We start from the raw sequence: 115,343 nt of genomic DNA, 5'->3' as shown, positions 1-115,343 counted from the left end.
ATGCGTTTGGCCGCCTATATGACGGGCATCAGAAAGTCGGCTGAAGCGGCCCGTTTCCGCGGCTGGGTATAAGTGTTATCCGCAAAGAGATTTTGCATCAGTTATATAGCGGATCGCAAAATTTCTTTGCGTTTTCAGATTGCAGCTGACAGATTCGGACAAGCTTCGTCCGCTTTCGGCAAAGATTTTCTTATTTTTATCACAAATTGCTATGCTGGTATGCTTCTTGCATCTTATAAAGCGTGAGCACACATTACAAAATACGGGGAGGAATTCTAATGACAGTTTCATACGCACACGAACCATTTACAAATTTTCAGGAAGAGACAAATAAACAATCGTTTCAGGAAGCGCTGGCTTATGTGAATTCACAGCTCGGCAAGCATTATCCGCTTATCATCAACGGTGAAGCGATTGAAACGGATAAAAAGATCATTTCCGTCAATCCGGCAGATAAAAAAGAAGTGATCGGTTCTGTATCGGCCGCCGGAAAAGAACTTGCGGAAAAGGCCATGCAGGCTGCGCTGCAGGCATTTCAAACATGGAAAAAAGTACGGCCGGAACACCGCGCGAATGTGCTGTTTAAAGCGGCGGCGATCATCCGCAGAAGAAAGCACGAATTCTCCGCGTATCTAGTGAAAGAAGCCGGAAAACCGTGGAAGGAAGCGGATGCGGATACGGCGGAAGCGATCGACTTTTTAGAGTATTACGCCCGTCAGATGCTGAAACTGAAAGACGGTTCCCCTGTAAAGAGCCGTGACGGAGAATATAATCAGTATCACTATGAGCCGCTTGGGGTGGGGATCGTCATCTCTCCATTCAACTTCCCGCTTGCGATTATGGCGGGAACGGCGGCGGCAGCCATCGTAACAGGCAACACGATACTGCTGAAACCGGCGGATGCGGCGCCTGTCGTGGCGGCGAAATTCGTTGAAGTGATGAAAGAAGCGGGCCTGCCGGACGGCGTGCTCCAATTCATACCGGGCGACGGAGGAGAAATCGGCGACTATCTGGTTGAGCATCCGAAGACGAGATTTGTGTCGTTTACAGGTTCCCGCGCGGTTGGATGCCGTATTTATGAACGCGCCGCAAAAGTACAGCCGGGCCAAAAGTGGCTGAAACGGGTCATTGCCGAAATGGGAGGGAAAGATACGGTGCTTGTAGACAGAGATGCTGATCTTGACCTTGCCGCTTCCTCAATCGTGTATTCCGCCTTCGGATTCTCAGGCCAAAAATGTTCAGCCGGTTCCCGTGCGGTCATCCATCAGGACGTCTATGATGAAGTTGTTGAAAAAGCCGTCGCTTTAACAAAATCACTCACCGTCGGAAGTCCGGAAGATTTTGATACATACATGGGGCCAGTTATCCACGAAGCATCTTATAATAAAGTCATGAATTATATCGAAATCGGCAAAACAGAAGGAAAACTCCTGACGGGAGGCGAAGGTGATGATTCAAAAGGATACTTTATTCAGCCGACCATTTTTGCGGATGTTGATGAAAACGCCCGCCTGATGCAGGAGGAAATTTTCGGGCCGGTCGTCGCGATCTCAAAAGCCCGTGATTTCGACCATATGCTTGAGATTGCCAATAATACCGATTACGGACTGACGGGCGCTCTGTTATCGAAAACCCGTGCGCACATTGAACGCGCCCGCGAAGATTTTCACGTCGGGAATCTATACTTCAACCGCGGATGTACGGGAGCGATTGTCGGATACCAGCCGTTCGGCGGCTTCAATATGTCAGGAACCGATTCAAAAGCCGGAGGACCTGACTATCTGATTCTTCATATGCAGGCAAAAACAACGTCTGAAGCCTATTAATCTTTCGGAAATAGCGCGATGAAAAAGAGAGTCGCGCTATTTTCTCTATATGAAGGTAAGGAGGATGGAACATGTATCAGCAGCTCAGCAAAATGCTTCCGGAGGAGAAAATAGAAGCCATTACGAAATCACTGGTGGCGTTAAACAGCATCAACGGCACATTGGGAGAAGGAAAAAAAGCCGACTATATCAAAGATATGATCAAGAGCTTTCCCTACTTTCAGGAGAATCCGTCACATGTGTGGGAGCAGGCGATTCCTGAGGACCCTTACGGCCGCAAAAATATTTTCGCATTTATTGAGGGAAACGGCGAAAGCCTGAATACGGTCATTTATCACGCTCATCTTGATACGGTCGGCATCGAGGATTTCGGCCCTTTAAAAGATATCGCTTTTGATTCCGACCGTCTCGCGGAGTATTTCTCAAACTATGAATTTGATCGGGATGTGCAGCGGGACGCCCGCTCAGGCGAGTGGATGTTCGGAAGGGGTTCGGTTGATATGCAGAGCGGTATTGCCGTTCATCTCGCCAATCTGCTTCACTTTTCTGAACGGCGCGATCAGCTGCCGGGCCATATTCTGTTCATGGCAAACCCCGATGAAGAAAGCCAGCATTCCGGCATTTTAACCAGCATTTCTGAATTAAAACGGCTGAAACAAGAAAAGCAGCTTCGTTATTTAGCAGCGATTAATAACGATTTTATCACCCCGCTGTATGAGGGTGACACGACAAGGTACATCTACACGGGCGCGGCAGGGAAGCTTTTGCCTTGCTTTGCGATTTACGGGCGGGAGGTGCATGTCGGTGATACGCTGTCCGGCATCGATCCGAATTTGATCGCATCAGAAATCACCAGAAGAATTCACAACAATATTCATATGGCGGAAAACATTGAAGGGGAGCTTGTGCTTCCGCCGACCTGCCTGTACCAGCGTGACAACAAGGAAGCGTATAACGTGCAGACCGCCGTCAGCAGCTATGTCTATTTTAATTATTTTATTTACGAGAAAACCGCCAAAGAAGTCATGGATCAGCTGACCGCCGTGACTGACGAAGCTTGCAAAGAGACAGAACGAAAATTATCTGATTATTACGACGAATACTGTGAGAGAACGAGCCTGCCGAAAAAAGAGATGTCATGGAACGTTCAAGTGTACAGTCTGGAAGATTACCTGAAAAGGCTTAGAAGCCGCGGGATAGACCCTGCACAGTGTATCGAGCAGGCATTTAAAACATATGAACATCTTGAACTGCGGATGAGATGCTTTAAAGCCGTCGAGGAACTGCAAAAACTCGATCCTGAGCAGGGAGCCAAGGTCATTATTTTCTATGCGCCGCCTTACCTTCCGCACAATTATCTGAAAGAAGAGAGCACACGGGACCGGCTCTTGCAGCATGTCATTCAAGAAGCGGTCGATAAAACAGCGGCATCAACCGGAGAAACATTCGTCTTTAAAAAGTTTTTCCCTTATTTAGCGGACGGAAGCTTTTTATCGCTGCATGAAACAGACGAGGAGGTCTCCGCCTTTACCGATAATTTTCCGGGCTGGGATGTCATCGGGACGATTCCTTTTAAAGAAATCAGGGAATTGAATATTCCGTCGGTCAATATAGGGGTATACGGAAAGGACGGCCATAAATGGACGGAACGCGTGTACAAGCCGTACACATTCCATGTGCTGCCGGAGCTCATTCAGCAGACGACAATGCACCTTTTGCACAGCTACCGATTAGACATACGCACAAATGGCTGACATAACGGAATAAGGAGGATGTATATGCAGGGAGATACCAATCAAACTGAATTGCAGCGCACGATGAAGGGCCGGCATTTGTTTATGATCGCCCTCGGCGGCGTGATCGGGACGGGGCTTTTTCTGGGCTCCGGTTTTACGATCAGTGAAGCGGGACCGATCGGCGCGATATTGGCTTATGTGATCGGCGGATTTTTAATGTATCTGGTGATGCTTTGTTTGGGGGAGCTCGCGGTCGCCATGCCGGTCGCAGGATCATTTCAAGCGTATGCCGCAAAGTTTCTCGGGCCGTCGACGGGTTTTACGATCGGATGGATGTACGCATTCAGCTGGGCCAATACAGTGGGGCTTGAACTGACGTCGGCGGGGATTTTAATGCAGCGGTGGTTTCCGGCCGTTCCGATTTGGGTGTGGTGCCTTGTATTCGGCGTCGTCATTTTTTCCATTAACGCGCTGTCTGCGCGGAGTTTTGCGGAAATGGAATTTTGGTTTTCCAGCATTAAGGTCATGGCCATTGTATTGTTTATTATTCTCGGCTGCGCTGCGGTATTCGGCTTTGTCGGTTTTAACGGCGGGCAGACGGCTCCGTATCTGTCAAACTTTACGACGGACAAAGGGCTTTTCCCGAACGGTGCCCAAGCCGTGCTGTTTACCCTTGTCATGGTGAATTTTTCATTCCAGGGCACCGAGCTGGTCGGAATCGCCTCGGGAGAAAGCGAAAATCCGGAAAAGACGCTTCCCCGCTCAATCCGAAACGTCATATGGCGGACGCTGTTTTTCTTCGTGCTGGCGATGTTTGTTCTCGTGTCCATTTTGCCGTACCAAACGGCAGGCGTCATCGAAAGCCCGTTTGTGGCTGTGCTGGATAAAATCGGCGTTCCCTATGCGGCTGATATCATGAACTTTGTCATTCTGACCGCCATGCTGTCGGTGGCGAATTCCGGGCTGTACGCTTCGTCCAGAATGATGTGGTCCCTATCAAAAACTAAGATGGGCCCCGCTTCCTTAACGAAACTGACGAAAAAAGGCGTGCCTCTGAAAGCTCTTTCCATCACCATCGCTATCTCCGGTTTATCCCTGCTGACAAGTGTATTCGCGGCTGAAACGGTGTATGTGTGGCTCATTTCCATCTCCGGTATGATTACCGTCGTCGCGTGGATGTCAATCTGCGCTTCACAATTCGTTTTCCGGAGACGCTTTCTCGCTGAAGGAGGAAATCTGAAAGACCTGGCATTTAAAACGCCTCTTTATCCGATCGTGCCGATTCTCGGATTTTCGGTTTACGGTCTTATCTTAATCAGTCTCATTTTTATCCCCGACCAGCGTATCGGTCTGTACTGCGGCGTCCCGCTGATGATCATTTGTTACGCGTATTATCACTTCGGTATTAAAAAACGCCTGAAGCGTGAGCCGGCTTCTTCGGAAAAAGGCGCTGCCGGATAAGAAAAAAAGCCCTCCGCAAAAAGCGGCGGGCTTTACTTTGTTTTTCGTTTGGCCGACAGGACATAGGATAGAACGGCACAGAACTGAAAACCGAAAATGCTGACGGCCATCGGCCAGGCATTTTCTTCTCCGGCAATACCGACCAGGGGAGCGGCAGCCGCACCGCCGATAAAGGGCAGGAGTCCGAGAAGAGCTGCAGCGCTTCCCGCGCCTTTCTCCTGTTTCTGCATAGCCAGAGAAAACCCCGTCGTCGTGACGATCCCGACAGAAGAAACAATGATGAATAAAGAAATGCAGACCGCCGTCAGGCCTGAACCAAACGCAAGTGATAAAAGCAAAGCGATGCTTCCGATGACGGCGATCAACAGCCCGGAGACAAACAGCTTCCGTTCATCATGTGTTTTGGCCATCCGTCCGGTGATTTGAGTGGCGCATATGATTCCCGCACCGTTTACGGCGAACAGCAGGCTGAACATTTGCGCCGATACGCCGTAGATGTTTTGCAGTACAAACGGCGATCCGGCAATATATGCGAACATGCCGGTCATCACAAATGCCTGGCTGAGCGCAAATCCCATAAACATCCGGTCGCCAAGCAGGCCGCGAAACGTCATCAGCGTCTCCCGGAGTCCGCCGCTTGTCCGCTTTTCCGGCGGGAGTGATTCAGGCAACGCCGTAAGCACGGCGGCAGAAATGATACAGCCGATCACCGCCAGCACGACAAATACGATTTTCCAGCCGGCGAACTGAAGGATAAATCCCCCTGTAATCGGCGCTAAAATCGGTGCCGCCCCATTGACGAGCATCAGTAATGAGAAAAAAGCCGTCAATTCTTTTCCGGAATACATATCGCGTGCGGACGCCCGTGCGATGACGATTCCGGCCGCCCCGGTGAATCCTTGAATAAACCTCATGACAATTAAAAACGAAACAGAAGGGCTGAAGGCGCATAATAAAGAAGACAGCGTATAAAGCAGCAATGACAGAATGAGCGGCTTCCGGCGCCCGATCATATCACTGAGCGGCCCGACAACGATCTGCCCGACCGCCAGCCCCAAAAGACAAAACGTCAGGCTCAGCTGCGCAAGTGACGCTGTCGTATGAAGATCGGCCGCCACCTCAGGCAAAGCGGGCAGATACATATCGAGCGAAAGCGGCCCGAATGAAGCGAGCGTCCCGAGAATCAGTACCATGCCGAGGCCTGCGCGGGCGGCCTTTGAATCAGCGTTATTCATTCCATGACCCCCACCTTAACAAATGATTCTATCACTATAGCATAACCAGACGGCGTATTTTATATCATTTATTGAATACAAACTAAATATTTTATTTAAAATCTGAATGTAAATAAAAAATTGGAATTAGTTTTCATGTGAAATGTAAAATGAAACATAAGGATGCTAAACTATAAAACAACAAAAGGTAGAAAAGTTTTACGGAAGAGGTGTTCAAAGAGCATGAACAGCAAACAAACCGATCACATCGAAACGAAACGCCGATTTCCGATCTGTCTCGCGCTTGCTTTGACATTAGGCGTATTTGCCGCCGGTTCTGAAGAGCTGGTGATTTCTCCGCTGCTTCCGGATTTAGCGCAGGCTTTCAGCTCGGATGTCAGTGTGCTGGCGCTTTCCATCAGTATTTACGGAGTGATGATTTTTATCGGGGCGCCGCTTCTCGTTCCGCTGGGAGATAAATATTCCCGGGAACTCAGCCTGCTGGCGGGGCTGCTTATATTTACGGCCGGCACGGTGATCTGCGCGCTGGCGCACAATCTCTTTTTCTTCTTTCTGGGCAGGGCGCTTTCCGGGCTCGCGGCGGGTGCGTTTGTGCCGACAGCATATGCGGTGGTCGGCGACCGTGTGCCTTATGCGTACCGCGGCAAGGTGATGGGTCTGATCGTGTCAAGCTGGTCGCTCGCTTTGATTTTCGGTGTTCCGATCGGCTCTTTTATCGGCGGTGTTTTGAATTGGCGGTGGACGTTTTGGATTTTCGCCATGATGTCTGTCCTCGTTGCTTCGCTCATTTTCATTGAGGCGCGCCGCAGCACGGCGGATGGGGATAAAACAGAAGAGGAAAACGGACAGCAGGCAGGCACTTTCCGGGATGCGCTGAAGGTGCCCCGTGTCCCTGTATACCTCACGATCACTTTTTGCAACATGATCGGTTTTTACGGCATGTATTCCTTTCTCGGCACATATCTTCACCGCGTCCTGTCGGGGGGGAATACAGCTTCAGGGCTGCTGATCATGGTGTACGGAATCGGTTTTTCCATGAGCGTGTTCACCGGAAAAATCGCAGATAAGGCGGGGAAAATGCGCTCTTTGATCGCGGCATTGGCCGTGATCAGCATATGGCTTTCCTGTCTCGCCTATGCGCCGTCATCAATGCCGTTTTTGGTCATCGGGTTATTCGTCTGGGGATTGATGCAAAGCCTGACGGTGACCTTGCTCAGCACCATTTTAAGTGATTGCTCACAGAGCCGCCGGGGCAAAATCATGGCATTTTACAGTCTGGCGTCCAATTTGGCCGTCACCTTGGGTTCTGCTGTCATGGGTCCGGTCTATGTCGGATACGGATATGCAGCTGTCGGATTTATTTGTGCGGCCGTCACCCTCATCGGCTTTGTCCTCAGCGTTTTCGCATACAGAAAGTATGGGAAATATGAGCATCAGGCCGACCAAACATTGTATCGGTAAAATAAAGTTTCTATAATTTTATAAATGTTAATTTTAACACCCTATGTCATAGGGTGTTTTCTAATATATAGGAATAATTATCAATATTTTCAAATAATATTGACAGCTTGAACATCTATGGATAATATTTACTTAAAATTTAACAGATTGGTTGGTGCTCATGATTATATTGGATAATAGCATTCAAACAAAAAGCAAGGCTTATTCAATATCTAAACTGATTACGATCAACACGCTCGGTCCTGAAGGGACAAGCAGTGAGTACGCAGCAAAAAACTTCATCACCAATTTCACCCTTCTCCAAGGGGTGAACAGCAAATTATCGCTGCATGATACATTTGAATCGTGCATTGAAAAAACGCTTCAAAGTCCGCTGGAATACACAATTGTGCCTCACGCGTATGACGGCATTAAGCACTTCTACATGAGACCGGATCTGCAGCTTCTGCAAATTTTCAGGTGCGACACCCCGATGTACGGCCTGGCTGTCCGGCCCGGTTTTGAATATACGGATGACATGCTTGATCAGACTGTCATCGTATCCCACCCGTCTCCTATCAATTTGATTAAGTATTTTACCCGTAAAGATGTCACGTTTGATCTGGTGAACTCAACGAGCGCAGCCGCGAAAAGAGTGAAGGACGGTTTGTCCGACATCGCGCTGACAAATGAGCTGGCCAGACAAAAGTACGGTCTTCACTTTGTCAAAACATTTAAAAGCATTCCCATGAGCTGGTCATTATTCGGAAAAGGAGAGATTCATGATGAAAACTGAACAAGATTTGCAGGAACTTTATTTCCCGACGCCTAAATTAATAGAATGGGATAACGGAGTAAGACAATATTCGTCCGTCAGAGGAGATACGGAAGTTCTGCTTTCTTACGTTCCGCCGCATACAAACGTGGAACCGCATCAGCATAAGGAAGTCCAAATCGGCCTTGTCGTTTCCGGCGAGCTGTCCATGACTGTCGGAGATGTCACAAGAAAGATGACAGCGCTGGAATCAGCCTATATCGCGCCTCCTAATGTGCCTCACGGCGCAAGAAATGAGACGGATCAAGAAGTGATCGCCATTGATATTAAACGCCTGAAAGCCGGTGAAACCTACACAAGCCCTGAAGATTATTTTTTGAATATTTTTAAAACGAGAGACTTATTGCCCGGTATGGAAGTCACGTTCTTCGTGGAAGACTGGGTGGAAATCATGCTTGCCAACATTCCGGGCAACGGGGGAGAAATGCCGTTCCATAAACACCGCAATGAACAAATCGGCATCTGCATCGGCGGCGGCTATGATATGACCATTGAAGGCTGCAAAGTGGATATGACATTCGGCACAGCTTATTTCTGCGATCCGAGAGAAGATCACGGCGCCATCAACAGATTTGAAAAAGATTCAAAATCAGTCAATATCTTTTTCCCTCCGCGCTATAACAGAGCAAAAGCGAAAAAATTAGAGGCGAAAGAGTCATGAACCTGACGGATAAAACCGTCCTCATCACAGGGGGCGCATCAGGCATCGGTTATGCCGCGGTTCAGGCGTTTCTGAATCAGCAGGTGAATGTGGTCGTCGCGGATATTGATGAGGCGCAGGGAGAAGCGATGATCAGGAAAGAAAACAATGACAGGCTGCATTTTGTGCAGACGGATATTACAGATGAGCCGGCATGTCAAAACGCCATCCGGTCAGCGGCGGACAAGTTCGGCGGATTGGACGTGTTAATCAATAACGCCGGCATCGAAATTGTCGCGCCGATTCATGAGATGGAGCTGAGCGATTGGAACAAGGTGCTCAACGTCAATCTGACGGGCATGTTTCTTATGAGCAAGCACGCGCTCAAGTATATGCTCAAAAGCGGCAAGGGCAACATCATTAACACGTGCTCCGTCGGAGGAGTCGTTGCATGGCCCGACATTCCCGCATATAACGCCTCTAAAGGCGGCGTATTGCAGCTGACGCGTTCGATGGCCGTCGATTACGCCAAACACAACATCCGCGTCAATTGCGTGTGCCCGGGAATCATTGACACACCTTTGAATGAAAAGTCGTTCCTTGAAAACAACGAAGGCACGCTTGAAGAAATCAAAAAAGAAAAAGCGAAAGTCAATCCGCTGCTGAGACTCGGCAAGCCTGAAGAAATAGCGAACGTCATGCTGTTTCTCGCGTCGGATTTATCAAGCTATATGACCGGAAGCGCGATCACCGCAGATGGTGGATACACCGCACAATAGAGAAGGAGTGTTTACATATGGAGAGAAAAACAGTATTGGTTATCGCTGACCTTGGGGGATGCCCGCCGCATATGTTTTACAAAAGCGCAGCCGAAAAATACAACCTCGTCAGCTTTATTCCGAGACCTTTTGCAATTACAGCCTCTCATGCGGCATTAATTGAAAAATACTCGGTCGCGGTCATAAAAGATAAAGACTATTTTAAGAGTCTGGCTGATTTTGAGCATCCCGATTCGATTTACTGGGCTCATGAAGATCATGACAAACCTGAGGAAGAAGTAGTCGAAGAAATCGTCAAGGTGGCCGGCATGTTCGCGGTTGACGCCATTACGACCAACAATGAACTGTTTATCGCTCCGATGGCAAAAGCGTGTGAACGTCTCGGCCTGAGGGGAGCGGGCATACAGGCCGCTGAAAATGCCAGAGATAAAAACAAAATGAGAGCCGCCTTCAACCGGGCCGGCGTCAAGTCTATCAAAAACAAACGGGTGACGACGCTGGAAGATTTCCGCGCCGCGCTTCAGGAAATCGGAACGCCGCTCATTCTGAAGCCTACATATCTGGCGAGCTCCATCGGCGTGACGCTTATCAAAGAGATGGAAACGGCAGAAGCCGAATTTAACAGAGTCAATGAATACCTGAAGTCGATCAACGTACCGAAAGCGGTCACGTTTGAAGCGCCGTTTATCGCGGAAGAATTTTTGCAGGGCGAGTATGACGACTGGTACGAAACAAGCGGTTATTCCGACTATATCAGCATAGAAGGCATCATGGCCGACGGAGAATACTTCCCTGTCGCAATTCATGATAAAACACCGCAAATCGGATTCACGGAGACATCGCATATTACGCCGTCCATCCTGGATGATGACGCGAAGCGGAAAATCGTCGAAGCAGCCAAAAAGGCGAATGAAGGACTCGGCCTCGAAAACTGCGCAACACATACAGAGATTAAATTAATGAAAAACCGGGAAGCCGGACTGATTGAATCAGCGGCACGATTTGCGGGCTGGAACATGATTCCGAATATTAAAAAGGTCTTCGGCGTCGATATGGCGCAGCTGTTATTGGATGTTCTCTGTTTCGGAAAAGAAGCCGATCTGCCGAAAGGATTATTGGAGCAGGAGCCATGCTATGTCGCCGACTGCCACTTGTATCCTCAGCATTTCAAAGAGAACGGCCAGCTGCCTGAGACGGCTGTCGATTTCGTCATTGAAAGCATTGACATTCCCGACGGCGTCTTAAAGGGAGACACCGAAATCGTTTCTTTCTCGGCGGCCGAGGCGGGTACATCCGTGGATCTGCGGCTGTTCGAAGCGTTCAACAGCATTGCGGCGTTCGAGCTGAAAGGAAGCAATTCGGGTGACGTGGCCGAATCAATCAAACAAATTCAGCAGCAGGCGAAGCTGACTGCAAAGTATGCGTTACCGGTATGAAACAGCTGAAACCGAACTCTAAGTATTTGCTTTTCGGGCAGGCGCTTTCGTTTATGGGAGACTATTGCGTTCTCCCGGCTCTGCTCATTTTGTCTACATACTATCACGACTACTGGGTGACGTCCGGCGTCATCGCGGTCCGCAGTATTCCGATGGTGTTTCAGCCGTTTTTAGGCGTGCTCGTGGACCGGCTCGACAGGGTGAAAATCATGCTGTGGACGGATGTGATCAGAGGCGTCATCTTTTTGGGGCTGACATTTCTCCCGAAAGGCGAATATCCGCTGCTTTTTCTGGCGCTGCTGTTTGTTTCTTACGGAAGCGGCGTGTTTTTTAACCCGGCACGTCTCGCGGTCATGTCGTCTTTAGAAGCGGATATTAAAAATATCAACACTTTGTTTGCAAAAGCCACGACGATTTCGATTATTGTCGGCGCTGCAGCCGGCGGACTTTTTCTGTTAGGCGGTTCTGTGGAGCTTGCCGTCGCCTTTAACGGGGTGACCTATCTTGTCTCCGCGTTTTTCATCAGCCGCATTAAGCTTCAATACGTGCCGATTCAGTCAGAAAACGTGAGAGAAGCTTTTCAGTCGTTTAAAGAAGGCCTGAAGGAAATCAAAACAAATGCTTTTGTGTTAAATGCCATGTTCACGATGATTACGATGGCGCTTTTGTGGGGTGTCGTCTACAGCTATTTCCCGATTGTCAGCCGCTTTTTAGGCGACGGGGAAATCGGCAATTTCATCCTGACGTTCTGTATCGGCTTTGGCGGCTTTATCGGTGCCGCTCTTGTCAGCAAATGGGGCTTTAACAACAATAAAGGGCTGATGTATTTTACAGTGTTATCGATCGTCTCGCTTGCGCTGTTTTTGTTTACCCCGATTTTCGCCGTGTCAGTCATTGCCGCCATTCTTTTCTTTATCGCAATGGAATACGGTGAGGTGCTGGCGAAGGTCAAAGTTCAGGAGAACGCGGCGAACCAGATTCAGGGCCGGATTTTTTCGGTGGCGGAGGCCTCCATCGGATTGTGCATCGCCGTCGGTTCCATGCTGATCAACATTGTAGACGCGGCAGTCATCATGGCGTTTATCGTCCTTTTGGTCAGCGGGCTGTTTCTGCATACAAAACTGGTCAATAAATCCTTTTCAGAACGGAATAACGAATCAGAGCAAATTCATTTATAAGGAGCCTTTCAGATGGAAATCATACCGTCCGACGTCATCAAGACACTTCCGAAACAGGAATTTTCGCTCGTTTTTCAAAAGGTAAAAGAGATGGAGAAAACGGGAGCCCAGATCATTAATCTCGGGCAGGGGAATCCCGATCTCCCCACACCGCCGCATATCGTTGAAACATTGCGGGAGGCTGCGCTGAATCCTTCGTATCACGGATACGGCCCGTTCAGAGGCTATCCGTTTCTGAAAGAAGCCATCGCGGAATTTTATGAGAGAGAGTACGGGGTATCGGTCAATCCGGAGACAGAAGTCGCGCTGTTCGGCGGAGGGAAAGCTGGTTTGTACGTTTTGACGCAATGCCTGCTGAATCCCGGCGATATCGCCTTAGTCCCGAACCCAGGCTACCCTGAGTATTTATCGGGCATTACAATGGCCAGAGCGGAGCTGCATGAGATGCCGCTTCATCCGGAAAACGGCTATTTGCCGGATTTTGAGCGGATTGATCCCGCCGTCCTGAAAAAAGCCAAGCTGATGTTTTTGAATTACCCGAATAACCCGACGGGCGCGACTGCGGATCAGGCGTTTTATGAAAAAGCGGCAGCGTTTGCAAAAAAACATGACATCCACCTTATTCACGATTTTGCATACGGCGCGTTCGAATTTGATCAGAATCCGGCCAGCTTTCTTCAGGCGAAAGAAGCGAAAACGGTCGGCGCGGAGCTTTATTCATTTTCGAAAACCTTCAATATGGCAGGCTGGAGAATGGCATTTGCCGTGGGGAATGAGAAAATCATTCAGGCGGTCAATGAGTTTCAGGATCACGTCTTCGTCGGCATGTTCGGCGGTCTTCAGCAGGCGGCAGCGGCGGCGCTGTCAGGAAATCCTGAGCATACCGAGCGTCTGAAGCGCACATATAAAGAACGGATTGACTTTTTCACGGCGTTATGTGAAAAGGAATTAGGCTGGAGCATTGAAAAACCGAAAGGGACTTTTTATGTATGGGCTGAAATTCCGAATGAATTCGAGTCTTCACACCAGTTTTCGGACTATTTGCTGGAGCATGCCCATGTTGTCGTGACGCCCGGCGAGATTTTCGGCAGCGGCGGAAAGCGTTATGTCAGAATATCAATGGTGGCAAAACAGGGTGATTTAAGGGAATTCGTGCTGCGGATTCAAAAGCTCGGTTTGTCCTTTCCTTCATTACAAGAAACATCCCGCTGAGAGCGGGATGTTTTTATTATATGCTTTTCATGCTGCCGCCGTCGGCTGATACTTGCTGTCCGGTAATATAGGAGGCTTCTTCAGAGGCAAGAAAGGCAGCCAGCGCCGCGGTTTCTTCCGCAGTTCCGACACGCTTCATCGGGACGCCTGAGGCAATCCGTTCTTCCGCTTCCGCTTTAGAAATGCCGTTTTGCTTCATGACATTCTTCACGAATTGGTGATAACGGTCTGTGGCGATAAACCCGGGATTCAGACAGTTGACAGTAATGTGAAAAGGCGCAAGCTGAATGGCGATGTTTTTGCTGGCATTAATTAAAGCGGCGTTCATCATGCTGTTGGTAAACATATTGGCGCCGGGTTCTTTCCATAGGTTTCCGACGATATTAATGATTCTGCCGAATTCGTGCTGTTTCATGATTGCTGCGGCCGTTTTCATAGAGTCGATATAGGCGATCGTTTTATTCGTAAAGGTATTTGTCATATCCTCTATATCGCAGTTTTCAAAGGTATCCGGCGAGCCGCCCGGAATGTTGTTGATCAATACATCAAGCCGTCCGCATTGTGATCTGATCTCTTCAAAAATGCCGGCTCTTGTCTTCTGGTCCGACATATCCCCGGCCAGAACGGTGACGCCCGCATCCGGATGTTTGGCGAGGATCTCTTCTTTTACCGATTCGATATTTTCGGGAACTCGTGAATTAATGACGGTATGAAAGCCATTGTCCGCCAGTTTCAGAGCGATCGCTTTGCCGATCCCCTGACTGGCTCCCATAATAAACGCGGTTCGTTTTGACAACTGTCTGCACCCCTTTACCAAAATGGAATCTCCTTTACATCGTAAAAAAAAATGATAAAAATAGCAAATTTTATTTAAATTCTGGTAAAGAAAAAATAATAAGTGAACTTAACCTTAGTTGAAATAAAAATTTCATTAATCAGTATAGAATCAATTTTGAAATAATATATGAAATGGTAAAAAATACCCTTTTATAAAAAGAATCCTTACGTTAGCATATAAAATATTCAAAAAACAAACCGGGAAAGAGAATAAAAAATTAAAAAGGAGGTTAGTTTTAATGAAAAAAAAGGAGCGCATAATTATTGTAATATCAATCCTTATAATATTTTGTTCATTGATAGCAGTTGCATCAAATATCTATCAAAAAAAAGATAATTTATATGCTGGGCAGGCTACTACAAATGAAGTGAGAAATGCAATAAAAGATCAAAATCACGTATTTGTATACTATTATCAAATAAATTGTCTTCATTGTAAAAGGGTTTCACCATATCTTATTCCGATGGGAGAGAGAATAAACGGAAAATTCCTTATATTAAACATCGAAGGTGATCAAAAATCTTGGGAAAGTTATAAGATAAATCAAACACCGACATTAGTCGTTTATAAAAATGGAAGGGAAACTAATAGAATTGAAGGGGAACAGACTAAGAATAAATATAAAAACTTTTTTAATTCGGAAAGTTGAGCATGTATCCGTAGCAATCATATCAATAATAATGCTGTATTCTGGTTTTATGAAATTATTTGACGTATATAGTTTTATATTTTCACTACAATATTATCAATACATACCCGAGTCAATGTATCTAATAGTAGGGTTTGCAGTCCCCATTATTGAAATAATGATTGCGTTTTTGATCTGGGTGAAACGATTTCGATATTTTTTTGTAATATTTTATAAACTGTTAATCACAATATTTCTTATTCTGTTAATAGCTAATTTCGGTAGATATTTTCCGTATGGTTGTGGTTGTTTTGGTAATGGAAACGCAGAAACTATTGGTTATTCAACGATTTTCAGAGAGGTTTTGTTTTTGATCCCAAGTTCTTTGTACTTAATCTTAAGGAAATATTGAATATATAAATATTTTCGGTTAACCGCAATTTTTTTATATTATGATTACAAAAAAAGGAAAGGGAGAGATCATATGATTAAAAAAATTTGGGATGCAAAGCACTACCTACTGTTGACTTTATCAATCTTATTGGCAATTTCGTGTATATTGCCTAATTTTGCATCAGCGGATTATGAGCCAGGAGATGAAAAATTAAGTAGAGCATCCAAATCTGAAACATTAAAAATTGATGACTGGATTAAAGATTGGGGAAAAAAAGATGAAAAACTGGCGTTGATGAAGAAGTACAGCAAAAACATAAAGTTTGATAACAGCAAAAGACATATGATGAAAGTTGATAATTATGGAAATAAAACGCTTTATTATGCATATTATCCTTTAAAAGGAGAAAACGTCGAAAAAGATAGCAATTTTATCGTTATACTAGATGAAAATGGTAAAATTATAGAAGACTACTCTTTATTTGGTGTAAGGGAGAAATCTGGGAAAGTTGCTTCAAAGGTGATTAAAAATAAAAAACTCATTTATAATGCTGAAATTAATAAATCTGGAGAAGTTGAATCAGGTTTTGTTATTAAAGACAATGGTGAAAAAGTTGATTTAACAAAAAACATGTCTTCTCAGGGGTTTAAGCAATGGTGGAACTGCTTTAATTCTTGTTTATCGGGACAAGGGGTTGCTTCGTGGGCAATCGCTGCATTAGCCACACTATGTGGTGTTGCTTGTGCTAGCACTGCTGGTGCTGGTTGCTATGCTTGTCTGTTGGCAGCTGATGTTGCAACTGGTTCTGTAATAGGAGTTTGTTATGGACGATGTAAAAGTAAATTTTAAATTTGTAAAATTAGCAGGGCAATCCCCTGCTAATTTTTTATAAAGATCAAGTAAATATTGGGCTCAGTCAATCGTTTTTAAATTATAAATAAAGGGACCTAATGTATGGTAGCGTGGTTCCAAAGATTTTGTTTTAAAGGGGTTTTCAAAGGTGAACAATATAACGAAAACAGAGAGTGAAATCATTGATCTAATAGCTAAAGAAAAATCCAATATAGAAATAGCTGAACAATTAGGTTATTCTCAAAGAGCTATTGAATATCATATAGCAAAAATACGTAAAAAGTTAAATGTACGTTCTCGAGTTGGAATAATAGTAAAAGCTTTCAAAAAAGAATTAATTTAACTAACTTTCAGTATTAATTGTTAGTATTTCTTATTTAGAATGAGGATCGATATAAATGCTGTACTTATAACTAACGAGGAAAATAAGAGTAAAATCTGTTCTTTGTCTAGGTTGATTAAATTAAAATAAAATATTGTCAAGAAAATGAAAAGATAAATTAAGGTTAGCATAAAAGTATAGGCTAAGCTCTTCTGTATTATAAACTTTCCTCGTTCATCTCTTTTTAATGGTAATGATGGGAAGGTAGCCCATAGAACAAAGCTTATTATTGAAAGAGTTAAGATGGGAAAAGTTATTGAAGGTAATTTTGTTTGCGTAAATATTGATAGTGCTATAAAAGCTCCCGAGACGATAATGAAAAAAACAAAAGATATTAAAAAAAAGTTCTTCTTCATTTCTATTCCTCCTCTAACAAAAATATATTCTCTACACTTTCCTTGAAAATCTTTGCTATTTTCAAAGCTAAGGGCAGGGAGGGATTATATTTCCCATTCTCAATTGAAATGATGGTTTGTCTGGACACTTTTAATTTCAAGGCTAACGTTTCCTGTGAATAAGAATGCCTCTGTCTAATTTCTTTTAACCGATTTTTCACTCATATTTCACCTCATTTCGATACAACAATTGCTCAGTAAGTAAAGTGCGCTTTACGTAAAGTAAACTTTACATTAGGTTCAATATTTTGTCAATAGTTTTTTGAAAAAAGCCTGATTTTTAAAATCAGGCTTTAACAACTTATTACACGTGCAAAAACTTCGGAAGCGTGTCGAGAGACAAGCGGTTTCCGACAAAAAATGAACCGAATTCGCCGTAGCGCGCGCTGACTTCATCAAAGCGCATTTCGTAAACAAGTTTTTTGAACTGAAGCACATCATCGCTGAAGAGCGTGACGCCCCATTCGTAATCGTCAAAACCGACAGATCCCGTGATAATCTGTTTGACTTTGCCGGCATAGCTTCGTCCGATCAAGCCGTGGCTTCTCATCAGGTTTCTGCGTTCATCCATAGAAAGCATGTACCAGTTGTCATTGCCGCTTCTTCTTTTATCCATCGGATAGAAGCAGACGTATTTCGCTTCCGGCAGCTCAGGATACAGGCGGGCGCGGACATGCGGATTTTCATAAGGATCGCCTTCTCCGCTTGCGAGGTAGTTGCTCAGCTCAACCACGGACACGTAAGAATAAGCCGGGATTGTAAATTCAGCAAGCTTTGATTTGTTAAATTCAAGCTCGATTTCGTTCAGCTCTTCCATTGTCGGGCGAAGAATCATCAGCATAAAATCAGCTTTCTGTCCGACGATGCTGTAGATGGTTTGAGAGCCTTTGCCTTCTTTTTGGGCGACGCCCCATTTTTCAAGCAGTCCCGTAAATTCGTGAATAATCGACAGGCGCTCATCGCTGGATAACATCTTCCATGACGTCCAGTCCATTGTGCGGAAATCGTGAAGCGCGTACCAGCCGTCAAGCGTTTGGGCGGCTTCGTTCGTTTTTTGCTGCTCACTCATGTATCTTCACTCCTATATCTTTTCATTACATTGATGCCTTCACTATATCACAGTTTAACCGTTTCGGCTGTGGAGAAACCTTGAATAATCCGAAGCCTTGTGTCAGAAACTATGCCGTGAACAAACGGTCAATTAAATTAGTTAGAAAAATAAGATTTCTTTTTGAAAGCGCTATAATAGAAGTTGGTTATTTGAATTTAGCTGGAAGAAGAGTATGCTGTAAAAGTAAGCGTTTTTTGTCAACATAGAGGAGGGTATATCGTGGCAGATTTATTTACAAAAGTACAAGAAAAAGTCGCAGGAAAAGATGTGAAAATCGTATTTCCTGAAGGGTTGGACGAACGTATCCTGGTTGCGGTCAACAACTTGGCGGGCAACAAGGTATTAAAGCCGATCGTAGTCGGCAATAAAGAAGACATTCAAGCAAAAGCGAAAGAATTAAATCTTACGCTTGACGGCGTGGACATTTTTGACCCGCATACATATGAAGGCATGGAAGAACTCGTTCAGGCTTTCGTAGAACGCCGCAAAGGCAAAGCGACGGAAGAACAGGCCCGCAAAGCTTTGCTGGACGAAAACTATTTCGGCACGATGCTTGTGTACAAAGGTCTCGCAGACGGACTTGTCAGCGGAGCTGCACATTCTACTGCTGATACGGTGCGCCCTGCACTGCAAATCATCAAAACAAAAGAAGGCGTGAAAAAAACATCAGGCGTCTTCATCATGGCCCGCGGTGACGAGCAGTATGTGTTCGCTGATTGCGCGATCAACATTGCTCCTGACAGTCAGGACCTTGCCGAAATCGCCATTGAAAGCGCCAATACGGCTCAAATGTTTGACATTGACCCGCGCGTTGCCATGCTCAGCTTCTCTACAAAAGGATCGGCGAAATCAGACGAGACGGACAAAGTGGCTGAAGCGGTGAAAATTGCGAAGGAAAAAGCGCCTGAGCTTACGCTTGACGGCGAATTCCAATTCGACGCTGCATTTGTGCCGTCTGTCGCGGAGAAAAAAGCGCCGGACTCCGACATTAAAGGAGACGCGAATGTATTTGTATTCCCAAGCCTTGAAGCAGGAAACATCGGCTACAAAATCGCTCAGCGCTTAGGCGGCTTTGAAGCGGTCGGACCGATTCTGCAAGGATTAAATATGCCTGTAAACGATCTTTCCAGAGGATGTAATGCGGAAGACGTCTACAATCTTGCGTTAATTACGGCTGCTCAAGCGCTGTAATCCGCAAAAGCCGGCCTTTATGAGGGCCGGCTTTTTTTATAGAAAAAACGTCACTGCGGCCCAGCCGAACAGGGACAAACAGAGAGAACCGATCAAGCCTGCTGCGAGCGCCCGCCAGCCGTTATGACGAAACGCCGATATATGGACTTTCAAACCGAGACCCGCCATCGCCATGCCGATGAAAACATAAGACACTTGAACAAGAAACGCGGAAAACGAGGCTGAAATAACGCCTGATGTATGGATGGCGCTCATTCCGAGAAATCCGAAGATAAACCAGGGGATGGGGAGCGAAGCGGCAGAAGCCGTCTTTGACTTTCCGCTGCGGCGCGCCCGCAATCCGAGCATGAATGCGGCCGGGACGAGCAGCGCGACCCGGGTCAGTTTGACGATCACCGCCATCTCGACGGCTGCTTTTCCTCCGGCGCTGCCGGCCGCCGCCGCATGCGCCACCTCGTGAAGCGTTGCCCCGCAAAAGGCTCCGTAAGCCGCAGGAGAAAAGCTCAATCCATGATAAGCAAGAGAATATACAACAGTAAAAACGGTTCCTAATAACGAAACGGCGGCCGCGCTGATGGCGGCTGCATTTTCATTTGATCTGATCTGCGGCGCGATCGCGGCAATGGCAGCCGCTCCGCAGATCGCTGTGCCGCAGGCTGTCAGCGTGCTGAGTGTCTGATCTATACGGAACAGCCGGGACAGTCCGTATACAACGGCACCCGCAAACATCATACAGCAGACGGCAATTGCAAATACGTGCCAGCCCGCATGATAGATATCCGCCAGATTCAGTCTCATGCCAAGCAGGATGATGCCTGCTTTCAGCAAGTATTTGCCTGAGAACGCGATCCCCGGCTCTAATGCCGCCCGCTGTCCGAATACGGCGCGCCAGAGCATGCCGATCAGCATTGCAAGGACAAGCATTCCGAACATATGAAAAAACGGCAGGCGGCTGACATAGAAAGCCGCAAACGCAATTCCTGCGGTAACTGAAACACCTTTTACCATCTTCATCTCAGTCACTTCCCATTATCTTGATAACTCCACTTTACTGCGGTCTTAATCATTAGTAAAATATATTTATATGATCTAAATGATTAGGAAAAATAATGATTAGGGGCGATGCTTTTTGTATTATGGGGAACTGAAAACATTCATTGCCGTCGTGGAAGAAAAAAACTTTACAAAGGCGGCGCAGAAGCTGATGATTTCTCAGCCAAGCGTCAGCCTTCACATTAAAAACCTGGAGAAAGAATTTCAAACCGCCTTGCTGAACCGCTCTCCGAAGCACTTTACGACTACACCGACGGGGGACATTCTCTATCAGCGCGCCAAGCAGATGGTCTTTTTGTACGAACAGGCGAAATCCGAAATTTACGCCCATCATCATTATGTCAAAGGGAAGCTCAAAATCGCCGCGAGCTTTACCATCGGCGAATATATTCTGCCGCCGCTTCTCGCAAAGCTTCATGACGAGTATCCCGAGCTGAACCTGGACGTCATGATCGGAAACACGGAGGAGGTCAGCGAAGCGGTTCGGATGCTTCAAGCCGATATCGGATTAATTGAAGGGCATACGGGGAAAAACGAGCTGGACATTCAGCCGTTTATGGAGGATGAATTGTGCATTGCCGCACCGAACGGACACCCGCTCGCCGGCAGAAAAAACATCCCGGCTGCCGAATTGCAAAATCAAGCATGGGTGACGAGGGAGAAGGGTTCGGGAACGAGGGAATATTTAGACCACGTTCTTCAATCAAACGGACTGCGGCCGAAATCCATGATGACGATCAGCAGCAACCAGGGCGTCAAAGAAGCCGTGATCAGCGGAATGGGTCTTTCCGTTCTGTCAAAAAGCGTGCTGCAAAAGGATCTGCTTCACGGCAGCATTTCCGTGCTTGAGATAAAAGGATTCTCCTTAAAACGGAAACTGTCTATCATCCAATCTTCCATTATGGAGAACACAAAAAACAAAGAAATCTTCATCGCTCTATTGAACAGCCAATTTCAATCATCACAAGCGGAGTGATATAATAAATGCATGGAAAGCCTATGACGAAAGGGATTTAAAATAGATGGGAAAGCAACCGATTGATTTACTGATGCAGCCGAGCTGGAGAATCATTGACCAATCCAGCCTCGGCCCTTATTTTGATGCGAAGCAGTCATTCGCAATGGATGATACGCTGTGCGCCTCCGTAGGCAAAGGGGAATCGCCTGCGACGGCACGCTCTTGGGTGCACCACCGGACGATCGTGCTCGGCATTCAGGACACGCGCCTGCCGTTTTTAGAGGACGGCGTGAAATTGCTGGAGGACGAAGGCTACCGTGTCATTGTCCGCAATTCCGGAGGCCTCGCCGTCGTACTGGACGAAGGCGTATTGAATATCTCGCTTATTTTTGAAGACGAGAAAAAAGGCATCGACATCGACAGAGGCTACGAGGCGATGACAGAGCTGGTGCGGCGGATGCTGCGTCCGCACCATGCCGAAATTGAAGCATATGAAATTAAAGGATCGTACTGCCCGGGCAGCTATGATCTCAGCATCGGCGGCCGAAAATTCGCGGGAATCTCACAAAGACGCCTGCGGGGCGGAACCGCGGTTCAGATTTACCTCTGCGCCGATAAAAGCGGAAGCGAACGCGCCGATCTGATCAGACGTTTCTATCAAGCCGCTTTAAAAGACAAAAGCAACGATACAAAAGGCGTATATCCCGATATCCGGCCCGAAACGATGGCTTCATTAAGCGAATTGCTGCAAACGGACATTACCGTGCAAGACTTAATGCTGGCGCTTTTGACTGAACTGAAGGAACTCAGCGGACGCCTGTATGCAGCCGGATTATCGCCGGAAGAGGAAATGGTATTTGAAAAAAATCTGACCCGAATGCTGGAACGGAATGAGAAGGTGTTCGGCACGCAGGAAAGCTTGGACTAAGTCCGGGTTTTTTTGTTTTTGGTAATTATATACTATTTAGTTATAGTGAATAAGAATCGTTATATCAAAACTAGTTTACATTATATACCTTATTTGATTAATATATTTATGTAGGTTCCAAATAATTCTATAAACTAAAGGAGATGGAGATATGAACTTTAAAAAAATAAAAGAAGAAAAAAGAATCACGATCCCGACACATTTGTTAGCCGGAGATGCGGAACAATCAGGCAATTCTTTCGCTTGGAGCGGCTGGGTGCTTGTAGTGCCGAGCCAAGAAGACAATCAAAACCCGAATTTGAATTTCTCTGATTTAGCCGCTCAAAAGTAGGATAATCACTGTTTGGAGCCTACACATCTGAGACGAGGCGGTGAGAGTTTGACACAAGAGTATATAACAGAAATTAAGCGGGGAGCACTGTCATGGATTGTTAAAAATATCCATTATTTCGATATGAATCATAAAGTAGCAAATGATTTCAGGTGGCGCCTTAAAACATTTATAGAACTCATTTTTCTTACCAATTACCTGATCAGAAATCAGGCAGATGATAAGGAAGTTGCTGTTTTAACGGAGTTTATTACAGAAAGGCTCCGTAATGATCAGCTTGAAGAATTTATTCATTTTGATCCGGACGGTCTCGCTGGATTGGCTATTGCGGGTGAATTTCTTACCTTGACTGATCATCCGTCACGGGCTTCGGTGATATGGGAGCTGGAAAAATTCACGGCAGCGCGTTTTGATTGCAGCCTTGCTAAAGTTCCCTTTCGGAAAATGGATCTGAAGTACAGTCTGCAAAGAGCAGGCGTAACCTCGGAAATAACGGATTTTTCTGACTTATATCACTACACAGCAGCTGGTCAGGATATCCCAAATACATATATGACGGATCATGATGCGTACAGCATCACTCATACGATTTTTTATATAACAGACATGGGATGTTCTTCGCTTACGGATAAAGAGTATCATCTGCCGTCGTTAAAAGAAAAGGTCCTGAAATTTCTCGGGATCTATATCTGTCTTGAGAATTTAGATATTACCAGTGAATTATTGATGTGCAGCTCTTTTTTACATATCAACATGGATAAGGACAACCATAAACCGCTTTATGAAGCAGCCTGGAATAAAATCTATCAGGGCCGAATGAAAGAGGGGAATGTCCCGAGCATCACCTATCAACATAAACCCGGTTTGAAAGGTGAACAGCGAAGAGAAGATGTGTTCAAACATTGCTATCATACAACACTTGTCGCCGCTGGCGCCGCGCATGCCTGTCTTAGGGCAGAAAGGAACGATTAACTTGAATAGATTAGCTGAAGAGACAGATCAATTTTTATTATCTTTTGCTGAACAATCGCTTCCGGATCAAAAGAGCATTCAGCTGTTTGCCGGCTTCTGCAAGTACTACAGGAAGACGAGCCATTCTTCCGCTGTAAAAGAACATACTGAAAGGATTGCCTCCGCTTTCGTTGATAAGTCATGCTGGGAAGATCTGTTTCACTGTAACACGGCCATTGTCAATGAGTTGATTCATATCTATTTAACGGCAAAAGCTTATAAAAAGAAGCAGGGAATGGATTCGGATGATCAGGTCATACGTCACGGATTGCAAAACGGCTATCTTATAAAAAAAGAATGGCCTTATTTTAAATACGCCGAATTTGTCGGTTTGCTGAGCGAGCTGGGAATGTCAACTGACCATGAAAAAGTGCGCTTTTACAAGAATTCGATGTTTCAGCCTTTGCTCCATGACGCATGGAAAAGAACAGCTGAAAACGAGCTGGAGTTTGTCGAGTACTGTCTTCTTCATTTGAATGAGGGAGAGCATCTGCTTCATCCCGGCTTGAAAGTGTCCATTCAAAAATGGCTTGTGTTTTGTCTCGGCAGCCGAAAAATGAAACAGCTGTGCAATATGTTATTTATCCAATCGTGTATCGATCCATTTTTTTATGGCTGTCAAGCGGCTCTTCATCAAATAAATAACGAGAATCCATCCATTCATTGTGCTCCGGCTCTTCTGCCGGCGATTGAGATTCTGAATCTGGAGTGTGGAACATGCAGATAGTCAAGGAACATTTTAATATAAAAAAAACAGAAGAATGGCTGCTGGGTTTTTGGAAGAACATTCAGCTGCAGCCGGAAGAAATGGAAGCAGATGATCTCATGCACCTGTTTTGCGGTTTAGCGGCATGTCATCATTTTGAAAGCAGAAAGGATACAGAAGAAGTTATTCTATTCCTAGACCGTTATTTCGGAGAAAAAACACACGAATGCCATCCAGTCCTGTTCGCGTATGCGTATCATGTGTACCGCAGGATAGATGCCGCAAAAAGCATCTTTTTTCATAACGGACTTGAACAAATGGCCCGCGGTTTACAAGAGGAACTGAAATCAGAGCCCTCCTCTATGATCCTCATGGTGTTAGGGGCTTATTTTGGGGCGGTGACTCCGGAAGAACTGATCGTGTTCTTAGAAACCGGGATGAAACGTGAGGCCGATTTGCTCATGGCGCCGGGCGGCATCCAGCAAGAACAGGCGGATGCCCTTTATGCCGTCACTTATTTGCAAATGAATGAATTGCAGCCTTTTCTCACGGAATGGTACAAAACATCAGACTTTGCTTTTTCAGGTTTAATGTTAGCCGAGTGCAGAAAGTATCACATTGACGCCGTTGCAAAATACACAGCCATTATGGAATTTCTCCAATTCGATGAGGCGCTTTTTATACGGGAAGGGCGGGAATTTCTACGCTTTCAGCAGCGAAGCAGCGGGAGCTTCGGTTATTTGAATCCGTTAGCGATGGACCAAGGGGCGGCCAGCGGCAAATTACTGGACCGGCAGTATTTCCTGCCGTCCGCTCATTATGCCGCCGCCTCTCTGTCTATGCTGTAATGTCTCTCTTTTGAAAGACAGAAAAAGAAATCAATAAACAAATAAGAAAGTAGATCGCTATAACCGTCATGGAATAGGGGATGTTTAACGTTGAAATCGCATCACCCGCGCTTTTATTTACATAAGCAACGAGATTTAAATGCGGAAAGAGCGTAAATTTATACCACGTAAATTGGGCAAGCAAATCAGTTCCGCCCAATATACTGCCGGCAAACAGCAGTAAAATCGATAAGCAAAGGGAGAGCGCCTGGCTTTTGCACAATACTGACAAAGTGAACGCAATGGTGACAATGCTTATAATTGATATGAAACGCAAAAGCAGAATGATTCCGGATGCTTTGATTGAACTGATGGTATACAGACTGTCATTTAAATGAGTATAGACGAGCGGATATGAAGCATTGGAAAAACCGAATAACACGCCGCCGATCAGCAAACAGCTCACACAGTAAAATAAGTAAACCATGCCGGTAAACAGAAGAGACGCCAGAAATTTCGATGTTAAAATCCGCCATCTTCGGTTCGGGCTTGTAGCGATAAACTTAATCGTCCCAAGGGCAAACTCTTTAGAAACAACCCCGCTGACGGTTAAAATCGCGGTCAAGCTGACGAAAATCTCAAGCCCGTTTGAAGTAACCGTGCCGAAAAACCTCCAGCCGTTCCATTCATAGGGGTTGATGTTATGCTCCAAATAATAGTCTTTATTCTTAACATCAGCAGAATAATAAACGCCTGTCGTTTCAGCCGGTTTATCAATTTCTTCCTGTTTTTTTTCGGCGAGAAGCCGTTCTTTCCAATTGTTATCCGAGGAAGCATCTAACTCATGATTCATAATAAGGCCGGCCAGCAAAACGATGAGAAACAGGAAAAAAAGAGATAAAAGTGTGCCTTTTTTTCGGGTTATTTTTATGAATTCGTTCTGCGCCAGATGAAATATGCTCATACCGCGTCCTCCTGATCTGTAATCATCATGTATTTCTCTTCCAATGACAAAGTTCTTGCAGAAACGCGGGAAATCAGAATCTCTTTCTCTGCCAAAGATTTAATGACATACGGGATGGTATCTTCTTCCGCTTCCAATTCAATGATGCGGCTGTCTTTTTGCTGTACTTGAAGAATACCGTCCTGCTCTAATATTTCTTTCGCCCTTGCCGGATGATCGACCGTGACGGTAAACAGTTTTTTCTGACCAAGGTCATGTCTGTTCTTCATGTCTTCAATTCCTAAAATCCGTCCCTTTTTAATATAGGCAACCCTATCGCAAATCTCCTCCATTTCCGACAATAAATGGCTCGATAATAAAATAGAAACCCCTTGCTTCGATAAATCGGAAAGAATGGTGCGCAATTCTTTCATTCCTTTAGGATCGAGGCCGTTCATCGGTTCATCCAGAATTAATAATCCGGGATTGTGAAGAAGAGAATAAGCGAGCCCCAAGCGCTGTTTCATACCTAATGAGAAATGTTTCACTTTTTTGCGGGCAGCCTGCTCTAGCCCGACTTTTGCAAGGGTATTCATAAGGTCATCCGTTCGCAGCGAGGTGCTGCGCAGTTTAGTAAAATATTTTAGGTTTTGCAAAGCGGTCATATTCGGATACATATCCGGGCCTTCAATGATAACCCCGATATGTCTCATAAAATATTCAAAGTCGCTGTCCGGTCTGCCTCTGAATGAAATGGCTCCTTCTGTTTTTTTAATAAGCTGTACGATCATTCTGAAAATAGTGGTTTTCCCTGAGCCGTTCGGCCCTAAAAGGCCGAAGATCTCGCCTTTTCTCACATCGAAAGAAATTGACTGTACAATAGGGGTATGATTGATTGTTTTAGAGACATCTTTTAATATCAGGGCTGGTTCAGTCATGATATTTGCACACCTTCCTTATGATTTAGGGTAAAAGCCGTCAAAACCGAAGAACATGCTTCCGATCAGGCCGGCAGCGATTAAAATGAGAGCAATGCTATACCACATTTTTCGATTCAATGGTTTCCCTCCTTACAACGCTGACATTCCATTTGAAATAGCGCAAAAAGATGCGGAATATCAGTTTCGAAAGATCAAATCCGGCCATAAACACCGCCATACCCGCTCCAAGAACCATACATCCGTTAAAAATGGCTGTTATAATCGGCACTTTTACGAGGAGAAAGAATGATCCGGTCATCAGCATCAGACCGATCGCCATCAAACTTAACACCGCAACAGAGGCAAAAAGAAACGGTGTCAGCATAAACATGAAGTTGAACATGCCCATCCCCAGCATCAGGCCGAATGCTTTGAAAAAGGAGCGCCATGTTTTCTGCTCCTCGGCATCACTGATGAAAATATCCGCTTTTAAGGCGCGCGCAAGTGTTTTGGGGTTTCCTAAATTGCCGGCGATTTGTTCATCGCTTTTTCCTTCAGCGCCGCCCATTTGGAATATTTCGCCGATATCGGCGAGTATCTCTTTTTGCTCAAGTTCCGGCAGATCTTTTATTTCCCGCCGGAGATGTTTTAAATATTGGTCTTTACACATTCATTTTCCCTCCTTAATGATGCTGTTCACTTTTTCGGACAGGTCAAGCCATTCCGATTTTAATGTGTGATGATATAAGGCGCCTTCTTCTGTTACTTTGTAATATTTGCGTGATGGGCCTTGATCGGAAGCTGCTGTATACGTTTTTAGGTAGTTATTTTTTGTGAGTCTTCGTAATATGGGGTAGATGGTGCCCTCCGATACAGGGAACGTTTCACTTATGATCTTGATTAATTCATAACCATATAAATCTTCATAAAGAAGCAGGGACAACACACAAAGTTCCAACGCTCCTTTTCGTAATTGGCTACTCATTTACTATCATTCCCATCATATCTAATAATTGTATTCTCTATACAGTGTATTGCACAGTAGCTAATCGATCAATAATTCCCAAGAACCATTTGGGATGAGGAATTGAATCTTTATGCTTATGTGCGGGCGGGGACCGAGATGTGCAGCCCTTGCGGGAAGAAGGCCTCCTGAACAATGTTTACATTAATATAGATCAGGATGCGCGTCATTGACAAATGGCAAAAACCCCTTTTTCCATGACAAGGAAAGGGGTTTTTTGAGTTATTCGGCCATTTTTTCTAAATTGCCGTTCCGGTCCATTTTGAAGGACGGAGAGGCATGTTCGTCGTCTTCAAATAAAACTAGTTTTCTGGCTCTGTTCATAATTTTCACCAAGGTTTCGTAGTCTTCCTGAATGGTTTTTTGATCTTTTTCAAGCTTTTCGACGGCCGCTTCCAGCTGCTCGGTTTTAGACTGAAGTTCTTGGTTTTCCCGTTTTAAACGGTCATTTTCCATTTGCAGGGCGGAAGTTTGCTTTCCGCTGCCTTCATAGCTCTGCAGAAATTGAATGACGTCTGCCATTGTGAGCTCCGCCTTTTGGCTCGGCTGCTGAGGCGCCAGCAAATGTGATAAACTAGCTAACTCTTCCTTGAAGCTTTCATCGACATAAGGCATATGTTCGCCGGACATGACGGCTTGCCGATCCTCTTTTGGCGCTTCCGTTTGAACCGTCTCTTCGGCTGCGGTTTCCTGCATGATGTCCGCATCCGGCGCAGGCGGCTGATATAATAGTTTCTTCTTGGCCGGCTGGCCGTTTCCGAGCGCGCGCATCCGCTGTTTCCGCTGTTTTTTGGCAAGCTGAAGCGCTTTTTCGTATTGATGGCGCACGACGGCATTCCATCTGAAACCGCACGCTGCCGACGTTCTGTTTAATTTATCGCCTACCTCTTCAAAGGCGTTCAGCTGCGTGCTTCCTTCCCGGACGTGCCGGAGCACGGTTTCCGCAAGCAGCAGGTCGTTTTCCTCCGACCAGGCGTCCTGTCTTTGTTTTGTCAATGTTCTCAACCCCCAATATCTTTGATGGTATTAGAATGTCCAGATTGGAAAATATTTATACAAATTGGCTGAAAGAATGAGAGATACGCAGAGCCTTGCAGGATAAGATGAATCCTTGTACAATGAGATGTGATGTGATTTTTTTCGTTTTTAAAATTAAGATTTAACATAGAGGAACATTGAATGAAGGGAAGCGTACATCATGGCTAATGAATTCCGAGTGTGTGATGATTGCCAGGCCACCAATATTAAGACTTTGCTGCCGCGTTTGAAAGAAGCTGACCCGGATGCAAAAGTGGAGGTCGGATGTCAGTCATATTGCGGGCCCGGACGCAAAAAATCGTTTGCTTTCGTAAACAACCGCCCGCTGTCGGCGCCGACTGAGGATGAGCTGATTGAGAAAGTGAAAAAGAAGATCAAAAAGTAAATGTGTATTTTACGACAGCCTCGCCCGACGGGTCAGGCTTTTTTGCTTCAAAAAATCAATGACGGAATACTGGAACAAAACGCCGGACAAATTCAAGGATGTTTTCAAATTACAGAGCCGATATAATAGAATCACGGCTAAAAAAAAGAGGGAATGACGATGGCGTATCCAAACGGAAAATTATCAGAAGAAAAAGTGTTTAAAGATCCCGTTCACCGCTATGTTCATGTGCGGGACAAGCTGATCTGGGATTTGATCGGCACCCGTGAATTTCAGCGGCTGCGCCGGATCAAACAGCTCGGTACGACGTATTTGACGTTTCACGGCGCGGAACACAGCCGTTTTAACCATTCTCTCGGCGTCTATGAGATTGTCAGACGAATGGTTGATGATGTTTTTAAAGGGCGTCCTGAATGGGATGACAATGAACGCGAACTCTGTCTCAGCGCCGCGCTTTTGCACGATTTGGGACATGGGCCGTTTTCGCATTCCTTTGAAAAGGTTTTTCATCTGGATCATGAAGACTATACGAGGGAAATCATTCTCGGCGACACCGAGGTGAATCAGGTTCTCAGAAAGGCGGGACCGGGATTTCCGCAGGATGTTGCCGAAGTCATTGCCAAAACATACAAAAACAAACAGGTGGTCAGCCTGATTTCGAGCCAGATTGACGCCGACAGGATGGATTACCTTCAGCGGGACGCATACTATACGGGCGTCAGCTACGGACATTTTGATATGGAACGGATTTTAAGGGTGATGCGTCCGCGAGAGGACCAAATCGTCATTAAGCAAAGCGGCATGCACGCCGTCGAAGACTATATTATGAGCCGCTATCAAATGTACTGGCAGGTGTATTTTCATCCCGTGACGAGAAGCGCTGAAGTCATTTTGACGAAAATTCTCCACCGTGCGAAGCAGCTCCATGAAGAAGGGTATATCTTCACTCATGCTCCCGTTCATTTTTATTCCATTTTTGAAGGGAAGCTGACGCTTGCGGATTATCTGAAGCTTGATGAAGCCATCATTTTATATTATTTCCAGGCTTGGGAAGAAGAAGAGGACCCGATTCTGTCCGACTTGTGCCGCCGCTTCATTAACCGCCAGCTGTTTCAATATGCCGAATTTAACCCCAATGAGGAAATGTCGGCTTATTTTGAACTGACCGCTCTGTTTAAAGAGGCGGGAATTGATCCCAATTACTATTTAGTGGTCGATTCTTCATCGGATCTGCCGTATGATTTTTACCGGCCGGGTGAAGAGGAGGAGCGTCTGCCGATTCACCTGTTAACGCAGAACGGCCAGATCAAAGAGCTGTCCAGGCAGTCCGCCATTGTCGAATCCATTTCGGGCAAACGCCGGACGGACCATAAGCTCTACTATCCGATGGACCTCATTTGTGACGATTCAGAAAACCCTGAAGCAAAATTAAAAATCCGGCAGCTGCTGGGACTGACATAGAAGGATTTTGGTAAAGAAGGAAAAGGAGATGTCGGGAATTTGTTGAAAGAACATGCAAAACTGATGAAGGTGTTCTCGGATTCTGGAGAAATCATCGGGCGGAAAAAGCTGCAGAAAATCATTTATATCGCGAAGAAAATGCAGTATCCTTTCTACGAAAAATATGATTTTCATTTTTACGGCCCGTATTCCGAAGAACTGACGCTTCGAATTGAAGAGCTGTGCAATCTTGGGTTTCTGGATGAGGTGAAGGAAAAAAAGGGCGGCTACTTTCAATACCGGTACTCGCTGACGGAGACGGGAGCCGAGTTTTTACATCATGCGGAGCTTACGATGCCGGATATGAAGAAGTACATCGACAGCGTCAACAGCCGCTCATCCCGGTTTTTGGAGCTGGTGTCTACGATTTTGTATTTTGACGGCCTTGAAGCTGAGGAAAAGAAAGAGAAAGTGTTTACGATAAAAAGCAAACAGAAATATACGGATGAAGAATATGATGAGGCGCTTCACTACATAGAAGAGCTGAAACACATTTGTTAAAGGCGATGGCTTTCGTCTTTTTTGATGAAAAAACCAGGCCGCGATAAAGCGGGCCTGGTTTTGTTTATTGTCTCAATTTGCTGTGCTTGTACGAATATAAAAAGTAAACGATCACGCCGATGATCAGCCAGACGGCAAAATAAAGCCACGTTTTCAGCGGCAGATTGACCATTAAAAACAAACAGCAGATAATGGCCAAAATCGGCAGTACGGGTACAAAAGGCACTTTAAATCCCCGTGGCAGATCCTTATGGGTGCGGCGCAGAATCAGCACGGACAGACTGACCATGGCGAATGTCAATAATGCGCCGATGTTTGAGAGATCTGACAGCTCTTTCAGATCAACAAAACCCGCGATGCAGGCGCTGATCAGTCCGATCAGCCACGTATTAAAGATCGGCGCTCCCGATTTCTTTCCGACAATAGTAAAGACTTTCGGCAGCATTCCGTCTCTTGCCATCGCAAAAGATATACGGGTCGCCGCATAGGTATGGGCGAGAACGACGGCCATCAGTCCGATCACCGCACCGGCAGCGATAACGCCCGCCACCGCGTTTTGTCCGACAGACTGCAACACATAAGACATGGCTTCCGGCACATTAAGCTGTGAATACGGAACCATACCCGTCATGACGAGACAGACGATGACGTATACAAATGTACAGATCACCAATGAACCGATAATACCGATCGGCAGGTTGCGCTGCGGTTTTTTGACTTCTTCAGCCGAAGCGGAAATCGCGTCAAATCCGAGAAACGCAAAAAAGACGGCAGAAGCCCCCGTAATGACGCCTTTGATTCCAAAAGGCATAAAAGGATGCCAATTGCCCGGCTTTACAAAAAAGCTTCCTGTGATGATAAACAGCAAAACAATTCCGATTTTTACGAGAACCATTATATTATTAAAGGTTTTGCTCTCTTTAGAGCCGCGTGACAGAACGACGGCAATTAATAGAGTAATGATGATGGCAGGAAGGTTGACGATGCCCCCCTGGCTCGGCACGTGCAGCAGACTGTCCGGCAAAGGCATGCCGATTTCGGCTAACAGATTATTAAAATAACTTGACCAGCCGCTTGCCACCGCCGACGCCGTCACCATATAAACGGATAAGAGCGTCCAGCCCATTAAATGGCCGACAATTTCTCCCATGGTAGTGTAAGAGTAAATATAGGCACTTCCGTAAACCGGGAGAACAGAAGCGATTTCGGCGTAACATAATGCTGCAAGGCTGCAGACAACGGCTGCAATGATAAAAGAAAAGATTACGGAAGGCCCGGCGTTTTTCGCGGCCGTAATGCCTGTAAGAACCATGACGCCCGTCCCGATGACGGCGCCGATGCCCAGTAATGTTAAATCAAATCCACCCATCGTTTTGGCAGTCTGCCTGTTTCTGCTTTGTTCAAGCAGCTGGGTGATGTCTTTTTTTTGTAGGATATTCCGCAACACGCATCCCTCCATCCAAAAGTAAAAGCCAAGAGGGCCTCTTTGGCTTTTACCCGTGTCACATCTTCTGTGTAATCGACAATCCTGTGTTCTGTTTCCCCGTCTGTTCCGTTTCTTTTCCAGTCATATTGTCTGCCGCATCCGATCAGATTATCCTTTCCGTCAAACGCAGTCACCCTTAATGATTTTACCTGAATCATGTCTATAAAACCAGCATTGCATAAAAGGGATGGGTAAAAAAGCAGGAGATAATAGTCTGTATAGGGCAGGATAAAAGTTGTGGGCTTTCCGGCCGGAATTTTGACTTTCTCCGTAAGGTATCAGTAAAATGTAATAAAAAACAAACAATGATGATGGATGCATCTTGAAATGGGGAGTTTCTGCATGAAGCACGATATATTACAAGCAAATGTACTGGATTACGCGCTCACGAAATATTTAAAGAGCACGAAAAAGCTTGATGAGGCGACAATTCCGAAGAGTATAAACAATATCAGAGGATTTATTCTCAGGATTATTTACCGGCACGGCACGTGCACGATTAAAGATATATTGCAGGAAGTCACATTATCGCCTTCAGCCACGACAACCGCTCTGAATCATTTAGAAAAAGAGGGTTTCGTGGAAAGGTCGAGAAATAACGAAGACCGGCGCACGGTATGGATGACGCTTTCCGAATCGGGAAAAATGGCGGCCATGCAAATGATTGAAAACCGTCAGATGCTCATTGACGAGCTGTTCGAAGCATTGACAGAAGAAGAAAAGAATACCTTTTTCAGCCTCGTTGAAAAAGTAATGAAATAAGCCGGCCTGACATAGCAGCGCCGGCCATTATCAAGGATTACTCCGTATCGCTGATCCGTTTGCCGGCGACGGCGTAATGATCCTTTCTCATTTCTTCAATCATGACAATGATCTTTTCTTCGGCTGCGCCTGTCGTTTCTTTTACGGCTTCTGTCACTTTTTCAACCAGATTCCGTTTTTGTTCATCTGTGCGGCCTTCAAGCATTTTAACGGTTACGAGCGGCATGGTGCTGATCCTCCTTTATCGTTTCCTCTCTTTGGAAGAGAGGTCACTTATAGTATACTGAATGAAGGACAATCTTGCATTTTTTAAAAAAGGGGATTTTTACATTTGGACAGATTTTTATATTATCCGCTGGAGCTTATGCCCTATGTCGTGATTACGCTGATTGTGGCATTTACGATGCATGAACTGGCGCACGCGTATGTCGCGTATCGGTTCGGAGACGATACCGCGGCGAGGCAGGGCAGATTAACGCTCAATCCGATTAAACATCTTGATGTTTTCGGAACGATTCTAATTTTGGTCGCGGGTTTCGGCTGGGCCCGTCCGGTGCCGGTGAACCGCCGCGCCTTTAAAAGACCGCGGCTGGCGGGAGTGCTGGTTTCCGTCGCCGGGCCTGTAAGCAACCTGCTTCTTGCCTTTATCGGTTTCTTTTTGCTAGTGTTGATGCATGCTTACGGAATGGAGCTGCTTTCTGCATTCAGCATGGGGCTTGACCGCTTTTTCTCTATTTGGATTCAGCTGAATCTCGCGCTGTGTTTATTCAACCTGCTGCCGCTTCCTCCGCTTGACGGCTACCGGATTATTGAGGATCTCGTGCCGCCGCGGGTGCGCGCCAAAATGACTCAGTTTGAGAGCTACGGGATTATCGTGTTTCTCGTGCTGTTTGTGACACCGGTCGGCTCCTATGTCGTGTGGCCGCTGTTAAGCGAGGGGAGAGACTGGATTCTCAAGGTATTTGCCATTATATTTCAACCGCTTTTGTAGGAGGGTATTTTCATGGAAGAAAAAAAGAAGAAAACAATCGGATTTAATATTATTAAAAGTGATCCGACCGACGGACATGGCGGTTTTGGCGCCGGGGCGCTGAGCCTTGACAATATTTCTCCGGTATTTGTCGATGTGGAAGAGAAGGAAGCCTTCGTTGACATCGGCGCCATGCATGCCCGCAGTGTCGTTGAAAAAGGCATCAAATTCCTGCCGAACAAAGATGAAGTGCCGAACGGAAAACCGTACTGGCTCGTGTGGGTCACCATCGACAGAAAAGAAGAAGGCCCTTATTACGCGGGTGTGACGGCTTGTGAAATGACCGTGGACAGAAGTATCCGCAGAGGCTATAAGTCATTGCCGGAGCATGTGAATTTAATGGATAAATCAATGAAGCGCTGCATTATCGTGGACAAAATGGACGCCAGCTCAAAGCAGGTGCTTGCTGAATTTCTGCAGAAGCATGACCAAGGGCTCTGGGAACGTTCATCCGATGAATTGAAAACAGGACTGCTTCCAAAAGAAAAATAATTTGTGAACTTTTTGTGAACTTTATAAATATTTGCACTATTTTGCAATTGTACTGAGTAAACTGTTGATACAGAATCAGGACATGGAAAGTCCCGAGCCGAACCAAGACTCGGGGTTTTTCATGTTTACGCGGAGGTTTCATCATGTTCACCGTCTTTGAAATCGGGCCATGGGTCATTGAAGCAGATGCGGAGGAAACGAGAAAACAATACGAAAAATCATGGCCTGATCCTTGCGATTGCGGGAGCTGCCGGAACTTTTCCGAGGCGGTGAATCTCCTTCCCGCCGAGAAAACAAGATTGTTTACGCAGTTTGGGATTCGTCCGGCTGTCTGTCACGATTTGGGGGAGCATGGAAAGGAAAACGGCCTGCATCATTATGCGGGCAGCTATCCGATTGTCGGCAGGCTTAGGGAAGGCTGGCCGAATTTTCATATCGAGAGGGCGGGAGATATCCGCTTTTCGTTTTCATTGCCGAGTACAACATTTTTTATACCGAAGGGTTTTCCTGACCCTATTATCCATCTCGACTTTTCACTCTTGCTCCCGTGGGTGCTTGAGGAAGACGCGGATTAAAGCCCGGCGCGCAATGCACCGGGCTCAGTCTTTTTTGCCGAGCCACTTATCCCACCATTTTTTGCGCGGAGCTTCTTTGCGGGCGGGGGCGTGTTCCTTTTCTTTTTTAGAAGGTTCCGGTCCGTAGCACACATCCGCGGGCTCAGTGCCTGCGATGAAATACGTATAATGCTTTGCGGCGCAGCCGGGTCCCGAAGTGTAGCCGGAAGCGGGATCGATATAGACGCCCGTGACGCCCTTCGGCGGTTTAAGCGCTATTTCCGGTTCTCCTTCGAGCGCCTTCTCCATAAAGTCCGCCCAAATCGTCTTCGCATAGCTTTTTTCCTCTACTGAATCAATCGTGCTGCTTTTGTCATAGCCTGTCCATACACCGGCGGCAAGAGCCGGGTTAAAGCCGATCATCCAGCTGTCTGCGCTCGTCGTGCCTGATTTACCGCCATAGGTTCGTGTCAGCCGGTCAGAAATGGTGCGTCCCGTGACGGAAGTATAGCCGTTTAAATCCTGATCAAACATGCCCGTCATCATGCTCGCCGTCACAAAAGCGGCTTTTTTATCAAGCGTCTGCTGATGTCCGCGCGGCTGTTCATACAAGACGTTGCCGGCGGTATCCGTCACTTTTGTGATAAAGGAAGGGGTGATTTGTTTTCCCCCGTTTGCGAGCATCGCGTAGGCATTAACCATCTCAATCGGGCGCACGGGTTCAGTTCCGAGCGCCAGAGACGGAAGGGGCTTTAAATGTTCGCTGATGCCGAATTCCTTTGCCGCCGACACGAGCTTATTCATGCCGAGAAAGAGATGGGTCTTCACGGCATAAATGTTGTCTGATAACGCAAGCGCCTGAAGCAGCGTAATCGGTTTATTGGCGTAGTAGCCGTTGTAATTGCTTGGAGAATAAGTATCTCCGTTGTCGTCAATCTGGAACTCTGTGGCTTCGCTTTTCATCAGCGTGACCGGTGTAAAGCCGCTTTGAATCGCTTTGTAGTACAAAAGCGGCTTGATCGTGGAAGCCGGCTGCCGTTTCGCCTGTGTCGCCCGGTCAAACGGGCTTTTTTCGTAGTCACGTCCGCCGAGAAGCGCAAGCACGCGCCCTGTTGCCGGATCAATCGCGGAAAAGCCGACCTGAATGTCAGAGCCGGTACGGATCGTATGTGCCACAGTGTTTTCCGCAATCCGCTGCATGCGCTTATCAAGCGTCGTATAAACACGCAATCCGCTCGTTGCCAGCTGTTCGCGCGTCATGCCGAGCTTTTTCTCGAGTTCTTTCATCGCATCATCGTAAAAATAAGGCGCCGTTTTCGCCGCGGTTCTGTTTTTCAGCGGCTGATAGGCAAGCGGCGTTTTCTTAAGCCTTTCCGCCTTTTCTTTTGAGATCATTTTTTGGCCGATCATCAGTCGGAGAATGGTTTCCTGGCGCTGTTTGGCCTTCTTTTCGCTGACATATGGCGAATAGCCGGACGGGCCTTTCGGTATGCCCGCCAAAAGCACGGCTTCCGCATCGTTCAGATCTTTGGCGTGTTTGCCGAAATACAGGCGCGAGGCGGCTTCAATTCCATATGCGCCGTGGCCGTAATATATCGTATTTACATAACCTTCTAAAATCTCGTTTTTAGAATAGTTCTGTTCAAGGCGGATCGTGTAAAATGCTTCATTCCATTTTCGTTTCCATGTCTTATCATGCTCAAGGTAGAGATTTCTCGCGTATTGCTGGGTGATGGTGCTTGCGCCCTGAACCTTGGCCATTGCCTTTATGTCAGCCAGCGCGGCGGCGGCCATCCGCCGGTAATCAAAACCGTGGTGATTGTAAAAGTTTTGATCCTCCACCGCTATGGCGGCCTGCACCGCTATCGGATTGATATCTTTTAACCGCACCCAGTAGCGCTTTTCCCCGAAATCGGTCTCACCTAGCTTTGAGCCGTCATTTGCATAAAGAATCGTAGACTGAGGAACCCGGACGGAGGGGGCCCCCTGCCATTTCGCTGCAAGAAGAACGGATGTGAAGCAGACGCCGGCCAGCATTCCGCCGATCAGTGTCAGAAAGATGCAGGCGCGGATGATTTTGAACGTGATTCTGAGCTGTTTTCCAGATACTTTATCCACTTTTGGGAACCCCCTTTTTCATGATTCTATTATTATGTGAAAAAAGGGGGTTTTTTAAACATATCAAACCGGACACTTCTTTACTTTTTCCCCTCCATCCTCTATACTTTTTCCTTAGGTGAAAATGAGATTTTAACCGGAATAAAAGCGATACAGACGCTTACAATAAATGAAATAAGCCTTGAAAGGGAGATGACAATTGAGCGAGCTTTGGTATACGGAGAAGCAGACGAAGAATTTCGGCATTACATTAAAGGTGAAACAAACATTACATACGGAACAGACGGAATTTCAGCATCTGGAAATGGTGGAGACAGAAGAATTCGGCAACATGCTGTTCTTAGACGGAATGGTCATGACTTCTGAAAAAGACGAATTTGTCTATCATGAAATGGTTGCGCACGTCCCGTTATTTACGCACCCGAATCCGGAAAACGTCCTCGTTGTCGGCGGCGGAGACGGCGGTGTCATCAGAGAGATTCTGAAGCACCCAAGCGTAAAAAAAGCGACGCTTGTCGACATTGACGGCAAGGTTATTGAATACTCTAAAAAATTCCTTCCGTCCATTGCGGGCAAGCTTGATGATCCGCGCGTCGACGTGAGAGTCGATGACGGTTTCATGCACATTGCGAAATCAGAGAATGAGTATGATGTCATCATGGTTGATTCAACAGAACCGGTCGGACCGGCCGTCAATCTGTTCTCAAAAGGCTTCTATGCCGGAATTTCCAAGGCGTTAAAAGAAGACGGCATCTTCGTCGCGCAGACGGACAACCCGTGGTTTACACCGGAACTGATTACAAACGTTCAGCGTGACGTGAAAGAAATCTTCCCGATCACCCGCCTGTATACGGCTAATATCCCGACGTACCCGAGCGGCCTGTGGACATTTACGATCGGTTCTAAAAAGTACGATCCGCTTGAAGTGGAGGACAGCCGTTTCTTTGACATCGACACGAAATATTACACGAAAGAGCTTCACAAAGCGGCATTTGTTCTTCCGAAATTTGTGAGCGACTTAATCAAATAAAAACGTACGGCGCAGGAGCGAATCTTGCGCTTTTTTACAGGAAAGCGAGGGTTTTATCATGAGGTTTGATGAAGCATATTCAGGAAAAGTATTTATCGCAAGCCGCCCCGACTGGAAAGAGGCGGACGCCATCCTTTACGGCATGCCGATGGATTGGACGGTCAGCTACCGTCCGGGTTCGCGTTTCGGCCCGGGGAGAATCCGCGAGGTGTCTATCGGTCTTGAAGAATACAGCCCGTATCTCGACCGTGACTTGGCTGATTTGAATTTCTTTGACGCCGGCGACATTCCGCTTCCGTTCGGCAATCCGCAAAGAAGCCTTGATATGATTGAAGAATACGTGGACAGCATTTTAGAAAAAGGAAAGTTCCCGCTCGGCATGGGAGGGGAGCACCTTGTATCATGGCCTGTCATAAAAGCCATGTATAAGAAATTTCCGGACCTTGCCATCATTCATTTTGACGCGCACACCGACCTGCGCACGGATTATGAAGGCGAACCGCTTTCCCACTCTACTCCGATCCGCAAAGCGGCCGAGCTCATCGGGCCGCAAAACGTATTTTCATTCGGCATCCGTTCCGGAATGAAGGAAGAATTTGAATGGGCGAAAGAAAACGGCATGCACATTTCTAAGTTTGAAGTGCTTGAGCCGCTGAAAAAAGTGCTGCCGCAGCTTGCGGGACGCCCTGTTTATGTCACCATCGATATCGACGTTCTTGATCCCGCTCATGCGCCGGGAACGGGCACGGTTGACGCAGGAGGCATCACGTCTAAAGAATTGCTCGCGTCCATCCATGAAATCGCGCGCTCAGAAGTCAATGTAAAAGGCGCTGACCTCGTAGAAGTTGCGCCGGTCTATGACCACTCAGAACAAACCGCAAACACGGCAAGCAAGATGATTCGTGAAATGCTGCTTGGGTTTGTGAAATAAAAGAAAATCCCCCGCTTGAAACATGCGGGGGATTTTTATATTGTATATAAACTACTTAGAAGTTAGTAAAAGCAACATATTATTTTACCATTAATAATTGATGTTATTGATAAAAATTATATAATAGGGTATTATTTAGTAAATACATTTTTAGAAAGGAAGTTAGAATGAAAACAGCAGTAGAAAATGAATTGGAATTAAAAAAGATTGAAATTTCAGTAATTAAACTGATAATTGCTGAAAAACCTAATAAAGAGATCGCTAAGTCATTAAACTACTCGCAGCGTAATGTCGAATATATCATAGCCGGTCTCTGTAAAAAGTGGAATGTGAGTACTAGAGTCGGTATTGTTTCGGAAGCATATAAAAGGAATTGTATACAGTGAACGAAATGAAAGAAAAACCCCTATTGAGGGGGTTTATTTATATATGCTAAAAAAACATTCTATACAGGAATGCCGTAAAAATAAAAACTGAGATTGTCAGGTAGTTCAAATTTGTTCTCCATTTCAGAAGAATAAACAAAAGAAATAAGTATGCAATATTGAACAAATCAAAGATAGAAAAAATCAAATGATTACTTGTGAAAAATAAACTAGTGTTTGGATGTTCCGCGAAAATGTTTTTGAATGATATAAGAAAAAACTTAATTGCGACCGGGATGTTAGAAAACATAAATAGGGAATAAAAGGTTTTAATCTTAATTTGAGCGCCAAGAAAATTTATAATGAGAAATAATACAAATCCTTCAAAAATCACCCCGAACATTAAAAGTAACAGTGCGGCTATCGCAATGATATAATCTAAATGTTTTACTTGCTCAACAACTTGTATAGGGATGTTTTTGGGAATTAAACTTTTCATAAAAGGCAATAGGGAACTTAAATAAAAAGCTAACCCGATAATATAAAACAAAAACGAGGACAAAAAATTAATGTTTCGGTCCTTAAATGAAGATAATTCAATTTGCATAATCCTAAGAGACTCCTTTTATAAAGATAGGTGTAAGAAATGTTTCTAACATAGCTGCTATCATTAAACCGAGAAATATAATACCAATATATTTAAAAGTGAATTTTAAATTTATTTTGAGGAGTAATAAATCCAAAGTTAATTTCATTCCTATAGAAGCTGCAAGAAGCAATACCGGGACTTCAATTATTCCATGGGGTATAACAAGCAGTAAAAGGTTTAAATTGTCTTTGATGTTTCCTATGGCATTTCCTAAAATTAATCCATTAATAATTAAAACTGCAATCGTGCCAAGTGACAGCGTCAACGGGCCTAAAAAAACAAGCAGACTCGCTACTTTAATATTATTAAAGAAAATCTGAAAAAAATCCGGACGGATATTTCGATTTAGATTATTTACATTTGTAGCGGGATCTGTATAAAAATATGCTGTAAATAAAGCAATTAAAAATAAGATCAGACAGAGTATGTACAATTTGACTAAAACGTTCTTTTTAAACAAAGTATTTTCATCCATTCGTTTAAGGGACTGCCAGGGATATTGAATTTAATGTTTTATATTAAGCTGCTGCTGTACTTGCTGCAGCCAATTGTTCTAAAACGGCTAATGGCAAGCCTGCACCAAGAGATCCTAAAACAGTAATGATAGCCAGGACTGAACCCGTTGCAGTGATAGCACTGACAATCCAACTAGGAGCTATTATTCCAGCTCTGTTTAAAATATCGATGACATCCATGCTTAAATGATTATGTTTTATACTGAAAAGAGCGAGAACAATGATTCCTGATGCTACTAATGTAAAAATCGCTTTACTATTTTGTGTTTTTAAAAGTAGACTCATTTTTTCCTCCAATTTTTTCAATATCCCCAGCAAGTTAAATAATAAAATATATTGGAAGCTATTTGAATTGCGGATTTCCGAAAAAATATTTAAGAGGTGAAATCCGTTAAGGTATCTGCTGGCTTATTTCAGTACAAAGAAAGCCGGACCATATGTATGATCCGGCTTTCTTTGTACTGAAACATTTATACTTTTTTTTCAAGAATAATATCAAAATAATCGGCTGCCCCATAACCTGAAATAGGAGGAGCAAATATTTGAACCAGCTTCCATCCTTGCTGCGAATACTTTTCAATAATTTCTTTATAGTCTTCTTTAGGCTTTCCTTTCCATCGGTTTACTTCTACTTTTATGAACTTATATTCGTACATTGCTGTATAATCCTCCGGAAGTGTATTGGAATTGTTACCTTGTTTTTCGATTATGATAAACTTGAATCCATAAATAGAGCGCGCAGCCTATTAAAAGTATTGGAAATTGCCATCCTGTATTTCCGTTTTTAAAATAATCTATTAATGACCATATCAGTAAAGCGACAGTATAAAAACTAAATGTTATTCTGGCGGCTATACCCGATTGGTGTTTTTGCATCTCATCCATTTTCTTCATAAGAACCGCTCCCTTACTTTTTTTTGGCGTTATAGTTGAATACTTTATCTATTCCCGTATTTAATGCGTGAGCTATCGAAAAAGCCAGACTTAAAGTCGGGTCATATTTATTATTTTCAATTGCATTGATGGTTTGCCTGGTCACATTGCAGAGCTTAGCCAGATCATTTTGTGAAATATCAGCTGCTGTTCTAAGTTTTTTAATATTGTTATCCACTAAAACCCTCCTTAAATATTTTTGTTTTTATTTTAAATTTTCAAATTTATATATATTTATTTTAAATAATATATGTATATGTGTCAAATACTTTTTACACATTTGAATTTTAAGGTATACTTTTTGTTTTTGCAAATTAGTTGTTTATATAAAAAACGGCTTGCAGTTTAACCTGCAAGCCTAAAAGTAATCATCATTTAAATCATTCCGCGCTGAGCAACTTCAAATTGATGTTTCGGTGCACTTGCGATGTCGGCTGAAACAAAAACAGTGCTTATTGCCAAGCAAGTAAGTGCTAATTTATACTTCAATTTCATACAACTTCACACCTCCTTGAATCTGCTGTCTTGTTTCTTCCACCTTTAAAAAATATGCGGAAGCCTTCTCGAAATTTTCTCTTTCATGATAATATTTTGCCACATCTAAGGCAAAATCTTCAAGATCAGCATACATCGATTTATCTCTGAGAAAGTCAAAACATTCCATGATTGCTTCTTCATCAGGCTCACCGACATACAAAGATTCCAAAAATTCATACTCGACTATATATAGGGAATCTTCTGCCTCCTCTGCATAAGATACCCCTTTGTCATGATATTGTCTGGCTATGGCCATATTTCCGATTTTATAATGTATTTGTGTGATTAAGAAATAGGCTTGCGGGAGAGAAGTGATGATGTTCCCATCTTCAAAAACAGCTATTGCCCGTTTTATGTAATCAATGGCTGGTTTGTAATTTTCTTGGCTGTTAAAACAAAGTCCGATATTATATAGAGTCCGGCCCATTAATTGTGGCTGCTGTTCTGCCTCTGCCATGGCATAAGCCTTTTTAAAATGCTGAATTGCTTCATCATATTGCTTTAAGTCAAGAAAGTTGGTAGCGAACAATGAATGGCACTGAAGCACCCTTATATTATATGCCTCCTGCTTATGATAAATTTCATAAGCCTGCCGGGCATAATCCATAGAAAAATATGTCTGTTTCATATAATAGTAGGACTCTGACATCTTAAAATAAAATTCAGCTTTCTCGATACAATCTTTGACAAAATCAAGCTTATATTCAGCTTTCTTAAAAAACTGAATCGCTGAAAGATATTCACGGCATTCCAGCTCATACATCCCCCGGAAAAAATTAAAATAATAATCAAGACGTCCGGTCAGCCGGGCCTGCTTTTTATCAATATCCGCGAGCAGATCCGATAGTCTCGGCTGTTCTTCTATCCGCTGCGATTCCAGCGGTTCGAGGTATTCGAGCATCAGATTGTGGCGGAATTCCATGAGAGAATAGTATAGATGAAGATCCTGATCATCTTCCAGACCTGCAAGTTCTTCTTTGATTTCTCTCCGCAAGTACTCGGCGTCCGGGATGCTGAACCTTCGAATGTACATATACCATTCGTTGATTTTTTCTCCAACCGCTGAAGATGATAAAACACTCGCCACTATTCCCAATCCCTCCCTTCCACGTTATGTATATGACATATTTTATCATTTTCATTCGGAAGGATAGCGCAAAAATACCGCAATGTTTTCTTTCGTTAAAACCGCATGTCTGCGGATATCATTTCAAAAATCCACTATTATCCCCACAATTTGTACAAGCAAACAAATACACCTTCCCATATTCTGTTGTATCTGCGTGAGCAGTGTATGTCTGAAAAGGAAGTGAAGATATGAGAAATAACAAGCTTTCCTTTAAAGAAAAAGCAGGAGCCGCACAAGAAGAATGTTTATGTTTTTGCGAGGAAGAAGCAAGCCGTGAAGCGATGTTTCAAGCGCCGATTGAATTGCCTGAGGGGTTTGTTGTTGATCCGGCTGAAGCTGTTGCAAACGTGACGTGGAATGCAGACAGCCTTTCTTGTGTCATTGAACGCTGTTTCATTGAGACGGGGCCAGAGCCTGATGAAATCGGTGTTCAATTCGCAGTGCGCCTGCAGGGAACTGTTACGCTTCTCGTCAGTGTCTCACCAGTGCGAAATCAATATGGACAAGGGAACGGGTCTGTTTCTGTCATCCGCAATGCAGAGATTGACCAAGTCGTCTATTATTCTGATGAACCCGATGATTGCCCGGATGTCAGTGACATTACGATCGAGAACCTTATTGTCGTTCCGCCATTCTATGGCAGTCCTTTATCGGTGACGGGCACGATTGTGTTTGTTCCTGAGCCGGAACCCGTTTATGCGTTTACAGCGAATCCAAATGATCAATCAGTTTCTGTGATTGATACAAACACTCATACTGTTGTGACAACGATTGCTCTACCGTACCGGCCGACAGGTATTGAAATAACTCCGGATAAAAGCGCTGTGTTTGTTTTGCACTTCAACAATAATGTGATTTCTGTCATCGATTATGACACTTTAACAGTGACAGCATCCATACTGCTGGATCAGCCGCCTGGATCGATAAAATGCATCCCAAATCATGAGTTTGCTTATGTTCTCGGCGATACTGCGATTTATGTGATTGGAATTGATACGTTAACTGTGGATAGGTCGATTCCTGTGGAAGGATTTGATTTTGCAATTGATCCCAATGGGTTATTCGCCTATGTTCTTGATTTTGGTTTAGTGCAAAAAGTGGACCTATTCACCGGTGAAGTCACAGGAACGATTGAACGAGAGCTTATCGTATCATCCATAGAAACAAATTGGCCGGAGCGGTATGCGTATGTCTTAGAACAAGAATTCTTATTCAATTATTTGACGGTTATTGACTTAAATACGTTTACGATCAGCATTACCCAAGAGCTGGAGCCTGATGGCCAATATGTAATGTTTACGAGTGGATCAGAGGTGTATTTACATGACAGCTTCACTGGCAATTTATATGCTGTCAGTCCGAATGGTGCAGGCGTTATAGGAAATGTTCCGCAATCGGCAAGAGACTTTGCGTTTACTCCGAATGGCGAATTTCTGTATGCTGCTCATTTTTTAGAGCAGAACATCACTGTTTACAACACGGATGATTATTCTGTGGAGACTGTGATATCTCTTGGGGTTTCACCGGGAGATATTGTGATTTAACCAACTGCATGCTGTACATTTCTAAAAGGACGTGAATTCATGAAAAAGAATGATCTGTCTGCTTTACAGGAAAATTGTTTCTGTTTTTGTGATGAGGAAATTAGCAGAGAAGCGCCGTTTCAAGTGCCGATTGACATTCCCGAGGGGTTCACCATTGATTCTGCCGAAGCAGCTGCGACGGTTACATGGAGTACTGCTCATTTATTATGTATCAGTGAGCCTTGCTTAATCCAGACTGGGCCGGAACCAGAAGATATCGGTGTTCGATATGCCGTGAGAGTAAAAGGGACCGTTACGCTTCTTGTCAGTGTGTCGCCTGTACGAAATCAATATGGACAAGGGGACGGGTCTGTTTCTGTGATTCATACTGAAGAGATTGATCAAGTTGTTTATTATGCAGCGCAGTCTGGCCGCTGTCCTGATTTCAGTCAAATAACAGTGGAAGATCTTCTCATTGTACCGCCTTTCTACGGCAGTCCGCTTACGGTGACCGGGACGCTTGTTTTACCGCCACCGCCAGACCCTCAATCGTATGTGTTTACAGCCAATTCAGGAGACAGCACGGTTTCGGTTATTGATTCAGATTTAAACACTGTTGTAAAAACAATCCCTTTTTCTCACGTGCCAACTAATCTAGGCGTTACTTTCGATAAAGCTTTCACGTATGTCCTCCATGGGAATACCAACCTTGTCTCAGTGCTAGATAATAAAACATTAACCATCATAAATACCATCACTGTTGGAGGAGGGCCGAGAAAGGTTGAATTTGATTCAACAGATGAGTTCGCGTACGTGATGGCCGCCGGATCTATATATATGATCAACATGGCCTCTCAATCGGTCATTGATGTCATTCCGATACCCGGCGCTTTAGACTTTGCTCTTGATCCGAATGGACAGTATGTCTATACCGCTAATGGAAGCAGTTGGTCGGTTGATAAATATGATGTAAATACTGGGCAGTTGGTAGAAAGTATCATAGATACATTTGAATTTCCCAGTTTCATTGCCACTCCTTACGCTGGGAATTTTGCGTATGTGTTGAATGGTGAGCTGCTGCCGAAAGGTGTAACGGAGATCAGTTTGTCACCATTAAGCAGGGGAGGCGACTTCAACCGTTTATTTGAAACGCTGAGGACGATTGTATTTTCTCGCGATAGCACTAGGGCTTATTTTCTAGAGCCATATAGTGAACCGTTTCTCATTAATAACTTATACGTAGTTAATACGGCTGGACAGAGGATCATTGCAAACGTGTCTCTGCCCGGCGCCTTTGACCTCGCCGTAACACCTGATAATCAGTACATTTATGCAGCACAGCCCGGCGACAATACCGTAACCGTGTACCGCACGAGTGATTATACAGCCATGACGGTGATTCCGGTTGGGACTGGTCCGTCAGCGATTGCGATGTAGCTTATTTCACAGTTGAGAGAAGCAGAGCTGCGATAAAAAAATCGTTTATAAATAAATGAGCCGATCTGCTGGATGGCAGCCAGGATGATTAAAAACAGCAGTTCACTTATGGCGAAACTGAGCATCCGCCAAACCCCGGCTCCTGTCAGCGCTCCCGCATGCCCTTTTTTGAACAGGCTGACATGCTGGAAAAGCTGCAGCAAGTACGTCCGCATAAAATACAATAAATACAAAATCAGAACACCGCGAGTCCCATTGATACGGCAAGGGGCGTGTGAAAGCGGAAAGGGACGGCTTTGACGATTTCGAACACGCAGCCGAATATGATGACTTGGCATAATACAGCAGCAATCACGTGTGTTTGGCGGACGTTTTTATAGCTGTCACGCAGCGCTTTGACATCGTTGGCATTTCTGCTGCACAATCTATGTTGCTGGAAGTCGCAGCAGCTTCGATGAGACTGTGTGAGTTTCTGAAAAGCTGCTGTCATGTTTTTTACGGATTGGGTGACATAGTGATATGATTTTCTCTTCTCATAAGGAACTGCTTTTTATGAGGTTTATCTTCAAATCTAATGAGCAATGATGGTAAGATAGAAGCAGTTGAAGTTTACAAGCTGAATGATTATACTATTCAAGTCAAAGTGGAATGATGAAAAGGACGTGTCAAAATGAAGCAAGAGACACCGATAACACTCCATGTGAAGTCTGTGATCGAGGATGACGGAAATGATGAAGTCATCGAATTCCGTACTACCGGATTTTACTATGTAAAACAACAAAAAGTGTATCTATCTTATTATGAAGAACACGACCTAGGCAAAGTAAAAACGATTGTGAAGGTGAGCGAAGGCGAAGTCCTGATCATGAGGTCAGGCGCTGTTAAAATGAATCAGCGTTTCATAACGGGAGCTTCCACAATTGCGAAATATAAAATGTCATTTGGTGAGCTTGAGCTGGAAACAAGCACAAAATCGATTCAATCTGATCTCGGTGAAGAAAAAGGCCGAATCAGCATCGCATATGACATGCATGTCGGAGACGGGCAGCAGCATTTACATAATATGACGATCACGTATGAGGGAGGAACTCACGCATGAACATTGCGGAACAAATGAAGGACGTGCTGAAGGAAGAAATCAAAGCGGCCGTTCTGAAAGCGGGCCTGGCGGAAGAAAGCCAGATTCCAAGCGTACTGTTAGAAACGCCGAAAGAAAAAACACACGGTGATTATTCCACAAACATGGCGATGCAGCTGGCGAGAATCGCAAAAAAAGCGCCGCGCCAAATCGCTGAGGAGATCGTGGCGTCATTTGATAAAGGCAAAGCTTCCATTGAAAAGATGGATATTGCGGGACCTGGCTTTATCAACTTTTACATGAACAACAGCTACTTAACAAAACTGATTCCGTCCGTGCTTGAAGCGGGTGAACATTACGGAGAGACAAACATCGGACAAGGCGAAAAGATTCAGGTCGAATTCGTATCAGCCAACCCGACGGGAGATCTTCACTTAGGCCATGCGCGCGGCGCGGCGGTAGGTGACGCGCTGTGCAGCGTTCTTTCTAAAGCGGGCTATGATGTGAGCCGCGAGTACTATATTAATGATGCGGGCAACCAGATTAACAACCTGGCGCTTTCCGTTGAAGTCCGTTATTTTGAAGCGCTCGGTCTCGAGAAACCGATGCCGGAAGACGGCTACCGCGGCGAGGATATTATCGCCATCGGGAAAAAGCTTGCCGAAGATTTCGGCGACCGTTTCGTACATGAAGAGGAGAGCGAACGTCAGGCGTTTTTCCGTGAATACGGCTTAAAGTACGAGCTTGATAAACTTCGCTCCGACCTGGAAAATTTCCGCGTGCCGTTTGACGTATGGTATTCTGAAACGTCACTGTACGAAAACGGAAAAATTGATCAGGCGCTTGAGGCGCTTCGCGAAAAGGGCCATGTATACGAAGAGGACGGCGCGACATGGTTCCGCTCCACAACGTTCGGCGACGATAAAGACCGTGTGCTGATCAAAAAAGACGGCTCATACACTTATTTGCTGCCGGATATCGCATACCATAAAGACAAACTTGACCGCGGATTCGACAAGCTCATCAATGTATGGGGCGCGGATCACCACGGGTATATTCCGCGTATGAAAGCGGCAATTGAAGCGCTCGGTTACAAGAAAGGCACATTGGAAGTTGAGATCATTCAGCTCGTTCATTTATACAAAAACGGCGAAAAAATGAAGATGAGCAAACGTACGGGGAAAGCCGTAACGATGCGCGACTTGATTGAAGAAGTCGGCTTGGATGCCGTGCGTTATTTCTTCGCGATGCGCAGTGCTGATACGCACATGGATTTTGACTTGGATCTTGCCGTATCCACATCTAACGAAAACCCTGTGTATTATGCACAATACGCACATGCACGTATTTGCAGCATGCTTCGCCAAGGGGAGGAGCAGGGACTTAAACCGGCGGCAGATCTTGATTTCAGCCATATTCAATCAGAAAAAGAATATGACCTGCTGAAAACGATCGGCGGCTTCCCTGAGGCAGTGGCAGAAGCGGCGGAAAAACGCATTCCTCACCGTGTCACAAACTATATTTATGATCTGGCTTCCGCTCTGCACAGCTTCTACAATGCGGAGAAAGTCATCGATCCGGAAAATAAAGAGAAGAGCCGCGCGCGTCTCGCTTTAATGAAGGCGACGCAAATTACGCTGAACAATGCGCTTCAGCTGATCGGCGTATCCGCTCCGGAAAAAATGTAATGATGATCAAAGGACAAAGTCTTCGGGCTTTGTTCTTTTTTTGTATATAAAGCGTGTGATGTAATTCACAATCCCGCACACTGAGTTTTTGTATGATAAGACTGATATTGAATCAGTGAAAGGGGCAAGCCGAATGATCAATCGTCAACATATTCAATTATCGTTGCAGTCATTAAGCTTAGTGGCAGGGTTTATGGTGTGGGTGCTGATTTCATCGCTCATTTCTCAAATGACATCAGATATTCATTTAAGCAAAGGCGAAATTTCATTGGTGACGGCGATTCCCGTTATTCTCGGATCGCTTCTCCGTATTCCTTTAGGATATTTAACGAACAGGTATGGCGCGCGGCTGATGTTTATGATCAGCTTCATCCTGCTTTTGTTTCCTGTATTTTGGATCAGTATCGCGGATTCTTTATTTGATTTAATCGCGGGCGGCTTTTTCTTAGGGATCGGGGGAGCGGTATTCTCCATCGGAGTGACGTCCCTCCCGAAATATTATCCGAAAGAAAAGCACGGTGTCGTCAATGGGATTTACGGTGCCGGAAACATCGGCACCGCCGTTACTACCTTTGCGGCGCCGGTTATCGCTCAAGCCGCGGGATGGAAAGCAACCGTGCAGATGTATCTTGTTTTGCTGGCTGTTTTCGCATTACTGCACGTTTTGTTCGGCGACCGGCATGAGAAGAAAGTCAAAGTTTCCATAAAGACACAAATGAAAGCCGTTTACCGAAATCATGTGCTGTGGATGTTGAGCCTGTTTTATTTTATTACGTTCGGCGCCTTTGTCGCCTTTACCATCTATCTTCCGAATTTTTTGGTTGAGCATTTTGGGCTGAGCCCTGCGGACGCCGGTCTGCGGACGGCCGGCTTTATTGCGGTCTCTACGCTGCTCAGGCCTGTGGGAGGGTTTCTTGCAGATAAACTGAGCCCGCTCCGTATTCTGATGTTCGTTTTCGCAGGGCTTACGCTGTCAGGGGTCATGCTGTCATTCTCCCCGACGATCGGCCTTTATGCGTTTGGATCGCTGACGGTGGCAGTCTGCTCAGGGATTGGAAACGGAACGGTATTTAAACTGGTGCCTTTCTATTTTTCGAAGCAAGCGGGAATTGCCAACGGGATTGTGTCTGCTATGGGCGGACTGGGCGGTTTTTTCCCTCCGCTGATTCTGGCAAGTGTATTTCAGGCAACAGGCCAATACGCGATCGGGTTTATGGCGCTTTCAGAGGCCGCGTTAGCCAGCTTTGTTCTTGTGATCTGGATGTATTGGCAGGAAAGAATGAAAACACATACGGAGAGAAACAGTCAGAGCCTCAATTCATAATGATCCATTCACAAGATTGTTAGTTTTTTCTGGGTGAGTGCAAATCAAGTCACGTTACAATATACATACGCAACGTGACTTTCTTCGAGGTGAGCTCATGAATATTCTCTCTGTCCGAAAATCCGATAAAGAACTTCTTTCCCGCGAACTGCATGAATTGCTGGAATCGATCAGTACGAAAAGGAAAATGAAAAAACACACTTATTTGTTTCAAGAAGGAATGGATGCAAAAGAGCTTTATCTGATTCAGTCAGGACTCATTGAAATCGGCAAGCTGACATCTGACGGAAAAGACCTGACGCTTAGAATCTGCCAAAAAAACGATATTGTCGGGGAATTGACGCTATTCACAGATGAGCCGAGATATATGCTCAGTGCGAAAGTGTTAGAGGATGGCGAGGTGCTCGTCATTAATAAAAACAAGCTGGAAAAGGAATTGATCCAAAACGGTGTTTTGACGTTTGAATTTATGAAATGGATGAGCACCCATCTTCGAAAAATCCAGTCCAAGATCAGGGACCTGCTTCTTCACGGCAAAAAGGGGGCGCTCTATTCCACCCTTATCCGCTTATCAAACAGCTACGGGGTGGAACGAAGCGACGGGATTCTGATTAACATTGTGCTGACAAATCAGGATTTGGCTAAGTTTTGCGCGGCGGCAAGGGAGAGCGTCAACCGCATGCTGGGAGACCTCCGCAAACAAGGGGTTATTTCGATAGACGAAACCGGAAAAATTATTTTGCACAAGCGGGACTATTTACGATGCGAGATCGAGTGTGAAAATTGTCCGCTGGAGATCTGCAATATTGACTGAAAAAAAACAAGGGCAGCCGGTGTCCTTGTTTTTCAGCTTGTGATACATATACACATGACGGCGAAAAAGAAGCCGGCATTTACGATTTCCAGAATGCCGATCGTTTTCACCGGCCAGTCTCTTCCGTGAAAAAACCAGGCCCGCAGACTGCTTGGGATAAAAGCGAGAAACGCCCAGCCTGCCCCGAGAAAAGCCGATAAAATGGGGAGCAAGAGGTGATATCCCCACGACCAGTATGCAAAGGTTCTGTTTTTTCTCTCCCGTATGACCGATTTCACATAAAAAGAACTCCCGACAAAAAATAAAGCGGATTGCAAGAATAGAAACCAGGCCCAGCCGTCAAGGATTCCCGTTCCCAGCCAGCAGCTCGCAAGCCCGCCTGAACAAAAGAACAGAACACCCGCAATATCATTCGTGAGCGCCCGTTCGTTTTTTCGGCGGGCATAATGCGTATGTATGAGAAACAGCGGCAATAAAAAAACGCCGATCCAGACGAGCTGCGGCTTATGATAGACAGAAATGATCAAAAAGCAGCAGGCCGGAAAACCGTAATACCATATCCACTTTTGATAGGGCTGAAGCTGTTTCTTTTTCAAAGCGAGCGAAACGGGATAAACCGCTAAGTAAAGGAACAGCCAGCCCAGAAAGAGCGGAACATGCCAGAAAACCGGGCCTCCCTTGACCATGCCGAGTAAAAATGGAATCAGCAGCATCGCCCATGCGCCGTGCTGCTTCGGAATCATCGCCTTCATCGAAACCCTCCTTTTTATTTCATTATAAGTACATACACTCTCCTGATAAGTGACTTTTATCATACAAGCTGTGAAATACATCACTGCCGCGCGGGCTCAATCGGGCTACACTAAAGCTATCCTTAGCACAGGAGGCTTTCCTATGAATCAGTGTGACTATTTATTATTTCTGAAACAACTTCCTATGTTTAATGAAGTGCCTCTGTCCATTGTCGAAACCTTGCTGAAAAACGGGACGTTTATCCGCGGCTCATCTGACCAATCTCCATCCTTTCTTCATTCACAATCCGTTTATATTGTATTAAAAGGCAATATCCGTTTTACGGACAGCAGGCTCCCTGAAGGGTCGCAAACCGTTGCGCTGTGGGAAAAAGGCGATGTGTTTCCGATTGATGAAAAAGGCGGGCTCTCTTTATCGCCTTTTATCTCAGTCAATGCCTCACCGGATATCCTGGTACTCCATATTCCATATTCCGTATTTAAGCAAATGATGTCTTACCATCCGCGGCTGCAAATGAACTTTTTGGCGATGCTTCAGCAAAATGTCTTCTGTTCCTATCAGTTGTTTTTGCGGTATCTGCATACATCACGGGATGAAAACGCCGAACCCGGTTCTTAAACAGAACCGGTTTTTTTTGATGACGCCGGGCGTCCCCATATCGTTTGAAAATCCTTCCTGCTGCTCTGTGTGAACGTTTTGTGAAAAAAGCAGAGTGTGTGACATAGTTCACAAGGAAACGCGCCGTCTCTGTTTATAGTGTACATAGCATCACCTGACTCGGAAGGAGTGAACGATCATGAAGAAAAAGAAAATGAGTCCGTTGCTCAGGAGATTAAACTATTTTTCTCCTATCGAACATCATTCAAATAACCATAGCCAAACGACAAGCGAAGATCGTGATTGGGAGAATGTATACAGAAACAGATGGCAGTACGACAAAGTCGTTCGCTCCACCCACGGCGTCAACTGCACGGGTTCTTGCAGCTGGAATATTTATGTAAAAAACGGAATTGTCACGTGGGAAGGACAAAACTTGAATTATCCATCAACAGGCCCGGATATGCCTGATTTCGAACCGAGAGGCTGCCCGCGGGGGGCCAGTTTTTCTTGGTACATCTACAGCCCGCTCCGTGTGAAATATCCATATGTGCGCGGTGTACTGATCAATTTGTGGCGGGAAGCATTGCAGGCGCATCACAATCCGTTGGATGCCTGGAAATCGATCGTTGAAAACCCTGAAAAAGCGAAGTCCTATAAACAGGCAAGAGGGAAAGGCGGCTTTGTCCGCGCGGAATGGCCGGAGGTGCTGAAGCTGATTTCAGCCTCTCTGCTGTATACAGTGATGAAATACGGGCCTGACCGGAATGTCGGTTTTTCTCCGATCCCGGCGATGTCCATGATCAGCCACGCATCAGGTTCGCGATTCATGTCGTTAATCGGCGGCCCAATGCTCAGTTTTTATGACTGGTATGCGGATCTTCCGCCGGCGTCCCCGCAAATTTGGGGCGACCAGACGGACGTTCCGGAGAGCAGTGATTGGTACAATTCAGGCTATATCATCACATGGGGCTCCAACGTTCCGTTAACGAGAACGCCTGATGCGCATTTTCTGGCGGAAGCCCGCTATAAAGGCGCTAAAGTCATTTCGATCAGTCCCGATTTTGCGGAATCCTCAAAGTTCGCAGATGACTGGCTGAGTATCCGCCAGGGGACTGACGGGGCGCTTGCGATGGCGATGGGTCACGTCATTTTGCAGGAATTTTACGTGAACCAAGAAACTGAACGTTTTATTGAGTACGCGAAGCAATACACCGATTTTCCATTCTTCGTCACTCTTTCAAAAGAGAACGGCGTGTATACAGCGGGACGGTTTCTGCATGCAAAAGACATCGGGCGGCAGACAAAAAATGATCAGTGGAAGCCGGCGGTCTGGAATGAACAGACAGGTGCGTTTGCCATACCGCAAGGCACAATGGGCTCCCGCTGGGACGGGCAGCAGAAATGGAATCTGCACATGATCGACGAAGACACCGGGGAACAGATTGAGCCCCGTCTCTCAGTGCTCGGAATAGAGGACGAAATCGGCTCAGTGCGCATTCCGTATTTTTCAGATGACGGAAACAAAGTGCTGGAGCGGGATCTTCCTATTAAAAAACTGGACCTGAACGGTGAAGAGACGTACGTCACGACCGTGTTTGACTTGATATTGGCCAACTACGGCGTGAACCGGGGCATCGGCGGACAATCAGCCGCATCCTATGATGATCCCCGTCCGTTCACACCTGCCTGGCAGGAACAGATCACGGGAATTAAAAGAGAAGCCGTTATACAGATTGCCAGGGAGTTTGCCCAAAATGCGATTGATACAGACGGCAGATCCATGATTATCGTAGGGGCGGGGATCAACCACTGGTTCAACTCCGACACGATTTACCGTGCGGTGTTAAATCTTGTTTTACTCGTAGGCGCCCAAGGTGTAAACGGCGGAGGTTGGGCCCATTACGTGGGGCAGGAAAAACTCCGTCCGGCTGAAGGGTGGCAGACGATTGCAACCGCAAAGGACTGGGAAGGCGTGCCTAAGCTGCAAAACGGCACCTCGTTTTTCTACTTTGCGACAGACCAGTGGCGTTATGAAGACCAGCCGATCAGTGACTTGGCTTCACCGATCGCCGCGTCATCCCGCTACAAGCATCACGCCGATTACAATGTGCTGGCGGCGCGATTAGGGTGGCTTCCGTCTTACCCGACATTCAATCAAAACGGCATTGATCTGTACAAAGAAGCTGAGAAAGCGGGGGCGGCGACACCTGAAGACATAGGTGCGTACGTGGCCTCACGGCTTCAAGAAAAAAAATTGAAATTCGCGATTGAAGACCCTGACAATGAAGTGAATTTCCCAAGGAATCTCTTCGTATGGCGGGCAAATCTGATCTCGAGCTCAGGGAAAGGGCATGAATATTTTCTCAAGCATCTGCTGGGGACGACGAACGGTCTGATGAATGACGACAGCGACAGCATCCGCCCTGAAGAAATCAAATGGCGGGAGCAGGCGCCGGAAGGCAAGCTCGACTTGTTAATCAATCTTGATTTTCGAATGGCGGGTACGGCGCTGTATTCCGATATCGTGCTGCCGGCGGCGACATGGTATGAAAAACACGATCTCAGCAGTACGGATATGCATCCGTTTATTCATCCATTTGCTCCGGCCATCTCGGCGCCGTGGGAATCGAAGTCAGACTGGGATATTTTTAAGGCGCTGTCAAAAGCCGTTTCCGATCTGGCAGAAGAAGTCGATTTGGAGCCGGTGAAAGAAGTGGTTGCGACGCCGCTCCTCCATGACACCATGCAGGAATTGGCCCAGCCATTCGGCAAAATCAATGATTGGAGCAAGGGCGAATGTGAAGCCATTCCGGGAAAAACGATGCCGAACATCCATGTCGTTGAACGGGATTACAAACACATTTTTCATAAAATGACCGCGCTTGGCCCTAATACGGCTTTAAAACCGAGCGGAACAAAAGGGATGAGCTGGTCGATTGCGGATGAATATGAATCACTCAAACAGAGACTGGGAGAAACCGATTCAAACAGCGTTGCCAAAGGATGCCCGAATATAAGTGAAGCGAAGCTGGCGGCGGAAGCGATTTTAACCCTGTCGTCCACCTCAAATGGAAAAGTCGCCGTGAAAGCATGGGAATCACTTGAAAACATTACCAATCTGGAGCTGAAAGACCTGGCGGAAGAGCGCGAGGAAGAATGCTTTACGTTCGAGCAAATTACAGCCCAGCCGAAAACGGTCATCACCTCTCCGGCCTTTACCGGTTCAGAAAAAGGAGGGCGCAGGTACTCGCCGTTTACGACGAATGTGGAAAAATTAATTCCGTGGCGGACGCTGACAGGCAGACAATCCTATTATGTCGATCATGAACTGATGATGGAATTCGGTGAAACGATGGCGACATTTAAACCAATCCTCCAGCACCGTCCGTTCCTAAGCAAGCGGCCTGATCAAGAGGGCAAAGAAATCGTTCTTAATTATTTGACGCCGCATAATAAATGGTCCGTCCACAGCATGTATTTTGATTCTCTGCCGATGCTGACGCTGTTCCGCGGCGGGCCGACCGTGTGGATGAATAAAGATGACGCAGAGGACACGGATATCAAAGACAACGATTGGATTGAATGCTTCAACCGAAACGGCGTTGTCGTCGCGAGAGCGGTTTTGTCTCACCGGATTCCTAAAGGAATGGCGTTTATGCACCATGCCCAGGACCGCCACATCAATGTGCCCGGCACAAAACTGACGAATAACCGCGGAGGCACCCATAACAGCCCGACAAGGATTCACGTCAAGCCGACCCAGATGATCGGGGGCTATGCACAGCTCAGTTACGGCTTTAACTATTACGGTCCGACGGGGAATCAGCGCGATCTGAATGTCGTCATCCGCAAGCTGAAGGAGGTCGATTGGCTTGAAGATTAAAGCGCAAATCGGGATGGTCATGAACTTGGATAAATGCATCGGCTGCCACACGTGCAGCGTCACCTGCAAAAACACGTGGACAAACCGTTCCGGTGCGGAATATATGTACTTCAATAATGTAGAAACAAAGCCCGGTATCGGCTACCCGAAGCAATGGGAGGACCAGGACAAATATAAAGGCGGCTGGACGTTAAAAAAAGGAAAGCTTGAACTGAAATCAGGCCCGAAAACAAACCGGCTCGCAGGCCTTTTCTATAACCCGAACCAGCCGACGATTGATGACTACTATGAACCTTGGAACTATGATTATGAAACATTAACAAACAGCCCGCAGAAAAAACACCAGCCGGTAGCGCGCCCGAAATCGTCCTTGACGGGGGATTTTATGAATATCGAATGGGGCCCGAACTGGGAGGATGATCTCGCGGGCGGCCATATTACAGGGCTTGAAGATCCAAACGTGCAAAAAATGGAGGAATCGATCAAAACAGAATTCGATGAAGTCTTTATGATGTATCTGCCGCGTATTTGCGAACACTGCATCAATCCGGCGTGCGTGTCATCCTGTCCGTCCGGCGCCATGTACAAACGTGAGGAGGACGGCATTGTGCTTGTTGATCAAAACGCATGCCGTTCATGGAGATATTGCGTCTCATCCTGTCCTTATAAAAAAGTCTATTTTAACTGGCAGACGAACAAAGCGGAAAAATGCACACTCTGCTTTCCGCGCTTGGAGGCGGGGCTGCCGACCATCTGCTCCGAAACGTGTGTCGGCAGAATCCGCTATCTCGGCGTCATGCTGTATGACGCGGACAAAGTGGAGGAAGCGGCCTCTGTTGAAAATGAAAAGGATCTCTACCATTCCCAACTGGGCGTTTTTCTTGATCCGAATGATCCCGAGGTTGCCAAACAGGCAAAAGAACAAGGCATCCCGGCTGAATGGATAGAAGCGGCGCAGCAATCGCCGATCTATAAAATGATCATTGACTGGAAGATTGCGCTTCCGCTTCACCCTGAGTACCGTACGCTGCCGATGGTGTGGTACATTCCGCCGCTCAGCCCCATTATGAATCTCTTTGAAGGAAAAGGCAGCCGGCAAACGGCGGAAGCGATTTTTCCGGCTATCGACCAAATGAGAATTCCGATTGACTATTTGGCGCAGCTGTTAACGGCGGGGGATACGGATCATATTCGATCCACGTTAAAGAAAATGTCTGTCATGCGCCAGTATATGAGGGCGGTTCAGACAAATAAATCCATCGACCCGGCATTGGTCTCCAGTGTCGGCTTAACAGAACAGCAAATTGAAGACATGTATCGGCTGCTGGCAATCGCCAAATATGATGACCGTTTTGTGATCCCGAGCAGCCATCGAGAAGAAGTGTCAGATTTATATGCTGAACAAGGGAGCTGCGGCTTATCATTTTCAGGCGGCCCGGGCTCTTGTTTCTAACTTTTCATAAATGAGGTGTAATAACATGAACACCACAGACCGGCAAATGACGTTCTCCGCTCTTTCCGTTCTTCTCTCATATCCGGAGGAAGAGTGGAGAGCCGAGATTCCCGATTGGAAGGCTCTTATCCATGACATCACCAATCAGCAGATCCGGGAGAAATTGCTGCACTTTTTAGAGGCGGCAGCCGGCTTTTCTCCGCAATCGCTGATTGAACACTATGTGTATACGTTCGATTTCGGAAAAAAAACGAATATGTACGTCACCTACTTTAACTCAGGCGAACAAAGGGAACGCGGCATTGAATTGCTGCATTTAAAAAACACCTACCAGCAATCCGGTTTCCTGCCGACAGAGAAAGAACTGCCTGATTACCTGCCGCTGATGCTGGAATTCGCTGCGGTTGCGGAGATTGAAGCGGCGAGAAGCGTGTTTGAAAAATACCTGTCCAATGTGAGGGAGCTGGCTTCCCGTCTCGAAAAAAATAACAGCATCTATGCTGAGCTGCTGCACGTACTGCAGGCCGCACTGGAAAACATCGGTGTACATGAAAGCACTGAAGAAGGGGCTGTTCAGGCATGAGCGGGCAGATCCTGTGGGGCGTTATGCCATACATTGTATTGACGATCTTTATCGGCGGTCATATTTACCGCTATCAGCATGACCAATTCGGCTGGACGGCGAAATCAAGCGAGCTGTTAGAAAAGAAAAAACTTGCCGCTGGCAGCACACTTTTTCATTGGGGACTGCTGTGCGTTGTCGGCGGACATGTCATGGGAATTCTGATCCCGGAAGGCGTGTATGCTTCCCTTGGCATTTCAGAGCATATGTATCACAAAATGGCGATCGGCGCAGGCCTGCCGGCGGGGATTGCTGCATGTGCCGGACTTGTCATCCTGACGTACAGAAGGCTGTTTGACAAAAGAATCCGCAAAAGCAGCTCGCCATCGGATATCTTGACGCTTATTCTGCTGCTGTTCATGATGCTGTCGGGCGTTGCGGCCACGTTCCTCAACATTGACTCGAAAGGATTTGATTACAGGGCAACAGTCGGGCCGTGGTTCAGGGAAATTGTTTTGTTCCGGCCTGACGCTTCTTTGATGGAGAGTGTCCCGCTATGGTTTAAGTTTCATATCATCATAGGGTACGTCGTTTTTATCCTTTGGCCGTTTACAAGATTGGTTCACGTGTTCAGCCTGCCCCTCAAGTATTTGACCCGCAGCTATGTTGTCTATCGGAAACGCACGTAAAAATCCCCCCTGCAAGAGGGGGATTTTTTATGGTGAAAAAATAAAAACATAAGATATTTTCTGCCAAGGTAATGGCTGGGCGGCCGGGATTCCTGTTATGTTTTATTTGGAAATAACATCAACAAAAGGAGAGTGAAGAATGAAGCGGATTTTCCTCATTTTAGCCGCCTGTCTGATGACAAGCGCCGGCGTCCTGACACTCAGACATTCTCATGTATTAACCGGCGGCACAGCGGGACTGTCACTAAGCCTGTCATACTTGTTTCATTCCTCGTTTGCGATTATCTTCTTTCTGATTAATATCCCGTTTTATATATTTTCTCTCATCAGAATGGGAATCAAATTCACTCTATCCACCGTTTTTGCAGTCACAGTACTGACTCTGTTTACCGGCGCGGATCACTGGCTGCCGCCGGTCTCTGTTTCACCGCTTGCCGGGGCGATTTGCGGAGGGGCGCTGATCGGGTTGGGCTTGTCGCTCATGTTTTATCATCAGGCATCGCTCGGCGGCGCCAATATCCTCGCTTTATTTCTGCAAAAGCGCTGCGGATGGAATCCGGGTGCCGTTAATTTCCTCTTCGATTTTGGCGTCGTGCTGGCCGGCATTTTTTCCGTCGGGTTGCTGAAAGGGCTCTTCTCCTTAGTGTCGATAGCGGTCACCGGTCTGATCATCGGCATCTTCAAAAATAAAATCAAAGGCAGCTGCTCGCTCAATCCGGCATTGCTTCAGAACATCACACCCGGCCAATCACAGGAAGCTTCATCATAAGCCTTTCCGCTCATGCGGAGAGGCTTTTTCATATGTTTACAGGCCGGAAAACAGAGGGTATACAGAGATATCGGATCAGATGGGAGAGAGTCGGGATGCTGAAAAGGAGACTGGAATTTTGCTTTTTATATATGATGCTTATCGGAGCATATGTCATATGGTTTTTTCCGGTTTCCAGGCTTGAGTTTTACGGAGGGGTGCTTTGCTATGCAAGCATTATTTTGTTCAGCATCTATTCGTTAATTCTTGAAAACCGCACCTCGCAGCACACGCTGTTATGGATTCATATTCTTGTGTTTTTTCCGATCGCCGGGTACTTATTTTACCTTTTTTCCGGCCAGCTTTATGAAAAAGGCAAGCTGTTCAGGTCGAAACGGACATACAACCGGGAAAAGCTGAGAACGATATTTGATATGGAACAAACTCCCGATCTGACCGGGCTGAAAGGAAATCAGAAGCGTTTCTTTCAATATTCAATCAAGGCGTCCCATATGAATATCAATACAAAAAGCAGGCTGAAGGTGCTCAAAAACGGGGATGAAACATTTCCGGAGCTGTTTGAGGCGCTCCGGGAGGCCGCGTCATTTATACATATTGAGTATTATATGTTCAAATCAGACATGCTCGGGCACAAGATGATGGACATTATGATGGAAAAGGCGCGTCAAGGTGTGGAAGTGCGGTTTTTGTTCGACGCGGCCGGCAGCCTGAAGCTGGCCGGAAAAGATATTAAAAAACTGAAACGCGCGGGCGTGAACATCGTCCCGTTTCTGCCGCTGAAATACGGTTTTTTCAACCAAAAATTCAATTTCAGAAATCACCGCAAGATCGTCATCGTTGACGGGAAAGTCGGTTTTGTCGGCGGGCTGAATGTCGGCAAGGAGTATATCGGCAAAGACCAAGATGTCGGCTTTTGGCGGGACACTCATATGAAAGTCGAAGGAGAAATCGTTCAGACGCTCCACAGCATTTTTATGCTTGATTGGGAATACGTTTCGGATGAGGTGCTGATTGATCGGAAAGCATATACCCGCCCGGTTGCGGCAGAAAGCGGCGGCGTCTATCAAGTCGTGCCGACAGGCCCCGATATGAAGGAGCGGATGAGCGATCTGTATTATGCCATGATAGCGGCGGCCGAATCGTCTGTATGGATCGCGACGCCTTATTTCGTGCCGAATGAGCCGATCCGCACAGCGCTAAAGGAGGCTGCTGCCAGAGGCGTCCGGGTGCGTGTCATGGTGCCGGAAACCAATGACGGATTTTTAACCCAGTACGCGACGAGATCGTATTTCCCCGAGCTTCTTCGCGAAGGAATCGAAGTCTATTCTTATCAAAAAGGCTTTATGCATCAAAAGGTGCTCATCACTGACGGAAACCTCGCCTCTGTCGGGACGGCGAATATGGACATGAGAAGCTTTCAGCTGAACTTTGAAGTCAATGTCTTTTTTACAGATCAAGAGGCGATCAAAGATCTTGAAGCGCATTATCTGGAGGATATGAAGGAGTCTGAAAAAATCAGCCCCGTCCGTTTCTATAAGCGCACATTATGGGAAAGAACGAAGGAATCCTTCGCACGGTTATTTTCCGGCGTGTTATAAAAAACGCTTTTAAAACTCCTTGTGTATAGTATAATTGAGAAATATTATCATTAAGAACGAGGCACTAGGAGGACGGAATCGTGCTGCGACAATTTTTTTCTTATTATAAACCGTACAAAAAGCTGTTTTTTCTCGACTTCTTTTCTGCCATCGCCGGCGGATTGATGGAGCTGAGTTTTCCTCTGATTGTCAATTACTTTATCGATACATTGCTTCCGGGGCGGGATTGGAGTCTGATTATTTTGACTTCCGCTGCTTTATTCGGGGTCTACGCCCTCAGCTCGGCACTTCAGTATGTTGTGACGTATTGGGGCCATATGCTCGGCATTAACATTGAAACCGATATGCGGAAAAAGCTTTTCGACCATCTGCAAAAGCTTTCGTTCAAATTTTACGATAACAACAAAACGGGCAGTTTAATGTCCAAGCTCACCAATGATTTGATGTATATCGGAGAAACCGCCCACCACGGGCCTGAAGACCTGTTTATCGCGATCATGACGATTTTGGGCGCGTTCGGTGTGATGCTGTTTATTAACTGGCAGCTCGCGCTGTTGACTTTTATCATTATGCCGGTCGTCATTTGGCTTGCTTTGTATTTCAATAAAAAAATGACCTCTGCGTTTACAAAACTGAACAAAGACGTCGGAGACTTCAGCGCGAGGGTTGAAAACAATATCGGCGGCATCCGTCTTGTTCAGGCTTTCAGCAATGAAGCGTTTGAAACGCAGCGGTTTGACGTGAACAATCAGCGTTTCCGCAAAACAAAGCTGACGTCATATAAAATCATGGCGAAAAACGGCTCGATCAGTTACATGCTGACAAGATTCGTCACGCTGTTCGTCTTATTGTGCGGCACATGGTTCGTGATCCGCGGATCGTTATCTTACGGGGAATTCGTCGCTTTTGTGCTGCTGACGAACGTTCTGTTCCGTCCGATTGATAAAATCAACGCGATTATTGAGATGTATCCGAGAGGCATTGCCGGTTTTAAAAGCTTTATAGAAATACTGGAAACGGAGCCTGATATCAAGGACGCCCCGAACGCGAGACATGTGTCCGGTTTAAAAGGGAATATCCGTTATGATGGTGTGTCGTTCGGTTACGAAGAAAACAGTCCGGTTCTGTCGGGAATCAATTTGTCTATTCATGCCGGGGAGACAGTCGCATTCGTCGGGCCTTCGGGAGCGGGAAAATCAACGCTGACAAGTCTGCTGCCGCGCTTTTATGAGCCGTCTGAAGGCGTGATTTCCATCGACGGAATCGATATTAAGGACATGACGCTGTCATCATTGCGCGGACAAATCGGCGTCGTCCAGCAGGATGTCTTTCTGTTTTCCGGCACATTGCGGGAAAACATTGCTTACGGGCGGCTCGACGCGTCTGAGGAAGAAATCTGGCAGGCCGTCCGCCAGGCGCATTTAGAGGACTTGGTAAACGGGTATCCCGACGGTTTAAACACGGTGATCGGCGAGCGCGGCGTGAAGCTGTCAGGCGGGCAGAAGCAGCGGCTTTCCATCGCCAGAATGTTTTTGAAAAACCCGTCGATCTTAATTTTAGACGAGGCTACATCAGCCCTCGATACAGAAACGGAAGCCGCCATTCAAAAATCGCTGCAAGAGCTGTCTGAAGGACGCACAACGCTTGTGATCGCCCATCGGCTGGCTACGATTAAGGATGCGGACCGGATCGTCGTCGTCACGAAAGATGGCATCGCTGAACAAGGTCATCATAAGGAACTGCTGGCATCCGGCGGCATGTACCAGAGACTTCATCAGGCCCAATTCGGCGAGCTGATTCATTAATAAAAGAAAAAGGATAGACGAGCGGGGGCCGGGCAGCCTCCTGTCTATCCTTTTTTTATGTAGTCCGTATTTAATGGGCTTCTTTTTGCGCAGGTTCGATGATATGTTTGAAACGGTCAACAAGCTGCACCGCTTTCTTTCCTTCCACTACAATTAAATATTCTTGTTCTTTATGGGCCATTCTGAACGTTTCCAGCTCAATGATATCTTTGATTTTGCACATCGTTTTTTTAGAGTAGATATACAGCTCGTGGCCTCCCGTGTGGCAAAGCTGATAAAGCTGAAGCATGTTACGTAAAGTGAACTTCTTAGCAACTATTTTCAAAGATGTAATGTTTTTCATATGTTTTCTCCTCCGTCTGATGGTCTGTTATTTCGGAAATTCCCCATATAAACGGGTGATAAACCTGGTTATGCCTTCCACTTCAGCACTCCGCCCGCCAGGCGTTTGACTCCGCGGATGGCGCTTAATTCTTCGACGAGCCGGAGCAGCGCCCGGTCTTTCTCTTTCGCCTCAATCATAAAATCGATGTCCGTATCCCATTGTCTGAACCGCTCCAGCACCGGCAGAATAAAATTCGCATCTACATAGTCCGCATGACTGCGTACGGCTGATTCTGATTTTGGCGAGGAGAGATGGACCTTCGGCTTTAAGCCGATCCGCTGCCATGTTTTGATCATCCGCGGAAGAATGTCATCTAAATCAGCGTCATCGGTCGGATTGGCGTAAAAATGGTGATAATCAAACACAAACGGAATGCCTTCTTGCTCACATATACTGAGTGTTTCCTCGGACGTATATGTTTTATCATCGTTTTCTAAAGTCATCCGCTGTTTGATGACATCGGGAAGTTCTTTCAGATTCACGCGGAAACGGCCAAGCGCGCTTTGTTTGTCACCGTAAGCGCCTCCGACATGGATGTTGATGACGGAACGGTCCGCGATGTCCATTGCGTCCAGCATGTCATAATGATAGGCCATATCCTTGACCGCATTTGCGGTAATCTCCTGTTTCGGGCTTGTAAAAAGCGTGAATTGGTTCGGATGAAAGCTCGTTCTGAGGTCATATTTTCTGACCAGCCCGCCGATCTCACGAAACTCCTGGCGAAACGGCGTGACAAAATCCCACAGCACATCCGGATGGGTGGCGAGCGGCACAATCGAGCTTGAGAACCTGTACAGCGGGATGCCGTGGCTGATCACATAGTGGATGGTGCGCAGCGTATTGGTGAGATTGGCTTTCGTCACAGAAAGCAGGGCCTCTTTCCGCTCACTGCGGGAAAGCTTGGTATAGCGCGCATATGTTAAGGTTTTTGCGGGTGACGCGTCCCAAAGGCACATGGCGTTTGCGACGAATCCGAATCTGAACAGCATATGGTTTCTCCTTTATAAAAAGTAAGATATGGCCTTTCCCAGCCATTCTGCAGGAAGCTGTCTGACGGAGCGCTGTTTCACTTTTTCTAATGTGAGAAGCTCGGATTTTTCGATGTCCTGCTTTATGGTTGAAAGCACTTCCTTTGTAAAGGCTTCATCATGAATGATGACATTCACCTCTTCATTCCAGAACAGGCTCCGTTTATCAAAATTCGGCGTGCCGATAATGCTGATGCGGTCATCAATAATGAAAGCTTTGACATGATAAAAGCCTTGATAATACCGATAGATGAGGCAGCCGGCCTTCAGAAGCTCGGGATAATAGGTAAAAGCTGTTTCCCGAACGAGCGGGTGGTCTGATTTCATCGGCACGATCAAGATGACTTTGACGCCTTTTCGGCAGGCTGAAATAAGCGCTTCCTGAAGCTTTTTGCTCGGTACATAATAAGGCGTGCCGATAATGATTTTTTTCTCCGCCTTACGGATGCAGTTTTCATAATGCGATTCAAGCGAAAAACCGTCAGATGCATATGTCCTATGAGAGATATTCCCTTCGGATAATGCGGGATAAACCCCGGGTGATCCGGGTGCCTTTCCGGTGTTTCGTTTCAGATCGCTTACAAAAAGAGTCTGAAGATCCGCCGTGCCTTCGCCGGTCATCCGCAGGTGATAATCCTCCCAGTTTCCGAACTTCGCTTTTTTGCCGAGGTACTCTTCAGCGATATTAAAACCGCCGACATAGCCGATTTTGCCGTCAATGACGGTCACTTTCCGGTGATTCCGTTTTTGCAGCCTGAAAAAAAGAAACGGAAATGCCGGTTTATTTAGAAAATGAACGTGGACGCCGGCTTTTTTCATCGTTTGAATGGAAGGCTTTTTCACTTGGCGGCTGCCCGCCCAGTCGAGCAGCAGATATACGGAGACGCCGGCCTGGGCCTTTTCCTTCAATAAATCAAACATCTCATGGCTGACTTGATCGTTCTTCATAATAAAAAACATCATATGAATAGAAGAGACGGCTTGGCGGATATCAGCCGTCATCTGCCGCACAAGCTCGCTGCCGCAGTGAATGAGTGTGATATCACTCTTTTTCGGGTCAAAAACGGGCTCATACGCCTGTTTTTTGTACGCCGCCCGGCCAAGCAGCATATCAAGCAGCATAAGTGCGATCAATATGATAAAAATGACAAGCAACACAAAAATGACCTTCATACCGACGCTCCTTTCCGAAGTATTCGTAGTGTGCCCTGAGAATGTGAATTTAATTATTGACTGAACACTCATTCATTATTTATGATAAAGTAAAGATATGACAATGAAGAGGGGTATCAGAACAAAGGGGGAGACAAGATGAACGCATTTCTCATGGTAAACGCGCTGCTGTTTTCAGCTGTAACCGCTTACGCCGTTTATTTATTCGTTTACCTGATCAGAACGAGGATCGCTTATATTAAGCTCGGCCAAAGGGAAGAATTTGATAAACGCCTGAAAGAACGTCTTCAGAAGATATGGGTGAATGTATTCGGACAGAAAAAATTGCTGAAAGATAAAAAGAGCGGCATCATCCACGTTCTGTTTTTTTACGGTTTTATACTCGTTCAGTTCGGCGCAATTGATTTTATTCTGAAAGGGCTGCTTCCTGACCGCCATCTGCCGTTCGGTCCGCTTTATCCGGCGTTTACTTTTTTTCAGGAAATCGTCACGTTTCTGATTTTAATCGCCGTAGTCTGGGCGTTTTACCGGCGCTACATTGAAAAACTCGTCAGACTGAAACGCGGGTTTAAAGCGGGGCTTGTCCTGCTGTTTATCGGCGGACTGATGGTGACGGTGCTTCTCGGGAACGCCATGAACCTTTTATGGCACGATCATTCTCTGTCTTGGACGGAGCCGATCGCCTCCTCCATTGCGATTGTGCTCGGCGGTCTTTCAGCGCCGGCGGCCGCCGCCGTGTTTTATGTTTCATGGTGGCTTCATCTTTTGTTTTTGCTCAGCTTTTTAGTGTACGTGCCGCAATCAAAGCATGCGCACTTAATTGCGGGTCCGGCGAATGTGTTCCTCAGCAGGCTGGATTCAAAAGGAAAGCTGGAAAAAATCGATTTCACCGATGAGACGAAAGAAAGCTACGGCGTCGGAAAGATTGAAGACTTCCGCCGCTCTCAGCTTGTCGACCTTTACGCCTGCGTCGAATGCGGCCGCTGTACAAATATGTGTCCGGCCTCCGGTACGGGCAAGATGCTCTCGCCGATGGACCTCATTTTAAAGCTCAGAGACCATTTGACGGAAAAAGGCGCTGCCGTGACGTCAAAATCTCCGTGGGTGCCCGCGCCCGTTTTTCAGCACACGAAAGCGAATCAGCTCGCCGCGGCTTCCTCAGGGGGAGGATCGCGTGAAGCGGCGGCAGCCATTGATTACAACCCGAGCTTAATCGGCGAGGTCATCACGGAAGAGGAGATTTGGGCGTGCACCACTTGCCGCAACTGTGAGGATCAATGTCCGGTCATGAATGAACACGTTGATAAAATTATCGATCTGCGCCGCTATCTTGTGCTTACGGAAGGGAAGATGGACAGCGACGCGCAGCGGGCCATGACAAGCATTGAAAGACAGGGAAACCCGTGGGGCTTAAACCGGAAAGAGCGGGAGAACTGGAGGGAGCAGGCTGATACAGAGATTCCGACAGTGAAAGAAATGAAAAAACAAGACAAAGCGTTCGACTACTTGTTTTGGGTAGGCTCAATGGGTTCCTACGATAACAGGAGCCAAAAGATTGCCGTCTCATTTGCAAAGCTGCTTAATGAAGCGGGCGTATCCTTTGCGATTCTCGGCAATAAGGAAAAAAACTCAGGCGATACGCCGCGCCGTTTGGGCAACGAGTTTCTGTTCCAAGAGCTGGCGGAACACAACATCGGCGAATTTGAAAAACACGGGATCAAAAAAATCGTCACGATTGATCCGCACGCCTATAATATGTTCAAAAATGAATATCCTGATTTCGGATTCCGGGCCGAAGTCTATCATCATACTGAATTATTAGCCGAGCTTGTGTCACAGGGGAAACTAAAACCGCTTCACCCGGTGAATGAAACGATTACCTTCCATGACTCGTGCTATTTAGGAAGATACAATGAAGTGTATGAGCCGCCGAGAGCGATCTTAAAAGCCATTCCGGGCGTTCAATTGAAGGAAATGGAGCGCAGCCGCGAAAACGGGATGTGCTGCGGCGCCGGGGGAGGGCTCATGTGGATGGAAGAAGAAACGGGAGCGAGAATCAACACGGCCCGGACTGAGCAGGCGCTTTCTGTCAGTCCGACGGTCATCAGCTCCGGATGTCCTTACTGTCTGACCATGCTCGGTGACGGTACGAAAGCGAAAGAAGCCGAAGACGCGATCGGCACTTATGATGTCAGTGAATTGCTCGCCATGTCTGTATTCGGCGCCGAAAAACAAGAGTCTTTATAGAAAGAAGCGGGCCGCCGGCGCATATGCCGGCGGCTTTGTTTTCGCACATCAGCCGATTTATGAAGGGACGGCTCTAAAATTTCTTAAATTACGCTGTTAAGGGTAGCATATTCTGTTTTAATTTGTTTATAATGAGAGGTATGGTTTATGAACAAAACAATACAAATTCGTTCTTATTATAGGATAGAAACAGATACATATAAGTAATAGAAAGGGAGTGTCCGACCTTGAGTATCAAACAATATTCTCAGGAACAGCTGAAGCAGATGGCTTTAGTTGAAATCGCTCACGAAATTTTCTCAGAACATAAAAAACCGGTTCCGTTTCAGGAGCTGCTGAATGAAATGATCTCCTTGCTCGGTGTTACGAAAGAGGAACTGGGCGACCGTATCGCCCAATTTTATACAGACCTGAACATTGACGGCCGCTTTATTGCTCTGTCAGACCAGACGTGGGGGCTTCGCAGCTGGTATCCGTACGATCAGCTGGACGAAGAAACACAGCCGACTGTAAAGGCGAAAAAGAAAAAAGCGAAAAAAGTCGTTGAGGAAGATCTCGACCTTGATGAATTCGAGGAAGTTGACGAAGATGACATCGATCTCGATGAAATAGAAGAAGATATTGACCTTGAAGCAGACAGCTTTGACGACGAAGATATCGATGAAGAAGATGACGACGAGCTTGAGATCGAAGACGAGATGGTTGAAGAAGATGAGGAAGATTATGATGATGAGGAAGAGGATCGCAAAGACTGATTTTATATCAGCAAAACGATCTTGACTTTCATTGTCGAACTATGTAGTATGTATTTTGGGCTCTTCAAAAAGAAGAGAATTCATAAGAGTGCTACGCTCCCTTTCAAGAAATTGAAAGGGAGCTTTCTTATTTTCATCTCCCAAATTCTTTTACACATCATTTGTTTTTAGTGAAATGATTTTCTATAAAACGGCACATTTTAAGGAATGTAGCGCAGACCGAAGAGAGGAGCAAACGAAATGACGAAATATATTTTTGTAACCGGGGGAGTTGTATCATCACTCGGAAAAGGAATTGTGGCTGCGTCACTTGGCCGCCTTTTGAAAAACAGAGGCATGAGCGTCACCATCCAAAAATTTGACCCTTATATCAACGTTGACCCGGGAACGATGAGCCCGTACCAGCACGGTGAGGTATTCGTTACCGATGACGGCGCTGAGACTGATCTTGACTTAGGGCATTATGAGCGGTTCATTGACATTAATCTGAACAGATTCAGCAACGTGACGACCGGTAAAATCTATTCTGCCGTATTGAAAAAAGAGCGCCGCGGGGACTACCTCGGCGGAACGGTTCAGGTCATTCCGCACATCACAAATGAACTGAAAGACCGCGTGTACCGTGCAGGCAAAGAAACAAACGCAGATGTAGTCATTACTGAGATCGGCGGAACAGTGGGAGACATCGAATCCCTTCCGTTCCTTGAAGCCATCCGTCAAATGAAAAGCGACATCGGCCATGAAAACGTGATGTACATTCACTGTACGCTTGTTCCGTACATCAAAGCGGCGGGCGAGCTGAAAACAAAACCGACGCAGCACAGCGTAAAAGAGCTGAGAAGCCTCGGTATTCAGCCTAATATCATCGTCGTGCGCACGGAAATGCCGATTTCTCAAGATATGAAAGATAAAATCGCGCTCTTCTGCGATATTGACACGAAAGCGGTCATCGAGTGCGAAGATGCGGACAACCTTTACTCCATCCCGCTTAACCTTCAGGAGCAGGGACTCGATAAGCTTGTCTGCGATCATATGAAATTAGAATGCAAAGACCCGGATATGACGGAATGGAAAGACCTTGTCACGAAAGTGAAAAACTTGTCTAAAACCATTACAATCAGCCTCGTCGGTAAATACGTCGAGCTTCAGGACGCTTACATTTCAGTCGTTGAATCACTGCGCCACGCCGGCTATGCGTTTGATGCTGATGTGAAGATCAAATGGATTAACGCCGAAGAAGTGACAGAAAGCAATATTCAAGAGCTGACTAGCGGCACAGACGGAATCATCGTGCCCGGCGGTTTCGGAGACCGCGGTGTAGAAGGGAAAATCATCGCCGCCAAGTATGCGCGTGAGAATAAAATTCCGTTCTTCGGCATCTGCCTCGGTATGCAGATTGCATCCATTGAATATGCGCGAAACGTATTAGGTCTGGAAGGGGCTCACTCTGCGGAGATCGATCCGTCCACTCCTTATCCGATCATCGACCTTCTGCCGGAACAAAAAGATGTCGAGGATCTTGGAGGAACGCTTCGTCTCGGACTGTACCCTTGTAAGCTTCAGGAAGACACGAAAGCCTTCGAAGCGTATGCGGATGAAGTGGTATACGAACGCCACCGCCACCGTTATGAATTCAACAACGAATACAGACAGCAAATGGAAGAGAACGGTTTTGTGTTCTCAGGAACAAGCCCTGACGGCCGTCTTGTGGAAATCATCGAGCTGAAAGACCATCCTTGGTATGTCGCTTGCCAGTTCCACCCTGAGTTCAAATCAAGACCGACAAGACCTCAGCCTTTATTCAAAGACTTTATCGGCGCTTCCGTACAAGCTGCAGAACAGAAGTAATAAAAAAAGACTTGCCTCCTTTAAAAGCGGCAAGTCTTTTTTCTGCATCAGGCATATTCCTGCATCATTTCCTTTAACGTAAAGGACAGTGCGTGATAGACATACAGGCCTGTCATTAATGAAGGAAAGCCGTATCTTGTCCCGTCTTCATCAGGCAGAAGCGGCATTTTTAATTTGCTGTCAATATGAACATCACAAAATTCCTCAATCCCGGTTTGATCTTTGATGACAGGAGATACGCCAACGAGGCCGATCCCTTTTTCATAAAGCTTTTGAGCCAGCGCCTGTTCTTCAGCCGTGCCCGGACCTGAACAAAACATCAGCACCCTGTCGCTTTCTGTAATCGAATCAGCTGTATCCGGAAACGCTTTGACGGAAGGCATCGGTTCTGAGCCGAGTTCCGCCTCGCACAAAATGCCCTGCATCTCATTTGCGCCGTATAAATAAATGGTATAACCGCTGACGGCTGCCTGCGCCAGCAGGCGCGCGCCGTCTTCTATTGCTTCGGATTCCTTATCCTGAATGCGGGAAAAAATGCCTGCAAGCTGCGTTGTAAATATCTTTAACATGAGTGAAACCTCCTTTACACATACAAGAACAGTATACAACAAAAGAGAAAATGCTCAGAAAATGTCGGAAAGTAGACTATTATAATTAAAGGAAATGTGAAAATCAAACAGAATACATAAACAACTGCTTCCTTTTGACGAAAATGATAATATTGGGGTGTAAAATGATGAATGAAAAGATTTTAATCGTAGATGACCAATACGGTATACGCATATTGCTCAATGAAGTGTTTCATAAAGAAGGGTACCAGACGTTTCAGGCCGCCAACGGCATACAGGCGCTGGACATCGTAACGAAAGAACGGCCCGATCTCGTGCTTTTAGATATGAAAATCCCCGGCATGGACGGAATCGAAATTCTCAAGCGCATGAAGATGATCGACGAATCTATCCGCGTCATTATCATGACCGCTTACGGAGAACTCGATATGATTAAGGAATCAAAAGAGCTCGGAGCGCTGACTCATTTTGCGAAACCTTTTGACATTGATGAGATCAGAGACGCGGTGAAAAAATATTTACCTCTAAAATCGAATTAATAAAATTAGAAACAATTATGTCATTGTGTTGCCGATTTGTCGAAAAGTTGGTATCCTAGAGATGGAGAAAAAGCGATCTGTTGTTTTACATATGACAGGTTTTTATGGTCATGCTATAGTTGGAAAGCTTTTTTCGAGAAGAAGCAAATCAGGCTACATAAGGAGGACTTTCGACATGCCTTTAGTTTCAATGACGGAAATGTTGAATACAGCTAAAGAAAAAGGATATGCTGTTGGACAATTTAACTTAAATAACCTTGAGTTCACTCAAGCTATTTTACAAGCAGCAGAAGAGGAAAAATCCCCGGTTATTCTTGGTGTTTCAGAAGGCGCGGGACGCTACATGGGCGGCTTCAAAACAGTGGTTGCCATGGTTAAAGCTCTTATGGAAGAATACAAAGTGACAGTTCCTGTCGCCATTCACTTAGACCACGGTTCAAGCTTTGAATCTTGTGCGAAAGCGATTCATGCAGGCTTCACTTCTGTAATGATCGACGCATCTCACCACCCGTTTGAGGAAAACGTAGCAACTACAGCTAAAGTGGTTGAGCTTGCTCATTTCCACGGCGTTTCAGTTGAAGCTGAGCTTGGAACTGTAGGCGGACAGGAAGATGACGTGATCGCTGAAGGCGTAATCTATGCTGACCCTAAAGAGTGTCAAGAACTTGTAGAGCGCACTGGCATCGACTGCCTTGCACCTGCACTGGGTTCTGTTCACGGCCCTTACAAAGGCGAACCGAACCTCGGTTTCAAAGAAATGGAAGATATCGGCAAATCAACCGGCCTTCCGTTAGTACTTCACGGCGGTACAGGAATTCCGACTGCCGACATTAAAAAATCAATCTCACTTGGTACGGCTAAAATCAACGTAAACACTGAAAACCAAATTTCTTCTGCAAAAGCTGTCCGCGAAACATTGGCAGCTAAGCCGAACGAATACGATCCTCGTAAATATCTTGGACCTGCTCGTGAAGCGATCAAAGAAACGGTTATCGGCAAAATGCGTGAGTTCGGTTCTTCAAACCAAGCTTAATCCAATGTAACATCCATAAACCGCCTGACAGCATTGACAGGCGGTTTTATGTCTTACCTTTAGAAAGCGCAATCATGTTTTACAGTTCTGAAAATTTATTACTGGGGAGGCTTTCCTTATGTTATTTTTCATTGATACAGCAAACATTGACGAGATTAAAGAAGCTTATGAACTTGGCGTTCTTGCCGGAGTTACGACAAACCCTAGTTTAGTGGCGAAAGAAGCTGACGTGTCTTTCCATGACAGACTTCGTGAGATTACGGAAGTCGTGAGCGGATCAGTAAGCGCGGAAGTCATTTCCCTGAATGCTGAAGAAATGATTGAAGAAGGTAAAGAACTTGCGAAAATCGCACCGAATATCACGGTGAAAATACCGATGACGTCTGAAGGGTTAAAAGCCGTAAAAGCGCTGAGCGACCTGAACATTAAAACAAACGTAACGCTCATCTTCAGTGCCAACCAGGCGCTTTTGGCGGCAAGAGCCGGGGCGACTTATGTATCTCCGTTCTTAGGCCGTCTGGATGACATCGGCCATAACGGTCTTGAACTGATTTCAGAAATAAGACAGATTTTTGACATTCATGACATTGATACACAAATCATCGCAGCTTCCATCCGTCATGCGCAGCACGTGACTGAAGCCGCTTTACGCGGTGCGCATATCGGTACGATGCCGCTGAAAGTCATTCACCAGCTGGCGAAACATCCGTTAACGGATAAAGGCATCGAGCAATTCTTGGCAGACTGGAATAAATAAGGGTGAAAAGGGCGGCAAACCGGTTGCATCCGTTTGCCGCACCCTTATGTTTTCCTGTTTGGCAGCGGGCCTTAAGTATCAAAGTGAAGAGTGTGTTTCCCCGGAATGTGAACCCGGCGGGCCTCTGTGCATCCTGTGTTAAAAATGCCCCGCAAAGCTTCGCTATTTTCTTCCTGTTATTTTATAATGTCCTTGTATTCTTTCTCTTCGAATTGGCTACATTTTGGACAAGAGCTTTATTTGCAGAGACAGAATAAAATGCCATTTTATTTACGCTCCGCAGCTATCTTCTTATGGAAGGAGACTATCATGGAAAAGTTGAATATTGCCGGCGGCGATCCGTTAAACGGAACCGTACATATCAGCGGCGCGAAAAACAGCGCCGTCGCATTGATACCCGCAACCATTCTGGCAAATTCCGAAGTAACGATCGAAGGGCTTCCGGAGATCTCAGATATTGAAACGCTGCGTGACCTGCTGAAAGAAATCGGCGGAAACGTCCATTTTGAAAAAGGAGAAATGGTCGTCGACCCTTCCCCGATGATCAGCATGCCGCTTCCCAACGGCAAAGTGAAAAAACTCCGCGCTTCCTATTACTTAATGGGCGCGATGCTGGGCCGCTTCAAACAGGCGGTCATCGGACTGCCGGGCGGATGCCATCTCGGGCCGCGGCCGATTGACCAGCACATCAAAGGGTTTGAAGCGCTTGGGGCGGAAGTCACCAATGAACAAGGCGCGATTTATCTGCGCGCCGAAAGGCTGAGAGGCGCACGGATTTATTTAGATGTCGTCAGCGTCGGAGCGACGATCAATATCATGCTTGCCGCTGTACTGGCTGAAGGTAAAACCGTGATAGAAAACGCCGCCAAGGAACCTGAGATTATTGATGTTGCCACATTGCTCACCAGCATGGGCGCAAAGATCAAAGGCGCGGGAACCAATGTAATCAGAATCGACGGCGTAAAAGAGCTGCATGGATGCAGGCATACGATCATTCCGGACAGAATTGAGGCGGGCACCTTTATGATCGCCGGCGCCGCGATGGGGAAAGAAGTCATTATTGATAATGTCATACCGACTCACCTGGAGTCTTTAACGGCGAAGCTCAGGGAAATGGGTTTTCACATTGAGACGAGTGACGATCAGCTTCTTATGCTCGGCGGGCAGAAGCAGATAAAACCGGTCGACGTAAAAACGCTTGTTTACCCGGGATTCCCGACTGATCTTCAGCAGCCGATGACATCTCTGTTAACGAGAGCCAGCGGTACGAGCGTCGTAACCGACACCATCTACTCGGCCCGATTTAAACATATAGATGAGCTGAGACGGATGGGGGCCAACATGAAAGTGGAAGGCAGGTCGGCCATTATCACAGGTCCGGCCGAGCTTCAGGGCGCAAAAGTAAAGGCGAGCGATCTGCGTGCAGGTGCTTGTCTGGTCGTCGCCGGGCTCATGGCTGACGGCGTAACCGAAATTACCGGTCTTGAGCATTTAGACCGCGGCTACAGCAATCTTGAGAAAAAACTCGAAGGTCTGGGCGCCACAATCTGGCGGCAAAGGCTGACGGACGAAGAGATAGAACAGCTCCAAAATTCATAGAAATGCGGACTTTTGAGAGGAGATCGTGTTGAAATGGAAAGAAGCTTATCGATGGAATTGGTTCGAGTCACTGAAGCGGCGGCTTTAGCATCTGCCAGATGGATGGGCCGCGGGAAAAAAGATGAAGCTGATGATGCGGCGACAAGCGCAATGCGTGACGTGTTTGACACGGTGCCGATGAAAGGCACGGTCGTGATCGGGGAAGGCGAGATGGATGAAGCGCCGATGCTTTACATCGGTGAAAAGCTGGGAAACGGATACGGCCCGCGCGTCGATGTCGCCGTCGATCCTCTTGAAGGCACAAACATCGTAGCGAGCGGCGGCTGGAATGCGCTGACGGTGATCGCGGTCGCCGACCATGGAACACTGCTGAACGCCCCGGATATGTATATGGAAAAAATCGCGGTCGGTCCCGAAGCGGTAGGCTGCATCGATATTGAAGCGCCTGTCATTGATAACTTAAAAGCCGTTGCGAAAGCGAAAAACAAAGACATTGAAGATGTCGTGGCAACCATTTTAAATCGTGACAGACATGAAAAAATCATCTCTGAATTGCGTGAGGCGGGCGCCAGAATCAAACTGATCAACGACGGTGATGTCGCGGGCGCCATCAATACGGCCTTTGACCATACGGGAGTAGACATTCTCTTCGGTTCAGGCGGGGCTCCTGAAGGCGTGCTGTCTGCCGTTGCGTTAAAAGCGCTCGGCGGCGAAATCATCGGCAGGCTTCTGCCGCAAAGTGCGGAAGAGCAGGCCCGCTGTGAGCGAATGGGCCTTGATGTATCCAAAGTGCTCCGGATGGAGGACCTTGTGAGAGGGGATGACGCCATTTTTGCCGCAACGGGCGTCACGGACGGAGAGCTGCTGAAAGGCGTTCAGTTCAAAGGCTCCGTCGGCACGACTGAAAGTCTGGTCATCCGGGCGAAATCAGGAACGGTCCGATTCGTTGACGGAAGACACAGCCTGAAGAAAAAACCAAATCTTGTGATCCGGCCATAAATAGATAAAAGCGGGACGGAAAGTCCCGCTTTTCTTTTGCAATAAAGAGTCAACCCTATCATTTATATGTCAAAGCATTATTTAAGTTGAATAATTTTTTGAAATGAGGTAAAAATAAAGAGTGCTGCGATTTTTCTGTGTCATTCCTTCTTTTGAGTACTGGGAAATTTTCAAATTCTACCGCATACAGACGATATAAATATTGATCTTCTCAAGTTTTTGTCCTCGCTTCCTTCAAAACTCATTAAGACATTCCTTTTTTAAAAAAGCGCCGATCATGGGTGGAAGTGTTACCGATAGAAGTTCCTGAACGTTTTATAAAAGAATGTGCTTTGGCGGAATCATGCGAAGCAGCCGATTTGAATGAAAACAGCAATACATTGACTATGAAAAGCGTGGTGTTTTTATGAAAGACGTATCTATTTCCTCTTTGGAAAATATGAAATTAAAAGAACTATATGAACTGGCCAGACATTATAAAATCTCCTACTACAGCAAACTGACTAAAAAAGAATTAATCTTTGCCATTCTGAAAGCCAACGCCGAGCAGGAGGATCTTCTGTTTATGGAAGGCGTGCTCGAAATCATCCAATCGGAAGGATTCGGCTTCCTCAGACCGATTAATTACTCGCCAAGCTCAGAAGACATCTACATTTCTGCTTCCCAGATCCGCCGCTTTGATTTAAGAAACGGTGACAAAGTATCCGGCAAGGTGCGTCCGCCGAAAGAAAACGAACGCTATTACGGACTTTTGCACGTTGAAGCGGTAAATGGAGATGATCCGGAATCTGCGAAAGAGCGCGTCCATTTTCCTGCGCTGACTCCGCTTTATCCGGACCGCCAAATGGTGCTTGAGACGAAACCGAATTATCTCTCAACAAGAATTCTCGATATGATGGCTCCCGTCGGTTTCGGCCAGCGCGGTCTGATCGTAGCGCCGCCGAAAGCCGGTAAAACCATGCTGTTGAAAGAAATCGCTAACAGCATTACGACAAATCAGCCTGACGCTGAATTGATTGTTCTCTTAATTGATGAAAGACCGGAAGAAGTAACGGATATTGAACGTTCCGTAGCGGGCGATGTCGTCAGCTCGACGTTCGATGAGGTGCCGGAAAATCACATTAAGGTAGCGGAGCTTGTGCTTGAACGGGCGATGCGTCTCGTTGAACATAAAAAAGACGTTATCATTCTGATGGACAGCATTACCCGCCTGGCACGGGCCTACAACCTCGTTATCCCGCCAAGCGGACGTACGCTTTCCGGCGGGATTGACCCGGCTGCGTTCCATCGTCCGAAGCGCTTTTTCGGTGCCGCGAGAAACATTGAAGAGGGCGGCAGCCTGACCATTTTGGCGACGGCGCTCGTAGACACGGGCTCCCGGATGGATGACGTCATCTATGAAGAGTTTAAAGGAACGGGCAACATGGAGCTTCACCTTGACCGTTCTCTTGCGGAAAGACGGATTTTCCCGGCGATCGATATCCGCCGCTCCGGCACACGGAAGGAAGAGCTGCTCGTGCCGAAAGAGCATCTTGACCGTCTATGGGCGATCCGCAAATCGATGTCTGATTCTCCGGACTTCGCAGAGAAGTTTATGAGAAAAATGAAAAAAACAAAAACGAATCAGGAATTCTTCGATCTGATCAACCAAGAATGGAAGCAGGCAAACCTTTCATCATCAGCCCGCCGCTGATAAAAAATGTATTTGCAAATGCAGTAAATGACTGATATAATTCTCTCATATGCGTTCCGGATTACTCCGGAATAATAACTCTGTTTCCACACGGGATTCAGGGCGGAAGGAGATGGATACAATGAAAGCAGGAATTCATCCTAATTTCAAAAAAGCAACAGTTAAATGCGCTTGCGGAAATGAATTTGAAACAGGCTCAGTAAAAGAAGAGGTACGCGTTGAGATTTGCTCTGAATGCCACCCATTCTACACTGGACGTCAAAAATTCGCTTCTGCTGATGGTCGTGTTGATCGCTTTAACAAAAAATACGGTCTTAAGTAATAATAGATTTTACAGGCAGGCAAGAATTGCTTCTTGCCTGTTTTTTATGCCCATAAACAGGAAAAAAAGGGGAGCGGATAGCCTATGTACATAATGAAGCAAAGCGGATGGCTTGAGCTGATATGCGGCAGCATGTTCTCTGGGAAATCAGAAGAGCTGATCCGCAGAGTGAAAAGAGCGACATATGCGAAGCAGGAGGTTAAGGTATTCAAACCTGCCATTGATAATCGCTACAGTGAGGAGGCCGTCGTTTCTCACAACGGCACATCCATGACAAGCCACGTCATCTCGTCTTCGGCTGAAATATGGGATCATATCAGTGAAAGCACGGACGTCATCGCGGTAGATGAGGTGCAGTTTTTCGGCGAATCGATCATCGGCGACTTATCCTCGCTTGCGGATAAAGGCTATCGTGTCATCGCGGCCGGACTTGATATGGATTTCCGGGGAGAGCCTTTCGGCGTGGTGCCGAATCTGATGGCGGTTGCCGAATCGGTGACGAAGCTGCAGGCGGTCTGCTCCGTTTGCGGGTCGCCGGCAAGCCGTACGCAGCGTTTGATTGACGGGAAGCCCGCTTCCTATGATGATCCGGTCATTTTAGTCGGCGCGTCGGAGTCATACGAAGCGAGATGCAGGCATCATCACGAAGTGCCGAAAAAAACAGACTGATAAATAACCCTTTTCATGAAAACATCGGTAAAAAATCCGGTGTTTTTTTGACGTTTTTTCAAAAATTGTAGTTAAATAACTTAAAAAAGAGTATGAAAAAATTAAGTAATTTTCATCTCTTGAATTTTCATTTTTACAGGCATAAAATGACTAAGTAATGTAAATAGTTATGAGACATTGTTCGAATAATTGTCAAAAAAAGATATAGCAGATCGCGATCACACTAGCCAAAATGGGTAATTACTTAACTTTGTTAACTATTTGAAGAAAGAAGGAGATTTTCTTGAATAATATTAAAGTAACGAAGGAAGGCAACTTAGAAACTACTTTAAGAGGAAAAGAAGTTCTATCTATCCCTACTTTAAATAAAGGTGTTGCGTTTTCAGCAGAAGAAAGAAAAAGCCTTGGATTAGACGGGCTGCTTCCTCCGACAATTCTGTCTCTTGATGAGCAGGCAAAACGCGCATACGAGCAGTTTCAAGCTCAGCCGGACCGCCTTCGCCAAAACGTATATTTGAATGATTTGCAAAACCGTAACGAAGTTCTTTTCTTTAAATTGCTTCAAAACCATCTTCGTGAAATGCTGCCGGTTGTTTACACACCGACTGTCGGTGAAGCGATTCAAGAATACAGCCATGAGTACAGAAGACCTCAAGGGATTTACCTTTCTATCGATAACGTGGAAGGAATTGAAGAGGCATTTGAAAACCTTCATGCCACTGCCGGAGATATTGATCTGATCGTTGCGACAGACTCAGAAAGCATCCTCGGAATCGGTGACTGGGGTGTAGGCGGTATCAACATCGCCATCGGTAAATTAGCGGTATACACAGCTGCCGCCGGTATTGACCCAAGCCGTGTTATTCCTGTCGTTCTTGACGTCGGTACGAACAATGAAAAACTTCTGAACGATCCTTTATACATCGGTAACCGCCATGAACGTATCCAAGGCGAACGTTACGAAGCTTTCGTTGACGCTTATGTAAAAGCTGCGCTTAAATATTTCCCTAAAGCTCTTCTTCACTGGGAAGACCTTGGAAACAAAAACGCGCGCAATATCATGAAGAAATACAACCATGAAATTCTTACATTCAACGATGACATTCAAGGAACAGGCGCGATTACGCTTGCAGGTGTGCTTGCGGCTATGAAGAAAACAGGCGCGTCTATTAAAGACCAGCGTGTGGTTGTCTTCGGTGCGGGATCTGCCGGAATCGGAATCGCTGACCAAATCCGCGACACTATGGTGCTTGCCGGTCTTTCTGAAGAAGAAGCCAACAAAGCGTTCTACACAATGGACTACAGAGGCTTGTTAATTGAAGGTATGGAAAACATTCTTGATTTCCAAGAGCCGTACCTGCGCACAGCTGAAGAAATTAAAGATTGGAAACGCGATGAAAATGGACAAATTCCTTTCATTGAAGTGATCCGTCAAGCGAAACCGACAATCTTAATCGGTACATCAGGCCAAAGCGGCGCGTTCAGTGAAGAAATCGTCAAAGAAATGGCAAAACACGTTGAGCGTCCGGTCATCATGCCGATGTCTAACCCGACACCGCTTGCTGAAGCCGTTCCTAGCGATCTTTTCAAATGGACTGACGGCAAAGTGCTTGTGGCGACAGGAAGCCCGTTTGACAATGTAGAGTACAATGGCGTTTCTCATGAAATCGGACAATCTAACAACGCATTCGCGTTCCCTGGACTTGGTCTCGGTTCAATCGTTGTAGAAGCGAAAGTGATTACTCCTGCAATGTTTGCGGCAACTGCTGACGCAATCGCAGAAAGCGTTGATTTTGAAACACCGGGTGCAGGCCTTCTGCCGAGCATGAGCGACTTACAAGAAGTTTCAATTAAAGTTGCGATCGCCGTAGCGGAAACTGCCATTAAAGAAGGCGTGGCAAACCGCATTCCTGAAAATGTAGAACAAGCCGTTCTTGATGCAATGTGGAAACCGCAATATAAACAAGTTGTCGCTAAATAATTTTTACGATTAATTTTACAGTCCGAGGGAAAGCTTTTATGTAAAGGCTAAAGTATACGGACATTAAGGATTTGGAGGAGAATATTTTGAGCTTCTTAGATATTTTAATCCTCCTGGCGCCGATCTTTTTCGTGATCGTGCTGGGATGGTTCGCAGGTCGCTTCGGAAGTTATGACGCGAAGTCAGCAAAAGGGGTAAGCACCTTAGTTACGAAGTACGCGCTTCCGGCGCATTTTATCGCAAGTATTTTAACCACTTCAAGAAGTGCGTTTTTATCACAGGTTCCTTTGATGGTCGCTTTGATCATTGGGATTGTCGGATTCTTTATCGTCATTCTGTTGGTTTGCAAATTTATCTTCAAGTATGATTTAACGAATTCATCTGTATTTTCTTTAAACTCTGCACAGCCGACATTTGCTTTTATGGGTATTCCCGTACTAGGAAGCTTATTCGGAGCAAGCGAAGTAGCGATTCCTATCGCCGTTACGGGTATCGTGGTTAACGCCATACTTGACCCGCTTGCGATCATTATCGCTACTGTCGGTGAGTCATCTAAGAAAAAAGACACTGAAAACGAGAACTTCTGGAAAATGACTGGTAAGTCTATTCTTCACGGTCTTTCCGAACCGCTTGCGGCTGCACCGCTTATCAGTATCATTCTGGTACTCTGCGGTGTAACACTCCCTGGCTTGGGAGAAAAAATGCTTGATCAGCTCGGAAGCACAACATCAGGTGTTGCGCTCTTCGCCGTCGGTGTAACTGTCGGTATCCGCAACATTAAGCTCAGTCTGCCGGCTTTCGGTATCGCTTTGTTAAAAGTTGCCGTTCAGCCTGCGCTGATGTACTTGATCGCTCTTGCAGTCGGACTTCCGGCTGACCAGATCACTAAAGCGGTATTGCTCGTTGCATTCCCTGGATCTGCGGTAGCGGCGATGATTGCCACACGTTTCGAAAAACAAGAGGAAGAAACTGCGTCCGCGTTCGTGATCAGTGCGATTTTATCTCTCATCTCACTGCCGATCATCATTGCGCTGACTGCATAATGAAAAGCTCCCTGTTTCAGGGAGCTTTTTTGATTAGAATTGAAATTTAAAAGGCGAAAATCTCGTTTTTTTTCTGGGTTTCTTATGTTCTGAAGAAGCGGCTGTTTCTGAGAGGGGAGCTGTCTGGGCAAGTTCCTGGATGCGGGAGGCCAATGTCTGCAATTCGGTATTGAGGTCGTCAATTTCCCGCCTGTGCTGAAGAAGCTGATAAGACACCCCTTCATCCGCCTTTTGTTTCAGCTGGCGTTCAAGCTCCTCTATCCTTGAAAGCAGATGGCTCTCACCTTGTTTCTCTTTCGTGAGAATGTCCAGTTTGCGCTCCAGCTCTGCCAACCTTTGTTCAGCGCCGCCATTGATTTTCGGACGCTGCAAAATGAAGCCCGTCCGTTTTTTCGGCTGCCGGGGCACTTGAACGTCCAGAAGGGCAGTGCCTTCAGAAATTTGCCGTTTGACCGATTTCAGCACATCAAGATCCTCAGGTGTAAAGGAATAATGTCCGAGCTCATTCCGTTCAGCCGGAAGATTCAGCTGCTTGACCCACCTTTGCACCGTTTTTGCGGAGACGCCGAGCTCTTTCGCGGCCATGTTTGTATTCATGATCACATACCTCCTTTTTGCTAGGTATTCGACCATGAGGCGGCGTTCCCTTCATGTTAGACAAAACAAGAAGGAATTCGCCAAAGAAAGCGGCATTTCTTCAAAAAACGTTACGCTTCATACAATTCAAGCGGAAGCTTGTCGGGATCAAAGAAAAAGGTAAACCGTTTCCCCGTCAGCGGATCGGTTCTGATCGGTTCTGTGCCGACGCCCTTTTCCTTTAGCTCCCTGACGGCTGCTTCAAGATCGTTTACGGTGAAGGCGAGATGCCGGAGACCTGCGGCTTCCGGTCTGGTCGGCCGTTCGGGCGGATCGGGAAAGGAAAACAATTCAATCGCGTACGCGCCGTCCAGCGCAAGATCAAGTTTATAAGATTCCCGTTCCTTTCGGTATGTTTCTTTTATAATGCCGAAACCGAGAATCTCGGTGTAAAAAGCTTTCGACTTTTCATAATCAGAGCATATGATTGCTATATGGTGGATGGATTTCAGCATATCCGCCCCTCCTTTTTTGCTTCAGTATAACAGAGGCGAATTGCTTTTGACTGGCGATAAGCCCTATACTATAATGAGAATGTTACGCACAGGAAAACAGAGGTGAAGACCGTGTTAGACCGTTTACAGTCAATTGAACAACGATACGAAAAATTAAATGAGCTTTTAAGTGATCCGGAAGTGGTCAACGATCCGAAAAAGCTTAGAGAATATTCGAAAGAGCAATCTGATATACAAGAAACCGTTGAAGTCTATAGACAATACAGAGACGCATCAGAACAGCTTGCCGATGCGAAAGCGATGCTTGAGGAAAAGCTTGATGCCGATATGAGAGAAATGGTGAAGGAAGAAATCTCCGAACTGCAGGGAGAGACGGAAACCTTATCAGAGCGTTTGAAAGTACTCCTCATCCCGAAAGACCCGAACGATGACAAAAACGTAATCATGGAGATCCGCGGAGCAGCGGGAGGAGAAGAAGCCGCGCTGTTTGCGGGAAATCTCTACAGAATGTACTCCCGTTATGCCGAAATCCAAGGCTGGAAGACTGAAGTCATGGAAGCAAACGTGACCGGAACGGGCGGTTACAAAGAAATCATCTTTATGATTACGGGAAAAGGCGCATACTCCAAGCTGAAGTATGAAAATGGCGCGCACCGCGTACAGCGTGTTCCGGAAACGGAATCAGGCGGCCGTATTCATACATCCACGGCGACGGTGGCGTGTCTTCCTGAAGCGGAAGAAGTAGAAGTGGACATCCACGAAAAAGACATCCGCGTCGATACATTCGCATCAAGCGGACCGGGCGGACAAAGCGTAAACACGACGATGTCGGCCGTACGCCTGACGCATTTACCGACCGGTGTTGTCGTTTCCTGTCAGGATGAAAAATCTCAGATTAAAAACAAAGAAAAAGCGATGAAGGTGCTCCGCGCCAGAATCTATGACAAATTCCAGCAGGAAGCTCAGGCTGAATATGATCAGACCCGTAAATCAGCCGTCGGTTCAGGCGACCGTTCCGAGCGTATCCGCACATACAATTTCCCGCAAAACCGTGTGACGGATCACCGCATCGGCCTGACGATTCAAAAGCTGGATCAAATCCTGGAAGGCAAGCTTGATGAAGTAGTTGAAGCGTTAATCGTAGAAGACCAGTCAAGCAAGCTCCAGCAGGCGGAAAATTAAGATGAAGACCGTTTTTGAAGCCCTAAGCTGGGCTTCTTCTTATTTAACCGAAGCGGGAAGAGAAAAAAACGCGGCCGAGCTGCTGCTGTTAAATGATACCGGAATGGATCGGAGCAAGCTTCTCGCAAGTCTGCAGGAGCCCGTCGGCGAGGACGAGCTTTATCGATTCAGACGGCACGTGGAGATGCATAAAGAAGGTATTCCGATTCAATATATTATCGGGAAAGAACAGTTTTACGGCAGGGAATTTTTTGTGAATGACGATGTTCTCATTCCGCGTCCGGAAACGGAAGAAGTCGTCTTTCATCTGCTGGACAGACAGAAGCGGGCATTTTCCGAGGCAGAACGACTGAACGTCATTGATATCGGTACGGGGAGCGGTGCCATTGCGGTGACGCTCGCCCTTGAATGCGGACATTTTTCAGTATCGGCTTCGGATATTTCAAAAGAAGCGCTGCAGGTGGCGGAAAGAAATGCGCAAAACCTCGGAGCGGACGTCTGTTTTTTGCAGGGAGATCTGTTAACTCCTTTTATTTCATCAGGGAAAAAAGCGGATATTATTGTTTCCAATCCGCCGTATATTTCTGAAGAAGAAATGGCCGATTTGTCGGATATCGTCCGTTTCCATGAGCCGCTTCATGCTCTTACGGACGGCGGTGACGGTTTGAAATTCTACAAGCGGTTTATGGAGGAGCTGCCTCTTGTCATGAAAGATAAAGCGCTTGTCGTCTTTGAAATCGGATATAATCAGGGGAAAGCCGTGAAAGACCTGTTCCGTCATTCCTTTCCGAATGCGGAAGTGGAAGTCGTACAGGACATCAACGGAAAAGACAGAACCGTATCCGCGGTCATCACATCATGAAAAAAGCCCGCCGGTGACGCACACGGCGGGCTTTTGTTACAATGGAAAGAAAATGAAAGGGGCATCCGCCTTGAAAAAAGCGTTCGCCTTCGGATGTATACTCGCCGCCGCAGCTTATGCGGCGGGGGTTGTTCTGCCGTTTGGCGTTGACATCATTTTCGACGCCGTTACGGCTGTTCTTATCGTCACAGCGATCATCGTTTCCGGGTTGGCCGTAAGCGGAGCGGAGCAGCGGGCCAATTATCATTCTGAAACAGAAGAAGGACGGCACGCCCGTTTAAAGATGGCCGCCGTTTTCTTTTGCGCCGCTCTCCCTTCAGCCGGCTGTCTGCTGATTACGCTTCTGTAGCCGGATTTTGTCTTTGCAGCAATACGGAATCCCATACCCAATAGACGACGGCTGTTAAAACCGCAAAGATATAAAAGGCTGAATTAGAAAACAGAGATTGGCCTGACGGCTGCAAAAGACCGAAGATGATCCCGTTTGCAATGAATGACACCCCTAAATAATAAAGAAGATACAGCGGATGAAATCTCTTCGGCTTTTTATTCAGAAAGTATTGAAGCGGCAGTGCAAAAATCAAATAAGGAAACAAAAAATAAAACGCCATCGAAATGAAAGCCGCGATAATGAATTGATGAACATACAAAATAGAATAAATGACAGACATACATGCCGCCGACAGCAGCACGGTGTAATTATATTTCATCTGAAAACCTCCTATCAAAATAATATCGTACCATATTTTGAATCTGTCAATGCAGATTATCAGCTTGCTAGATTTTTTTCTTCCCGCCGGTTTAAACCTTTTCCGTCATGTCCATAATGGGACTAGATAAAAAAAGCACGGAGAGGAACGGTGGGGACCGATGAAACAGACAATGATGATCTGCATATATATTTTTCTTTTATTATCAGGAGCGCTTGCGGGTTTGACAAAAGAAGAAACGGCGCGGGCATCAGCCGATGAGCCCGTCGTCATACCGGATGAAGCGATCCGACTCAGAATTTTGGCCAACAGTGATAACGATGAGGATCAAAAGCTCAAGCGCCAGATCAGAGATGCTGTAAACAAGCAAATCACGGACTGGGTGAAAGATATCACTTCCATTGAAGAAGCGCGGCGGCTCATTCGTTCGAAGCTTCCTGAAATTAAAGAAATCGCCAAACAAACGATGAAAGAAAAGGGTGCGCATCAATCCGTTTCAGTTCAATTCAATAAAATCTCGTTTCCGACAAAGCTCTACGGCAATATGGTCTATCCGGCCGGAAAATATGAAGCGATTTTAATTACACTCGGCAATGGCGAGGGCGCCAACTGGTGGTGCGTCTTGTTTCCGCCGCTGTGCTTCCTTGATTTCTCAAACGGCGAAGCGGTGAAAGATCAGGAAGAGGGCGGACAGAAGCAGGAAGAAACGCAGAAACAGACTAAAAAAGTGCTGGATGACGTAAAAGCAAAGGCTGATAAAGCGAAGAAAGAAAATAAAGATGACGATGATACCGAAGTGAAGTTTTTCCTCGTCGATTGGATTTCAGATCTATTTTCCTGAAGTAAAAGGCATAAATCCGGATTCGATTCATAGATTGGAAGAAAGAGTTGATCGAAACGGAGGGAAATATATGTTTTATCAGCTGAGAGTGGCAAGAGATCAAGATACGGAGGCACTGGAGGCCTTTTTGAAAAAGGCTGATACGGCACATGCGGAAATCGATCAGCAGATCAGCCGGTTTATCGTACTGGAAGACAGCGAAAAAATGATTGCCGCCTGTCTCGGGATCGAAAAATTCAGCGGCGGAAAAGGGCTTCTCCGTTCACTCGTCATGTCGGACAGGCTGAATCAAAGCCATATCGTTACACTGTTTCAAAGTATGGATGTGCTGTGCAAAAAACATGAGATTCAAGATGTCTACTTAGTCGCCAATCAGCCCTCATCTGCTGAGTTTCTGAATGTGATGGGATTTGAAGCGTGCGCCGATGCGCCTGATGAACTGTATACGTCCGAACATTTCCGCAACTCGTTATGCACAGAAGGTTCGTTTTTAATGGTGAAAACCTCTGCCTGATCTAACTTATACACAAGGTTATCCACTTATTAAAAAGTGTTGTCCACAGTTTGTGGATAACACTTGTTTTATTAAAGGACATCTTTTATACTTTCAAAAGGAATACACGAGAGAAAATAAAGTTTTACCGCTTTAAAATAAGGAGTTTGGTTATACATGAAAACAAGAAGATGGTTTGTGGATTGTTCCGCAGAATTATCCACAACCGATCCCCAGATTACACAAGCCGCGGAATTGCTGCGGCAGAATGAGGTTGTGGCTTTTCCGACAGAAACCGTTTACGGACTGGGCGCTAACGCTGAAAATACGGAAGCCGTAACGAAAATATATGAGGCAAAAGGAAGGCCGAGCGATAACCCGCTGATTGTGCATATATCCCATATCAGCCAGCTTGATCGTTTTATCAGCCATATTCCTGAGACGGCGAAAAAGCTTATGAAGCTATTCTGGCCGGGGGCGCTGACCCTTGTTCTGCCGTGTAAGCCCGGTGTGCTGTCACCCCGTGTCACCGCGGGACTTGAGACGGTAGCGGTCAGAATGCCTGATCATCCGGTAGCATTAGCCCTCATCAGCTCGGCCGGACTGCCGATCGCCGCGCCGAGCGCCAATTTATCAGGAAAACCGAGCCCGACGAAGGCCGAGCATGTAGCCCATGATTTAAACGGCCGCATTGCCGGTATTGTGGACGGCGGCGCGACGGGAATCGGAGTGGAATCAACCGTTCTGTCCTGTACGGGGAAACAGCCCGTGCTGCTTCGTCCGGGCGGCGTGACAAAAGAGCAGATTGAATCCGCCGCCGGTCCGGTTCTTGTGGATAAAGGGCTGACCGAAGAAGATGAGGTTCCTATTTCTCCCGGTATGAAATATACACATTACGCGCCTTCTGCGCCGATGGCTATTGCCGACGGCGGCGCCCGGAGAATTCAAGAACTGGCAGACGCATATAAAAGCCGGGGGAAACGAATCGGCATTCTGACAACAGAAGAGAACGCCGATAGTTACCAGGCTGATTATATCAAGGTCTGCGGCAGACGCGCCGACCTTGAAACAGTGGCGTCCGCCTTATACGATGCGCTCCGCAGCTTTGATGAAGCGGAAGTGGACATGATTATTTCTGAGTCCTTTCCGGATACCGGAGTGGGGCTTGCCATTATGAACAGGCTGATGAAAGCCGCAGGCGGCACCGTTATCCATTAACTTGTTCTACCCCTTATCGGACATGCATAAGCTAAACAAGCGGGCACGTCCAAGGGGGTTTTTATTTCATGTCGAATCTATTCATCGGGGAACTTGTCTCCTTAAGCATCATGGCATTTGCTTTGGGGACGGATGCCTTTTCCGTCGGGCTCGGAATGGGAATGATTCAGCTGAAGAAAAAACAGATTTTTCATATAGGGGTTGTCATCGGGCTGTTTCATGTCATGATGCCGCTTGCGGGAATGGCGGCCGGGCATCTGCTGTCCGGTTTTCTGGGGATGCTCGCCGTTTACATCGGCGGATCTCTTCTTTTCATTTTAGGGGTGCAGATGATCATCGCCGCGTTTAAACAATCAGACGGGCCGCTCATATCTCCGGCAGGCTCGGGACTGTTGCTGTTTGCGGTCGGTGTCAGTCTGGACAGCTTTTCTGTCGGGCTCAGTCTCGGGATGAACGGTTCCAATCCGTTTCTGGCCGTTACGCTGTTCGGGGTTTTCAGCACCGTTTTAACATGGGCGGGCCTTTTGGCGGGAAGAAAGGTGCAGTCGTGGCTCGGCTCGTACAGCGAAGCGCTTGGCGGAGCCATTTTGATCGGATTCGGGCTGAAACTGCTTTTACCGGTATAAGATACGTAAAAAAAGAAACGAAGATGCCGTTTCTTTTTTCTTCATTTATAATAGGCAGTAAGAGGTGACGGACATGAAAATAATCTTTGTTTGTACAGGCAATACGTGCCGCAGTCCCATGGCTGAGGCTCTTTTTAAATCCATTGCAGAAACGAAAGGGCTGGACGTCAGCGTAAGTTCGGCCGGCGTATTCGCGTCTCCGAACGGAAAAGCGTCAGCCCATGCCGTAGAAGCGCTGTTTGAAAAACGGATCGCTCTCAATCACAGTTCATCTCCCTTATCGGAAGAACATATCGAGACGGCTGATCTGGTGCTGGCGATGACGGAACAGCACAAACAGCTGATTGAAGGCCGATATCAAAACAGTCAGGGCAAAGTCTTTACCATTAAAGAATACGTAACGGGAGAAAACGGCGATATCTCTGACCCGTTCGGCGGTCCGCTTGATGTTTATAAACAAACGCGGGACGAACTGGAGGAGCTGCTGACCCTTTTGGCTGATCAATTGCTTGACGGAAAAAGCAAGTAATCTGTCAGAAAATCTGCAAACAGGTCATTTGCAAAACGAATGTGAAAGAGTAGAATGAAATCAACGGATTTCGTAATAAAAAGGACAAGCACACTGGGCTGTCTTCGCCCAGCCACACCTAGGAGGTAAATGAATGAAAGTAGCTATTGCGTCAGATCACGGCGGCGTCCATATCCGCGAAGAAATAAAAAGTCTTTTGGATGAATTGCAGATTGAATACATTGATATGGGCTGTGAATGCGGCGCCGGCTCTGTCGATTATTCAGACTACGCTTTTCCGGTAGCGGAAAAAGTGGTGAACGGCGAAGCTGACAGGGGAATTTTAATTTGCGGCACAGGCATCGGCATGAGCATCTCCGCAAATAAGGTAAAGGGAATACGCTGTGCGCTTGCCCATGACACCTTCAGCGCAAAAGCGACGCGTGAACACAATGACACGAATGTTCTTGCGATGGGCGAACGCGTCATCGGCCCGGGGCTGGCGCGCGAAATCGCAAAAGTCTGGCTGACGACTGAATTTACGGGCGGCCGCCACGAACGGCGGATCGGCAAAATCGCAGATTACGAAGAAAAAAATCTGTAAGAGGTGCTGGACAATGGAAGAGATGAAGCAAAAATGGACGGACATGCTGACTGAGTTTCAAGAGCAGGCAGGACTGACGGACGGCAGTCTGCTGGTGATCGGGTGCAGTACAAGTGAAGCCGCCGGAAGCCGGATCGGCACCGCCGGAAGCGGGGATTGGGCTGAATTGATATACGGCGGACTTAACCGGTTTAAGGAAAAAACGGGTGTGCATCTTGCTTTTCAATGCTGCGAGCATTTAAACAGGGCGCTTGTCATTGAAGCAGAAACGGCCGAGCGGTTCAGGCTCCCCATTGTTTCAGCCGTCCCCGTCCCGAAAGCGGGCGGAGCAATGGCCTCTTATGCATACCGGCAGATGCGTTCTCCCGTGCTCGCCGAATCGATTCAGGCTGACGCCGGGATCGACATCGGCGATACGTTCATCGGCATGCATCTGAAACCCGTTGCCGTCCCTGTCCGGATATCAAGCCGTGAGCTTGGAGAAGCACATGTGACGATGGCCCGGACAAGGCCGAAGCTGATAGGCGGAATTCGCGCCGTTTATGAATGCGAATGATGAAAATGCTTTTCCTGTATAATGTTCGTGTTTTCTAATTAAATTTTGTGATTTTTTTAAATAAGCTGTTACATTCACCTGAAAAACCATGTACAATAAGGGTGGTAAAAATAAAGAACAGGAAACGGATAGGAGAGGATCTCGCTGATGAAACATTTACCTGTACAAGACAAACAAGTGTTTAACGCCATCAAAGATGAGCGTAAGCGTCAACAGACTAAGATCGAATTAATTGCTTCTGAAAACTTCGTGACGGAAGCGGTAATGGAAGCACAAGGCTCTGTTTTAACAAACAAATATGCTGAAGGCTACCCCGGCAAACGCTACTACGGCGGCTGTGAGCATGTTGATGTCGTTGAGGACATCGCCCGCGACCGCGCGAAAGAGATTTTCGGAGCTGAGCATGTAAACGTTCAGCCGCACTCAGGCGCTCAAGCGAACATGGCTGTTTACTTCACGATTTTAGAGCACGGCGACACGGTGCTCGGGATGAACCTCTCCCACGGCGGCCACTTAACACACGGAAGCCCGGTTAATTTCAGCGGCGTTCAATACAACTTTGTAGAATACGGTGTCGATAAAGACACGCAATATATAGATTATGAAGATGTGCGTGAAAAAGCGCTGGCGCATAAGCCGAAACTCATCGTTGCCGGAGCGAGCGCGTACCCCCGCACGATCGACTTTATAAAATTCCGCGAAATCGCTGATGAAGTCGGCGCTTACTTCATGGTAGACATGGCGCATATCGCGGGTCTTGTCGCAGCCGGTCTTCATCCGAATCCGGTTCCTTACGCTGACTTTGTAACGACAACGACTCACAAAACACTTCGCGGACCCCGCGGAGGAATGATCCTTTGCCGTGAAGAGTTTGGCAAAAAGATTGATAAATCCATTTTCCCGGGAATCCAAGGCGGACCGCTTATGCATGTCATCGCGGCCAAAGCCGTTTCTTTCGGAGAAGTGCTTGAAGATGATTTCAAAACATATGCGCAAAACGTCATCTCGAACGCGAAGCGCCTGGCTGAGTCTCTGAACAAAGAGGGCATTCAGCTCGTATCAGGCGGAACGGATAACCACCTTGTGCTTGTCGACCTCCGTTCTCTCGGTCTGACCGGAAAAGTCGCTGAACACGTTCTTGATGAAATCGGCATTACATCTAATAAAAACGCGATCCCTTACGATCCGGAAAAACCGTTCGTCACAAGCGGAATCCGCCTCGGTACGGCAGCTGTGACAAGCCGCGGCTTTGACGGTGACGCGCTTGAAGAAGTCGGCGCCATCATCGGCCTCGCGCTGAAACATCATGAAGACGAAGCAAAACTTGAAGAAGCGAGACAGCGCGTATCTGCCTTGACTGAAAAGTTTCCTTTATATAAAGAACTGGACTATTAATAAGGAAGAAACCCGCCGGAACCTTAATCCGGCGGGTTTTTTTATGATTTTCTTGAAACTGTTTGTCTTTTTCTGTAGAATCAATAGAAGTGTGAAAAAGTCACTCGGACAACAAAAAAGGAGCTGAACACAGTATGGGAAAGGTTTACGTATTTGATCATCCTTTAATCCAGCATAAGCTGACATATATTCGGAATGAAAATACAGGCACAAAGGATTTCAGAGACCTTGTGGACGAAGTCGCATCACTGATGGCGTTTGAAATTACACGTGATCTTCCTCTTAAAGAAGTGGAAGTGAAAACACCTGTTCAAACAGCGACATCCAAAGTGATTTCAGGGAAGAAACTCGGTATCGTGCCGATCCTGAGAGCGGGTCTCGGAATGGTTGACGGCATGCTGAAATTAATCCCGGCCGCTAAAGTGGGACATGTCGGATTATACCGTGATCCGGAAACCTTAAAACCGGTGGAATACTATGTCAAGCTTCCTTCTGATGTAGAAGAACGCGAATTTATTGTCGTGGATCCGATGCTTGCTACGGGAGGCTCTGCGGTGGAAGCGATAAACAGCCTGAAAAAGCGCGGCGCGAGAAACATTCGTTTTATGTGTCTTGTAGCGGCTCCGGAAGGCGTGGAAGAGCTGCAGAAACACCATTCTGACGTTGATATTTACATCGCCGCCCTTGATGAAAAACTGAATGAAAAAGGCTATATCGTTCCGGGCCTCGGTGACGCGGGTGACAGACTGTACGGAACCAAATAAATCGGAAAACCTCATTCAGGGGTTTTCTTTTTTTATCCAGATATTTGCTGAATGGGCAGAGTTCATACATTTATAGGTGAAATTGTGAACATTCTGTGTATGCTTTCGGTATAAAAAGTTTTTTAACTTTAAACAGATTGACACATGTTAGGGGCTATTGTATGCTAAACGAGGGTATTATGAGAAGGTTTTCATTCCTTTCATTTCTAGTATCCATCCTCATTTTAAATCCTCCAAAAAAACCCGTTATATGAGGATTTATCTAAGCGAATGAAACAGCATCCCGTGGCATCAGGAGGATGAGTGGTTTTTTCGAACAGGCCGTTTTGCGGACAAAAAAGGCCTTCTGCAAGGGTTAACCGCATGTTTTGCCGTATCCAGGAATTATATTACATTTTCATCAGGAGACAGATAGTTGATGGACGATCCCAATCTTACATTCAGCAGACAACGGAGATATGTATTTGTGATCTTAGCAATCTATTTGCTGGGATATGGTCTTACGGCGTATAAAACTGTTTTTCTAGGCCTCTTTTTGGGAACTGTTTTCAGTTTGTTTAATTTGTGGCTCTTGACCAGAAGAATGAATGCTTTTGACAAGGCCGTGGCGAAAGGAAAGTCCATACGATCACTCGGGAGCGCAGCGCGTTGGTGCAATGCGATACTTGCGATGGCTGTCGCCTTTAAATATCCCGATAAAGTCAGTGTGGCAAGTGTGATTATTGGATTAATGACAATTTATCCCGTCATTATGATAGATTCCATTATTCAGCTCAAACGTTCATCAATGGAAGAGAGGTGAAAACCCATTGAATCACGATTACAGAACTATGGATTTGTTTGGTCTTACTTTTAATCTGACAAACATTCTGATGATTACTGTGGCAAGTGTGATTGTGCTGCTGATTGCGATTCTCACTACGAGAACGCTGTCCATCCGTCCAGGAAAAGCCCAGAACTTCATGGAATGGATTGTTGATTTTGTCCGCAATATTATAGGCAGTACAATGGATTTAAAAACAGGGGCTAACTTCTTGGCGCTTGGTGTAACCTTGCTGATGTACATATTTGTATCAAATATGCTGGGGCTGCCGTTTTCTGTAACGGTCGGACACGAGCTTTGGTGGAAATCACCGACGGCCGATCCGGCTATTACTCTGACTCTAGCCGTTATGGTTGTGTCGTTAACGCACTATTACGGCGTGAAGATGAAAGGTTTGAAGGAATACTCTAAGGATTACCTCAGACCGGTTCCGCTTATGTTCCCGATGAAGATCATTGAGGAGTTTGCGAATACGCTGACACTCGGACTTCGTCTTTACGGTAACATTTTCGCCGGGGAAATTCTTCTTGGCCTGCTTGCGAATCTGGCGACGAATTTCTACTCAAACAGCTTCTTTCTCGGTTTGGTCGGCACAGTCGGAGCCATTCTTCCGATGCTTGCATGGCAGGCGTTCAGCTTGTTCATCGGTACCATCCAGGCATTTATCTTTACGATGCTGACGATGGTGTACATGTCACACAAAATCAGTCATGATCATTAAAATCATATATCCATTCGGATAACATTTTAAAGGAGGAACTTTTTCATGAATTTAATAGCAGCTGCAATTGCAATCGGTTTAGGTGCACTTGGTGCAGGTATTGGTAACGGTCTGATCGTTTCACGTACGGTAGAGGGAATCGCCCGTCAGCCGGAAGCAGGAAAAGAACTTAGAACTCTTATGTTCATGGGTATCGCATTGGTTGAGGCCCTTCCGATTATCGCTGTCGTTATCGCGTTCTTAGCGTTCTTTGGCTAAGCAAAAAAGCCTTATATGAACTAAAAATGGCGAAGATCACTCTAAGAGAACCTTCGCCATTGCTTTATGTCTGATAAGCAGGCCGTCCCGAAACGGCTTTTTATCAGCAGAGAAAACCTGCAGAAGGGAGTTGCCGTAGTAGATGTCTCAATTACCTCTTGAATTAGGACTGTCGTTTAACGGCGGAGATATCCTATTCCAATTGTTAGCTATGTTAGTTTTATTAGCGCTTCTCAAGAAATTCGCTCTTGGACCGCTATTAAATATAATGAAACAGCGTGAAGATCATATCGCCGGCGAAATTACGTCCGCTGAAGAAAGAAATAAAGAAGCGCAGAAGCTGATTGAAGAGCAGCGCGTTCTTTTAAAAGAAGCGAAACAGGAATCACAATCACTCATTGAAAATGCGAAAAAACTGGGTGAAAAGCAGAAGGAAGACATTATCCAGGCTGCACGCGCCGAGTCTGAAAGATTGAAAGAAGCGGCGAGAACCGAAATTGTTAAAGAAAAAGAACAAGCGGTTTCCGCACTTCGCGAGCAAGTCGCATCACTTTCTGTCTTAATCGCATCGAAAGTGATTGAAAAAGAGCTTGATGAACAAGCCCAGGAACAACTGATTCAGGACTATCTTAAAGAGGTAGGAGAAAGCCGATGAGTGGATCTGCTGTCTCTAAACGATACGCGTCAGCGCTTTTCGACATTGCCGTTGAGACTTCTCAAATCAATGAAATCGAAGAAGAGCTTACCGTACTAAAAGAAGTGTTCCGGAACGAAGCCGGATTACAGGAAGTGTTAAGCCATCCGAAGGTATCGGCCGCTAAGAAAAAAGAGCTGATTCAGCAATCGTTCGGCGCACTGTCTGAGTCTGTGCTGCATACGATTTTTCTTCTGATTGACCGCCGCCGGTCTTCGATTGTGCCTGATCTCACAGACGAGTTTATCAAACTTGCCAATCAGGCCCGTCAGACAGAGGACGCGGTTGTTTATTCAGTAAAACCGCTGTCAGAAGCGGAAATGTTATCATTGTCTCAAGTGTTTGCAAAAAAAGCCGGAATCGCTTCGCTCAGAATCAGAAATGAAGTGCAGACGGATTTAATAGGCGGCATTAAAGTCCGCATTGGAAACCGGATATATGACGGAAGCGTAAGCGGAAAGCTTGAGCGCATGGAACGTCAACTTGCCGGAGGAAATCGATAGAAGGGGTGAAACCTAAGTGAGCATCAAAGCTGAAGAGATTAGCACGCTGATAAAGCAGCAAATTCAAAATTACCAATCTGAAATTGAAGTTCATGACGTAGGTACAGTCATCCAAGTCGGAGACGGTATTGCGCGTGTGCACGGCCTTGACAATTGTATGGCCGGTGAACTTGTTGAGTTTTCAAACGGCGTTTTGGGTATGGCTCAAAACCTTGAAGAATCCAACGTAGGTATCGTTATCTTAGGACCTTACAGAGATATCCGTGAAGGTGATGAGGTCAAAAGAACGGGCCGCATCATGGAAGTTCCTGTAGGTGTAGAATTAATCGGACGTATCGTCAACCCGCTCGGACAGCCGGTAGACGGACTGGGTCCGATTCTGACAAGCAAAACACGTCCGATCGAAAGCCAGGCTCCAGGCGTAATGGACCGTAAATCGGTACATGAGCCGCTGCAAACGGGTATCAAAGCGATCGACGCGTTAATTCCGATCGGCCGCGGACAGCGTGAGCTGATTATCGGTGACCGTCAGACAGGTAAAACATCTGTTGCGATTGATACAATCTTAAACCAAAAAGATCAAGACATGATCTGTGTGTACGTAGCGATCGGTCAAAAAGAATCTACAGTGCGCGGCGTGGTGGAAACACTTCGTAAGCATGGCGCGCTTGATTACACGATTGTCGTGACAGCGTCCGCTTCACAGCCGGCTCCGCTTCTGTACCTTGCACCGTATGCAGGGGTGACAATGGGTGAAGAATTCATGTACAACGGCAAGCACGTTCTCGTCGTATATGATGATTTATCCAAACAAGCGGCCGCTTACCGTGAGCTGTCATTGCTTCTTCGCCGTCCGCCGGGCCGTGAAGCATTCCCTGGGGATGTATTCTATCTTCACTCCCGTCTGCTTGAGCGCGCAGCTAAGCTGAGTGACGCAAAAGGCGCAGGATCAATTACGGCGCTGCCGTTCGTCGAAACACAAGCAGGAGATATCTCCGCTTATATCCCGACAAACGTCATTTCCATTACTGACGGACAGATTTTCCTTCAATCCGACCTATTCTTCTCAGGCGTGCGTCCTGCGATCAATGCCGGATTATCCGTATCCCGTGTCGGCGGATCAGCCCAAATCAAAGCGATGAAAAAGGTAGCGGGAACTTTGCGTCTTGACCTGGCTTCATACCGTGAACTTGAAGCGTTCGCCCAATTCGGATCTGATCTTGACCAGGCGACTCAGGCGAAACTGAACCGCGGTGCGCGTACAGTTGAAGTGCTGAAACAAGACTTGAATAAACCGCTCCCGGTTGAAAAACAGGTAGCCATTCTTTATGCGCTGACAAAAGGATATCTTGATGATATTCCGGTTGCGGATATCAGACGTTTTGAAGAAGAGTACTACATGTACCTTGATCAAAACCATAAAGATCTGCTTGACGGCATTGCGAAAACAGGAAACCTTCCTGCTGATGAAGACTTCAAAGCTGCAATCGAAGGCTTCAAACGCACATTTGCACCAAGCAACTAACCCTTAGAAGATGAGAGAAAAAGGTTCTCTTTTTCTCTCTTTTTACGCAAATGAAGAATAAAGGTGGTGAAATCTTTGGCCTCATTACGCGATATTAAGTCAAGGATCACGTCAACGAAAAAAACAAGCCAGATTACAAAAGCCATGCAGATGGTATCCGCTGCGAAGCTGAACCGTGCGGAAACCAACGCGAAGTCATTTGCTCCGTATATGGATAAGATCCAGGAGGTTGTGTTTAACGTCGGAAAAGGCGCGAAAAACGCGAAACACCCGATGCTTGTCTCAAGAGAAGTGAAAAAGACGGCGTATCTCGTCATTACGTCTGACCGCGGGCTTGCGGGTGCGTTTAACAGTTCGGTTTTGCGAAACGCTTACCGCACCATTCAAGAACGCCATCAGTCTAAAGATGAATACACGGTGATTGCAATCGGCAGAGTCGGCCGCGATTTCTTCAAAAAACGGGAAATGCCGATTTTGTCTGAGTTAGTGGGGCTTGGCGACGAGGTCACTTTTGCTCAGATTAAAGATTTGACCCGTCAGACGGTTCAAATGTTTATCGACGGCGCTTTTGATGAACTGCATTTGGTGTATAACCATTTCGTCAGTGCGATTTCACAGGAAGTGACGGAGAAAAAAGTGCTGCCTTTAACGGATTTCGGAACGAGCAGCGGGAAGCGCACGGCTTCTTACGAGTTCGAACCGGATGAAGAAGAGGTGCTCGAAGTGCTGCTTCCTCAATATGCGGAAAGCTTAATTTACGGCGCGCTTCTTGACAGTAAAGCAAGTGAACACGCTGCGAGAATGACAGCAATGAAAAATGCGACTGATAATGCGAAAGAACTCATTGATTCACTTTCGCTTTCATATAACCGCGCGCGTCAAGCGGCGATTACACAAGAAATTACCGAAATTGTCGGCGGTGCAGCCGCTTTAGAATAGAAAGATTTTGTCAGGAGGGATAGCGATGAAGAAAGGACGCGTAAGTCAGGTGCTTGGACCGGTTGTCGACGTACGTTTCGAGGACGGCCACTTGCCTGCGATTTATAATGCGATTAAAGTTTCACAGCCAGCTACAGGCGAAAATGAAGTAGGCATCGACCTAACGCTAGAGGTTGCTCTTCATTTAGGCGATGATACAGTCCGTACAATTGCCATGGCATCAACGGACGGAATTCAGCGCGGAATGGAAGCTGTTGATACAGGTGCGCCGATTTCCGTTCCTGTCGGTGATGTGACTCTCGGACGCGTATTTAACGTACTGGGAGATAAAATTGATCTAAATGAACCGCTGCCTGCGGATGCTCAAAAGGACCCGATCCACAGATCAGCTCCTTCATTCGATGAGCTTTCAACTGAGGTTGAAATTCTTGAAACGGGAATTAAGGTTGTTGACCTGCTCGCTCCTTACATCAAGGGCGGTAAAATCGGATTGTTCGGCGGCGCCGGCGTAGGTAAAACCGTATTAATCCAGGAATTAATCAACAACATCGCGCAAGAGCACGGCGGTATTTCCGTATTCGCCGGTGTAGGAGAGCGTACTCGTGAAGGGAACGACCTTTTCTACGAAATGAGCGATTCAGGCGTTATCAAGAAAACAGCCATGGTCTTCGGACAAATGAACGAGCCGCCGGGCGCACGTATGCGTGTAGCATTGACGGGTCTTACAATGGCTGAGCATTTCCGTGATAAACAAGGACAGGACGTACTGTTCTTTATCGATAACATTTTCCGTTTCACACAAGCGGGTTCAGAGGTTTCCGCGCTTCTCGGCCGTATGCCTTCTGCGGTTGGTTATCAGCCGACGCTTGCGACAGAAATGGGTCAGCTTCAAGAGCGTATTACGTCTACAAACGTTGGTTCAGTTACATCTATCCAGGCGATCTACGTGCCTGCCGATGACTATACTGACCCGGCTCCGGCGACAACGTTCGCTCACTTGGATGCGACGACTAACCTTGAGCGTAAATTAACTGAAATGGGTATCTACCCTGCGGTTGATCCGCTGGCTTCCACTTCCCGCGCGCTTGCTCCGGAAATTGTCGGAGAAGAGCATTATGCGGTGGCGCGTGAAGTCCAGTCAACGCTTCAGCGTTACAAAGAACTTCAGGATATTATCGCGATTCTCGGTATGGACGAATTAGGTGAAGAAGACAAGCTTGTCGTTCACCGCGCACGCCGTATCCAGTTCTTCCTTTCTCAAAACTTCCACGTAGCTGAGCAGTTTACGGGACAAAAGGGTTCTTACGTGCCTGTTAAAGAAACGGTACGAGGCTTTAAAGAAATCCTTTCCGGTAAATATGACCATCTTCCGGAAGATGCATTCCGTCTTGTGGGACGCATTGAAGAAGTCATTGAGAATGCAAAAGAGATGGGTGTAGAAGTTTAATCTGGTCCTAGGAGGGTAAAAGCATGAAGACCGTTAAAGTCAATATCGTTACTCCCGACGGCCCAGTATATGATGCTGATATTGAAATGGTAAGTGTAAGAGCCGAGAGCGGTGATCTCGGTATCTTGCCTGGCCATATTCCGACCGTGGCTCCGCTTAAAATCGGCGCTGTCCGCCTTAAAAAAGACGGACAGACCGAATTGGCGGCTGTCAGCGGCGGATTTTTAGAAGTCCGTCCTGATCAGGTCACTATCCTTGCACAAGCCGCTGAAACAGCGGAAAGCATTGATAAAGAGCGCGCCCTTGCTGCGAAAAAGCGGGCGGAAGACCGTTTGAACAAACGATCAGATGATACTGACATTCGTCGGGCTGAGCTTGCGCTACAGCGGGCTGTAAACAGATTGGATGTTGCAGGAAACTAAAAAAGAATCCTTCTCGGCTGTCTGAGAAGGATTCTTTTTCTATATTAACGCATAAGAGATTCATAGACGCCGATAAGCGGATGATCCTCTTCTTTTTGCAGATATAAATGTTCGCAGCAGTTGTCGGTGTGCCACGTTTTGTTTCCTCTCCGCACACCCGTCGTATAGGCGCCGTCCGTATACGGATAAGGTTTGACGACCCATGCGGCATCGTCATGGTGTCTGATGGCGCAATCGATGACATACACACTGAGCATTTTCTCAAATTCGTCAATCGGCAGGTTCCAATCCGCCAAAAGCAGCTCTTGTATGCTGCGGAAGTAAAGAGCTTCCACTTCCAGCAGGCTGCCGCGTGAATAATCAAGAGAAATGTTGAAAAACTGACATAATTCTTTCAGTTCCTCTGTTTGAGACTGTCTATAATCATAGTAGAATGCTATCGCTTCCCACTCGTGGTCAAATACGGGAAGTGTTTCTCCATACTGCTTTTCCGGATGAAAAAAGGAATGATTCATATTCCCATCTCCTTTCCAAAAAAGTATATCATGCCGGAGAACGGACATTTAAGCGGGGATTGCCCCTAATTTTGGATAAAAATTCTGATGTAAAAATGATCATCTTTCTCTCTTCTTCTTATATAATAAGAGAGGATATGAGGGGCGGAAAAAATGAAAGGAGATGGAATTTGTGAATGTATTGGGGCAGCAGGCCGCAATCAGCATCCTGGTTCACCTGGTATGCATTGCGGTGACATGGTGGGCGCTTCAGGCCGTCAACTTTGATCCGCTGATCCGAAAAGGAAAAATAGTGCAGGCGAGGCTGCTGATCATTCTTCTTACCATTGCGATCGGTACGGCAGTCGCTGACTTCTTTTTAGATTATCTTACCTATTCGAAACAGCTTCCATACTTATTTTAAGATGTTTCGTCTGTTGAAATGAAGGGAATCGCTGGGTGAGAAACCAATTTTCTTCACCCGCTTGGCGAGTTTTGACGAAGTTTTCCATGTATTGCTTTCCCCGGCTCCGGCAAAAATGGGAGTAAGGGGGAGAGATCGATATGAAGAAAAAAAGAGCAGGCCGCATCATCTTATTTTTTGTTTTTTTAAGCGCCTTAATAGCGGTATTTCATTCCATTCATGCAAGTGAGCTGTCTCCGCTTGCCCAGATTGCCGAAGGAATGGAGCGGCAACAGGTCACTGTAGATGAATGGACGCTTCATGCGAAAAAAAATCTGAACCTGTCACTGAGTGAATTTGATGACAAGGTAAAAGAACTGAAGACGCAGTATCCGCAATATCATTGGGAATCCGCGCGGGAAGATAAAATCGTAAAGGCCGTCGGCACGTATTCTGACAAAAAAAATCACACAACTTTTAAACTGCAGCTCGTCACTACCCTCAAAAACCAGAACCCAACTTCGTATTTATTATATGAGCAAATGAGCCCGGAGCAACCGGAAAACTGGAATGATACATATGAACAGTTTGAACGGCAGGCACATGACATATTTCAAAATAAAGTATTTATTTTTACTTGTCTTAAGGGTCATTTAAATGATAATATGAGTATTGTTTTGCAAAAAAAAGCAGAACAGCTCATGAAAGAATTTGAAGCAAGTCCAGTTGAACATGTAGTTGAGCCTCATTTCGTTTCTGTTTCTGCATTTACATATAAGTGGACAGATTACATCATGACATCGAAACATAAGATGAATGTGCAAGTTGCGCTTAGAAGTGCGGGAATGGGCGAAAAACATACCGTTACGGTTGGCACACCAATCGTGACGACTGAATATTAATATAGAGAATATAGGGACGCGGAGGGGAATACCTTGGAAAAAATCATCGTCCGCGGCGGTCAGAAGTTAAACGGCACAGTGAAAGTTGAAGGAGCAAAAAATGCCGTTTTACCAGTTATCGCTGCATCTTTATTAGCAAGTGAAGAAAAAAGCGTAATATGTGATGTACCTACGCTCTCCGATGTATATACAATTAATGAAGTGTTGCGTCATTTAGGAGCAGATGTGCATTTTGAGAATAATGAAGTTACCGTAAACGCTTCTTACGCTTTAGAAACAGAAGCACCTTTTGAATATGTGCGCAAAATGCGCGCGTCAGTGCTTGTTATGGGCCCTCTGTTAGCCCGTACGGGTCATTCAAGAGTAGCGCTTCCGGGCGGCTGCGCAATCGGCTCAAGACCGATTGATCAGCATTTAAAAGGCTTTGAAGCAATGGGTGCAAAAATCAAAGTAGGCAACGGCTTTATTGAAGCAGAAGTGGAAGGCCGTCTGCAGGGCGCAAAAATCTATTTAGATTTCCCAAGTGTGGGTGCGACAGAAAACTTGATTATGGCAGCTGCTTTAGCTGAAGGAACAACAACGCTTGAAAACGTGGCAAAAGAGCCTGAAATCGTTGACTTAGCGAACTATATCAATGCGATGGGCGGAAAAATCCGCGGAGCCGGCACAGGCACCATTAAAATTGAAGGTGTCGAGAAGCTTCACGGCGTAAGACACAACATCATTCCTGACCGTATTGAAGCGGGTACTTTCATGGTGGCTGCGGCGATCACGGAAGGAAATGTATTAGTCAAAGGTGCGGTTCCTGAGCATCTTACGTCTTTAATTGCGAAGATGGAAGAAATGGGAGTCAAAATTACGGATGAAGGAGAAGGCCTTCGTGTCATCGGTCCTGCCCAGCTGAAGCCGATCGACATTAAAACGATGCCTCACCCAGGATTCCCGACTGATATGCAGTCGCAAATGATGGCGCTGCTTCTCCGTGCGAGCGGAACAAGCATGATTACTGAAACTGTGTTTGAAAACCGTTTTATGCATGCTGAAGAATTCCGCCGGATGAATGGCGACATTAAAATTGAAGGACGTTCTGTGATCATTAACGGTCCTGTACAGCTGCAAGGCGCAGAAGTTGCCGCTACGGACCTGCGTGCGGGCGCGGCGCTGATTCTTGCGGGATTAGTGGCTGAAGGTCATACACGCGTCACGGAACTGAAGCACTTGGATCGCGGTTATGTGAATTTCCATCAAAAACTTGCGGCTCTTGGCGCTGACATCGAGCGTGTCGTTGATGAAACGGCCGCTGAACAAGAAAGCAAAGAAGTCGTAACTGATCTAAACGCATAATGGCTGTAAAAACAGTATGTCAATCTGGCATACTGTTTTTTTATGGTTTATCATCATTATTATGCTCTGATTTCCAAAAAAGAATACGTTTTTCGCGTGAAAAATGGAATAAAGATTCTGTCCAAAAGGAAGTCATATTAGCTTGTCCCTGCCCATAAGATGAAGTAGAGTCGAATCCCAAGCAGGAGGCAGCTGATATATGAAACCGATTGTATTTCTACTATCCGGGCTGTGTATACTTATTCTTCTAGTCCCCACCATTCTCGTCCTTCCGTTTCAGGCAGAAAAAGGAGCAGCTGTAAACAGAGAGCCCGGACACAAAACAGCACACACCACACGAGAAACAAAAGGAGCAGAAACATTGAAAGAATCACCTGTATCCATTCCGGTTTATCGGACATCCAATCATTCTGTAGAAAACATTCCGCTTGAAGAGTACGTGATCGGTGTCGTGGCTTCCGAAATGCCCGCAAACTTTAAACCGGAGGCCTTAAAAGCCCAGGCGCTCGCCGCCCGGACATTCATCGTCAGACTGATGGTCGCTGACTCAGCCGTCCAGGCGCCGAAAGGATCACTGGTGGATGATACGCAAATGTTCCAAGTCTATCAAAGCAAAAGCCAGCTGAAAAAAGAATGGGGTTCTAAGTACGCACACAACCTCAAGAAAATCACAAACGCGGTGGCCGGCACGCAAGGAAAGATTTTAACGTACGATAACAAGCCGATTGAGGCATCTTTCTTCTCTACGAGCAACGGGTATACGGAAAATGCGGAAGCCTATTGGACAAGCGCCATTCCTTATTTAAAAAGCGTGAAAAGTCCGTGGGATAAGCAATCGCCGAAATATCTTGCCACCCAGACCTTCAGTGTGCCGGAGTTTCAGCAAAAGCTCGGCGTACAGCTCTCGGGACAAAACACGGTGGGACAGATTACAGCCAGAACGCCGGGCCATCAAGTGGCAACGGCCGTCATCAACGGCAAAAAGCTGAAAGGAAGAGACATCCGGGAAAAACTCGGACTCCGTTCTGCCGACTTTGAATGGAAACGAAACGGCGGCAGCATCACCATTACGACAAAAGGATTCGGCCACGGCGTCGGCATGAGCCAGTACGGGGCCAATTACATGGCGGAGCAGGGGAAATCAGTGGCGGACATCGTCAAGCATTATTATCAGGGAGTAGACATTTCCGAAGCAGATTCATTTTTAAACAAATATATGGCGAAAAAATAGACGCTTTCATGAGCGTCTGTTTTTTTTGAAAACTATTCCATAAACGGTAAAGCAACCAACAGACTCATATAACGAAAGCCTAAAGGCTGACAAATGTCGATTGAAGGCTGAGCGCCGGGTGTAAATCACTGATAAAAATGCCGCTTCTATGTGAATATACGCAAAAATAATGAGGAACGCCGTCCTATTTATTTCCCTTTTCATCTCATTTACGATAAATATTGTTCGGCGTTGAACGTAAATCTATTGAAAAGGGGAAAAAGCAATGAAAAAAACATTTTCACTCATACTCATGCTCGGATTGATGCTGACTGCCGCATCTCCTGCTTTTGCTGCCGAGAATGCAAACGAGAAGACTCTTTCATTTAAAAACAATACCGCCATTTTACTTGATGCGAGCGGCAGTATGGCAAAACGGATTGACGGTGTTTCTAAATACAACATGGCAAAAGAAGAAATTGTCCGTTTTGCGGATCAAATTAAATCTAAATCACAGGTCAGAATGACAGTTTTCGGTTCGGAAGGCAATAATAAAAACTCCGGAAAGGTTCAATCTTGTGAATCCATTCGCGGTGTGTACGGATTCCAAAGGTTTGACAGACAGAGCTTCCTTAACTCTCTTAACGGAATCGGGCCTACGGGCTGGACACCGATTGCAAAAGCATTAGAGGATGCGAAGGCTTCCTTTACCGGTTTGCACAAACTAGGCAGTAAATCCGTTTTCCTGTTGACGGACGGCGAGGAGACATGCGGAGGAGATCCTGTTAAGACAGCGAAAGAACTTCGTAAACAGCATATTAAAGTCAACGTGATCGGCTTTGACTTTAAGGAAGGCTTCAACGGCCAGCTTCACGAGATTGCCAAAGCGGGCGGAGGAAAATATTACGAAGCTCACAGCCAAAAGGATATGAACCGCATCTTTACAATGGCAGCGAGTTCATTAGCGGAATAAGAAAAGGTGCCGTTTATCGGCCCTTTTTTTTATTTTTATTTAACAAAAATTTCAAGAAAAGATGAAGAGAAAACTGTAAAAAGAATCAGATTCCGGACTTATATTACAAAAAGGGCGAAAAAGGCATTAAATCTGTCATCATTTATCCAATCTTTTTAGGATGATGCGCATAATTCTGTTCATTTTTAACGGTGTACAGCCGCTTATACAAAAGGAATCCCGCCCTATATCTTTTTGCATACACGTCATCTAGCATAGAGAAGAGCCGAGGGCCCATCGGCCAAAAACAAACGGAGAGGAATGAAGGAAATGAAAAAAATGTTCACTGCGGGGATTGTCGGACTTTTGACGCTTTCACTCGGATCACCTGTTTTTGCAGCTGAGAAAAAGCACGAAGAAACAAACGTTGCTGTGCTGTTTGATGCAAGCGGAAGCATGATACAAAAAACAGGGGGAGAGCGTAAAATAGATGTTGCGAAAGAGTCTGTCACTTCTTTTGCGGAAGTTCTTCCTGAAGACACGAATCTGATGCTTCGGGTATTCGGGCATAAGGGCAATAATAAAAACTCAGGCAAAGCCGTATCATGTAATGCGACAGAAACGTTATACGGCCTTCAGCCGTACGCCGTGACTCCATTTGAGCAATCACTCAGCAAGATTAAACCGACCGGCTGGACACCGATTGCGAAAGCGCTCTCTGATACGCGAGAAGAATTTGAGCGGGCCGGCGCCACGGGGAAAAACGTCGTATATCTGATCACAGACGGTGAAGAAACATGCGGCGGTAATCCTCAGGCCGAAATTCAAAAGCTCCGTAAAGCGAACGTCAACACGATCGTCAATATCATCGGCTTCAACTTCGGCATGAAAGGAAGCGAAAGCCTTGAAAAAGCGGCGGAAGCGGGAGGCGGCACATATGTCTCAGCTGACAGCGCGGACGAGTTCAAACAGGCTTGGGAAGACGCTGCAAAGGATTTAGCAAAAGAATAGGTTAAAAAAGGACGCCCGCGCGGCGTCTTTTTTGTTTAGAAAACGGAACCGCGGGAATGATACGGATAAAAGGAGATGAACGCTGTTGTTAAAAGGAGCAGGCATTATATTAGTGCTGGCGGCAGTCGTTTTTGTTCTGATGGGAATTTTTCTGAAGCTTGCCGCCTTCATATTCGTCAGTATATTGGCCATTATCGCCGCAGTTATTTTATTCACCATTCTGAGCAGACATCATCGCAATGAAACATAGAGTCCTAAGAGGGCTCTTTTTTTAAACCGCAAATTCGACAAAATACAGGGATTGTGGAAGAATAAAAGAGAAGGATACTGCGGAGGGGAAAACAGTGGATGAAAAAACAACAGCGGTAAGAGACATATACCGCTATGAAAAAGGGGTATTAACAAAGACGGCAGATCGGATGGTTTCAGAGTATCCGCTGACCGTCATGGTGAACGGGCAGGAATTTGTTACGCTCGTCTGCACGCCTGAACATTTAGAGGAACTCGTCATCGGATTTCTCGCATCAGAAGGCGTCATTCGTTTTGAAAAAGAAATCAAAAGCTTTACTATAGATGAAAGTCTCGGGTTTGCATATGTTGAACTGACGAATCCCGGAGTGCTTGAGCAAAAAGACTATACGAAGAGGGTCATCGGTTCATGCTGCGGGAAAGGCCGCCATTTTTACTTTCAGCAGGATGTGAAAACGGCCAAAACCGCCGTCAGCCGTATCACCATAACTCCTGAGACGTGCCTTCGCCTGATGAAGGAGATGCAAAGCGGAAGCGGCACCTTTCAGGAAACGGGCGGCGTCCATAATGCGGCGCTGTGCGATACGGAAAAGCTGCTCTTTATGAGGACGGATATCGGGCGCCACAACGCGCTGGATAAGCTGTACGGCTGCTGTTTGAAAAACGGAATGCCGGTCCGTGACAAGCTGATCGTCTTCAGCGGCCGGATTTCCTCGGAGGTTTTATTAAAAGCCGCAAAAATCGGCGTGTCGATTGTCATTTCAAAATCGGCGCCGACGGAGCTCGCGCTGCAAATGGCGGAAGAGCTGAACATAACCGCGATAGGTTTTGTCAGAAACGGATCATTTAACGTATACACACATCCTGAACGGGTTGAACAATAGAAAGGGGTCTTGGGCTTATGAATACAGAAACGCGCCGGGTGACAGACAAAAGGGAAAGGCCGCTCAGGGATCTTCGTATCTCTGTAACCGACCGCTGCAACTTCAGATGCACGTACTGTATGCCAGCCGAATTATTCGGACCGGATTATCCATTTTTACAAAAGACGGAATTGCTCTCCTTCGAGGAGCTTGAGCGGCTTGCGAAGCTGTTTGTCGGCCGCTTCGGCGTTGAAAAAATCAGGCTGACGGGCGGAGAGCCGCTCATGAGAAAAGATATGCCTGAATTGATCAAAAAACTTGCGCGCATCCCCGGACTTAAAGATATCGCGATGACGACAAACGGCTCTCTGCTTCCCGTGTATGCGGAAAAACTGAAGCAGGCGGGGCTGCATCGCGTGACAGTCAGCCTCGATTCTTTAGAGGATGAGCGGTTTAAGGCCATTAACGGCCGCGGGGTTTCGGTGAACAAGGTGCTTGAGGGCATTGAGGCGGCAAAAGCGGCCGGACTCGGTGTGAAAATCAACATGGTTGTTCAAAAGGGCGTCAATGAAAAAGATATCCTGCCGATGGCCCGCTATTTTAAAGAAAAGGGTCATATTCTCCGGTTTATTGAATTTATGGATGTAGGCAATACGAATCAATGGAATAAAAAAGACGTGATCACGAAGGCAGAGATTATTGATCTGATCAACCAGCACATGCCGACGGAGCCGATAGAAGCGAATTATAAAGGAGAGGTCGCTTCCAGGTTCCGCTATCTTGACGGTTCCGGCGAAATCGGCGTGATTTCCTCCGTCTCGGATGCATTCTGCGCCTCCTGCAACAGAGCGCGCCTGTCGGCGAGAGGCGAGCTGTTTACGTGCCTGTTTGCGTCAAGCGGCTATGATGTTCGGAAACTCGTGCGCGGCGGTCTGACCGATGATGAATTGACGGAATCCATCGCTTCTGTCTGGAGAAATCGCACGGATCAGTATTCAATTGACCGCGCGCTTTCTAAAACGGATGGGAAAAAGAAAGTGGAAATGTCTTATATAGGCGGATGAAGAAAAGCTTGCCCGGACAAGGGCAGGCTTTTTTATTCACAATATGAGAGCGGTCTGTTCAAAAAATACCGATGACAGCCGAAATATATGATAGGAATTTTGATGCAGGACAATCAAGTTATGCAATTCCAAAGCCATACAATATGTTAAAATATAACCAATAGAAATTAGAAAAGGTTGTGAAAGGGGCATGACCGCATACGAGATTCCGTCATCTCAAGTTGGAGTCAAGATCAACAAATGGTACAAGCACATTTTAGCGTTTCAAGCGGCTGATGCCATAAAGCTGAAAGAGGAAATTGATGAGGATATACAACGTATGGAGGAAGACCAGCTGCTGCTGTTATATTATCAGCTGATCAGCTACCGCCATCATATTATGCTTGATTACGTCAAGCCGGAATGCACCGAACAATCACAGATTCAGTACAGCGAGCTGCAAAAGACGATCGAAAGCACGGACAGCATATCGGGACTGTCTGAGTATTATTTCCATTTGTTCAGAGGGATGTATGAATTCGATCACAATAACTATGTTGCGGCTATTTCTTTTTACCGGAAAGCGGAAAAACTCCTTTCATTTGTCGAGGATGATATAGAGAGGGCGGAATTCCATTTCAAGATGTCTGAAGTGTTTTATGTCATGAAGCAGACTCATTTTTCCATGAATCACGGGATTCAGGCGCTGGATACGTATATGAAACACGATTTCTACAGAGTGCGGAGAATTCAATGCCATTTCGTCATCTCAGGAAACTACATCGACTGCAAAAACTACGACAAAGCGCTTGAGCATTTAGACGAAGCCCTCCGCCTTTCTTTGCTTGAAGGACAGCCCCGCCTGATCGGGTCTTCGCTTTACAATCTGGGGAATTGTTATTCTGAAAAGCGCGATCTGGATGAAGCGGCCCGGTACTTTAGAAAAGCGGTTCCCGTTTTTGAAGAGCATCAGCTTGAACAGCTTCCGAAGGCGCTGTTCAGCTTAACGCACACCCTTTTCAGGCTGCATGATGACCAAGCGGCCCTTACCTATTATGAAAGAGGGGTCATGATCGCGAAAGAACGGGGCGATCGATTCAGTTTAGAGAAGTATAAGTTTTTACAAGCGCTTTATTTGGAGTCACTCAATATGGATTTAATCCATGAAGTGTTTGACTATATGAATGAAAAATCGCTGTATGTGTATATTGAAGATTTCGCCTTGGAGGCCGCCGTTTACACAAGCGCACATGAGCAATATAAAGAAGCGGCGTATTTTTATGAAAAAGCGATTCGCATGAGAGAAAACATTCAAAAAGAACAATGTTTATACGATATATAATTTTCTTAACCATCTGATCAGCAGATGGTTATTTTTTTATGCACATCATAACGTTTGACCATAGAAAAAAACGGAAAAATCGCAAAAGAGAGAAAAAAGTACGATGGGAAGGAGGGATTTGTTGTTCGGATTCAATGATATGATAAAGTTTTTCGTATCATTTCTCATCATTCTGCCGATGGTGTCTGTCATTCATGTGTCGGGACACAGCTTTATGGCCATGCTGTTCGGAGGCAAGGCATCATTGGATATCGGAATGGGGAAACGTCTTTTAAAAGTAGGGCCGATTCAGGTTCGGCGTATCTACTTCATAGATTCTTTCTGCAAGTTCGGCAAATTGCGGATAGATAACCGTCTGACGAGCGCGCTCGTCTATTCCGGAGGCTGTCTGTTTAATCTCGCTTCTATCTTTTTAATAAATCTGCTGATCATAAAAGATGTCCTCGAGCCAAACTTATTTTTTTACCAATTTGTCTATTTTTCAACTTATTATGTTTTCTTTGCCCTTCTGCCGGTGCAATACGGGGATAATAAGCTGTCAGACGGATTGGCTGTTTACAAAGTGCTCCGCTACGGGGAACGGTGTGAAATCAATAATTGAGAGTTGAAATGTTTGCTATCAGGCTGAAAGGGAAGAAAACAAGTACACAGAACAAAAAAGGAGCTGAAGAGATCATGAGTCAAGATAACGGTTTAAAAGACAAAGTAAAAGGCGGCATGAACAAAATGAAAGGGGAAGCAAAGGACAAAGCAGGCGACATGGCAAACAAGTCCGACTTAAAAGCGGAAGGTAAAAAAGACAAAGCGAAAGGCAGCCTGCAAAAGGGTGTCGGCAAAACGAAAGATAAACTCAGTGATGATTAATTTGATAGTGAAACACAGCAAAAGCCCAAAATATTTTGGGCTTTTTGTTATGAGAAATGACAAAAATTCCAGTTCATTTGGTTAATATTCACTAAATTTTTAAATATTCTATAAATTCTCCGGCGATTTCTTTATAATATTCACATAGAATGTAACCTTTCTTCACATTTGATTAAACGTTTGTTGAAGAAAAAAATGAGAAATCGGTAATTTCTGCAAAAGGAATCGGGTCGTTCACCGTCGAATAACTTTTATCACTTAACATTTCATGAGGTGAAGGGGGTGACGGCCGCCTGCATCGTTTCGGTATGACCATGCGGATTGTGTTTGACTATCACTAAGGGGGAATACAGATGAAACTGACACCGGTTGAACAAGAAAAATTGCTTATTTTTACGGCGGGAGAGCTCGCTAAGCAGCGGAAGGCGCGCGGCGTTCTGCTGAATTATCCCGAAGCCGCCGCATATTTGACCTGCTATCTGATGGAAGGCGCGAGAGACGGAAAAAGCGTTGCTGAGCTGATGGAATCCGGCCGCAATGTATTGACGGAAAAAGATGTTATGGAAGGCGTTCCGGAAATGCTGGACAGCATTCAGGTGGAAGCGACGTTCCCGGACGGGGTTAAGCTTGTCACCGTTCATCAGCCGATCAAAGCGGAGGTGAAGTCATGAAGCCGGGAGCGATTCAAGTCGCAAAGGGAACCATCACCATTAATGAAGGCCGGAAGACGCTGGAGGTGTCAGTCACCAATAACGGAACACGGTCAGTGCAGATAGGATCGCATTTTCATTTTGCCGAAGCCAACGGCGCCCTTTCCTTCAATCGGGACAAAGCAATCGGCATGCGCCTTGATATCCCGTCAGGCACATCTGTCCGTTTTGAACCGGGAGAAGAGAAAACCGTCACGCTCGTGGAAATCGGAGGGCGAAAAACGGTCAGAGGTCTCAACGGCATGGCCGATACGTATATGGATGAGCGGGGAAAAGAGAAGACTCTGTCAAATCTTAAAAAAGCCGGATGGATGGAGGAGGCGATCCGATGAAAATGTCACGTGAGCAATACGCAGAACTGTTCGGACCGACAACGGGAGACAAAGTCAGACTCGGAGATACGGATTTATGGATTGAAGTCGAAAAAGATTTCACGAATTACGGTGAAGAAATGATTTTCGGCGGAGGGAAAACAATCCGGGACGGTATGGGGCAGAACGGGCGTATCACCGGGAAAGACGGAGCGCTTGATCTGGTCATTACAAACGCCGTTATCCTGGATTATACCGGAATCGTCAAGGCGGATATCGGGGTGAAGGACGGCCGGATTGTCGGCGTCGGAAAAAGCGGCAATCCTGATATCATGGATGGGGTGGACCCGCACATGATTATCGGTGCCGGAACAGAAGTCATTTCCGGCGAAGGGAAAATTGTAACGGCCGGCGGGGTGGATACGCATATCCACTTTATCTGCCCGCAGCAGATGGAAGTCGCGCTTTCTTCAGGCGTGACCACGCTTCTCGGCGGCGGAACGGGTCCTGCGACGGGAAGTAAAGCGACGACTTGTACATCCGGTGCATGGTACATGTCGAGAATGCTGGAAGCGGCCGAGGAGTTTCCGATCAACGTCGGTTTCTTAGGAAAAGGGAATGCATCCGATAAAGCGCCGCTGATCGAGCAGGTGGAAGCAGGCGCGATCGGCCTGAAGCTGCATGAAGATTGGGGATCAACGCCAAGCGCCATTAAAGCTTGCATGGAAGCAGCGGATGAGGCGGACATTCAGGTGGCGATCCACACAGACACGATTAATGAAGCGGGCTTTTTAGAAAATACGCTTGATGCGATCGGCGACCGGGTTATCCATACATATCACATAGAGGGAGCCGGCGGAGGCCACGCACCGGATATTATGAAACTCGCATCTTACGCCAATATCCTGCCGTCCTCTACGACGCCGACGATCCCGTATACCGTCAACACGATGGACGAGCATCTTGATATGATGATGGTCTGCCATCATTTAGATTCAAAAGTGCCTGAAGACGTGGCGTTCAGTCATTCACGCATCAGAGCGGCCACCATTGCGGCGGAGGATATTCTGCACGATATCGGCGCGATCAGCATGACGTCATCTGACTCGCAGGCGATGGGCAGGGTGGGAGAAGTGATTATCAGGACATGGCAGGTGGCCGATAAAATGAAAAAACAGCGCGGCGCTCTATCAGGAGAAAACGGCAATGACAATGTGCGCGCCAAACGCTATATCGCCAAATACACAATCAACCCGGCCGTCACTCACGGCCTGAGCCATGAAGTCGGTTCCGTTGAAAAAGGAAAGCTCGCCGACCTTGTACTATGGGACCCGGTTTTCTTCGGCGTCAAACCTGAACTTGTGCTCAAAGGCGGCATGATCGCCCGCGCCCAGATGGGAGATCCGAATGCTTCCATTCCGACGCCTGAGCCCGTGTTTATGCGGCAGATGTACGCATCATACGGTAAAGCAAACCGAAATACCTCTATTACATTTATGTCCCAGGCCGGTATCGCAAACGGTGTGCCGGAAAAGCTCGGCCTTGAAAAAATGATTTCTCCCGTACGGAATATCCGTAAGCTGAGTAAGCTCGACATGAAGCTGAATGACGCAATGCCGAATATACAAGTCGATCCGAAAACCTATCAGGTGTTCGCCGACGGAGAAGAGCTGGCATGCCAGCCCGTCAGCTATGTTCCGCTCGGACAGCGTTATTTCTTATTTTAATCCCTCTTCGGCCGGTTTCCCGCCGGCCTGTTTACCCTCTATTGCCAACTTGATTTCATCCTGCCGCCCGTTTTAGTGTATATTAGTAGTTGACAAACAAATGAAATGTAACTATTGCGGTTACAACGGTGGTGAAAAACATGATTAACAGCCGTCTTGCTGTGGCCATTCACATTCTATCGCTGATCTCAACGGATGAACGGGCGTCATCGGACATGATTGCGGGCAGCGTAAACACCAATCCCGTCGTCGTGCGGAGAACGATCAGCCAGCTGAAAAAAGCGGGTATTCTGACTTCCCGGGCGGGTGTTCCGGGAGCCAGCCTGAAAAAAGATCCGTCGGAGATTACCCTCTTAGAGGTTTACAGGGCGGTGCAGAATAGGGAAGAGCTTTTTGCGGTTCACGACAATCCGAACCCCGACTGTCCGGTCGGCAAAAATATTCAGCGCGCGCTCGATGAGACGTTCGGAAGCGTACAGCGGGCAATGGAGAATGAACTTGCGAGCAAGTCCCTTTATGATGTAATGAATCATCTCTTTTGTTAAAAAGAGATTGGTTCATGCCGCTAGCGGTGTAACAAAAATGGTTACAAGGGATAATGAGGAAATCACGGTTTTGACCCCATATTCAGACAAGCCTGGATGCGGGATTGCGATCTGTTTAATGAAGAAATCCTCCGAAACTAAAGGAGGTGGTTACCGGGATATTTTTATTTTGCTTAAGACTTATGTGAAGGTGTCAGCTGTGAGCAAGTTAAACAAAAAATGATATCCTGCCTCCGGTAATGCCAAAACCGTTCGCCTCTTAACAATCATTATAAAATTTCTCAAGGAACGATCAGCAGCCCGTTAGCTGCCCCTAATTAAAGATGAGCTGTTACCACACTGTTACATTA

126 protein-coding genes and 2 pseudogenes (2 of these 128 cut by a window edge) are annotated in these 115,343 nt (G+C 46.3%); 97 read left to right on the top strand and 31 right to left on the bottom strand.

Translation table 11 applies throughout. From position 1 onward, the window contains the following. The 4 genes from V7728_RS03540 to V7728_RS03525 all read left to right on the top strand — a co-directional run. Positions 1-72, top strand: partial view of a Glu/Leu/Phe/Val family dehydrogenase gene (locus V7728_RS03540; RefSeq protein ID WP_007407680.1) — the end only. It extends 1,215 nt beyond the left edge of the window; 72 of the gene's 1,287 nt are visible here — the last part of the coding sequence; the start codon falls outside the window, past its left edge; it ends in the stop codon at positions 70-72. 206 nt (positions 73-278) lie between these two features. Next, on the top strand, positions 279-1,826 hold the full coding sequence (gene pruA, locus V7728_RS03535; protein WP_015240796.1) for an L-glutamate gamma-semialdehyde dehydrogenase: 1,548 nt from the start codon (positions 279-281) through the stop codon (positions 1,824-1,826). A gap of 71 nt (positions 1,827-1,897) precedes the next feature. After that, positions 1,898-3,580, top strand: coding sequence for a M20 family metallopeptidase (locus tag V7728_RS03530; RefSeq protein WP_099567176.1), 1,683 nt, complete (start codon positions 1,898-1,900; stop codon positions 3,578-3,580). A gap of 24 nt (positions 3,581-3,604) precedes the next feature. Next, on the top strand, positions 3,605-5,023 hold the full coding sequence (locus V7728_RS03525; protein ID WP_012118711.1) for an amino acid permease: 1,419 nt from the start codon (positions 3,605-3,607) through the stop codon (positions 5,021-5,023). A 32-nt stretch (positions 5,024-5,055) separates the two neighbouring features. Here the strand turns inward: V7728_RS03525 and V7728_RS03520 are convergent, their stop codons facing one another. Further along, complete coding sequence (locus V7728_RS03520) at positions 5,056-6,258, bottom strand: multidrug effflux MFS transporter (protein ID WP_015240794.1); 1,203 nt, start codon at positions 6,256-6,258, stop codon at positions 5,056-5,058. A 222-nt stretch (positions 6,259-6,480) separates the two neighbouring features. On the opposite strand from V7728_RS03520, the gene V7728_RS03515 reads away from it, so the two are divergent. The 7 genes from V7728_RS03515 to V7728_RS03485 all read left to right on the top strand — a co-directional run bounded on the left by V7728_RS03515 (position 6,481) and on the right by V7728_RS03485 (position 13,778). Beyond that, entirely contained in the window at positions 6,481-7,719 is a 1,239-nt protein-coding gene (locus V7728_RS03515) for an MFS transporter (RefSeq protein WP_099567175.1), read from the top strand. A 160-nt stretch (positions 7,720-7,879) separates the two neighbouring features. After that, the gene (locus V7728_RS03510) at positions 7,880-8,494 is read left to right on the top strand and encodes a bacilysin biosynthesis protein BacA (protein WP_015418458.1); all 615 of its coding nucleotides are present in this window, start codon (positions 7,880-7,882) and stop codon (positions 8,492-8,494) included. Continuing rightward, positions 8,484-9,194 (top strand): cupin domain-containing protein, encoded by a 711-nt coding sequence (locus V7728_RS03505; RefSeq protein WP_003151000.1) that lies wholly within the window; start codon positions 8,484-8,486, stop codon positions 9,192-9,194. Before V7728_RS03510 ends, V7728_RS03505 begins: the two co-directional genes overlap by 11 nt. After that, entirely contained in the window at positions 9,191-9,952 is a 762-nt protein-coding gene (gene bacC / locus V7728_RS03500) for a dihydroanticapsin 7-dehydrogenase (RefSeq protein ID WP_099567174.1), read from the top strand. The genes V7728_RS03505 and bacC overlap by 4 nt, the downstream gene beginning before the upstream one ends. A gap of 17 nt (positions 9,953-9,969) precedes the next feature. After that, positions 9,970-11,388 (top strand): ATP-grasp domain-containing protein, encoded by a 1,419-nt coding sequence (locus V7728_RS03495; RefSeq protein ID WP_099567173.1) that lies wholly within the window; start codon positions 9,970-9,972, stop codon positions 11,386-11,388. After that, positions 11,385-12,566, top strand: a complete 1,182-nt coding sequence (locus tag V7728_RS03490; RefSeq protein ID WP_007407671.1) for an MFS transporter — start codon at positions 11,385-11,387, stop codon at positions 12,564-12,566. The genes V7728_RS03495 and V7728_RS03490 overlap by 4 nt, the downstream gene beginning before the upstream one ends. A 12-nt stretch (positions 12,567-12,578) precedes the next feature. After that, positions 12,579-13,778 carry a pyridoxal phosphate-dependent aminotransferase gene (locus tag V7728_RS03485; RefSeq protein WP_021494772.1) on the top strand — a complete coding sequence of 400 codons (1,200 nt, stop codon included), beginning with the start codon at positions 12,579-12,581 and terminating at the stop codon, positions 13,776-13,778. A gap of 16 nt (positions 13,779-13,794) precedes the next feature. On the opposite strand, the gene V7728_RS03480 is transcribed toward V7728_RS03485, so the two are convergent. Next, a complete protein-coding gene (locus tag V7728_RS03480; RefSeq protein ID WP_007407669.1) occupies positions 13,795-14,574 on the bottom strand; it encodes an SDR family oxidoreductase in 780 nt (259 codons plus the stop codon). Positions 14,575-14,854: 280 nt separating this feature from the next. Here V7728_RS03480 and V7728_RS03475 point away from each other — a divergent pair, with 280 nt between their 5' ends. The 4 genes from V7728_RS03475 to V7728_RS03465 all read left to right on the top strand — a co-directional run bounded on the left by V7728_RS03475 (position 14,855) and on the right by V7728_RS03465 (position 16,833). Beyond that, positions 14,855-15,265: a thioredoxin family protein gene (locus V7728_RS03475; RefSeq protein ID WP_098081863.1), complete on the top strand. Its 411-nt coding sequence runs from the start codon at positions 14,855-14,857 to the stop codon at positions 15,263-15,265. Next, complete coding sequence (locus tag V7728_RS20455) at positions 15,189-15,656, top strand: MauE/DoxX family redox-associated membrane protein (RefSeq protein ID WP_145956853.1); 468 nt, start codon at positions 15,189-15,191, stop codon at positions 15,654-15,656. The genes V7728_RS03475 and V7728_RS20455 overlap by 77 nt, the downstream gene beginning before the upstream one ends. A gap of 72 nt (positions 15,657-15,728) precedes the next feature. Beyond that, positions 15,729-16,487 (top strand): hypothetical protein, encoded by a 759-nt coding sequence (locus V7728_RS03470; RefSeq protein WP_098081862.1) that lies wholly within the window; start codon positions 15,729-15,731, stop codon positions 16,485-16,487. A gap of 151 nt (positions 16,488-16,638) precedes the next feature. Next, positions 16,639-16,833: a response regulator transcription factor gene (locus tag V7728_RS03465; RefSeq protein ID WP_017418691.1), complete on the top strand. Its 195-nt coding sequence runs from the start codon at positions 16,639-16,641 to the stop codon at positions 16,831-16,833. A 397-nt stretch (positions 16,834-17,230) separates the two neighbouring features. Here V7728_RS03465 and V7728_RS03460 read toward each other — a convergent pair whose 3' ends face one another. Together V7728_RS03460 and hemQ are read right to left on the bottom strand one after the other, a co-directional pair. Beyond that, a complete protein-coding gene (locus V7728_RS03460) occupies positions 17,231-17,428 on the bottom strand; it encodes a helix-turn-helix transcriptional regulator (RefSeq protein ID WP_017418693.1) in 198 nt (65 codons plus the stop codon). A 143-nt stretch (positions 17,429-17,571) separates the two neighbouring features. Continuing rightward, entirely contained in the window at positions 17,572-18,336 is a 765-nt protein-coding gene (hemQ, locus tag V7728_RS03455) for a hydrogen peroxide-dependent heme synthase (RefSeq protein ID WP_003151011.1), read from the bottom strand. Between the two features lie 261 nt (positions 18,337-18,597). Here hemQ and pta point away from each other — a divergent pair, with 261 nt between their 5' ends. Next, a complete protein-coding gene (gene pta, locus V7728_RS03450) occupies positions 18,598-19,569 on the top strand; it encodes a phosphate acetyltransferase (protein WP_003151012.1) in 972 nt (323 codons plus the stop codon). Positions 19,570-19,605: 36 nt separating this feature from the next. Here pta and V7728_RS03445 read toward each other — a convergent pair whose 3' ends face one another. After that, a complete protein-coding gene (locus V7728_RS03445) occupies positions 19,606-20,583 on the bottom strand; it encodes a YeiH family protein (protein ID WP_099567172.1) in 978 nt (325 codons plus the stop codon). A 115-nt stretch (positions 20,584-20,698) separates the two neighbouring features. Between V7728_RS03445 and V7728_RS03440 the strand changes: the two genes are divergently transcribed. From V7728_RS03440 to V7728_RS03415, 6 genes are all read left to right on the top strand, one after another. Then, positions 20,699-21,598 (top strand): LysR family transcriptional regulator, encoded by a 900-nt coding sequence (locus tag V7728_RS03440; RefSeq protein ID WP_099567171.1) that lies wholly within the window; start codon positions 20,699-20,701, stop codon positions 21,596-21,598. A 46-nt stretch (positions 21,599-21,644) separates the two neighbouring features. Continuing rightward, on the top strand, positions 21,645-22,508 hold the full coding sequence (locus V7728_RS03435) for a lipoate--protein ligase family protein (protein ID WP_007407665.1): 864 nt from the start codon (positions 21,645-21,647) through the stop codon (positions 22,506-22,508). Positions 22,509-22,659: 151 nt separating this feature from the next. Beyond that, positions 22,660-22,839 carry a hypothetical protein gene (locus V7728_RS03430; protein ID WP_003151018.1) on the top strand — a complete coding sequence of 60 codons (180 nt, stop codon included), beginning with the start codon at positions 22,660-22,662 and terminating at the stop codon, positions 22,837-22,839. Between the two features lie 48 nt (positions 22,840-22,887). After that, positions 22,888-23,811: a DUF6895 family protein gene (locus tag V7728_RS03425; RefSeq protein WP_076424682.1), complete on the top strand. Its 924-nt coding sequence runs from the start codon at positions 22,888-22,890 to the stop codon at positions 23,809-23,811. Continuing rightward, positions 23,780-24,577 carry a hypothetical protein gene (locus tag V7728_RS03420; RefSeq protein ID WP_076424680.1) on the top strand — a complete coding sequence of 266 codons (798 nt, stop codon included), beginning with the start codon at positions 23,780-23,782 and terminating at the stop codon, positions 24,575-24,577. Before V7728_RS03425 ends, V7728_RS03420 begins: the two co-directional genes overlap by 32 nt. Further along, positions 24,568-25,404 carry a hypothetical protein gene (locus V7728_RS03415; RefSeq protein ID WP_076424678.1) on the top strand — a complete coding sequence of 279 codons (837 nt, stop codon included), beginning with the start codon at positions 24,568-24,570 and terminating at the stop codon, positions 25,402-25,404. Before V7728_RS03420 ends, V7728_RS03415 begins: the two co-directional genes overlap by 10 nt. On the opposite strand, the gene V7728_RS03410 is transcribed toward V7728_RS03415, so the two are convergent. The 5 genes from V7728_RS03410 to V7728_RS03390 all read right to left on the bottom strand — a co-directional run bounded on the left by V7728_RS03410 (position 25,394) and on the right by V7728_RS03390 (position 29,266). Continuing rightward, positions 25,394-26,347 carry an ABC transporter permease gene (locus V7728_RS03410; protein WP_007407660.1) on the bottom strand — a complete coding sequence of 318 codons (954 nt, stop codon included), beginning with the start codon at positions 26,345-26,347 and terminating at the stop codon, positions 25,394-25,396. The two genes, V7728_RS03415 and V7728_RS03410, sit on opposite strands and share 11 nt — an antisense overlap. Continuing rightward, the gene (locus V7728_RS03405) at positions 26,344-27,264 is read right to left on the bottom strand and encodes an ATP-binding cassette domain-containing protein (RefSeq protein WP_007407659.1); all 921 of its coding nucleotides are present in this window, start codon (positions 27,262-27,264) and stop codon (positions 26,344-26,346) included. Before V7728_RS03405 ends, V7728_RS03410 begins: the two co-directional genes overlap by 4 nt. A 97-nt stretch (positions 27,265-27,361) precedes the next feature. Next, positions 27,362-27,916 carry an HAAS signaling domain-containing protein gene (locus V7728_RS03400; protein WP_015418448.1) on the bottom strand — a complete coding sequence of 185 codons (555 nt, stop codon included), beginning with the start codon at positions 27,914-27,916 and terminating at the stop codon, positions 27,362-27,364. Continuing rightward, entirely contained in the window at positions 27,917-28,231 is a 315-nt protein-coding gene (locus tag V7728_RS03395) for a PadR family transcriptional regulator (protein WP_015418447.1), read from the bottom strand. Positions 28,232-28,492: 261 nt separating this feature from the next. Further along, complete coding sequence (locus tag V7728_RS03390; RefSeq protein ID WP_012118695.1) at positions 28,493-29,266, bottom strand: RsfA family transcriptional regulator; 774 nt, start codon at positions 29,264-29,266, stop codon at positions 28,493-28,495. Between the two features lie 202 nt (positions 29,267-29,468). On the opposite strand from V7728_RS03390, the gene V7728_RS03385 reads away from it, so the two are divergent. The 3 genes from V7728_RS03385 to V7728_RS03375 all read left to right on the top strand — a co-directional run bounded on the left by V7728_RS03385 (position 29,469) and on the right by V7728_RS03375 (position 31,694). Then, positions 29,469-29,693 carry a DUF1450 domain-containing protein gene (locus V7728_RS03385; protein WP_003151034.1) on the top strand — a complete coding sequence of 75 codons (225 nt, stop codon included), beginning with the start codon at positions 29,469-29,471 and terminating at the stop codon, positions 29,691-29,693. Positions 29,694-29,852: 159 nt separating this feature from the next. Further along, positions 29,853-31,154 (top strand): HD domain-containing protein, encoded by a 1,302-nt coding sequence (locus V7728_RS03380; protein ID WP_003151035.1) that lies wholly within the window; start codon positions 29,853-29,855, stop codon positions 31,152-31,154. A 39-nt stretch (positions 31,155-31,193) separates the two neighbouring features. After that, positions 31,194-31,694: a YwgA family protein gene (locus V7728_RS03375; RefSeq protein ID WP_007407653.1), complete on the top strand. Its 501-nt coding sequence runs from the start codon at positions 31,194-31,196 to the stop codon at positions 31,692-31,694. 64 nt (positions 31,695-31,758) lie between these two features. Here the strand turns inward: V7728_RS03375 and V7728_RS03370 are convergent, their stop codons facing one another. Next, positions 31,759-33,138 (bottom strand): amino acid permease, encoded by a 1,380-nt coding sequence (locus V7728_RS03370; protein ID WP_041482224.1) that lies wholly within the window; start codon positions 33,136-33,138, stop codon positions 31,759-31,761. Between the two features lie 384 nt (positions 33,139-33,522). Here V7728_RS03370 and V7728_RS03365 point away from each other — a divergent pair, with 384 nt between their 5' ends. Then, positions 33,523-33,942 (top strand): MarR family winged helix-turn-helix transcriptional regulator, encoded by a 420-nt coding sequence (locus tag V7728_RS03365; RefSeq protein ID WP_012118692.1) that lies wholly within the window; start codon positions 33,523-33,525, stop codon positions 33,940-33,942. A gap of 37 nt (positions 33,943-33,979) precedes the next feature. On the opposite strand, the gene V7728_RS03360 is transcribed toward V7728_RS03365, so the two are convergent. Continuing rightward, positions 33,980-34,168, bottom strand: a complete 189-nt coding sequence (locus V7728_RS03360; RefSeq protein WP_003151042.1) for a 2-hydroxymuconate tautomerase — start codon at positions 34,166-34,168, stop codon at positions 33,980-33,982. A gap of 105 nt (positions 34,169-34,273) precedes the next feature. On the opposite strand from V7728_RS03360, the gene V7728_RS03355 reads away from it, so the two are divergent. From V7728_RS03355 to V7728_RS03345, 3 genes are all read left to right on the top strand, one after another. After that, positions 34,274-34,933: a site-2 protease family protein gene (locus V7728_RS03355; protein WP_003151043.1), complete on the top strand. Its 660-nt coding sequence runs from the start codon at positions 34,274-34,276 to the stop codon at positions 34,931-34,933. A 12-nt stretch (positions 34,934-34,945) separates the two neighbouring features. After that, complete coding sequence (locus V7728_RS03350) at positions 34,946-35,464, top strand: YwhD family protein (RefSeq protein WP_007614452.1); 519 nt, start codon at positions 34,946-34,948, stop codon at positions 35,462-35,464. 143 nt (positions 35,465-35,607) lie between these two features. Then, positions 35,608-36,039 carry a hypothetical protein gene (locus V7728_RS03345; RefSeq protein ID WP_012118690.1) on the top strand — a complete coding sequence of 144 codons (432 nt, stop codon included), beginning with the start codon at positions 35,608-35,610 and terminating at the stop codon, positions 36,037-36,039. A gap of 24 nt (positions 36,040-36,063) precedes the next feature. On the opposite strand, the gene V7728_RS03340 is transcribed toward V7728_RS03345, so the two are convergent. Continuing rightward, the gene (locus tag V7728_RS03340; protein ID WP_076424675.1) at positions 36,064-38,136 is read right to left on the bottom strand and encodes a transglycosylase domain-containing protein; all 2,073 of its coding nucleotides are present in this window, start codon (positions 38,134-38,136) and stop codon (positions 36,064-36,066) included. A 199-nt stretch (positions 38,137-38,335) separates the two neighbouring features. Between V7728_RS03340 and speE the strand changes: the two genes are divergently transcribed. From speE to V7728_RS03325, 3 genes are all read left to right on the top strand, one after another. Further along, positions 38,336-39,166: a spermidine synthase gene (gene speE, locus V7728_RS03335; RefSeq protein ID WP_003151052.1), complete on the top strand. Its 831-nt coding sequence runs from the start codon at positions 38,336-38,338 to the stop codon at positions 39,164-39,166. Between the two features lie 58 nt (positions 39,167-39,224). Continuing rightward, a complete protein-coding gene (gene speB, locus V7728_RS03330) occupies positions 39,225-40,097 on the top strand; it encodes an agmatinase (RefSeq protein WP_007614448.1) in 873 nt (290 codons plus the stop codon). 167 nt (positions 40,098-40,264) lie between these two features. Further along, entirely contained in the window at positions 40,265-40,483 is a 219-nt protein-coding gene (locus V7728_RS03325; protein WP_003151056.1) for a helix-turn-helix transcriptional regulator, read from the top strand. Positions 40,484-41,073: 590 nt separating this feature from the next. Here V7728_RS03325 and V7728_RS03320 read toward each other — a convergent pair. The 7 genes from V7728_RS03320 to V7728_RS03290 form a co-directional block, all read right to left on the bottom strand. Continuing rightward, on the bottom strand, positions 41,074-41,586 hold the full coding sequence (locus tag V7728_RS03320; RefSeq protein ID WP_099567170.1) for a stage II sporulation protein M: 513 nt from the start codon (positions 41,584-41,586) through the stop codon (positions 41,074-41,076). Between the two features lie 43 nt (positions 41,587-41,629). Further along, the gene (locus V7728_RS03315; protein ID WP_007407643.1) at positions 41,630-41,911 is read right to left on the bottom strand and encodes a hypothetical protein; all 282 of its coding nucleotides are present in this window, start codon (positions 41,909-41,911) and stop codon (positions 41,630-41,632) included. A 185-nt stretch (positions 41,912-42,096) separates the two neighbouring features. Beyond that, the gene (locus V7728_RS03310) at positions 42,097-42,282 is read right to left on the bottom strand and encodes a DUF4177 domain-containing protein (protein WP_007407642.1); all 186 of its coding nucleotides are present in this window, start codon (positions 42,280-42,282) and stop codon (positions 42,097-42,099) included. 34 nt (positions 42,283-42,316) lie between these two features. Beyond that, positions 42,317-42,520, bottom strand: a complete 204-nt coding sequence (locus V7728_RS03305) for a hypothetical protein (protein ID WP_099567169.1) — start codon at positions 42,518-42,520, stop codon at positions 42,317-42,319. A 13-nt stretch (positions 42,521-42,533) separates the two neighbouring features. Then, the gene (locus tag V7728_RS03300) at positions 42,534-42,737 is read right to left on the bottom strand and encodes a helix-turn-helix transcriptional regulator (RefSeq protein WP_007407640.1); all 204 of its coding nucleotides are present in this window, start codon (positions 42,735-42,737) and stop codon (positions 42,534-42,536) included. Positions 42,738-42,934: 197 nt separating this feature from the next. After that, entirely contained in the window at positions 42,935-43,054 is a 120-nt protein-coding gene (locus V7728_RS03295) for a PhrC/PhrF family phosphatase-inhibitory pheromone (RefSeq protein WP_015240778.1), read from the bottom strand. Further along, positions 43,038-44,183: a response regulator aspartate phosphatase gene (locus V7728_RS03290; RefSeq protein WP_015240777.1), complete on the bottom strand. Its 1,146-nt coding sequence runs from the start codon at positions 44,181-44,183 to the stop codon at positions 43,038-43,040. Before V7728_RS03290 ends, V7728_RS03295 begins: the two co-directional genes overlap by 17 nt. A gap of 230 nt (positions 44,184-44,413) precedes the next feature. On the opposite strand from V7728_RS03290, the gene V7728_RS03285 reads away from it, so the two are divergent. Next, complete coding sequence (locus V7728_RS03285; protein WP_015240776.1) at positions 44,414-45,769, top strand: YncE family protein; 1,356 nt, start codon at positions 44,414-44,416, stop codon at positions 45,767-45,769. Between the two features lie 39 nt (positions 45,770-45,808). Further along, entirely contained in the window at positions 45,809-47,185 is a 1,377-nt protein-coding gene (locus tag V7728_RS03280) for a YncE family protein (protein ID WP_309192586.1), read from the top strand. Between the two features lie 11 nt (positions 47,186-47,196). Here the strand turns inward: V7728_RS03280 and V7728_RS03275 are convergent. Beyond that, positions 47,197-47,702: pseudogene (locus tag V7728_RS03275) on the bottom strand (bacteriocin biosynthesis protein AlbG); the annotation flags it as partial. A 153-nt stretch (positions 47,703-47,855) separates the two neighbouring features. On the opposite strand from V7728_RS03275, the gene V7728_RS03270 reads away from it, so the two are divergent. The 4 genes from V7728_RS03270 to V7728_RS03255 all read left to right on the top strand — a co-directional run bounded on the left by V7728_RS03270 (position 47,856) and on the right by V7728_RS03255 (position 52,089). Continuing rightward, on the top strand, positions 47,856-48,284 hold the full coding sequence (locus V7728_RS03270) for a DUF1934 domain-containing protein (protein WP_007407634.1): 429 nt from the start codon (positions 47,856-47,858) through the stop codon (positions 48,282-48,284). After that, entirely contained in the window at positions 48,281-49,951 is a 1,671-nt protein-coding gene (gene argS, locus V7728_RS03265; RefSeq protein WP_014419127.1) for an arginine--tRNA ligase, read from the top strand. The genes V7728_RS03270 and argS overlap by 4 nt, the downstream gene beginning before the upstream one ends. 133 nt (positions 49,952-50,084) lie before the next feature. After that, positions 50,085-51,275 (top strand): nitrate transporter NarK, encoded by a 1,191-nt coding sequence (gene narK / locus V7728_RS03260; protein ID WP_099567167.1) that lies wholly within the window; start codon positions 50,085-50,087, stop codon positions 51,273-51,275. A 97-nt stretch (positions 51,276-51,372) separates the two neighbouring features. After that, the gene (locus V7728_RS03255; protein ID WP_007407631.1) at positions 51,373-52,089 is read left to right on the top strand and encodes a Crp/Fnr family transcriptional regulator; all 717 of its coding nucleotides are present in this window, start codon (positions 51,373-51,375) and stop codon (positions 52,087-52,089) included. A 32-nt stretch (positions 52,090-52,121) separates the two neighbouring features. Here the strand turns inward: V7728_RS03255 and V7728_RS03250 are convergent, their stop codons facing one another. Beyond that, on the bottom strand, positions 52,122-52,841 hold the full coding sequence (locus V7728_RS03250) for a YwiC-like family protein (RefSeq protein WP_099567166.1): 720 nt from the start codon (positions 52,839-52,841) through the stop codon (positions 52,122-52,124). Between the two features lie 142 nt (positions 52,842-52,983). Here V7728_RS03250 and V7728_RS03245 point away from each other — a divergent pair, with 142 nt between their 5' ends. From V7728_RS03245 to V7728_RS03210, 8 genes are all read left to right on the top strand, one after another. Continuing rightward, positions 52,984-53,460: a Crp/Fnr family transcriptional regulator gene (locus V7728_RS03245; protein ID WP_007407629.1), complete on the top strand. Its 477-nt coding sequence runs from the start codon at positions 52,984-52,986 to the stop codon at positions 53,458-53,460. 178 nt (positions 53,461-53,638) lie between these two features. Continuing rightward, positions 53,639-57,325: a nitrate reductase subunit alpha gene (locus V7728_RS03240; RefSeq protein WP_099567165.1), complete on the top strand. Its 3,687-nt coding sequence runs from the start codon at positions 53,639-53,641 to the stop codon at positions 57,323-57,325. Further along, entirely contained in the window at positions 57,315-58,778 is a 1,464-nt protein-coding gene (narH, locus tag V7728_RS03235) for a nitrate reductase subunit beta (protein WP_052827959.1), read from the top strand. The genes V7728_RS03240 and narH overlap by 11 nt, the downstream gene beginning before the upstream one ends. Before the next feature lie 25 nt (positions 58,779-58,803). After that, the gene (gene narJ / locus V7728_RS03230) at positions 58,804-59,361 is read left to right on the top strand and encodes a nitrate reductase molybdenum cofactor assembly chaperone (protein WP_099567164.1); all 558 of its coding nucleotides are present in this window, start codon (positions 58,804-58,806) and stop codon (positions 59,359-59,361) included. Continuing rightward, entirely contained in the window at positions 59,358-60,029 is a 672-nt protein-coding gene (narI, locus tag V7728_RS03225) for a respiratory nitrate reductase subunit gamma (protein ID WP_082998264.1), read from the top strand. Before narJ ends, narI begins: the two co-directional genes overlap by 4 nt. A 139-nt stretch (positions 60,030-60,168) precedes the next feature. Further along, a complete protein-coding gene (locus V7728_RS03220) occupies positions 60,169-60,798 on the top strand; it encodes a YitT family protein (RefSeq protein ID WP_099567163.1) in 630 nt (209 codons plus the stop codon). A 95-nt stretch (positions 60,799-60,893) separates the two neighbouring features. Then, the gene (gene cls / locus V7728_RS03215) at positions 60,894-62,396 is read left to right on the top strand and encodes a cardiolipin synthase (RefSeq protein ID WP_007407622.1); all 1,503 of its coding nucleotides are present in this window, start codon (positions 60,894-60,896) and stop codon (positions 62,394-62,396) included. An 80-nt stretch (positions 62,397-62,476) separates the two neighbouring features. Further along, complete coding sequence (locus tag V7728_RS03210) at positions 62,477-64,201, top strand: ABC transporter ATP-binding protein (RefSeq protein WP_052827956.1); 1,725 nt, start codon at positions 62,477-62,479, stop codon at positions 64,199-64,201. A gap of 70 nt (positions 64,202-64,271) precedes the next feature. Here the strand turns inward: V7728_RS03210 and V7728_RS03205 are convergent, their stop codons facing one another. The 3 genes from V7728_RS03205 to cls (V7728_RS03195) form a co-directional block, all read right to left on the bottom strand. Beyond that, on the bottom strand, positions 64,272-64,544 hold the full coding sequence (locus tag V7728_RS03205; RefSeq protein ID WP_059367630.1) for a hypothetical protein: 273 nt from the start codon (positions 64,542-64,544) through the stop codon (positions 64,272-64,274). Positions 64,545-64,612: 68 nt separating this feature from the next. Next, positions 64,613-65,575 carry a UV DNA damage repair endonuclease UvsE gene (gene uvsE / locus V7728_RS03200; protein ID WP_099567162.1) on the bottom strand — a complete coding sequence of 321 codons (963 nt, stop codon included), beginning with the start codon at positions 65,573-65,575 and terminating at the stop codon, positions 64,613-64,615. 12 nt (positions 65,576-65,587) lie between these two features. Continuing rightward, positions 65,588-66,787: a cardiolipin synthase gene (gene cls / locus V7728_RS03195; RefSeq protein WP_038460186.1), complete on the bottom strand. Its 1,200-nt coding sequence runs from the start codon at positions 66,785-66,787 to the stop codon at positions 65,588-65,590. 138 nt (positions 66,788-66,925) lie between these two features. Here cls (V7728_RS03195) and V7728_RS03190 point away from each other — a divergent pair, with 138 nt between their 5' ends. From V7728_RS03190 to pyrG, 3 genes are all read left to right on the top strand, one after another. After that, positions 66,926-69,034 carry a heterodisulfide reductase-related iron-sulfur binding cluster gene (locus V7728_RS03190; RefSeq protein ID WP_099567161.1) on the top strand — a complete coding sequence of 703 codons (2,109 nt, stop codon included), beginning with the start codon at positions 66,926-66,928 and terminating at the stop codon, positions 69,032-69,034. Positions 69,035-69,261: 227 nt separating this feature from the next. After that, positions 69,262-69,789 carry a DNA-directed RNA polymerase subunit delta gene (rpoE, locus tag V7728_RS03185; protein ID WP_061581663.1) on the top strand — a complete coding sequence of 176 codons (528 nt, stop codon included), beginning with the start codon at positions 69,262-69,264 and terminating at the stop codon, positions 69,787-69,789. A gap of 240 nt (positions 69,790-70,029) precedes the next feature. After that, positions 70,030-71,637, top strand: a complete 1,608-nt coding sequence (pyrG, locus tag V7728_RS03180) for a glutamine hydrolyzing CTP synthase (protein ID WP_007407615.1) — start codon at positions 70,030-70,032, stop codon at positions 71,635-71,637. Positions 71,638-71,684: 47 nt separating this feature from the next. Here the strand turns inward: pyrG and V7728_RS03175 are convergent, their stop codons facing one another. Continuing rightward, positions 71,685-72,206, bottom strand: a complete 522-nt coding sequence (locus V7728_RS03175) for a DUF2529 domain-containing protein (RefSeq protein ID WP_099567160.1) — start codon at positions 72,204-72,206, stop codon at positions 71,685-71,687. A 164-nt stretch (positions 72,207-72,370) separates the two neighbouring features. Here V7728_RS03175 and spo0F point away from each other — a divergent pair, with 164 nt between their 5' ends. The 11 genes and pseudogenes from spo0F to V7728_RS03120 all read left to right on the top strand — a co-directional run bounded on the left by spo0F (position 72,371) and on the right by V7728_RS03120 (position 82,841). Further along, complete coding sequence (gene spo0F / locus V7728_RS03170) at positions 72,371-72,745, top strand: sporulation initiation phosphotransferase Spo0F (RefSeq protein WP_012118670.1); 375 nt, start codon at positions 72,371-72,373, stop codon at positions 72,743-72,745. Between the two features lie 175 nt (positions 72,746-72,920). Further along, positions 72,921-73,778, top strand: coding sequence for a class II fructose-bisphosphate aldolase (locus tag V7728_RS03165; protein ID WP_003151102.1), 858 nt, complete (start codon positions 72,921-72,923; stop codon positions 73,776-73,778). 118 nt (positions 73,779-73,896) lie between these two features. After that, entirely contained in the window at positions 73,897-74,535 is a 639-nt protein-coding gene (fsa, locus tag V7728_RS03160; RefSeq protein WP_007407613.1) for a fructose-6-phosphate aldolase, read from the top strand. A 309-nt stretch (positions 74,536-74,844) separates the two neighbouring features. Further along, positions 74,845-76,134, top strand: coding sequence for a UDP-N-acetylglucosamine 1-carboxyvinyltransferase (locus V7728_RS03155; RefSeq protein ID WP_007407612.1), 1,290 nt, complete (start codon positions 74,845-74,847; stop codon positions 76,132-76,134). 33 nt (positions 76,135-76,167) lie between these two features. Beyond that, positions 76,168-77,133, top strand: a complete 966-nt coding sequence (gene glpX, locus V7728_RS03150) for a class II fructose-bisphosphatase (RefSeq protein ID WP_003151105.1) — start codon at positions 76,168-76,170, stop codon at positions 77,131-77,133. A 201-nt stretch (positions 77,134-77,334) separates the two neighbouring features. After that, positions 77,335-77,543 (top strand): annotated as a pseudogene (locus V7728_RS20450) (hypothetical protein). Then, complete coding sequence (gene rho / locus V7728_RS03140; protein WP_003151107.1) at positions 77,540-78,826, top strand: transcription termination factor Rho; 1,287 nt, start codon at positions 77,540-77,542, stop codon at positions 78,824-78,826. Before V7728_RS20450 ends, rho begins: the two are co-directional and overlap by 4 nt. 121 nt (positions 78,827-78,947) lie before the next feature. Beyond that, a complete protein-coding gene (rpmE, locus tag V7728_RS03135; protein ID WP_003151132.1) occupies positions 78,948-79,148 on the top strand; it encodes a 50S ribosomal protein L31 in 201 nt (66 codons plus the stop codon). Positions 79,149-79,232: 84 nt separating this feature from the next. Next, a complete protein-coding gene (locus tag V7728_RS03130; RefSeq protein ID WP_007614390.1) occupies positions 79,233-79,817 on the top strand; it encodes a thymidine kinase in 585 nt (194 codons plus the stop codon). 283 nt (positions 79,818-80,100) lie between these two features. Next, positions 80,101-81,798 (top strand): oxaloacetate-decarboxylating malate dehydrogenase, encoded by a 1,698-nt coding sequence (malS, locus tag V7728_RS03125; RefSeq protein WP_007407609.1) that lies wholly within the window; start codon positions 80,101-80,103, stop codon positions 81,796-81,798. A gap of 86 nt (positions 81,799-81,884) precedes the next feature. After that, positions 81,885-82,841 carry an AEC family transporter gene (locus V7728_RS03120; protein WP_007407608.1) on the top strand — a complete coding sequence of 319 codons (957 nt, stop codon included), beginning with the start codon at positions 81,885-81,887 and terminating at the stop codon, positions 82,839-82,841. Positions 82,842-82,874: 33 nt separating this feature from the next. Here the strand turns inward: V7728_RS03120 and racA are convergent, their stop codons facing one another. Further along, a complete protein-coding gene (gene racA / locus V7728_RS03115) occupies positions 82,875-83,438 on the bottom strand; it encodes a chromosome-anchoring protein RacA (RefSeq protein ID WP_012118668.1) in 564 nt (187 codons plus the stop codon). A 110-nt stretch (positions 83,439-83,548) separates the two neighbouring features. Further along, positions 83,549-83,932, bottom strand: a complete 384-nt coding sequence (gloA2, locus tag V7728_RS03110; protein ID WP_003151138.1) for an SMU1112c/YaeR family gloxylase I-like metalloprotein — start codon at positions 83,930-83,932, stop codon at positions 83,549-83,551. A 111-nt stretch (positions 83,933-84,043) separates the two neighbouring features. On the opposite strand from gloA2, the gene prfA reads away from it, so the two are divergent. The 3 genes from prfA to V7728_RS03095 all read left to right on the top strand — a co-directional run bounded on the left by prfA (position 84,044) and on the right by V7728_RS03095 (position 86,325). Continuing rightward, entirely contained in the window at positions 84,044-85,114 is a 1,071-nt protein-coding gene (gene prfA, locus V7728_RS03105) for a peptide chain release factor 1 (RefSeq protein WP_003151139.1), read from the top strand. Between the two features lies 1 nt (position 85,115). Continuing rightward, positions 85,116-85,976 (top strand): peptide chain release factor N(5)-glutamine methyltransferase, encoded by an 861-nt coding sequence (gene prmC / locus V7728_RS03100; protein ID WP_015240760.1) that lies wholly within the window; start codon positions 85,116-85,118, stop codon positions 85,974-85,976. 70 nt (positions 85,977-86,046) lie between these two features. Continuing rightward, on the top strand, positions 86,047-86,325 hold the full coding sequence (locus V7728_RS03095; protein ID WP_099567159.1) for a DUF5316 family protein: 279 nt from the start codon (positions 86,047-86,049) through the stop codon (positions 86,323-86,325). Here the strand turns inward: V7728_RS03095 and V7728_RS03090 are convergent. After that, entirely contained in the window at positions 86,312-86,686 is a 375-nt protein-coding gene (locus V7728_RS03090) for a UPF0715 family protein (protein WP_032869468.1), read from the bottom strand. The genes V7728_RS03095 and V7728_RS03090 overlap by 14 nt on opposite strands. A gap of 160 nt (positions 86,687-86,846) precedes the next feature. On the opposite strand from V7728_RS03090, the gene spoIIR reads away from it, so the two are divergent. The 18 genes from spoIIR to V7728_RS03000 all read left to right on the top strand — a co-directional run bounded on the left by spoIIR (position 86,847) and on the right by V7728_RS03000 (position 101,023). Next, positions 86,847-87,527 (top strand): stage II sporulation protein R, encoded by a 681-nt coding sequence (gene spoIIR, locus V7728_RS03085; protein ID WP_015418420.1) that lies wholly within the window; start codon positions 86,847-86,849, stop codon positions 87,525-87,527. Positions 87,528-87,597: 70 nt separating this feature from the next. After that, positions 87,598-88,041, top strand: a complete 444-nt coding sequence (locus V7728_RS03080; RefSeq protein ID WP_007407603.1) for a hypothetical protein — start codon at positions 87,598-87,600, stop codon at positions 88,039-88,041. 156 nt (positions 88,042-88,197) lie between these two features. Then, positions 88,198-89,238 carry an L-threonylcarbamoyladenylate synthase gene (locus V7728_RS03075; RefSeq protein WP_007407602.1) on the top strand — a complete coding sequence of 347 codons (1,041 nt, stop codon included), beginning with the start codon at positions 88,198-88,200 and terminating at the stop codon, positions 89,236-89,238. A gap of 68 nt (positions 89,239-89,306) precedes the next feature. Continuing rightward, on the top strand, positions 89,307-89,864 hold the full coding sequence (locus V7728_RS03070; RefSeq protein ID WP_007407601.1) for a manganese efflux pump MntP: 558 nt from the start codon (positions 89,307-89,309) through the stop codon (positions 89,862-89,864). Between the two features lie 73 nt (positions 89,865-89,937). Further along, positions 89,938-90,393, top strand: a complete 456-nt coding sequence (locus tag V7728_RS03065; protein ID WP_007407600.1) for a low molecular weight protein arginine phosphatase — start codon at positions 89,938-89,940, stop codon at positions 90,391-90,393. 133 nt (positions 90,394-90,526) lie between these two features. After that, a complete protein-coding gene (rpiB, locus tag V7728_RS03060) occupies positions 90,527-90,976 on the top strand; it encodes a ribose 5-phosphate isomerase B (RefSeq protein ID WP_003151149.1) in 450 nt (149 codons plus the stop codon). A gap of 13 nt (positions 90,977-90,989) precedes the next feature. Next, complete coding sequence (locus V7728_RS03055; RefSeq protein WP_007407598.1) at positions 90,990-91,532, top strand: TIGR01440 family protein; 543 nt, start codon at positions 90,990-90,992, stop codon at positions 91,530-91,532. A gap of 147 nt (positions 91,533-91,679) precedes the next feature. Beyond that, the gene (gene glyA, locus V7728_RS03050) at positions 91,680-92,927 is read left to right on the top strand and encodes a serine hydroxymethyltransferase (protein WP_099567158.1); all 1,248 of its coding nucleotides are present in this window, start codon (positions 91,680-91,682) and stop codon (positions 92,925-92,927) included. Between the two features lie 134 nt (positions 92,928-93,061). Next, positions 93,062-93,691: a uracil phosphoribosyltransferase gene (upp, locus tag V7728_RS03045; protein ID WP_003151154.1), complete on the top strand. Its 630-nt coding sequence runs from the start codon at positions 93,062-93,064 to the stop codon at positions 93,689-93,691. A 418-nt stretch (positions 93,692-94,109) separates the two neighbouring features. Next, positions 94,110-94,493 carry an ATP synthase subunit I gene (atpI, locus tag V7728_RS03040; protein WP_003151155.1) on the top strand — a complete coding sequence of 128 codons (384 nt, stop codon included), beginning with the start codon at positions 94,110-94,112 and terminating at the stop codon, positions 94,491-94,493. Between the two features lie 7 nt (positions 94,494-94,500). Continuing rightward, positions 94,501-95,235 (top strand): F0F1 ATP synthase subunit A, encoded by a 735-nt coding sequence (gene atpB / locus V7728_RS03035; RefSeq protein ID WP_029325729.1) that lies wholly within the window; start codon positions 94,501-94,503, stop codon positions 95,233-95,235. 45 nt (positions 95,236-95,280) lie between these two features. Next, positions 95,281-95,493 carry a F0F1 ATP synthase subunit C gene (gene atpE / locus V7728_RS03030; protein ID WP_003151167.1) on the top strand — a complete coding sequence of 71 codons (213 nt, stop codon included), beginning with the start codon at positions 95,281-95,283 and terminating at the stop codon, positions 95,491-95,493. A gap of 142 nt (positions 95,494-95,635) precedes the next feature. After that, positions 95,636-96,148, top strand: coding sequence for a F0F1 ATP synthase subunit B (atpF, locus tag V7728_RS03025; RefSeq protein ID WP_003151168.1), 513 nt, complete (start codon positions 95,636-95,638; stop codon positions 96,146-96,148). After that, a complete protein-coding gene (locus tag V7728_RS03020) occupies positions 96,145-96,690 on the top strand; it encodes a F0F1 ATP synthase subunit delta (RefSeq protein ID WP_003151169.1) in 546 nt (181 codons plus the stop codon). The genes atpF and V7728_RS03020 overlap by 4 nt, the downstream gene beginning before the upstream one ends. A gap of 16 nt (positions 96,691-96,706) precedes the next feature. After that, entirely contained in the window at positions 96,707-98,215 is a 1,509-nt protein-coding gene (gene atpA, locus V7728_RS03015; RefSeq protein ID WP_099567157.1) for a F0F1 ATP synthase subunit alpha, read from the top strand. A gap of 75 nt (positions 98,216-98,290) precedes the next feature. Then, entirely contained in the window at positions 98,291-99,154 is an 864-nt protein-coding gene (gene atpG / locus V7728_RS03010) for an ATP synthase F1 subunit gamma (RefSeq protein ID WP_025285409.1), read from the top strand. Positions 99,155-99,179: 25 nt separating this feature from the next. Next, positions 99,180-100,601: a F0F1 ATP synthase subunit beta gene (atpD, locus tag V7728_RS03005; protein WP_003151173.1), complete on the top strand. Its 1,422-nt coding sequence runs from the start codon at positions 99,180-99,182 to the stop codon at positions 100,599-100,601. Positions 100,602-100,624: 23 nt separating this feature from the next. Further along, entirely contained in the window at positions 100,625-101,023 is a 399-nt protein-coding gene (locus V7728_RS03000; RefSeq protein WP_003151176.1) for a F0F1 ATP synthase subunit epsilon, read from the top strand. Positions 101,024-101,067: 44 nt separating this feature from the next. On the opposite strand, the gene V7728_RS02995 is transcribed toward V7728_RS03000, so the two are convergent. Further along, a complete protein-coding gene (locus V7728_RS02995; RefSeq protein WP_060562437.1) occupies positions 101,068-101,538 on the bottom strand; it encodes a hypothetical protein in 471 nt (156 codons plus the stop codon). 172 nt (positions 101,539-101,710) lie between these two features. Here V7728_RS02995 and V7728_RS02990 point away from each other — a divergent pair, with 172 nt between their 5' ends. The 16 genes from V7728_RS02990 to V7728_RS02915 all read left to right on the top strand — a co-directional run bounded on the left by V7728_RS02990 (position 101,711) and on the right by V7728_RS02915 (position 114,993). Beyond that, positions 101,711-101,941 (top strand): DUF1146 family protein, encoded by a 231-nt coding sequence (locus V7728_RS02990; RefSeq protein WP_007614366.1) that lies wholly within the window; start codon positions 101,711-101,713, stop codon positions 101,939-101,941. Between the two features lie 140 nt (positions 101,942-102,081). Then, positions 102,082-102,822 carry a YwmB family TATA-box binding protein gene (locus V7728_RS02985; protein WP_007614364.1) on the top strand — a complete coding sequence of 247 codons (741 nt, stop codon included), beginning with the start codon at positions 102,082-102,084 and terminating at the stop codon, positions 102,820-102,822. A 33-nt stretch (positions 102,823-102,855) separates the two neighbouring features. Continuing rightward, positions 102,856-104,166 (top strand): UDP-N-acetylglucosamine 1-carboxyvinyltransferase, encoded by a 1,311-nt coding sequence (murA, locus tag V7728_RS02980; RefSeq protein ID WP_007614362.1) that lies wholly within the window; start codon positions 102,856-102,858, stop codon positions 104,164-104,166. A 199-nt stretch (positions 104,167-104,365) separates the two neighbouring features. Then, positions 104,366-105,397 (top strand): stage II sporulation protein D, encoded by a 1,032-nt coding sequence (gene spoIID / locus V7728_RS02975; protein WP_012118658.1) that lies wholly within the window; start codon positions 104,366-104,368, stop codon positions 105,395-105,397. Positions 105,398-105,662: 265 nt separating this feature from the next. Further along, the gene (locus tag V7728_RS02970; RefSeq protein ID WP_007407590.1) at positions 105,663-106,349 is read left to right on the top strand and encodes a VWA domain-containing protein; all 687 of its coding nucleotides are present in this window, start codon (positions 105,663-105,665) and stop codon (positions 106,347-106,349) included. Positions 106,350-106,658: 309 nt separating this feature from the next. Next, a complete protein-coding gene (locus tag V7728_RS02965) occupies positions 106,659-107,339 on the top strand; it encodes a VWA domain-containing protein (RefSeq protein ID WP_012118657.1) in 681 nt (226 codons plus the stop codon). An 85-nt stretch (positions 107,340-107,424) separates the two neighbouring features. Then, on the top strand, positions 107,425-107,589 hold the full coding sequence (locus V7728_RS02960) for a hypothetical protein (protein WP_007407587.1): 165 nt from the start codon (positions 107,425-107,427) through the stop codon (positions 107,587-107,589). 94 nt (positions 107,590-107,683) lie between these two features. After that, positions 107,684-108,472, top strand: coding sequence for a formate dehydrogenase accessory sulfurtransferase FdhD (gene fdhD, locus V7728_RS02955; RefSeq protein WP_099567155.1), 789 nt, complete (start codon positions 107,684-107,686; stop codon positions 108,470-108,472). Positions 108,473-108,489: 17 nt separating this feature from the next. Continuing rightward, positions 108,490-109,515 (top strand): GTP 3',8-cyclase MoaA, encoded by a 1,026-nt coding sequence (gene moaA / locus V7728_RS02950; RefSeq protein ID WP_012118655.1) that lies wholly within the window; start codon positions 108,490-108,492, stop codon positions 109,513-109,515. Positions 109,516-109,705: 190 nt separating this feature from the next. Further along, the gene (locus V7728_RS02945) at positions 109,706-110,836 is read left to right on the top strand and encodes a response regulator aspartate phosphatase (protein ID WP_007407584.1); all 1,131 of its coding nucleotides are present in this window, start codon (positions 109,706-109,708) and stop codon (positions 110,834-110,836) included. Between the two features lie 121 nt (positions 110,837-110,957). Then, positions 110,958-111,437 (top strand): hypothetical protein, encoded by a 480-nt coding sequence (locus V7728_RS02940; RefSeq protein WP_043020935.1) that lies wholly within the window; start codon positions 110,958-110,960, stop codon positions 111,435-111,437. A gap of 74 nt (positions 111,438-111,511) precedes the next feature. Next, the gene (locus tag V7728_RS02935) at positions 111,512-111,700 is read left to right on the top strand and encodes a CsbD family protein (protein ID WP_012118653.1); all 189 of its coding nucleotides are present in this window, start codon (positions 111,512-111,514) and stop codon (positions 111,698-111,700) included. A 353-nt stretch (positions 111,701-112,053) separates the two neighbouring features. Beyond that, positions 112,054-112,371, top strand: a complete 318-nt coding sequence (gene ureA, locus V7728_RS02930) for an urease subunit gamma (protein ID WP_007407581.1) — start codon at positions 112,054-112,056, stop codon at positions 112,369-112,371. Next, on the top strand, positions 112,368-112,742 hold the full coding sequence (gene ureB, locus V7728_RS02925; RefSeq protein ID WP_017418746.1) for an urease subunit beta: 375 nt from the start codon (positions 112,368-112,370) through the stop codon (positions 112,740-112,742). The genes ureA and ureB overlap by 4 nt, the downstream gene beginning before the upstream one ends. Then, a complete protein-coding gene (gene ureC, locus V7728_RS02920) occupies positions 112,739-114,448 on the top strand; it encodes an urease subunit alpha (RefSeq protein ID WP_007407580.1) in 1,710 nt (569 codons plus the stop codon). Before ureB ends, ureC begins: the two co-directional genes overlap by 4 nt. Before the next feature lie 140 nt (positions 114,449-114,588). Next, positions 114,589-114,993, top strand: a complete 405-nt coding sequence (locus V7728_RS02915) for an Rrf2 family transcriptional regulator (protein ID WP_007614341.1) — start codon at positions 114,589-114,591, stop codon at positions 114,991-114,993. Positions 114,994-115,324: 331 nt separating this feature from the next. On the opposite strand, the gene xynA is transcribed toward V7728_RS02915, so the two are convergent. Then, positions 115,325-115,343, bottom strand: partial view of an endo-1,4-beta-xylanase XynA gene (xynA, locus tag V7728_RS02910; RefSeq protein ID WP_020956463.1) — the final stretch only. The gene runs 623 nt beyond the window's last position; 19 of the gene's 642 nt are visible here — the last part of the coding sequence; the start codon falls outside the window, past its right edge — the gene reads right to left on this strand; its stop codon occupies positions 115,325-115,327.

Source organism: Bacillus sp. JHAA, assembly GCF_036961585.1.
GTDB lineage: Bacteria > Bacillota > Bacilli > Bacillales > Bacillaceae > Bacillus > Bacillus velezensis.
The sequence above is the reverse complement of the archived record's forward strand: the minus strand, read 5'-3'. Positions and strand labels throughout refer to the sequence as shown.

Coding starts and splice junctions, on each gene's coding strand:
- pruA (WP_015240796.1), top strand. CDS start 279: ATGACAGTTTCATACGCACACGAACCATTTACAAATTTTCAGGAAGAG.
- V7728_RS03530 (WP_099567176.1), top strand. CDS start 1,898: ATGTATCAGCAGCTCAGCAAAATGCTTCCGGAGGAGAAAATAGAAGCC.
- V7728_RS03525 (WP_012118711.1), top strand. CDS start 3,605: ATGCAGGGAGATACCAATCAAACTGAATTGCAGCGCACGATGAAGGGC.
- V7728_RS03520 (WP_015240794.1), bottom strand. CDS start 6,258: ATGAATAACGCTGATTCAAAGGCCGCCCGCGCAGGCCTCGGCATGGTA.
- V7728_RS03515 (WP_099567175.1), top strand. CDS start 6,481: ATGAACAGCAAACAAACCGATCACATCGAAACGAAACGCCGATTTCCG.
- V7728_RS03510 (WP_015418458.1), top strand. CDS start 7,880: ATGATTATATTGGATAATAGCATTCAAACAAAAAGCAAGGCTTATTCA.
- V7728_RS03505 (WP_003151000.1), top strand. CDS start 8,484: ATGAAAACTGAACAAGATTTGCAGGAACTTTATTTCCCGACGCCTAAA.
- bacC (WP_099567174.1), top strand. CDS start 9,191: ATGAACCTGACGGATAAAACCGTCCTCATCACAGGGGGCGCATCAGGC.
- V7728_RS03495 (WP_099567173.1), top strand. CDS start 9,970: ATGGAGAGAAAAACAGTATTGGTTATCGCTGACCTTGGGGGATGCCCG.
- V7728_RS03490 (WP_007407671.1), top strand. CDS start 11,385: ATGAAACAGCTGAAACCGAACTCTAAGTATTTGCTTTTCGGGCAGGCG.
- V7728_RS03485 (WP_021494772.1), top strand. CDS start 12,579: ATGGAAATCATACCGTCCGACGTCATCAAGACACTTCCGAAACAGGAA.
- V7728_RS03475 (WP_098081863.1), top strand. CDS start 14,855: ATGAAAAAAAAGGAGCGCATAATTATTGTAATATCAATCCTTATAATA.
- V7728_RS20455 (WP_145956853.1), top strand. CDS start 15,189: ATGGAAGGGAAACTAATAGAATTGAAGGGGAACAGACTAAGAATAAAT.
- V7728_RS03470 (WP_098081862.1), top strand. CDS start 15,729: ATGATTAAAAAAATTTGGGATGCAAAGCACTACCTACTGTTGACTTTA.
- hemQ (WP_003151011.1), bottom strand. CDS start 18,336: ATGAGTGAGCAGCAAAAAACGAACGAAGCCGCCCAAACGCTTGACGGC.
- V7728_RS03445 (WP_099567172.1), bottom strand. CDS start 20,583: ATGAAGATGGTAAAAGGTGTTTCAGTTACCGCAGGAATTGCGTTTGCG.
- V7728_RS03435 (WP_007407665.1), top strand. CDS start 21,645: ATGGGAAAGCAACCGATTGATTTACTGATGCAGCCGAGCTGGAGAATC.
- V7728_RS03430 (WP_003151018.1), top strand. CDS start 22,660: ATGAACTTTAAAAAAATAAAAGAAGAAAAAAGAATCACGATCCCGACA.
- V7728_RS03420 (WP_076424680.1), top strand. CDS start 23,780: ATGCCTGTCTTAGGGCAGAAAGGAACGATTAACTTGAATAGATTAGCT.
- V7728_RS03415 (WP_076424678.1), top strand. CDS start 24,568: ATGCAGATAGTCAAGGAACATTTTAATATAAAAAAAACAGAAGAATGG.
- V7728_RS03410 (WP_007407660.1), bottom strand. CDS start 26,347: ATGAGCATATTTCATCTGGCGCAGAACGAATTCATAAAAATAACCCGA.
- V7728_RS03405 (WP_007407659.1), bottom strand. CDS start 27,264: ATGACTGAACCAGCCCTGATATTAAAAGATGTCTCTAAAACAATCAAT.
- V7728_RS03400 (WP_015418448.1), bottom strand. CDS start 27,916: ATGTGTAAAGACCAATATTTAAAACATCTCCGGCGGGAAATAAAAGAT.
- V7728_RS03395 (WP_015418447.1), bottom strand. CDS start 28,231: ATGAGTAGCCAATTACGAAAAGGAGCGTTGGAACTTTGTGTGTTGTCC.
- V7728_RS03385 (WP_003151034.1), top strand. CDS start 29,469: ATGGCTAATGAATTCCGAGTGTGTGATGATTGCCAGGCCACCAATATT.
- V7728_RS03380 (WP_003151035.1), top strand. CDS start 29,853: ATGGCGTATCCAAACGGAAAATTATCAGAAGAAAAAGTGTTTAAAGAT.
- V7728_RS03365 (WP_012118692.1), top strand. CDS start 33,523: ATGAAGCACGATATATTACAAGCAAATGTACTGGATTACGCGCTCACG.
- V7728_RS03360 (WP_003151042.1), bottom strand. CDS start 34,168: ATGCCGCTCGTAACCGTTAAAATGCTTGAAGGCCGCACAGATGAACAA.
- V7728_RS03350 (WP_007614452.1), top strand. CDS start 34,946: ATGGAAGAAAAAAAGAAGAAAACAATCGGATTTAATATTATTAAAAGT.
- V7728_RS03345 (WP_012118690.1), top strand. CDS start 35,608: ATGTTCACCGTCTTTGAAATCGGGCCATGGGTCATTGAAGCAGATGCG.
- speB (WP_007614448.1), top strand. CDS start 39,225: ATGAGGTTTGATGAAGCATATTCAGGAAAAGTATTTATCGCAAGCCGC.
- V7728_RS03325 (WP_003151056.1), top strand. CDS start 40,265: ATGAAAACAGCAGTAGAAAATGAATTGGAATTAAAAAAGATTGAAATT.
- V7728_RS03320 (WP_099567170.1), bottom strand. CDS start 41,586: ATGGATGAAAATACTTTGTTTAAAAAGAACGTTTTAGTCAAATTGTAC.
- V7728_RS03315 (WP_007407643.1), bottom strand. CDS start 41,911: ATGAGTCTACTTTTAAAAACACAAAATAGTAAAGCGATTTTTACATTA.
- V7728_RS03310 (WP_007407642.1), bottom strand. CDS start 42,282: ATGTACGAATATAAGTTCATAAAAGTAGAAGTAAACCGATGGAAAGGA.
- V7728_RS03305 (WP_099567169.1), bottom strand. CDS start 42,520: ATGAAGAAAATGGATGAGATGCAAAAACACCAATCGGGTATAGCCGCC.
- V7728_RS03295 (WP_015240778.1), bottom strand. CDS start 43,054: ATGAAATTGAAGTATAAATTAGCACTTACTTGCTTGGCAATAAGCACT.
- V7728_RS03285 (WP_015240776.1), top strand. CDS start 44,414: ATGAGAAATAACAAGCTTTCCTTTAAAGAAAAAGCAGGAGCCGCACAA.
- V7728_RS03280 (WP_309192586.1), top strand. CDS start 45,809: ATGAAAAAGAATGATCTGTCTGCTTTACAGGAAAATTGTTTCTGTTTT.
- V7728_RS03270 (WP_007407634.1), top strand. CDS start 47,856: ATGAAGCAAGAGACACCGATAACACTCCATGTGAAGTCTGTGATCGAG.
- argS (WP_014419127.1), top strand. CDS start 48,281: ATGAACATTGCGGAACAAATGAAGGACGTGCTGAAGGAAGAAATCAAA.
- narK (WP_099567167.1), top strand. CDS start 50,085: ATGATCAATCGTCAACATATTCAATTATCGTTGCAGTCATTAAGCTTA.
- V7728_RS03255 (WP_007407631.1), top strand. CDS start 51,373: ATGAATATTCTCTCTGTCCGAAAATCCGATAAAGAACTTCTTTCCCGC.
- V7728_RS03250 (WP_099567166.1), bottom strand. CDS start 52,841: ATGAAGGCGATGATTCCGAAGCAGCACGGCGCATGGGCGATGCTGCTG.
- V7728_RS03245 (WP_007407629.1), top strand. CDS start 52,984: ATGAATCAGTGTGACTATTTATTATTTCTGAAACAACTTCCTATGTTT.
- V7728_RS03240 (WP_099567165.1), top strand. CDS start 53,639: ATGAAGAAAAAGAAAATGAGTCCGTTGCTCAGGAGATTAAACTATTTT.
- narJ (WP_099567164.1), top strand. CDS start 58,804: ATGAACACCACAGACCGGCAAATGACGTTCTCCGCTCTTTCCGTTCTT.
- narI (WP_082998264.1), top strand. CDS start 59,358: ATGAGCGGGCAGATCCTGTGGGGCGTTATGCCATACATTGTATTGACG.
- V7728_RS03220 (WP_099567163.1), top strand. CDS start 60,169: ATGAAGCGGATTTTCCTCATTTTAGCCGCCTGTCTGATGACAAGCGCC.
- cls (WP_007407622.1), top strand. CDS start 60,894: ATGCTGAAAAGGAGACTGGAATTTTGCTTTTTATATATGATGCTTATC.
- V7728_RS03205 (WP_059367630.1), bottom strand. CDS start 64,544: ATGAAAAACATTACATCTTTGAAAATAGTTGCTAAGAAGTTCACTTTA.
- uvsE (WP_099567162.1), bottom strand. CDS start 65,575: ATGCTGTTCAGATTCGGATTCGTCGCAAACGCCATGTGCCTTTGGGAC.
- cls (WP_038460186.1), bottom strand. CDS start 66,787: ATGAAGGTCATTTTTGTGTTGCTTGTCATTTTTATCATATTGATCGCA.
- V7728_RS03190 (WP_099567161.1), top strand. CDS start 66,926: ATGAACGCATTTCTCATGGTAAACGCGCTGCTGTTTTCAGCTGTAACC.
- pyrG (WP_007407615.1), top strand. CDS start 70,030: ATGACGAAATATATTTTTGTAACCGGGGGAGTTGTATCATCACTCGGA.
- V7728_RS03175 (WP_099567160.1), bottom strand. CDS start 72,206: ATGTTAAAGATATTTACAACGCAGCTTGCAGGCATTTTTTCCCGCATT.
- spo0F (WP_012118670.1), top strand. CDS start 72,371: ATGATGAATGAAAAGATTTTAATCGTAGATGACCAATACGGTATACGC.
- V7728_RS03165 (WP_003151102.1), top strand. CDS start 72,921: ATGCCTTTAGTTTCAATGACGGAAATGTTGAATACAGCTAAAGAAAAA.
- fsa (WP_007407613.1), top strand. CDS start 73,897: ATGTTATTTTTCATTGATACAGCAAACATTGACGAGATTAAAGAAGCT.
- V7728_RS03155 (WP_007407612.1), top strand. CDS start 74,845: ATGGAAAAGTTGAATATTGCCGGCGGCGATCCGTTAAACGGAACCGTA.
- glpX (WP_003151105.1), top strand. CDS start 76,168: ATGGAAAGAAGCTTATCGATGGAATTGGTTCGAGTCACTGAAGCGGCG.
- rho (WP_003151107.1), top strand. CDS start 77,540: ATGAAAGACGTATCTATTTCCTCTTTGGAAAATATGAAATTAAAAGAA.
- rpmE (WP_003151132.1), top strand. CDS start 78,948: ATGAAAGCAGGAATTCATCCTAATTTCAAAAAAGCAACAGTTAAATGC.
- V7728_RS03130 (WP_007614390.1), top strand. CDS start 79,233: ATGTACATAATGAAGCAAAGCGGATGGCTTGAGCTGATATGCGGCAGC.
- racA (WP_012118668.1), bottom strand. CDS start 83,438: ATGAATACAAACATGGCCGCGAAAGAGCTCGGCGTCTCCGCAAAAACG.
- gloA2 (WP_003151138.1), bottom strand. CDS start 83,932: ATGCTGAAATCCATCCACCATATAGCAATCATATGCTCTGATTATGAA.
- prmC (WP_015240760.1), top strand. CDS start 85,116: ATGAAGACCGTTTTTGAAGCCCTAAGCTGGGCTTCTTCTTATTTAACC.
- V7728_RS03090 (WP_032869468.1), bottom strand. CDS start 86,686: ATGAAATATAATTACACCGTGCTGCTGTCGGCGGCATGTATGTCTGTC.
- spoIIR (WP_015418420.1), top strand. CDS start 86,847: ATGAAACAGACAATGATGATCTGCATATATATTTTTCTTTTATTATCA.
- V7728_RS03080 (WP_007407603.1), top strand. CDS start 87,598: ATGTTTTATCAGCTGAGAGTGGCAAGAGATCAAGATACGGAGGCACTG.
- V7728_RS03075 (WP_007407602.1), top strand. CDS start 88,198: ATGAAAACAAGAAGATGGTTTGTGGATTGTTCCGCAGAATTATCCACA.
- V7728_RS03070 (WP_007407601.1), top strand. CDS start 89,307: ATGTCGAATCTATTCATCGGGGAACTTGTCTCCTTAAGCATCATGGCA.
- V7728_RS03065 (WP_007407600.1), top strand. CDS start 89,938: ATGAAAATAATCTTTGTTTGTACAGGCAATACGTGCCGCAGTCCCATG.
- rpiB (WP_003151149.1), top strand. CDS start 90,527: ATGAAAGTAGCTATTGCGTCAGATCACGGCGGCGTCCATATCCGCGAA.
- V7728_RS03055 (WP_007407598.1), top strand. CDS start 90,990: ATGGAAGAGATGAAGCAAAAATGGACGGACATGCTGACTGAGTTTCAA.
- glyA (WP_099567158.1), top strand. CDS start 91,680: ATGAAACATTTACCTGTACAAGACAAACAAGTGTTTAACGCCATCAAA.
- upp (WP_003151154.1), top strand. CDS start 93,062: ATGGGAAAGGTTTACGTATTTGATCATCCTTTAATCCAGCATAAGCTG.
- atpI (WP_003151155.1), top strand. CDS start 94,110: ATGGACGATCCCAATCTTACATTCAGCAGACAACGGAGATATGTATTT.
- atpE (WP_003151167.1), top strand. CDS start 95,281: ATGAATTTAATAGCAGCTGCAATTGCAATCGGTTTAGGTGCACTTGGT.
- atpF (WP_003151168.1), top strand. CDS start 95,636: ATGTCTCAATTACCTCTTGAATTAGGACTGTCGTTTAACGGCGGAGAT.
- V7728_RS03020 (WP_003151169.1), top strand. CDS start 96,145: ATGAGTGGATCTGCTGTCTCTAAACGATACGCGTCAGCGCTTTTCGAC.
- atpD (WP_003151173.1), top strand. CDS start 99,180: ATGAAGAAAGGACGCGTAAGTCAGGTGCTTGGACCGGTTGTCGACGTA.
- V7728_RS03000 (WP_003151176.1), top strand. CDS start 100,625: ATGAAGACCGTTAAAGTCAATATCGTTACTCCCGACGGCCCAGTATAT.
- V7728_RS02995 (WP_060562437.1), bottom strand. CDS start 101,538: ATGAATCATTCCTTTTTTCATCCGGAAAAGCAGTATGGAGAAACACTT.
- V7728_RS02985 (WP_007614364.1), top strand. CDS start 102,082: ATGAAGAAAAAAAGAGCAGGCCGCATCATCTTATTTTTTGTTTTTTTA.
- spoIID (WP_012118658.1), top strand. CDS start 104,366: ATGAAACCGATTGTATTTCTACTATCCGGGCTGTGTATACTTATTCTT.
- V7728_RS02970 (WP_007407590.1), top strand. CDS start 105,663: ATGAAAAAAACATTTTCACTCATACTCATGCTCGGATTGATGCTGACT.
- V7728_RS02965 (WP_012118657.1), top strand. CDS start 106,659: ATGAAAAAAATGTTCACTGCGGGGATTGTCGGACTTTTGACGCTTTCA.
- moaA (WP_012118655.1), top strand. CDS start 108,490: ATGAATACAGAAACGCGCCGGGTGACAGACAAAAGGGAAAGGCCGCTC.
- V7728_RS02945 (WP_007407584.1), top strand. CDS start 109,706: ATGACCGCATACGAGATTCCGTCATCTCAAGTTGGAGTCAAGATCAAC.
- V7728_RS02935 (WP_012118653.1), top strand. CDS start 111,512: ATGAGTCAAGATAACGGTTTAAAAGACAAAGTAAAAGGCGGCATGAAC.
- ureA (WP_007407581.1), top strand. CDS start 112,054: ATGAAACTGACACCGGTTGAACAAGAAAAATTGCTTATTTTTACGGCG.
- ureB (WP_017418746.1), top strand. CDS start 112,368: ATGAAGCCGGGAGCGATTCAAGTCGCAAAGGGAACCATCACCATTAAT.
- ureC (WP_007407580.1), top strand. CDS start 112,739: ATGAAAATGTCACGTGAGCAATACGCAGAACTGTTCGGACCGACAACG.
- V7728_RS02915 (WP_007614341.1), top strand. CDS start 114,589: ATGATTAACAGCCGTCTTGCTGTGGCCATTCACATTCTATCGCTGATC.